We start from the raw sequence: 114,065 nt of genomic DNA, 5'->3' as shown, positions 1-114,065 counted from the left end.
AAGAGCCAGGCGGTAGCGGCACGCGACAAGGTCATCGCGGAGCTGCTATACGCATCCGGATTGCGCATCAGCGAGCTCGTGGCCCTGGACGTGGACGACATCGACTTCGAACGACGTACCCTGAAGGTTCTTGGCAAGGGAAACAAGGAACGGGTTGTTCCCTTCGGCAAGCCTGCAGAGCGCGTGATCATCGCGTGGATCCGCTCGCATCGCAAGGTTCTGGCCCGGCAGGAGGCCCAGGGGGCATTGCTCGTCGGCGTGCGCGGTGCGCGCTTGAACGTGCGCCAAGCCCGAGAGGTCATATCCAAGGCGCTGGAATCGCTGGGGGATACCGCTGCTAGCGGTCCGCACGCGTTACGGCACACCGTGGCCACCCATCTGCTCGATGGCGGCGCAGATTTGCGCGCCGTCCAGGAGTTCCTCGGGCACGCTTCACTGGCAACGACCCAGCTGTATACGCATGTTTCAGTCGATCGATTGAGGCAAAGCTATCGCCAAGCCCATCCGCGAGCCTGACTATTTGGCATGAATCCGCGAAAATGGGCTTTCCGGGTGGCGAAAGGCCTCATCATCAGGCAAAATGGAAGTATCGGCAGCGATGGCACCGGAACGATGTTGACGTAGGGGAAGACGATCAACACCGCAACGGAGGATGGCATGTCTGCACCGATGACCAGAGGCGTGATTTATATTCATTCCGCCCCTGCAGCGCTATGCCCACATCTGGAATGGGCAATCGGGTCCGTGCTCGGCACTCCAGTAAAGATGGAGTGGACCGAACAGCACGTCGCACCCGGATTTTGTCGCGCTGAAATTGAGTGGGTTGGCACCCAAGGTACCGGCGCATTGCTGACCAGTGAAATGCACGGCTGGCAGCACCTTCGATTCGAAATCACCGAAGACCCGAGCCCTGGGGCTGATGGAAGCCGCTGGTCCGTAACGCCTGACCTCGGTATCTTCCACGCCACTGTCGATTGCGCTGGCAATGTCATGGTCAGCGAAGAGCGCATCCGCTGGGCCTATGAAAAAGGCGATGGCAACCCTTCGGTGTTCTACCAGGAAATGTCCATCGCCCTTGGCGAGCCCTGGGATGAAGAACTTGAACCCTTCCGCCACGCGGGCGAAGATGCGCCTGTACGATGGCTCAACCAGGTGGTATAACGACTGGTTAATTAGTCTCTGGGTGACTTTTCATTGGTCAGCCAGAAATGACCCCGTCGGTGCGGGGTTGTTACCAACAAAGAAGTGGGATCCCATGCCGGGGATCCCACTTCTTGCCTTAAGAACTGCGATTGTGGCGTCGCGTCGCTTGCCAGTGCTATGCTCGGTGGCGATGAAGACCAGCCAGGCCGTTGCAGGCCACTCCCGGAACGGCTATCTGGTCGTTCCCTGATTCGCGGACCTCCCGTGCCAGATGCATTCACCAATGAACAGCACATCTGATACACGAAAGGGAGAGAATGACCGCACAGTTCAACCACACCATCATCGCTTCACTGGACCCGCAGCGCATGGCGAAGTTCTACCTGGAACTGCTCGAAGCACACGAGGAACCGGGCTGGGGACCATTTGCCAACATCAGCTTGGCTCATGGCGTGCTGCTTCAGTTCGCCGCACCACCGATCGACTTCCCGCCGCAGCATTACGCTTACCAGCTTGACGACGAGCATTTCGATCGGGCGTACGCCACGATCTGCAAGCGGGAGATCGAGCATTGGGCAGATCCGCAACGGCAGCTGGCAGGACAGATCAATTACGAACATGGTGGCCGGGGCGTCTATCTGCTTGACCCTTCCGGGCACTACCTGGAATTGATTACCCGGCCCTATCTGCCAGTGGCTGGCTAGGATCCGCTAGCGCTGGACCTTGAATACGTTCTTCTGGATCCCGTTGGAGTACACCTGGGAATCGACGAGCTTCAGCTTCTGCGCATCCAGGCTTGCGTCGCTGAACAGGCGCTTGCCGGCTCCCAGCAAGACCGGGAAGACCAGCAGGTTGTACTGGTCGATGAGCTGATGCTCCTGCAGGGAATGGACCATCGTCGCCGAACCGTGGATGCTGATTGGTCCGCCGTCGCCCGCTCGAAGCCGCGCCACATCGGCTACCGAACGCAAGATGGTGGTCTCGCCCCAGTTCGTGGCCAGGTCCTTCTCCCGCAAGGTTGTGGACAGCACGAACTTGGGCATCGCGTTGTACTGCGGAAATTCCTCGGTCATCGACGGCCATACCGCAGAGAACGACTCGTAGCTGCGCCGGCCCAAGAGCATCGCGCTGGCTTCAGCTTGCTCGGTGCCCTTCAGCTCATAGGCGGCCGGGTCGAAGTCGACCGAATCCACCGTCCAGCCTGAATTGCGGTAGCCCGGTTCACCGCCCGGCGCCTCGACGACGCCATCCAGGGATACGAAGGAAGTGGCAATCAGGGTGCGCATGGGAAAGGATCCTTTGCTCTAGGCCAAGTACCGTCAGGTGCCTCCGATTCGAGGCGGTACTTGAGCCTAACCAACATGTCAGGACCGAAGCAATGGCTGCCCGCCAATTCCTCCCAGGTTAAAAGCCGCTGGGTTGGCTGAAGGATTTCCTCCAGCCAACCCAGTGGCGTGCGTTCGTGTTGCTGCCGAAGCGATTAGACGCTGCGGATGGCTACTACGGCGTTGTGGCCGCCGAAGCCGAACGAGTTGTTCAGCGCAACGATGGTGCCTTCGGCTGGCAGCTGCGCTGGCTCGCCGGTGACGACCTTCAACGGGATCTCCGGATCCTGGTTGTCCAGGTTGATGGTCACCGGGGCTTTGCGGTGGTAGACGGCCAGTGCGCACAGCACGGACTCCACAGCGCCCGAGGCGCCCAGCAGGTGGCCCATTTGCGACTTGGTCGCCGAAACCCAGACGTTGTCGAGCTGATCGCCCAGGGCGCTCTTCAGCGCAGTATATTCCGGCCTGTCGCCAACCGGAGTGGAGGTTGCGTGGGCATTGACGTGCACGACGTCCTCTGGCTGGATGCGGCCATCGAACATGGCGGCCTTCAGTGCACGGGTCGCGCCCAGGCCATCCGGATCCGGGGCGGTGATGTGGTGCGCATCGGAGGTCACCGAGGAACCTGCCAGTTCGGCGTAGATGCGGGCGCCGCGAGCGATGGCATGCTCCTCGGCTTCCAGCACCAGTGCACCGGCGCCTTCGCCCATGACGAAGCCATCGCGGTCGACATCATAGGGGCGCGAAGCCTTGGCTGGATCGTCGTTGCGGCGGGAGAGCGCGTGCATGGACGAGAAGGCGGCCAGCGGCATCGGATGGATCGCGGCTTCCGCGCCACCGACCATGACCACATCGGCCTTGCCCGAGCGGATCAGATCCAGGCCTACATGCATCGCCTCGGTACCCGAAGCGCACGCCGACACCGGGGTGTGCGCGCCACCGGCAGCACCCAGATCCAGCGACACGGCAGCTGCCGGGCCATTGGGCATCAGCATCGGCACGGTCATCGGCAGCACGCGGCGCGGGCCCTTTTCGCGCAGGGTGTCCCAGGCGTTGAGCAGGGTCCAGACACCGCCGATGCCGGTAGCGAAGGCTACGGCCAGCTTGTTCTGATCCATCTCTTCCTTGACCAAGCCGGAATCGGCCCAGGCCTCGCGGGCCGCGACTACAGCGAACTGGGTGGATGGGTCCATGCGCTTGGTCTCCGGGCGGGTGAGCACCTCGGTCGGCTGCACAGCAGCGCGGGCGGCGAAGGTGACCGGCAGGTCGTATTCCTTGACCCAGTCATCTTCCAGGGTTGCGGCACCGGAGACACCCTTGAGGGCGTTTTCCCATAGGGTGGGGACATCGCCGCCGATCGGGGTCGTGGCTCCGAGACCGGTGATCACTACTTTGCGCGCCATCATCAAACTCTCTACTGTGCGAATTAGAACTGTGCTTGGAAATTCAGGGGGCCGGCTTGACGTACCGGCCCGTGTGCGCGGCTTGCCCGCGCAACGGTGTGGCGATGAACGCCTGGAAGCTTAGGCCTGTGCCGCAGCGATGAAGTTGACGGCGTCGCCGACGGTCTTCAGGTTCTTGACCTCTTCGTCAGGGATCTTGACCTCGAACTTTTCCTCGGCCTCAACGACGATGGTCATCATCGAGATCGAGTCGATGTCCAGGTCCTCGGTGAAGGACTTGTCCAGCTGCACGTCTGCTTCGTCCAGGCCGGTCTCGGAGTTGACGATTTCGGCGAGGCCCGCCAGGATTTCTTCGTTGCTAGCCATGGATGGCTCCTTTTCTTCTTAGCCGGAGGACTCCGGTCATTTTTGTGGCTGGGTCTGGATCCTGTTTCCAGGAGCCGGTTCCAGCCGGCTTAATGAAACTTTGCTGGTGCATCAGCGATGCGTGGCAGGTTTCGTCGGTTTAAAGCTTAGGCCAGAGATGGGCTCGGGGCAGGCAACATGACGTTCCCGGCGAGCACAATCTTCGACTGGCGCACCAGCCTAGCTGGCGGTGTGCTCGGCGATGAACGCCTTGGCTGCTTCCAGATCCGCGGGGCTCTTCACGGCCAGGGTCTTCACGCCCTTCAGGCCGCGGCGGGCCAAGCCCACCAAGGTTCCGGCCGGTGCCAGTTCCAGCACGCCGGTCACGCCAGCCTCGGCCAGGGTCTGCATGCACAGGTCCCAGCGGACCGGGCGGGAGACCTGGGCGACCAGCGAATCGAGATTTGCCTGTCCATCGGCTACGGCCTGGCCATCGAAGTTCGAGAGCAGCGTTGCCGAAGGGTTCTTCGGGGTGATGGTATCGGCCAGTTCCTGCAGGGTGCCGACTGCTGGCTGCATGTGCGCGGTGTGGAATGCGCCGGCAACCTTCAGCGGGATCACGCGCGCCTTGGCTGGCGGGTTCTCGCCCAGGGCAGCGAGCTGCTCTAGGGTGCCTGCGGCCACGGTCTGGCCGCCGCCGTTGGCATTGGCGGGGGTCAGTCCCAGCTCGTCGAGCTTGGCCAGGACTTCTTCGGGATCTCCGCCGAGCACGGCGGCCATGCCGGTCGGGGTGGCGGCTGCGGCTTCGGCCATGGCGTTGGCGCGCACCTTCACGAAATTCATGGCGTCAGCCTCGTCGAGCGCTCCGGCCAATGCCGAAGCGGTGATCTCGCCAACGGAGTGGCCTGCAACGATGGCGCCGGCTGGAAGCGATTCGCCGAAGAGCGCACGCGCGGTGACCAGGCCAGCGGCGACAATCAGCGGCTGGGCGACGGCGGTATCCTTGATGGTCTCTTCATCGGAGGTGGTGCCGTGAGCGGTGAGGTCGCGCTCGGTGATCGAGCTGAGCGCCTGCAGATGCTCGGCAACGCCATCGACGTCGAGCCATTCGGTGAGGAAACCTGGGGTCTGGGAGCCCTGTCCGGGGCAAACGATTGCTAACACTCTTACAGCTTTCCAAATGTTGGGAGCTTTTGGCGCTTCTTTTGAGTACCAAGCTCGAGGTGACTGTTTGTAGGATCTCCACAAAAGCCTAGCGTATCTGGAAGCTGAATTCCGCGGTAATGCGCGATCAACACGGAAATATCCGTCATGGCTGCCCGGCGTTCTTTGGCAGAAGCCTACAAGTTCGATTCGTGAAGCCGGCCGAAAAGCAACGCGGTCTGCAGCACGAAGGCATCGCGCGGAACCAGCGGATCCCAGCCGGTGACCTCGCTGACCCGCTTGAGCCGGTAGCGCACCGTGTTCGCGTGCACGAACAGCTCGCGCGCGGTGCCTTCCAGCGAGTGGCCAAGGGCCAGGTAGCTGGAGAGCGTTTCGGCCAGGCCGTTGGATGCCTGCTGCAGCGGCTGGTAGACCTGCTCCACCAGCGCCGTGCGGGCCAGCTCGTCGCCGTTGCAGGCGCGCTCTGGCCACAGGTCATCGGCGCTGACCGGATTCGGCGCCTGCGGCCAGGCCTTGGCGGCACTGAATCCGGCCACGGCCGCGACAGCGGCGTGGTGCATTTCCTTGACCGTCGGGGCCAGAGGGGAGTAGACCAGCGGGCCGGGACCGAAGAACCTGGTCAGCCGGCTCAGATCGGCTTCCTCGAATTTGGTGTCCGAGAGCATCAGCACCGAGCGGTCGCCGAGCACGCCCACCAGGGAGTCGCGCGAATAGCGGATGGCCATGCGGCGCAGCGCCGAGACGAAGGTTGCCGGGTTGGACGAGGGGGTGGTGCCCACCAGGATGCGGATGTTCTTCTGGGACTTCCAGCCGATGGCGGCAATGCGCGAGGAGAGCGAATCGTGGGCTTCGCCGTGCAGCACCGCATCGACCACATGCGCCTCCAGGCGCGAGTCCCACGCCCCGCGGGTTTCAGCGGCGCGGGCGTAGACATCGGCGGCGGCAAAGGCGACCTCGCGCGAATAGCGCAGCACCGCTTCGCGCAGGGCTGCCTGCTCGTGCTCGGCGGCGATGTCCGGCACCTGCGATTCGACCACTTCCACAATGGTGCGCAGCAGGCCCAGGGCCTTCTGCAGGGAGATGGAGCGGGTCAGCTCCGTGGGGGCGGCGCCAAAGACGTCGGTGACTACCCAGGAAGGGGTGGAGGACGGATCTTCGTACCAGGTGACGAACGTGGAGATGCCCTTCTGGGCGATGAGTCCCAGGGCGGCGCGCTCGTTGGGCGCCAGCGAGCGGTACCAGGGCAGCTGCTGGTCCAGGTATTTCAGCGCTGCGGTGGACAGCACGCCGATGTGGCTCTTGAGTCGCTTGAGCGTTTCGCTGCTGGGTGCCTGGGATCGGCTGGGACGGTTCTTCGGAGCTGCGGCGGCATCCATTTCAGGACTCATGATTTCCAGCTTAGTTTCTTTTCCGCTCCCGCGCCCGGCACGGCAGGTAAAGCTGGGATTAAATGAAGCAGCTGCCCGGCAACGAGGAATCCTCGTTGCCGGGCAGCTGATCGGTGCGGCGCCGGAGGCGAATCCAGCCCCGGGAACCCGGGTGCTAGGCGTCGCCGCCAGCGTTGCCGGACTGGCCGGCGTTCGGGTTGTTCAGATCGTACTTGGCGTGCGCCTTCACTGCGGTATCCGCAGGGATTTCGCCGCGCTCAACCAGCGACTGCAAGGTCTGCACGACCAGCGAGTGCGCATCGATCTTGAAGAAGCGGCGGGCCGCAGCACGGGTGTCCGAGAAGCCGAAGCCGTCAGCGCCCAGGGTGTGGAACTCGCCCGGAACGTATGGGCGCAGCTGCTCAGGCACGGCGCGCATGTAGTCGGTGGTCGCGATGACCGGGCCCGGGGTGGACTCCAGCTTCGAGGTCACGTACGGGGTGCGGCGCGGCTTCGATGGATCCACGAGCACCTCGGCGTCGGCGCGCTGGCCGTCGCGGGCCAGTTCGTTCCACGAGGTGACCGACCAGACATCGGCGGAGACGCCCCACTCCTCGGCGAGGATGGACTGCGCTTCCAGTGCCCATGGCACGGCCACGCCCGAGGCCAGCAGCTGTGCGCGCGGGCCGTCGGTGGTAGCTTCCTTGAGCAGGTGGATGCCCTTGATGATGCCTTCGACGTCGACGTTCTCCGGCTCAGCTGGCTGGCTGATCGGTTCGTTGTACACGGTCAGGTAGTACATCACGTTCGGATCGGCGTGGGTTCCGCCGTACATGCGCTCCAGGCCGGAACGCATGATGTGGCCGATTTCGTAGCCGTAGGCCGGATCGTAGGTGATCACCGAAGGGTTGGTCGAGGCCAGGATTGGCGAGTGGCCATCGGCGTGCTGCAGGCCCTCACCGGTCAGGGTGGTGCGGCCGGCGGTGGCGCCGATGATGAAGCCACGGGTCATCTGGTCCCCGGCAGCCCAGAACTGGTCGCCGGTGCGCTGGAAGCCGAACATCGAGTAGAACACGTAGATCGGGATCAGCGGCTCGTCGTGGGTCGAGTAGCTGGTGCCGGCAGCGGTGAACGCAGCGACGGCGCCGGCCTCGTTGATGCCCGGGTGGATCAGCTGGCCCTGAGGGGATTCCTTGTAGGCCAGCACCAGATCGCGGTCCACGGACAGGTAGTTCTGGCCGCCCGGGTTGTAGATCTTCGCGGTCGGGAAGAACGAGTCCATGCCGAAGGTGCGGGACTCATCCGGAACGATCGGCACGATGCGGTGGCCGAATTCCTTGTCGCGCATCAGGTCCTTGAGCAGGCGCACGAAGGCCATGGTGGTGGCAGCCTGCTGCTTGCCCGAGCCGCGCTTGGCGATCGCGTAGGTCTTCTCGCCTGGCAGCGTCAGCTTCTTGGTGGTTTCCTGGCGGCGGGTCGGCACCGAACCGCCCAGGGCCGCACGGCGCTCCATCATGTACTTGTACTCGGCCGAATCCTCGGCTGGGCGGTAGTACGGAGGAGTGTACAGGTCGGCTTCGAGCTGCTCGTCGGTGATCGGGATGCGCAGGTGATCACGGAACTTCTTCAAGTCCTCCATGGTCAGCTTCTTCATCTGGTGGGTCGCGTTGCGCGCCTCGAAGTGCGAACCCAGGCCGTAGCCCTTGACGGTCTTCGCCAGGATGACGGTCGGCTTGCCCTTGAACTCCACGGCAGCCTTGTAGGCGGCGTAGACCTTGTGGTAGTCGTGGCCACCGCGCTTCAGGTTCCAGATTTCGTCGTCGGTCATGTCGGCAACCAATTCCTTGGTTTCCGGACGCTGGCCGAAGAAGTGCTCGCGGACGAACGCGCCGGACTCGGCCTTGTAGGTCTGGTAGTCGCCATCCGGGGTCTGGTTCATGATGTCAACCAGGGCGTTGGTCTTGTCTGCTTCGAGCAGGGCGTCCCACTCGCGGCCCCAGGCAACCTTGATGACGTTCCAGCCGGCACCGCGGAAGAAGGCTTCCAGTTCCTGCATGATCTTGCCATTGCCGCGAACCGGGCCATCGAGGCGCTGCAGGTTGCAGTTGATGACGAAGTTCAGGTTGTCCAGCTTCTCGTTGGCGGCCAGCTGCAGGAAGCCGCGCGACTCCGGCTCGTCCATTTCGCCATCGCCGAGGAAGGCCCAGACCTGCTGGTCCGAGGTGTCCTTGATGCCGCGGTTGTGCAGGTAGCGGTTCAGCTGCGCCTGGTAGATGGCGTTGGCCGGGCCGATGCCCATGGACACGGTCGGGAATTCCCAGAAGTCAGGCAGGGAACGCGGGTGCGGGTAGGAAGGAAGCGCGTGGCCTTCCTTCGACTTCTCCTGGCGGAATCCGTCCATGTCCTCTTCGGACAGTCGGCCTTCGAGGAAGGCGCGGGCGTACATGCCCGGCGAAGCGTGGCCCTGGAAGAAGATCTGGTCGCCGCCGCCTGGGTGGTCCTTGCCACGGAAGAAGTGGTTGAAACCTACTTCATACAGGGTCGCTGCACCAGCGTAGGTGGAGATGTGTCCGCCAACGCCGATGTTCGGGTTCTGCGCGCGGTGCACCATGATGGCGGCATTCCAGCGCATGAAAGCCCGGTAGCGGCGCTCGATGGCCTCATCGCCGGGGAATTCTGGTTCCTGGTCTACAGGAATGGTGTTCACGTAGTCGGTGGTGGTCACGTGCGGCACGCCCACGGACTTGGCACCTGCGCGCTGCAGCAGCGAGCGGATAATGAACTGGGCACGCTCGGTGCCCTGGGTTTCTACGAGGGAGTCAAACGAGTCCATCCATTCCTGAGTTTCCTCAGGATCCCGATCGGACAGCTGGTAAGTCAACCCGCTACGGATCTGGGAGATGTGTTCCTCTACAGCCACTGAAGCTCCTTGATTGAATTGCGGCTCCGACGCTGTGCAGTTTTGCGCTGCGGTGCACCGGTATTGGGACAACGGGTGCAGTAACACTGGAATGATGTGCACTGCCGGTTCATATGCAACTCTAGTGTCAAAAGCTCATCTTTGGTGTCGTGATTTCGAGCGCAAACGGGCTAAAATCGGATATTTGAAGTGACTTAGGCAACTGTGTATGGGGGCTATCTGCAATATGGTCGTGTCACTATGGTGCGGGTCACGGGAATTCGGGTTATATTTGTTCGGCGTGTTATCGCTGCAGCGCTTGAACGGAACGGCAAAACCGTGTTTCGTTGGTAGTAACGCTTTGCACCAGCAGGAGGAATGAAGTGAGCGACGCCGTATCGGCAAACTTGGAGCCCGCCAAAAAATTGGGCTTCGCTAATGAAGACCTTATTCAGGAACTGGGTTATGACGATGACGTGGATTACGATCTGCGCGATTCGATCGAGGACCTGATTGGTTCAGAGCTGCTCACCGAAGAGGACCATGACGTTGTCGACGCAGTCATTTTCTGGTGGCGCGACGGCGATGGAGACCTTGTTGACGCATTGATGGACGCGCTGAACTGCTTGGATGAGAAGGGCATCGTTTGGCTGCTCACTCCGAAGCAGGGCCGCGAGGGACATGTATCGCCATCGCTGATCCAGCAGGAGGCCCCATCGGCCGGCCTGCACGTAACTACTAGTGAAGGTGTCTCGGAGGATTGGTCCGCAATCCGCCTCGCCCCGCGTAAGAAGAACTAATGATCCAAGCAGGTTCACGCCTGTTCGACTTCTCGCTGGAAAATCAGTACGGCGAAACGATAACCAGTACCGGGCTGTCCAAAGGCCGGGTGCTGGTTGTCTTTTATCCCTGGGCGTTTTCACGGGTATGCGGGTCGGAACTGGCGACACTCCAGGAGCACTACGAATTCTTCGAGCGGCACCAGGTGCGCATCGTTGCCATTTCGGTGGACCATAAGTTCACCCTGCGCAATTACGCGCAGTCCCTCGACCTTCAATTCGAGCTGCTGGCCGACTTCTGGCCACACGGGGCGGTGGCGCAACGGGCCGACGCCTTCGATCACGAACGCGGGGTCGCAACGAGGCTGTCGCTATACCTGGTCGACGGTGAGGTGCGCGATATCTTCCGCAGCGAGATGACCCAGCCAAGAAGTGTCGAAGACTATAAGGCGGCGGTGGAGTGCAGCGCTTAGCCTGCCGATGTTAACTGTGTTCTGGTTCACTGGAAAAATCAGCTCCTCGATTTGCCTGCGTGCAGATACCTGTGTAGAGTTATTCCTCGTTGGCTTGCAAAAGCGAACATGGTAAGGGCCTTTAGCTCAGCTGGTAGAGCGTCACGTTTACACCGTGAATGTCATCGGTTCGATCCCGGTAGGGCCCACCAAATAAGAATCCTCGATCCGTTCCGGATCGAGGATTTTTGTCGTCGGCAGATTATTTTGCCAGTCGGACGATGCTCGTGGTGCCCAAGATGCTGGCTTCGTAGGATATTTCACTCTCGGTGAAGGTGAACTCCTTGGTATCGCTGCCCGAGGCCATCATGGCGTTTTCAGTGGCCTTCTTATCGCGCTTGGAGGTCCAGGTGTAGGGTTCGGCTGCATTCACGGGTGCCTCGAAGCTGCCAACCCAGTACAGCGATTTGGTAACACCATTATTCATCACCCAATTGATGGTGATGATGTCGTTGTCGATCACCGCTTCCTGGTATGAGTCATCGCTCATGGAGTTGCTTTGCGTCCAAGTCCCGGTCAGGGCGGCAGGTTCTGGTACCACATTTTCGGCGGACGGGGACTGAGGTGCCGCACCGGTTCCGATGGGCTTCGAAGCGCAGCTGGAAATTAGCAGACTTAGGGCAAGGGTGGCAATTGCGAATTTCTTGTTCATGCATTCATCCTCTCCCGTGCCTGCGACAGAAGGGGAAAAATGGTTCTAAAGGTTGCCTCGCGGGTGACACTCGGCACTCTTTCGGCAAAACGTCCATATCAAGTTGCCAAGTCAGTTGGGGATGCATTAGATTGTTACTTGTTGCGGCGGAGGGATGAAGGAAAGCAATTTCCGAGTTCACCCATTGCAGGAGGGCCTTTAGCTCAGCTGGTAGAGCGTCACGTTTACACCGTGAATGTCATCGGTTCGATCCCGGTAGGGCCCACCACAACGAAGACCGTTTCAATCACTTTTCACAGTGATTGAAACGGTCTCTTCTCGTATTTCTGGACGTGGCCGTCGAATCGCCGAAGTCCGCTGAAGGTGCGAAACTGGATTCATGACTGCACCAGAAGAGAACCTTTGGCTCGCCACCGTGCGCAAGAACCCGGACCATTCGCAGAACTTCGCCCAGCGCTGGCGCACGCTCGCCGCCGAAGGCCAGGATATTTTTGGAGAAGCACGCGCCGTTGACGCAATGGTTGCCCGCGGCAGCAGGATCCTGGATGCCGGATGCGGAACTGGGCGCATCGGCGGCTGGCTTTCCGAGCAAGGACACCACGTCGTGGGCGTCGACCTCGACCCGCACCTCATCGAAGTTGCGCGAATGGAGTACCCCAAGGCCCAATGGCAGGTCGGGAACCTCGCTGAATTCACAGTTGCTTATGAAGCGGGGGAGAAGCAGGAATTCGATCTGATTGTCTCCGCCGGCAATGTTGTCACTTTCCTATCCGAGTCCGAACGCCTTCCATCACTGCAGCAGCTGCGCGAGCACTTGGCGTCGGACGGACGCATGATCATCGGCTTCGGTTCCGGACGTGGGTACGAGTTCGTTGACTTCGAATCCGATGCCATAGAAGCGGGGTTGGTAATTCAGCAACGCTATTCGACATGGAACTTCCATTTGCCTGCCGACGATTTCCTAGTGGCCGTGCTCGGACGCAAATAGCTGCAAGCAGTTAGCCGCCCTGCAGGAAAAAATTATTTGCGGTTCATTGCATGGTGCAAGCCTCGTGAATTGCCTCTGGCCTGTGCCTTCTGCTGTTGTATGGAATTTCCCGGGACTTAATTCTGTCCCGCGGCCAGAACGCGCCTCTTGCGGCTAGTGGACGGCAGGGCTATCGTAGACTTTGCAATGCAAAGTGGTTTTCATCACGTATCGCTTTGCGTCTCGGAAACGGCACACGCCGGAGGAGGCAGACCGCCATGGACAGCGGGAATAACAAGGAAATTGACCCGGCTCGCATTCTGCAGGGAATCGAGGCGGACGCACAGCAAGCCCGTGAGGGCATGAGCCCGAACCAGCATCTGCTGTTTTCAATCTGGGGTGGCGCATGGATCATTGCCTTCCTCGGCCTCTACTTCGCACTGGCGCCGCAAGGTTCGCCACTGCTGCCTGCAGCGGTTGGTATCGGCATCGCGGCTGCCGCATTTCTCATCGCCATCGTGATATCCGCAGTGCATTCGGCCAAGCGCGGCTCGGGGACCAAGGGGCCATCGATGGCTCGAGGCGCAATTTATGGCAACACCTTCAGCCTCGGCATGATCATCACCGCCCTGCTGGGGTGGCGGCTGCATGCCGAAGGGCTGAGCTCCATGGGCATGGTCACTTTTGCTCTCAGCAGCTTGTGCCTGGTCATCGGCGTATTGGTGGTTGCCGGCTCGCTGCTCTTCAATGACCGGACCCAGCTGATTTTCGGAGCCTGGATCCTGGCCATTGCGCTGTTGTCGCTGGCTGCACCGGCGCCATTGAATCTCCTGGCTGGAGTGCTGGGCGGCTTGGGGTTCATTGTGCTGGGCTTGCTACACGGCAGCAAGCCGGAGCTGGTTTCAGGTTCGTTGATCCGAGACGGGCATGCAGGAGCTTGACCCGGTCATCCACGCCCAAGCGCGGCTGAGGGCCGTAACGGTTCTGGATACCTTGGGTGCAGGGGACAGCATCTCGTTTCCCAAGCTGCAGGGCCTGCTGTCGATGACATCAGGAAATCTGGCAACGCACCTACGCAAACTGGAGGAAGCAGGGTATGTGGCGGTGGACAAGGTCCTGGAAGGGCGGAATCCGGTGACCTACATCGCTCTGACGCGTGCTGGGCGAACTGCCTTTGAGGACTACAAGGAACAGCTTCGCTCCTTGCTGAACTCGGTGTGACCGTATACCTGGGCCGCGATTATCGGAATGCCTCGGGGATCGTGACCAAAGGCCGCAACCACGAGCTCCGTTGCCGGGCGGCATGGGAACCGCGCGTGAGCAATACCGCTGCGAGTGTCCGGATTGCCAGATCTGCCGACCCCTGCCAGGCCTGCAGGGGCGATACTAGTTGCAGAGCTGTTCGAGGGCCCTTGCCACCGGAATCGAGCTGTCGGGTTCGGCGACCAGGCGCCGGGCAATTCGCTGGGCGCCGCTAGCCAGATCCTCGTTGGCCAGGACCTCATCAATCGAGGCCGCGAGGCGCCGTGCGGTCAATTGCTTGTAGGCAATGGGCTGAGCGGCAGCGTCGAGCTGGTGGATGCGCTGGGCCCAGAACGGCTGGTCGGTGAAGATCGGTACTGGAACTGCTGGGACACCAGCCAGCAGCCCTGCTGCCGTGGTGCCTGCCCCGGCATGGTGCACGACGGCCGCCATCTGCGGAAACAGCCACTGGTGCGGAACTGCGCCAATGCCCAGGACTGAGGGTTCGTCGATTTCCGGTTCCCCTTGCACGATGATGCGTCTTCCAGCGCGCTGGGCAACATCCATGATAAGGCCGGTTCCAGTGCCTGCGTGCTGCCGAAGCCGATGAAGACCGGAGGTGGGCCATCGTTGAGGAAGTCGAGCAGTCGCTGCGATGGGGTCTATGTCGGATCGGCCGGCGGTTGGCAGTACCCGCAATTGACGATCCCTTCATGTCAGTCAGCGGGACGCGGAACGACTAGTGAACTGAAGCCGTGGAGGATGGGGACCCGAAGCTGCGCGCTGACCCCAACGCCATGGCCTCGGCCATGTCATAGGCGTAGAGTGCTACCGCATTGGCCATGATGATGTCGGCACCGTGTTCGGCCGCGGCGATCGTTCCGGCAGCTGCCAGTTCGAAATAATCTTTGAGCGCCCGCAAGCATTAGCGCAGATCCTTGGTGCTGGCTTTGGCGCCCGGGGTGCCGGCTTGACCAATGCACTCAAGTCCCCGGACGGCTCCCGGAAGCGGCAGCCTGCGGTAACGACCAGGTCCTTGTCAGCAGGGTTTCCCGCAATGGAGACATCGATGCCGTGGGCCGCCAGGCTCTGGCCATGGCCAGCCATCGGCGCGACGTCGCCGCGTGTTCCTGGTCCGATCATCAGCAAGCGTATGGATTCGCCTGTAGCATTAATAGCGAACGATGTTCGCAATTAACTACACACCGGAGATTGGCGCACCGTGCGCCATGCGGTAAAGAAGCAGCAATGCCAGGAATCCAGCCTCGCACCGGACCCAAGCCCCGGCACTCCAAGACTAAGATCGCCCTGGCGGCGATTGCACTGGCCGATGCCGAAGGCATGGCGTCGGTATCAATCAGGGCCGTAGCTGCCAAGATCGGAGCTGCCCCTGCATCGCTCTACCGCTATCTGGACTCCCACGAGGAACTCAGCGGTCTCATGGTGGAGCAGATCAGCGCTGAATATGAACTCGAGTCTCACGCCGGTTCCGCAGCCCACCAGCTTTTGGGCCTGGCCACCCAGGGGTTGCGGATCATGCGCCGGCATCCGTGGACCCCTGGGCTGGCCATGGGCAAGCATGCCACGGGCCCGAACACTTTGGCCTACCTGGAGCGCGGATTAACTGCCCTGGATGGCAGCGGGCTGGATGCGGGTGCCAAACTGCAGTGCCTGGCCATGCTCAACGCCATGACTACGGCATTTGCGCTGAATGAGCAGGAACAGCAGCAGCCCCAGGATTCAGCGGCACTGTTCACGCAATTGGAAACGGGCAGCTACCCGCACCTGTCAGCTGCGCTGGCCCAAGCGGCAACGCCTGTGAACCAGCGAGCAGCCTTCGAGGACGCAATCATGAACTATTTGCGTGGCGCCGTCATTATTCGCAACTAGCCAGAAAGCCATTCTCCGAAATTTTTCTAGGCGGAGAAGGGTCACTGTGGAACTATGAGTCCATAGCGTTATTGCCTAGAACCAGGAGCTGAGATGACTGCGCCCAGCGAAGCAAGCATGAAGGAAATCCACGAGCTCATCGCCGTGGACACCACGAGCCGCGACAGCAACCTCACACTCATCGAGAATGTGGTGAAGAAGCTGCACGCCTACGGCATCAGCTCCCAGCTGATCCACAACGACGAAGGCACCAAAGCCAACCTGCTGGCCACCATCCCCGCGGCCGATGGGACGCGCACCGGCGGCATCGTGCTCTCCGGGCACACCGACGTGGTGCCGGTGGACGGCCAGGACTGGAGCAGCAATCCGTTCGATGCACAGGTGCGCGACGGCAAGCTCTATGGCCGCGGCACCTGCGACATGAAGGGCTACCTCGGGGTGATCCTCGCCAAGCTGGACCAGCTCACCAGCGCAAAACTTGCCGAGCCAATCCACCTAGCGCTGTCCTACGACGAAGAAGTCGGCTGCGTCGGCGCGGTGTCGCTAGTGCAGAAGATCGTTGACCAGAACCTGGCACCGCGCGGATGCTTCGTGGGGGAGCCGTCGAGCATGCGGGCCATCCGCGGGCACAAGTCGATGAATGTTTTCCGCGCCGAGTTCAACGGTGTCGCCGCCCACTCCTCGCTGCCATCCGAAGGCGTCAACGCCATTTCCTACGCGCTGCGCTTCGCGAATTTCGTCGAAGAAGTTTCAGCCGAGCTGCGCAGCAATGGTCCGCGCGATGAATCCTTCATCGAACCGACCACCACCATGAACGTGAACAAGTTCGACGGCGGCATCGCGGTGAACACTATTCCCTCGCAGGCAGTGGTCCACTTCGAATACCGCTCGCTGGCGGTAGTGGACCGTGAGGCGCTCACCGGACGCTTCCGCGACGAAGCGGCCAAGCTGGAGGCCGAAATGCGCGAGCAGAACCCCGCCTGCTCAGTGAAGCTCGCCCAGCAGGCAGGAGCTCCGGGTCTGGATACCGCACCCGATGAAGAAATCGTGTCCTTCGCAGCCGCATGCGGCGCCATTGCCACCGATGAAAAGGTCACCTATGGCACCGAAGCCGGGCTGTTCGCGGCGGCAGGCATTCCCACCGTGGTGTGCGGTCCCGGCGATATCGCCCAGGCGCACGCTCCGGACGAGTACATCGAGCTGGAGCAGATCGTGGCCTGCGAGAACTTCATTGATTCGCTGATTGCAAAGACCAGCTCATGAGCACCGGAGCCGTGGCTACGCCAGAATAGATCGCCAAGGCGCGCAAGGCCGTCATCTCCAGTTCCATCGGCGCGGCCCTTGAATGGTTCGACATCATTGTCTATGCCACCTTTGCAACCACGATCGCCAAGGTGTTCTATCCGGAATCCGATGGCACGTTCGCGCTGATTCTCACTTTCGCCACCTTCGCGATTTCCTACGTGATCAGGCCCTTGGGAGGCATGGTGCTGGGCAGCTATGCCGACTGCAAGGGGCGCAAGAGCGCACTGACCCTGACGCTGGGGTTGATGATGCTCGGAACGCTGATCATGGCCGTGGCGCCGCCATATGAAGTGGCGGGCGTGGCGGGTGCCTTGATCATCCTGCTCTCGCGGTTGATCCAAGGATTCTCCGCCGGTGGCGAGTTCGGCACGGCCACCGCGTTCCTCATCGAAACCGCACCGCATAAGAAAGCGTTCTACTCTTCGTGGCAAGTCGCCAGCCAGGGTGCGTCCATGCTGCTGGCCTCAGCCTTCGGCTATTTCCTGACCACGGGCTTGAGCCAGGAAGCCCTGGAGAGCTGGGGCTGGCGCGTGCCGTTCTTCGTAGGCCTGCTGATCGGGCCGGTCGGCCTGTACATTCGCGCAAAGCTGGAGGAAACAGAGGAGTTCATTTCCACGGCCAAGGAGAAATCGCCGCTGGGCACGCTCTTTGTCCAGCACCACGGACGCGTGCTGGCCGCGGTGGCAACCATCGGCGTGGCCACGATTTCGATCTACATGATCCTGTACATGCCGACCTTCGCCGTCACGAACCTGAAGATCCCTGCCGATGCTGCTTTCCTGGGCGGAATCTCGGCAGGCATCATCACGCTGTGCGGTGTCCCGCTGGTGGGCCATCTGGCCGACCGGATCGGCCCGGCACGAGTGATGACCTATGCGGCGGTGGCGGCATTCGTGCTGGCCTATCCGCTGTTCAAGCTGATGACTTCGAAGCCGAGCGTCATCGTGATGGTGATCGTGATTGCGGTGCTCGGCGTGATCATGTCCTTCTACTTCGGCCCGCTGCCGGCATTGCTCTCAAACCTCTTCCCGGCCGCGATCCGCGGTTCGGGCCTGTCCGTGGCGTACAATGTGGGCGTTACCCTCTTGGGCGGCATCGCCCCGCTGGTGCTGACCTGGCTGCTGGATGTGACCGGGTCGCTGGACGCGCCTAGCCTGTACTACATGGCGATTGCCGTGATCTCGCTGCTCGGACTGGTTGTCGTGCGCAAGCGCTACAGCCAGCGGTAGCCAGCACAGTAGCGGATGCATAAAAGCGATCGCCGCAAGCTTCTTGAAGAAGCTTGCGGCGATCGCTTTTAACAACTGGCCGGCACGGTTACAGGGCCACGAGAAGCACTGCCGTCCAATGGCAGAGGAAGGCCATGACGGTGCAGGCATGGAAGAGCTCATGGAATCCGAAGATCTTCGGCAGGGGATTGGGCCGCTTGGTGGCGTAGAACACCGCACCAACCGTATAAGCCACGCCGCCTGCAAGAATCAGGATCATTACCGCGGGATTCGCGGCCCAGAAAGCTGGCAGCTGCATCAACGCGCCCCAACCGAGCAGGATGTAGAGGCTGACCCCTACCCAGCGCGGTGCAGCTGGCCAGAAGGACTTGATGGCGATCCCGGCCAATGCTCCGGCCCAGATGATCGACAGGACGATGATCGCCTGCCGGCCCGGCAAGGTCAGCGCTGCGACCGGGGTATAGGTGCCGGCGATGAGCAGGAAAATGTTCGCATGGTCGGCTCGGCGGAAGAGACCCATAACCTTGTCCGTCCAGTTCCCGCGGTGATATAGCGCCGAGGTGCCAAAGAGCAGGATTGAGCAGAGGGCGAAGACGGCGGTGGTCCATTCGGCCAAGCGCCCGTCGGCCAGCACGATCAGCACCAGGTTCATGATGATGATGCCCGGGGTGGACCAGGCGTGGATGAGCCCGCGCCAGCGCGTGCGTTCGGTGCCGATGTGCGCGAAAGTGCGCGCTGCCCGGACTGTGCTTGGAGCGGGGAGTGGTGCGGTAGCCATGAGTCTCCTTTGTATTGTGCGCGGGACGCTGGGCCCGTCATCGAACTATACGGTACTTGGCTGCCCGCGCGCTGGACGGGCGTCGCGCTTATTCCCGATTAGGATTCGAATATGGCAGATAAGCTCGAAATCACCGACCACCTGAAGACTGTCGCTCAGCTCAATGAGCCAGGCGAAGTGCTGGCTAACGATTCACCGTTCATCTCCGTGCGCAATACTGACTGGTTCGAAGAAGTGGCTCCGGACACGTGGAAGGCCATCGGGGAGCGTGATCTGTTGCATCGGCGGCTGGTCGACGAAGAACTGCGTGTATCGGGCAACGCCAAAGCCGAGCGTCGAGCCTTCGTGCTTGCAGGAGCTCCGGGTGCCGGCAAGAGCAGTCTGTTGCGAGACCTGCTGGGAGGGCATGAAAACGACTATGTAGTAATCGATGCAGACGAATTCAAGAAGAAGTTGATGCGGGAAGCGCTAGAAGATGGCACCTACGATAGCTTTTTCAAGCCTTTAGAAGTGAGGAAGCGAGAAGAACTCGGTGAGCAGTTCTTCCCGATGGACATGGCGAGCCTGGTGCATGAGGAATCATCCATGCTCAGTGAAAACCTACGTGCTGCATGCCTCGCGCGAGGACTGAACGTCGTTATTGACAAGGTCCTCGCATCTGAAGAATCAGCGCAGAAGCTGGCTGCCCAACTGCAGGAAGCCGGATACGGGATTCAAATCGTTGAGGTTTACGCGCCGCAGGATGTCTCAGAAGAACGGCTTGTTGAACGTTGGCAGAAGCAACAGGAAACTTCCCTGGACGGCGACGACTACCTTGGTGCGCGCTGGGTCCCCGAAGAATTCACCGAGATGGTTTTCGACGCTCCGGGCCATCGATCCCGGCCAGCCGTCGTTGCCCAGATATTCGCGCGGAACTGCCCATCGGTATTCAGCTAAAAGGTGTTCCATACGGCACCTGAAGCGGCAATGGACTCGGATGGGTGTATCCTGCGTCTCGAATTGCGCAGAGAATCCGTTGGGGCTCTGTTAGTCCGGGTGAAATAGCGAAGACAAAAGAAATCCCGCCGGGTAATAGCGAGAACTGTTACCCGGCGAGAAATCTATATCGGCAGGACATATGCCCCACGGAAAGTGCGTTAAGCCCGTCGCTTGGTGATGAAGCCCCAAATGACTAGCACGATGAGAGAACCGCCAATGGCCAGAAGCCAGCTTGAGATGGAGAAGAACTCATCCACGCCCTCGCCGAAGACTGCGCTTCCGATCCATCCGCCTAGCAGAGCGCCTACCACGCCCAGAATGAGGGTAGCGATCCAGCCGCCACCTTGCTTGCCGGGCAGAATGGCCTTTGCGATCGCTCCGGCAATCAAGCCCAATACGATCCATCCAATGAATCCCATGATTCGCTCCAATGGTCAGACTGTGTAGTGGTCGGGTTCGATCCACTTAAAACGAGACAATACATGGGTTTGAGCAGGCGATCTACGAAAATCGCATCGAAATTCAGGGTTTTCATAGACTAGGTTCAAGCATCGATTGAAGGAATGGCGTGATTTGCTGAGAATATACTGGCTGACCACTGCGTTTGCGTGGACCAAGCAAATTCTCCGCGATATTTGTTGACAGTAGCCCAGCTCACTCTTAGTCTAGTTAAATCATATTTTATGGAACTAGAAAATCCATAAGTCATATATTAGCTTGCACGCAACGGAGTGAATGCATGAATCAGCAAGTCCCGCCCATTGTGGTGATGGGTGTTTCGGGCAGCGGCAAAACCACCATCGGCCAACTGCTCGCCGACCGGCTGGAGCATGAATTCATCGATGGCGACAGCTTGCATCCCAAGGCCAACAAGGAAAAAATGGCTGCCGGCCAGGCGCTGGATGACGCCGATCGCGAGCCATGGCTGGAACTGATTGGAACGAAGCTGGCGCAAAGCAATCAGCGCCAGGCGCCGCTGGTGATCGCCTGCTCCGCACTCAAGCGAAGTTACCGGGATCTCATCAGACGCCTGGAACCAGCGACGGTTTTCATCCATCTGGCCGGAGGCCAGAACTTGATTCGGGATCGGATGACTGCGCGTTCGCACGAGTACATGCCGGCCAGCTTGCTCGACAGCCAGCTGGCCACACTCGAAGTACCGGACCCGGACGAACCGGTGCTCAGTGCCGATATTGCCGACAGCCCAGAGGAGATCGTCAGCCAATTGGCCGCAAAGCTCACTTTGCCGAACGCTCCTCGTGCGGCGCACTGACATTAATCCGCAAACCCCAAGGCAAAGGCCTCCCATTGATCAAGGAAGACAATGACAAGCGAACTTGAACTGAACTGGACGCTGGGCACGCCCGGTCTGCTGATACTGGCGGTCGCCGCGGTAGCGCTGCTGCTGCTGCTGATCATCCGCTTCCGCGTCCATGCGTTCCTCGCACTGGTACTCACCAGTTTGCTGACCGCCGTAGCGTCGGGCATCCCCGCTGAATCGGTCATTACGACACTGACCGGCGGCTTCGGATCCACTTTGGCCAGCGTGGCACTGCTGGTCGGCCTGGGTGCGATGCTCGGACGCATGCTGGAAACCAGCGGCGGTGCCGATGTGATGACCAGCTGGCTGATCTCCAAGTTCGGCGAGAAGCGCGCGCCACTGGCCTTGTCGGTAGCCTCTCTGCTCTTCGGCTTCCCGATCTTCTTCGATGCCGGACTGGTAGTCATGCTGCCGATCATCTTCACTGTGGCCCGCCGCCTGGGCGGTTCGCTGCTGCTCTACGCAATCCCCTCGGCCACCGCATTCTCGGTGATGCACGTATTCGTGCCGCCCCACCCTGGACCGGTGGCCGCGTCCGGCCTTTTGGAAGCCAACGTCGGGCTCGTGCTGGTGCTCGGCCTGGTCGTCGCGATCCCGACTTGGTTCGTTGCCGGGCATCTGTTCGGAAAGTTTGTCGGCAAGAGGTTCGATATCCCGGTCCCGAATATCCTGGATGCGACTCTGGGCAATGGGGCATCGAAGGACGAGTTCAAGTCCTTGCCGTCGGTGGGCACGGTATTCAGCCTGCTGCTGCTCCCGCTGCTGCTGATCTTCATGAATACCGGCTTGAACATGCTCGGCTCCGCAGGCGTCGTGGATGCGGAATCCGCCTGGGTGCGCTGGCTGCGCCTGCTCGGCGAGACCCCGGTGGCCCTGCTTATTACGGTGCTGTTGGGCATGTTCCTGCTGGGATTCCGCAAGGGCAAGGACAAGACGCTGACCGAGACCGTGGTGGACTCGGCCTTGGGCCCGGTCTGCTCGATCATTTTGATCACCGGTGCAGGCGGCATGTTCGGCGGCGTGCTGCGGGCGAGCGGTATCGGCAACGCTATCGCCAGCTCGCTTGAATCGGTGGGCATGCCGTTGATCGTCGCCGGCTTCCTGATTGCTGCCATCGTCCGCCTGGCCCAGGGTTCGGCCACGGTGGCGCTGACTACGGCGGCCGCCATCGTCCAGCCTGCGGTGCTGGCCGATTCCTCGCTGAGTGCCTTCCAGGTTGCCGCCATGGTGCTGGCCCTGGCTGCGGGCTCGGTCTTCGCCGGTCACGTCAATGATTCGGGCTTCTGGCTGATCTCGCGCTTCCTGGATCTCGATGTGCCCACGACCTTGAAGGTGTGGACTGTTGGCCAGGCGCTGGTTTCGGTGGTCGGCTTCGCCTGCGTCATGGTGCTCTACGGCCTGGCGACCGCGCTGGCCTAGAGCGAGCTCGGGCTACGCAAAGAATCCGCCGGGGCAGCGACGCAGATTGCTGCCCCGGCGGTTTCTTAATGCGATGCGGGATAGCCCGGCTACTGGGAGCTCTTGGCCGGATCCACGAACAAGCGCGGTGCTCCGTCCCAGAGGCTGCAGATCTCGTTGTGCGTCCGGCGCATGATGCTTTCCATATTCTTCCGCGCACTGGCGGTATCCGAATTTGAGATCGCATCGGCGACCGACTGGTGCCAGAGCAGTGCTTCTTCGTGGGGACGTTCGGGCATCAGGCCCAGTTCGGTGCGGCCACGCAGGATCGCGCCGATCGGGGTGGAGAGGTTCGCGAACATCTCGTTGCCCGAGGCGGCCAGCACCACCGCATGGAATCGGATATCCAGCTCCAGGAATCGCCGCAAATCACCTTGGCGTCCGTAATGGTTCATCTGCGCGGAGAGCATCATCAGCTCCTTGCGCATCGCTTCGGGGGCGAACTCGGCCGCCAGTTCCGCGGCCATCGGCTCGACGGAAATGCGCAGTTCGGTCAGTGAGCGCAGCTGCGCGCCCTTCTGGTCGCTGGCCAGCCGCCAGCGGATGACATGATCGTCGTAGGGGTTCCAGCTCTCGGCGCCGAGCACTCGAATACCTACCCGCTTGGTGCTGTTGACTAGGCCGCATTGAGCCAGGACCCGGATGGCTTCACGGATCACCGAGCGCGAGACCTGCAGCTTCTGTTCCAGGTCGGCGGCGAGGATAATGGAGCCACGCGGAATTTGCCCGCTGATAATGCGGGAGCCGAGGTGCTCAACCACATGAGCGTGCAGACTTGTTGCCATGGGGTTCAGTTTAGCCAATGGCCTGCGTCAAATCAGACTAAGGCGAGCCGACCGCCGAAATATATATGCTTTAACTTTTGCGATCCGCTGTAAATCACGGCCCCCGCCCTTGTAGGATGGAATGGTCACGTGGCCGTGAACAGGGATCGTGACTCATCCGGTCTCTGCTTGGCGGTTCAACTCCCCGTAATCGATGGAGACTTATTTTTATGCCTGCACAGATTGGTGTCACAGGTCTGGCCGTCATGGGCGCAAACCTGGCCCGCAACTTCGCTCGCAACGGATACACCGTCGCCCTGCACAACCGCTCGGTCGGCAAGACCGACGCGCTGCTCGAAGCGCATGGCGATGAAGGCGATTTCATTCGCACCGAAAGCCTGGAAGAACTGGTCGCAAACCTCGAAACCCCGCGCCGCGTGCTGATCATGGTCAAGGCCGGCTCTCCGGTGGACTCGGTCATCGACCAGCTGGTGCCGCTGCTTGAAGAGGGCGACGTGGTCATCGACGCGGGCAACTCGCACTATACCGACACCCGCCGCCGCGAAGCCTCCCTGGCCGAGAAAGGCCTGCACTTCGTGGGCATCGGCGTTTCCGGCGGCGAGGAGGGCGCGCTGCTGGGCCCATCGATCATGCCAGGCGGTTCCGCCGAATCCTACAAGTCGCTGGGCCCGATGCTGGAGAAGATCTCCGCGAAGGCCGACGACGGCGCACCGTGCTGCGCCTGGATCTCCACCGACGGTGCCGGCCACTTCGTGAAGATGGTCCACAACGGCATCGAATACGCCGACATGCAGGTCATCGGCGAAGCCTACGACCTGATGCGCAACGCCGCAGGCATCGAGCCGGCCAAGCAGGCAGAGATCTTCAACGAGTGGAACCAGGGCGAGCTGTCCAGCTTCCTGACCGAGATCACCGCCGAAGTATTGGGCCACGTCGATGCTTCCACCGGCAAGCCGCTGGTCGATGTCATCCAGGACTCCGCAGGGCAGAAGGGCACCGGCCGCTGGACCGTGCAGTCCGGCCTGGACATGGGCTCGCCAGTTTCGGCCATTGCCGAATCGGTCTTCGCCCGCTCGCTGTCCTCGCAGCGCGATATCCGCGCTGTGGGCCAGCAGGTGCTGACCGGCGAAACCGCCGAGGTCGCACTGCCGGAGAACTTCGTCGAGGATGTGCGCCAGGCGCTGTTCGCCTCGAAGCTGGTTTCCTACGCCCAGGGCATCGACATGCTCACCTCGGCTGCCGGCGAATACAACTGGGAGCTGAAGCTCGATGAGATCGCCGGCCTGTGGCGCGAGGGCTGCATTATCCGTGCGGCGCTGCTCAAGGACATCACCGCTGCCTACTCGGCCGGCGAGAAGCCTTCGAACCTGCTGTTCGCTCCGGCATTCGCCGAAGCCATCAACAAGGCAGTTCCAGCATGGCGCCGCGTGGTTTCCGTTGCTGTCCAGCTGGGCATCCCTGCGCCGGTGTTCTCCTCGTCGCTGGCCTACTACGATGGCTTGCGCCGCGACCGCCTGCCAGCAGCCCTGACCCAGGGCCTGCGCGACTACTTCGGCGCGCATACCTACCGCCGCACCGATAAGGAAGGCACCTTCCACACGCAGTGGAGCGGTGACCGTACCGAAATCGCAGCCGAGGATACCCACTAATACCGGGATTTCCTCCAATGGCCCGCCCGAACTCGCTGGAGTTCGGGCAGGCCATTTTTTGCGCTCGAATGATCATGGATCAGCCGAATGTATTCCGCGCAGACGCTGATCGCGACGTAGTGCGGGCACTTGTCCGTCGCGTACCGGTTCGGTTTCAAGGCAGCGACAGCTGTCTGGCATGGAAAGCGAAGTGCAAGCTGGGGTAGGCATAGACGTCGGCCAAGCTCATACGCTCATGGAAAAACGGATCCCACCGGCGCGGGAAGTCGACGCAGCGCTGCAGGTCCGCGATGTCTTCTGTTGCCAGCTTGGCCAGGATCGCTGCTTGGGTCCGCTCCAGCCGTGTGCGCATACGGCGATGGTTGTAGACCGTAGCCGCCGCGCAGGATCCGAGGTAATTCACCGGGTGGAACAGCCGCGTGCCGGAATTGGGCGCCGCGCGGATTGAGCACCGCGCAGAAGGCCGAACGGATCCACGGCGGGCATTTGATCAGCAGGTGCACCAGCGGGATGAGCGCGCGAACCACCATGTAGTCGAAGACCATATGGAAGAGCAGCTGCTCGTTGCTCCAGCGGGTGCCTTCGCTGTGCTTGGCCAACGAGCTGCGATCGGCGCCAGACAATAAGCCAGCCAAGGCAGCGGCATCACGCCGGTAGCTGGCGGCAATTTGTTCTCGAACCTGGTCCATCGGTCATCGCTCCGCGCAAGGAAGTCCCGAGCCCGTTGCCGGGATTCCATGGTAAACCCGTCTTCGCGCAGCGGCACCGTCTAGGAAGATGTGCTGCTAGTCCTCCAGCAGGTTCTCCGCGCACTGCAGCAAGCGGACTGCTTCGCCGGGGGAGATGCGCACCAGGGCGAACGCCGCCACCACGAGCCCGGTAATGGTATCGCTGAGCAGGGCATGGCGTTCGGAGGAGAGCTCAGGGCGAACTGCCTTCAATCCGCGGCCCACGGCGCCATCGAGTTCTTCGCGGTAGGCGGAAATGATGGCAGCGACGTCGTTTTCGGCGGCAATCGGTGCGCTGGCGGTGTTGATCAGCAGGCAGCCATGGGCTGCCGGCAGGGATTCGGGTTTCGCGAAGGCGGCGGCAAGTCCGCGCAGGTAGTCTTCCAGCGCGTGGGCCGGTACGGGATCCTGGAGCAGTCGACGCAATCGCGGGCGCACGATCTCATTGAGGTAGCTGTCCACCGCTGCGTCGAAGAGGCCGCGCTTGGAGCCGAACGAGTTGTAGATGCTGGAGCGGCTCAGGCCGGTAGCGTTTTCAAGCTCGGGAATGGACGTGGCCTCGAAGCCCCGTGACCAGAAGACCGATCGGGCACTCTGGATGACTTTTTCCTTATCGAATGCGGATGTTCGCGCCATCACACCCATCTCCTCTTTTCGTAACGACCATTCCAGTATATATTGAAATGGTCGTTACAGAATAGTTGTTCCCCGCACACCAAGGACGCATCATGATCATCGCCGCGCAGATCCTCGCAACCGCAGCTGCCCTGCTGCACATCTACATCTTCTCGATGGAGTCCCTGACGTGGACCACCGCGAAGACCCGTTCGGTGTTCAAGACCAGCGAGGCCGAAGCCGAAGCGACGCGGGAGATGGCCTTCAACCAGGGGTTCTACAACCTCTTCCTGGCCGTAGCCTCAATTGCAGGCGTGATCGCCTCGGGCCTGGGACACATGGCAGTGGGCGCTACCTTGGTCTTCGCCGGAACCGGCTCGATGCTGGCCGCCGCGCTGGTCCTGGCACTGGGCAGCCCCGGCAAAGCGAAGCTCGCCATCAAGCAAGGGATTTTGCCATTTCTGGCCATCGTCCTGCTGACCCTTGGCCTCGTGCTGGGCAACTAGTACGACACGAAGAATTCCACACGCAACCGAGACTTGAAAGAACTGGTAACCATGACCAAAGCAACCAGCACGCAGATCCTGCTCGCCTCCCGCCCCTCCGGCTGGCCGACCCATGAGAACTTCAGCGTGCAGACCGTTGAGCTGCCGGAGCTGGAAACCGGGGAAATCCGGGTGCGCAACGAGTTCATTTCGGTGGACCCTTACATGCGCGGACGCATGAACGACACCCGCTCCTACATCCCTCCATTCCAGATCGGCGAGCAGATCCTCGGCGGAGCGATCGGCCGGGTCATCGAGACCGCTGACGCGGCCTTCTCGGCAGGCACCCTGGTCCAGCACCAGCTGGGCTGGTCGGATACCGTGCAAGCCGGTTCGTCCAGCTTCAAGCCGGCGCCTGATCTGCCAGGGGTATCGTCATCGCTGCGCCTGCACATCCTGGGCATGACGGGTCTGACCGCCTATGTGGGGCTGAGCGCGATCGCGAATCTTGCCGAGGGGGAGACCGTCTTCGTCTCCGGCGCCGCAGGTGCAGTGGGCACTGCTGCCGGGCAGATCGCCAAGCTCATGGGAGCCAAGCGCGTCATCGGTTCGGCCGGCAGTGCCGAGAAGGTTGAATTGCTGACCAGCAAGTACGGCTACGATGCAGCCTTCAACTACAAGGATGGCGACGTGCACGGCCAGCTGGCGGCAGCAGCACCGGAAGGCATCGATGTCTTCTTCGACAACGTGGGCGGGGATCACCTCGAAGCCGCCCTGGCAGCTTTCAACGATGGCGGACGCGCAGCCCTGTGCGGCGCCATCGCCAGCTACAACAGCTCCGAGCCGGCACCGGGACCGCAGAACATGTCCAACCTGATCACCCGCGGACTGAAACTGCAGGGATTCACCCTCTCCAGCTACCTTGATCTCGCCCCGGAATTCGGCGAGCGCATGGGCCAGTGGTTCTCCGAAGGCAAGATCGCCTACGACGAGACAATTGTTGACGGCATCGAGAATACCGTGGACGCCTTCCTGGGCATGATGCGCGGCGCAAACACCGGAAAGATGCTGGTGCGCATCTAGCCTCGGCCACCTGGTGATTGCTCCGGTCCGAAGCCCAATCTAGGATCGGAGCATGAACGGATATGGTGGCGGCTGGGGCACTGGGCTGGGAATCGTGCTCGCGCTCGTCCCGCTGCTAACAGTACTCATCGCGGGCGCAGGCGTAGTCCTGGCCATGCGAACGCTGCGGCTGCGCTCGAAAGTGGATACCGCCGGTCAATGGTGGCTTCGCGTCCAATACGCCATTGACCGGTGCTTGTCCCAGGACATCGCCGAGCAGAACGTCGGCACGTCGATGCTCGAGCATCTGCAGGGCGCAGGCCAGCCGCCCGAAGGCCTGGACGACGCGCAGCGCAGATCCTGGATGCGCGAGCACAAGGATAGCTGGACGGTGCAGCCCGAGGACTTGGCCCTGATCCGTGATGCGGTAAAGCAGCTGGCACTGGATAAATTCCGTGCGCGAGACTCCACAGGAATTCGGAAGGACGCCGATTCGCATGCCGAATTCGACTCGCTGCGTCGCCAAGCGCAGTTGGTATTGAAGATCGATGCGAAACTGGGCACCCCAACGGCCCCGGACATCCTGAAGATTCTTGCCGGCGGCTAGCTACCGCAGCATCCTCGCGTCGGTGATTTCCGGGGCGGCCGGGTCAACCTCGGTGGCTCCGTCGAAGTCGAAGCCGTTGCGTTCATAGAACCTGATGGCCCGCGGATTCTGGGCAGCCACCCAGAGCACAGCCGGCTCGTCACCCAGCACTGCATCCAGCAGCGCCTGCCCGGTGCCATCCCCATGGCAGGCCCGCCGCACATACAGGTTGTACAGCTGCCGAGCCACGTCTTCGCGCAGGCCTTCGGTATTTCCCGTGGGCGGAGCCGCGAAGGCGAAGCCGACAAGCTTCCTGTCCTCGTTCTCCGCGACGCAGATCCGGAACAGCGGATTCGGGTCATCCAGCACCCTGGTCCACATGGCCAGGCGCTGCTCATCATGCGCGGAGCCGAAGAACCCGTCAGGCAGCAGATGCGTGTAGGTTTCCTTCCAGCACTCGACATGCAGCCGGGCCAACTCGGGCGCGTCAGCCGGCAGAGGTTTCCTGAGTTTCTGCGCCACGCCTATCCCCTGACGTAGGCGGCGAGGTGTTCGCCGGTCAGCGTGCCCGAGGCGGCAAGATCCGCAGGGGTCCCTTCGAAGACGATGCTTCCGCCTTCGTGGCCTGCCCCGGGGCCCAGGTCGATGACCCAGTCGCTGTGCGCGACGACTGCCAGGTGATGCTCGATGACAATGACGGTATTGCCTTCGTCGACCATCTCGTCGAGCAGCCGCAGCAGGTTCTGCACATCGGCAATATGCAACCCGGTGGTTGGCTCATCCAGGATGTAGGTGCCGGCGCCCTGGCCCAGGTTGATGGCCAGCTTGATGCGCTGCCGTTCGCCGCCGGAGAGCGTATTCAGCCGCTGGCCCAGTTTCAGGTAGCCCAGGCCCACCTGGTTCAGCCGTTCCAGCATGGCCTTGGCCTTGGGCACCTTCAGCTGCTCCAAGGCTTCTTCCATGCTCAAGTCCAGGACGTCGGCGATGTTCAAGCCGTCCAAGGTGTATTCCAGCACTTGCGCTGTATACCGCTTGCCGCGGCACTGTTCGCACGGCAGGGCGACTCCGGCCATGGACGCCAAATCCGTGTAGGTGAACCCGACGCCGCTGCAAGCAGGGCAGGCGCCGGCCGAATTGGCGCTGAACAGGGCAGGCTTCACGTCGTTGGCCTTCGCGAAGGCCGCACGGATCGGATCCATGATCCCGGTATAGGTGGCCGGGTTCGAACGCCGCGATCCGCGGATCGCCGTTTGGTCCACCACGGCAACATCTTCGCGCTTGGCGATCGTCGAGTGGATCAGCGTGGACTTGCCCGAACCCGCAACGCCGGTGATCGCGCACATCACGCCGGTGGGAATATCCACGGAAAGATTCTTCAGGTTGTGCAGGGAGGCGCCACGAACTTCCATCGCACCAGTGGCCTTGCGCGAGGTGATATTGAGGGCGGCACGAGTCGTGAAATGCTTCCCGGTGAGCGTATCGCTGGCGAGCAAGCCATCGACGGCCCCGCTGTAGCAAATGGTGCCGCCGTGGGTGCCGGCGCCCGGACCCAGGTCGATGACGTGGTCGGCAATGCCGATGACCTCTGGCTTGTGCTCCACCACCAGCACGGTATTGCCCTTGTCGCGCAGGCCGGCCAGCAACCCGTTCATCCGCTGGATGTCATGGGGATGCAACCCCACGGTGGGCTCGTCGAAGACGTAGGTGACATCGCTGAGCGCTGATCCAAGATGCCGGATCATCTTCACGCGCTGGGCTTCGCCGCCGGAGAGGGTGCCAGCCGGGCGGTCCAGCGAAAGGTATCCCAGTCCCAGATCCACCATGGATTCGAGCACGGCCTTCAAATTGGTGATCAGCGGCGACGCATCCTGTATCTGGATCTGATCCAGTGCGTCGAGCAGCTCGGATACCTGCATTGCGGTCATGTCCGCGATCCCCAGGGAATTGATCTTCGACTCGCGGGCCGCCGGCCCGAGCCGGGAACCGTCGCAGGCGGAGCATGGGGCGGTCGTGGAGATCCGATCGATCCACTCGCGGATATGGGCTTGCTTGATTTCCCTGCCCGAATGGATGTAATTGCTCTTGATGCGCGTGATCAACCCGGAGTAGCTCATGTTTGCGCCGTTGAGCTTGACCTTGCCCGCTTCCTCATAGAGCATGCGGTCCAGCATGGCCTTGGGCATGTCCCTGAGCTTCACGTCCAGGTCGGGCTGCGTGCCGGCGGTCAGCGTCTGCCAGAGCCAGGCGCCCGGGGCGAAGTTGGGCGCCTTGATGGCTCCCTCGTTCAGCGTCTTGTCCCAATCCAGCAGTTCATCAAGGTCGATGCTCGCCTCGGTGCCGAAACCCTCGCATACCGGGCACGCGCCCTGGCCGAGATTAAACGAGTACGCGCCCGCGCCGCCGGCGCTCGGGGTGGAGTACCGCGAATACAGCACGCGCAATAGCGAATAGGCATCGGTAGCCGTGCCCACCGTAGAACGCGAATTCGCGCCCATGCGTTCCTGGTCGACCACGATGGCCGTAGACAGATTCTCCAGCACCTCCACATCAGGCCGGGGCATCGACGGCATGAAGCTCTGGATGAAGGTCGTGTACGTTTCGTTGATCAGCCGCTGGGACTCGGCGGCAATCGTGCCGAACACCAGCGAGGACTTGCCTGATCCCGATACGCCGGTAAAGGCGGTGATGCGGCGTTTGGGAATATCGACGTCGACGCCCCGCAGGTTGTTTTCCCGTGCTTGGCGTACTCGGATCGTGTCATGGCTATCGGCAGGGTGCTGGCTCATGTCCCAAGCCTACTGACAAATGAGCACACCAGCACCTCGCCCGGGCTTGCCTGCTTGCAATTGCTGCCCCCTCCGGTGGAGGATCGAATTACAAGGGAATTGTCGATTCCTCGTCGAGAGCGGAGAATGCCATGCCGGATGCACCTCGGAAACTACTCAAGCTCAGCTCGGCGGCAGCACTGGCCGGCTGCCTCGCGCTCGCCGGGTGCGGCAGCACCTCCGGTGGCGCACCAAGCGAAGCGTCCACGGATCCTGGAGCCAGCCCGACGAAAACTTTCTCCGCAACCGCATCCCCAACCGCGACCTCGTCCGAGCCGACAGAGCCTGAAGCTTCAAGCACGCCGGCCGATGAGGAATCGGAGCAAACGGAAACGATCGGGGGGCAGGAGCTGGGCAAGCTGCCGTCAAACGCCACCGAGTATGCTGACGCGCTGGTCGTTGCCTGGGGCAATGGGAACGAAGCCCAAATGAAACAGCTGGCCACCGCCCAAGTGGTCGCGTCCCTGACCGAGTATTCGGCGGCAGGTGGACCAAATTGGTCGCAAACCAGCAGTGACGCCGGAGCAGGGTCGGTGTTCGTGAGCTATGAAAATGCCGATGACGGGACCGTGCTGAACCTACGGGTGCAAAACCAGGTTGTCGGGCAGGGCCATGAACAAGGCGTGGTTGAAGCAAGCTTCGAGTAGTCCACAACGTCACACCAGCACCATGCCGCTTAATTGTGGCCAGACGCCCTCAGCGGCTGAATCGCCGAATATTCATCTGGGGAACGGTCGATACCCCCGTAATCGAATTCAATGGGAGCCCTTCCGATTTCAGGCGGGAATTATTCGGCAGAAGCGCGAATTTCCGTAACACTTAAGCCAATCACAGGATTTCGGTGTAATGGAAATTACGTCTATCATGATTGAGGCGTGCGCCACGACACACCTGTGGCCGTCGCGCAGGGCGCTCCGATCCCTAACCGTTTATAAGGACTTTCATGAAGCTGCTGAAATCTATCCCACTGCTTGGCTGGGTGCTCGTTGCCATCGTGCTGGGTATCCTGCTTGGCCCGGTGATGCCGGTCTGGTTGGGAAGCGTATTCCTGACCTACAACTCGATCTTCTCCGGATTCCTTGGCTTCATCGTGCCTTTGATCATCTTCGGCTTGGTCGCACCGGCTATCGCTGAGCTTGGCAAGGGTGCCGGCAAGTGGTTGGGCATCACCGCAGTCATTGCGTACTCCTCGACCTTGGCCGCAGGCCTGCTTGCCTACTTCGTCAGCCGCTGGCTGTTCACCAAGTCGCTGTCCGGCGGCGGCGTCGAAGAAGTTGGTGCAGGCGAAGGATCCGGTTTCGAGCCGTACTTGTCTCTGGTTGGCGAGGCGGGAGATTCCGCAACTGAAATCGTGCTGACTCCGCTGATGGGTGTGATGACCGCACTGGTGCTGGCGTTCATGCTGGGCCTGGGGCTCACTGCCTTCCGTTCCACCGTGCTCTTCCGTGGTGCCGTGGAATTCCGCAGCATTATCGAAATGGTCATCCGCCGCGTGATTGTTCCGGCGCTGCCGCTGTTCATCTTCGGCATCTTCCTGGACCTGTCCGCCGCCGGTGACGCCGTCGTCGTGGTCCAGAAGTTCCTCTTCGTTGCAGTGATTTCCTTCGTGCTCACCCTGGTGGTCCTGCTGGCGCAGTACACGATCGCTGGCGCGATGAACAAGCGCAACCCGCTGGCTGCCCTGTGGGGCATGCGCAATGCGTACTTCACCGCATTGGGCACCTCGTCGTCTGCCGCAACTATTCCGGTGACGCTGGAATCGGCCAAGAAGAATGGCGTGGCCGACGCCGTGGCTGGCTTCGTGATCCCGCTGTGCGCCACGATCCATTTGTCCGGCTCGATGGTCAAGATCACCTGCTTCTCCATCGCCGTGCTCTTGCTGACCGGCGGCGAAGTGTCCTTCGGCGCCTACCTCCCGTTCATTCTGATGCTGGGCGTCATGATGATCGCCGCCCCAGGCGTGCCTGGCGGCGCTATTGCGGCCGCTGCTGGCCTGCTCTCCCAGATGCTGGGCTTCGGCGAGGTCGAGGTCGGCCTGATGTTCGCGGCCTACATTGCACTGGATAGCTTCGGCACCGCAACCAACGTGACCGGTGACGGAGCGCTGGCCATGATCATGCACAAGCTGACCCGAGGCAAGCTCGGCACCCAGCCGCAGGATCCCGAGGACGAAATCGTTGAACTGGCAGATGGCACCGAATCGGAAGACCACAAGCTGGCCTAACCCGCTTGCCGCACAAGCATGAGCATCGATGCCCGGTACCAGACTCGCAGGTACCGGGCATCGATGCTTTGTTCTGCCGGCGACCAAGCCGGACCAAGAAGAAACCCGCCCAGCGGCCGAACCTGGACGGTTCGGACGCTGGGCGGGTTTGCGCTGCCGTAACGGAAGCAGAAGTCCTAGATCCACATGGCCGGGTCGATGTACTCGGCCGGGTCCACCGCTGGCTTGTGCTCTTCAGGCCGGCGCGGACGGTTCTGCGCAGGGATTCCGGTGACGATCGATCCTGCCGGGGCATCCTTGACGACAACGGCGTTCGCGCCGATTGCCGAGTCGGCACCGATCACGATCGGCCCCAGGACCTTGGCCCCTGCGCCGATGACCACGCGGTCCCCGATGGTCGGGTGGCGCTTGACCTTGGCCAGCGACCGGCCGCCGAGGGTCACCCCGTGGTACAGCATCACGTCGTCGCCGATTTCGGCCGTCTCGCCAATGACGATGCCCATGCCGTGGTCGATGAAGAAGCGGCGGCCGATGGTCGCGCCGGGATGGATCTCGATGCCGGTCAGTGCGCGGTTCGCCTGGGAGAGCAAACGGGCTGGCCATTTCAGTGCCGGGTTCTGCCACATCTTGTGGGCCAGCCGGTGCATCCAGATGGCGTGCAGCCCGGAATACACGAAGAAGTTTTCGGGATCGCTTCGCGCTGCCGGATCGTGCTGGCGTGCGTTAGCCAAATCCTCACGCAGGCGGGAGATAAAACTCATGAATACTACCTTAGTGGTTGCGGTTCGCTGCGGGACAATCCGCAGATGTCACACAGCAAATCGGCGCGAGCTGCACCGATAAAGGTCTCTCAATAGACCCAACGGTGGCTCACGCCGATTTATTCTGCTTCTGCAAACCTGCTTAGCCGCGGATGTCATCGAAGAGCAGCGTGGAGATGTAGCGCTCACCGAAGTCGGGGATGATCGCAACGATCTGCTTGCCTGCATTTTCCTCGCGTGCGGCGACCTGAACTGCGCCCCATACGGCTGCACCAGCGGAGATGCCACCGAGGATGCCTTCCTTGACGCCCAACGCGCGGGCGGTCGACACCGAATCCTCGATGCTGGCATCCAGGACTTCGTCGTACAGTTCGGTATCGAGCACCTCTGGGATGAAGTTCGCGCCCAAGCCCTGGATCTTGTGTGGGCCCGGCTTTCCGCCATTGAGGATTGGGGAATCCTTCGGCTCCACTGCCACGATCTTCAGGTTCGGATTCTTTTCCTTCAGGTAGCGGCCTGCGCCGGTGATCGTTCCACCGGTACCGATGCCGGCAACCAGGATATCGACCTTGCCTTCGGTATCGGCCCAGATTTCCGGACCGGTAGTGTCTGCGTGCACCTGCGGGTTCGCGGTGTTGGCGAACTGCTGCGCCCAGATGGCGTTATCGGAGGTCGCAACGATCTCCTTGGCCTTCTCCACGGCGCCGCGCATGCCATCGGCGCCCGGAGTTAGCACGATCTCGGCACCGAAAGCGCGCAGCATGACTCGGCGTTCGGTGGACATGGTCTCAGGCATGGTCAACACGACCTTGTAGCCGCGAGCCGCGCCAACCATGGCCAGCGCGATGCCGGTGTTGCCGGACGTGCCCTCGACAATGGTGCCACCTGGCTTCAACGCGCCCGATGCCTCGGCTGCATCAACGATGGCCACGCCGATGCGGTCCTTGACGGAGTTGGCCGGGTTGTAGAATTCCAGCTTCACGGCAATGTTGCCTGGCAGGCCCTCGCCGACGCGATTCAGGTTCACCAGCGGAGTGTTGCCGACGACTTCGGTGACGTTGTTGTAGATCTTGCCCATCTTGTATGCAATCCTTACGTGTACTTTATGCAGCCGCAGATAGTTGCGGCGAAATAACTGCTGGAATCTGGCGTAACCGCCGGACACCCATCGGGTTCACAACTAACCCTAATAGGCCTAAAGCGCGACTAGGTTTCGTTTAGCCATTGAGCGTAATATTTCCTGACTTTTGCGAGCTTTGGATCGATAATCACCCGGCAATATCCGACTTCTTGGTTTTCGGAGTAATAATCCTGGTGAATTTGCTCGGCAGGATAGAAATCTTTCGACTCTTCCAGCGTGGTGACGATCGGATTGGGGTATACACGCGAGAACTTGTCGATGGCGGCCTCGAAAAGTTCGCGCTGTGCATCGTCGAGCGGGAACATCGCCGAGCGGTACTGGGTTCCAACATCGTAGCCCTGGCGGTTCAGCGTGGTCGGGTCGTGCACGGTGAAGAACATGTCCAGGATGACGTCGGCCGGAACCACTTGCGGATCGAAGATCACCGCGACACCTTCGGCATGCCCGGTGGTGCCGCTGCAGACTTCGCGGTAGTTCGGATCCTTGGTGTGGCCGCCGATATATCCGGAAATTACCGCGTAGACGCCACGCGTGCGCTGGTACACGGCATCCAAGCACCAGAAGCAACCGCCAGCTAGCACGAAGGTGCTCAACTTGGTGTCCTGGACATCCAGGGTCGGGGTGAATTGATGAGGTGACTGAAGGCTGAGAATACTCACACAGTTCACAACGTTGCGGCGTTGCATTCTGTTCCATCCTCATTGGCACGGCGTAGTCTGGTTGGTATGCAGAGCAAGGCAAATAACTCGCAAGACCTGGGGAAGAGCAACGTTTCCCCGGAGGCCTCGACGCTCAAGCCCGTTACCGAAGAAAAGCCAGAGCAGCCAGTGGAAGACTCCTCGGCTGCGCAGACCACCCTGGGTAACGTCCTTGAAGCCGCCGAGGAGCTTTGGCCAAAGTCATTGGCCGAAGATTGGGATGCCGTTGGGCTGGTCACCGGGCGAACCGGCCAGCAGATTTCCAAGATCGTGATGGCTGTTGATCCAACGCTGGAGGTGATCGAGGACGCAATCGAGCGTGGGGCCGATCTGCTGATCACTCACCACCCGCTGCTGTTGCGCGGAGTCACCCAGGTTGCCGGCACGACATTCAAGGGCGAGGCCATTCACCGCCTGATTGAATCCGGTACCGCATTGCTGACCGCGCACACCAATGCCGACAGTGCCATCGGGGGCGTCAACGACGCGCTGGCCGATGCCTTCGGGCTCAAGGACTGCGTGCCGTTGGTGGAGTCCAAGGACGGGCTGCCCGAGGAAGGCCTGGGACGGGTGGGCTTCTTGGAGAAGCCGATGAAGCTCGAAGATTTCGCGGAACGCGTCTACACCGTACTGCCGGCCGTAGCCGGCGGAGTGCGTGTCGCCGGAGACCGCAACGGAATCATCCGGAAGGTTGCCCTGTGCGGCGGCGCCGGCGATTCCCTGTTCGATGCGGTGCGCTCGCACCAGGCCGATGTGTACGTAACCGCCGACCTGCGCCATCACCCGGCAAGCGAAGCGCGCGAAGCTGCCAATGGCGGCTTCCCTTACCTGATCGACGTTTCCCACTTCGCTTCGGAATGGGTCTGGCTCTCGGCCGGTGCCCGCGCCTTGGGCAATGTGCTGAACGATCTGGGACATGCGGTGGAAATCGAGGTATCCCAGGTGAATTCCGATCCTTGGGACTTTGTCCTGACTCCATAGCCGGAGTTTGGCATGCTGCACCACGTAGAGATCTGGGTGGAGGATTTGGCAGCCAGCACAGCATCGCTGGGCTGGCTGCTGACCCGTCTGGGCTACACGGCCAATTCGCAATGGGCCAACGGCATCAGTTATTCCTGCGGCGATTTCTATATCGTCCTGGAATCAGGTCCGGATGCGAAGAAGCAGCGGCATGACCGGCTGGCTCCAGGGCTGAACCATTTGGCCTTCCAAGCCGGCACCAGGCAGGCCGTCGACACGTTGGCCGCCGAAGCGCTGGAGCGCGGTTTCAGCCTCATGTTCGCGCAACTGCACCCATACGCCGGGGGAGCGCAGCACTATGCGGCCTATTTGGAGGATGCTTCCGGATTCGAAGTCGAACTGGTTGCAGCGCAGCGATGATGCCATGCAGGCCTAGCGGAATTGCCCGGCCTGCACGGCATCATTCGCTGTCGCAACGCGCTCAGGCGGCCTGCTTCACGGTGGTGAACTGGTGGTCTTCTGGCAGCAGGATGTTCAAAGCCAGGCCCTTCTTGTCTTCCACCAGGGACGCTTCCCACTTGGTCTGGACCAGGTCGAGCAATTCTCCAGGGTTCTTCGGTTCGACCGGCTGCTCGACCAGGAAGCGGGCGACTTCACCGCGGGTGTGCTTGGCGAAGTGCGAGACCACTTTCGGCGTTCCGTTGCGCATCTGGAACACGTTGACCGCAACGGTGTTGCCATTGGCTGGCTTGTAGGCGGCTGCGTAGGTGCTCGACCGGGCGTCAACGATCAGCTGGCTGCCGGCCGCCTCATCGAGTACCGGGGCCAGCCGCTTCTTCCACCAGGTGGCCAGCTTGCCCAGCGGCTCGAGCTTGACCGACATGGACAAGCGGTAGGGCGGAATGCGATCGCCAAATCGCACGGCCCCCCACAGCGCGGAGATCACGATGACGGATTCGTCGGCACGCCGCCGCGCGGCTTCATCCAGGCTCGCGTAGTCCAGGGCTTCGAAGAGCACCCCCGAGTAGATGTCGTGCGCCTTGGCGGCCGGCTCGGTGTGCAGGTTGATATTCCGAGCTACCTCATTGGCCAGCGAAGCTCCGACGCCCAGCAGGTCCATGGCATCTTCCCTTGCTGATACTTCTGCCAGGGCGTCGAGCATGAGGCGGCGTTCGGCAGAGAGCTCCGGGAAAGAGAGTTCTTCGATTTCGAAGGGAGCTCCTTCGACGTGGGCGGTCTTGCCTTCGGAAGGCGGCAACAAAATAAGCACGCTCTCCAGCTTATCGGAGTCCACCTGCTGCTCTGCGACGGCCATGTCCCCGCCGTGGCGACTCCGGCTGTGAGCGATCCAGTGTTCGAAAGTGGTCCGAAGGCTGTCCTGAACCGATTAGACTGGTAGTGAATGGGATGGCCAGACGGTCGCGTGGCAAGCAATTGTCCCGAGGAACGTCCGGGCTCCACAGAACAGGGTGGTGGGTAACGCCCACTCGGGGTAACCCGCAGGCTAGTGCCACAGAAAATAGACCGCCAGGTTTTCCTGGTAAGGGTGAAACGGTGGTGTAAGAGACCACCAGCACCCCAAGCGATTGGGGTGGCTAGGTAAACCCCACTCGGAGCAAGGTCAGACAGACTGCGTTATGAGGGCTGTTCGCCCCATGCAGTCGGGTGGACCGCTAGAGGCTGCCGGCAACGGCAGTCGTAGATAGATGACCGTCCCGCTTCGGCGCGACAAAACCCGGCGTATCGGCCATCCCATTCATTAATTCCTTCGCTGCATCCAGCCCTTCATTCCTGATCACACGGCCCGGCCCTTGCCCGCTCGTGAGATGATTCACAGTTCCCGATCCGCGCTTTTTCAGCGCACGGTCTAGAATGGATCATGTACTTACGAGGATGATCCTGTTACCTCGTGCCACCGCAAAAGCAATGGTGCTTCCCACGGTGCCAACCGACTTCATGGATCTGCGAGTCGGCTGAATTGGAAGGATTTTCTGTGACCCAGCAGTCTGTCGTTGCCCAGCAAGAATGGAGCGGGCGCGAAGAGCTCGCCGAGGCCATGATTCCACTGATCGGACGTCTGTACCGCAAGAACAATGTGGTGACCTCCGTCTACGGCCGCAAGCTGATCAACCAGTCCGCCATCGACATCATCAAGGCCCACCGCGTCGTGCGCCGCATCGATGGCGAAGAGCTCGACCTGAACGACACCAAGGCGATCCTCGATGCCATCGAGTCCCTGAATGTCGGCTCGGTCTCCGTTGATCTCGGCCGTTTGAACAAGAAGTTCAAGGAGTCCGGTTCCGCTGATCTGAACGCCTTCCTGGCTGATGAATTGGGCGAGAAGGTTGGCCAGGCTGGCGCAACCGACGCAGAACCGCAGGATGTCGTGCTGTACGGCTTCGGCCGCATCGGCCGCCTGCTGGCCCGCATCCTCATCGAACGCGGCGGCTACGGCCTGCGCCTGCGTGCCATCGTAGTCCGCAAGGGCGCGGAGAACGACTTGGTCAAGCGCGCCTCCCTGCTGCGCCGCGACTCGGTGCACGGCCGCTTCGACGGCTCGATCACCGTTGACGAGGAAAACAACACCATCCTCGCCAACGGCACCTTGATCAAGGTCATCTACTCGAATGACCCGACCACCGTTGACTACACCGAGTACGGCATCGACAACGCCATCGTCGTTGACAACACCGGCCGCTGGCGCGACGAGGCCGGCCTGTCCCAGCACTTGCAGGCCAAGGGCGTTTCCCGTGTCCTGCTGACCGCACCGGGCAAGGGCGACCTGAAGAACATCGTCCACGGCATCAACGATTCGTGGATCACCGCAGAAGACAAGATTGTCACCGCTGCATCGTGCACCACCAACGCCATCACCCCTGTGCTGAAGGCACTGAACGAGAAGTTCGGCGTTACCCACGGGCACGTGGAAACCGTTCATTCGTTCACCAACGACCAGAACCTGATCGACAACTTCCACAAGGGCGAGCGCCGCGGCCGCTCGGCAGCGCTGAACATGGTGATCACCGAAACCGGTGCCGCCAAGGCTGTTGCCAAGGCCCTGCCGGAGTTCGAAGGCAAGCTGACCGGCAACGCCATCCGCGTTCCTACCCCGGATGTCTCCATGGCGATCTTGAACCTCAACCTTGAGAACGAGACCACCAAGGAAGAGCTGAACGCCTACCTGCGCGAGACCTCGCTGACCTCGAACCTGCACAAGCAGATCGACTACATCGATTCGCCTGAGGTTGTTTCCACCGACTTCGTCGGCTCGCGCCGCGCTGGCATCGTTGACGGCCTGGCCACCATCGTGTCCGGCAAGAACGCTGTCGTCTACGTTTGGTACGACAACGAATTCGGCTACTCCTGCCAGGTAGTCCGCGTCATCGAAACCATGGCCGGCACCCACCCAGCTGCAGTGCCTGCACTGAAGGCAGAAGCCGTCACCGCCTAGGACCTCAAGGGTTTCAGCTGAAGGGGCCATCCCAACGCATTGCGCGCTGGGATGGTCCCTTCTTGAGTTCTGGGCCTGCGATAGGAACGGTCTTGCCGGGTTTTCCTGATGCACACTTTTCCGCGTCGTGGGCAGGACCGGACGGGGGTCCAGTATTCCCGGGGGTCGCTATCCTGTTTCATGCACACAGAACCCGTTGCCAGAGGAAGTGCCCTGTGCAAGGCTCGGGGCATGATGCGATCAACGAATCCGGCACTGAACCACGGCGGGAGGCCCGCGGACATGTCGCTGTCCATGGATGATGACGCGCAGCCAATCCGGATGCTGTTGTTCATCCGGCAGGGCTGGGGTCTAGCCGAAGATCTCTCGCTGCCCCAGCTCAGCCCGGTTCCCGAGAAGGGATCCTCGGCCCTGCCGGACGAAGCCGACCGGGACCTGTGGGAGCAACGGTGGATCCAGACCTGGTCGAACGCGTGGGCGGGAAAGGCGCAGGGTGCCCACCGCATCCCCGGGCTGGCGGCAACTACCGCGGCAACCGGTTCAGCCACCGGCAATGATTTCTGGACCCAGCAGTACGGCGACGAGGGGATCGACCTCATCGCGTTCGAGCAATGGGAACAGATGTTCGATCCGTGGTTGGGATTGAATCCAGAACCGGTGCTGCGCAGCACGGAGGTCCGGCCGGTGCTGGTCGCCGCCTGGGAGCGCGGGTTGACGGATCTCATCGTGGTGCCGTGGGCCGGGTACTGCATGCACCGGCTAGGCGATTCACGTCTGGTAACCTCCTTCGACACCGCCGCCAACTGCTCCCTGCTCAGGCAGGCGCTCGCCGAATGGATTCGCGCCCCGCTGAAGTGAGGCGTCGCCCGTTGCTGCGGCAGTCTTACGTCAACGACCATCTGCACATCAAGGCGAGGCATGGCGGCTGCGGATCCGGAGGCGCATCCGCTGCGCCGGACTGCTAGGCTCTACGCCATCGGGGATTGGATCGAGGTGGACCGATGGACAGGACCAGGGTACTGGCAGTACGCATGGCCAGCCAGCTTCTGCTGGAACCGGCAGAATCCACGCTGCAGGCCGCCAAGCACATGCTCGCCTTCTAGTCCCAGGACTTCGCTGCAGGACGCTACGGGCTGGCCCAGCGCTCGACAGCCCAAGAATCACGCCAGCGGGTCGACGCGCTGTTCACCGGCGGCCAGCTGGTCCGGTCGTGGATCATGCGGGGCACGCTGCACATCTGCGTCGCCGAGGATCTCCGGTGGCTGGCACGCTCAAGCCGTGAACGCACCCTGCGCTCAGCAGCCGCACGCCTGCGCGGACTGCAGATCGACGCGCAGGTCATTGACCAGGCTGCCGGCGTCATCAACTCGCATTTGCAGGAGGCTAAACAGGCCAGCCGAACCGAGCTCTTCAACGTGCTGAACCGGCACGGAATCGAGACGGACAAGCAACGCGGCTTGCACCTGCTGCAGATCCTCGCCCTGGACGGTTTGATCTGCCTGGGGCCCACCCCTGATGGTGCAAAGCTCACCGCCCAGGACTTCGTGCTCGTCGATCAATGGATCGCACGGCACCGGGAACCAGCGGATCCGCTGGCGGAAATATTGCGCCGCTATCTCAGCTCCCATGGGCCAGCCACCATCCGCGACGCAGCCTGGTACGCGGGGCAGACGCTTACTGCCATGAGAACTGCTGCCCAAGCCCTTGGTGACGTGCTGGTCAGCGCAGGCAACGATGAGCGAGGAGAAAACTATTGGGTCATTGCCGGAAGCCTGGCCCACCGCGAGCTTGAAACGCCGCAGTCCACCCGGTTGCCGCTGCACCTGCTGGGTCCCTTTGACGAGTACTACCTGGGCTATGCGGATCGGGCGCTGGCAGCCGATGAGCAGATGGCCCAGCAGATCCTGCCCGGCAAGAATGGCATGTTCCTGCCCTTCTGGCTTGAACAAGGCAGGGCGGCAAGGCTCTGGAATGCAGAAGCAGCGCCGACCGATCAACTCGGTACGGCGCTGCATCAGCGGTATCTGGACTTCAAGACCGCCCGGTAGGCGGCCGCCTGCCAGGAGGGACTGGGCCTAGTGGCCGAACGGATCCTCATCGGTCCCCGGCAGCCAGGTGTTGCCCGGGACGCCCCAGCCAAGAGCCTTCTTGGCCTTCTTCCACTTCTTCTCCCAGCGCGGCTGCAGCTTGTCCACATACAACAGGCCATCCAGGTGGTCGTACTCGTGCTGCATGATGCGGGCGAACCAGCCATGGGCCTCAAAGGAGATCGGCTGGCCGAACTCGTCGAAACCCTCCACCTTGGCATAGTCGGCGCGCTGCAGCGGGTAGTTCAAGCCGGGCGCGGACAAGCAACCCTCTGAATCCTCATCCGGGTGGGCAGGAGCCTGCGAAACCTTCGAAAGGGTCAACTTCGGGTTGATCACCACACCACGCTCGGGAGCATCGTCCTGGTCTGCGAAGACGTAGGTGAACATGCGCAGGCCCAAACCGATCTGCGGAGCGGCCAAGCCGACACCGTGCGCTTCATCCATGGTCAGGTGCATATCGGCCACGAGCTCGCGCAAGGCGTCGTCAAACTCGGTGACCTCCACCGCACGCTGGTGAAGTACAGGTTCTCCGTAAACAGTGATCTGCCGAATAGGCACGTGATCAGTTCCTTTCAAAAGTGCTTAGAGTGCTCGTCCAATAGTTTCACGCATGATCTCACTTGTGCCACCGAAAATGGTCAGCAAGCGCGAGGCGGTGAACGACTGCGCGATCGGGTACTCCATGATGTAGCCGTAGCCGCCATGGATCTGCAACGCCTGATCGGAAAGCTTTTTAGCGCTCTCACTAGCCCAAAGCTTGACCTCGGCAGCCTCGGCAGCATCCAGCTCGCCCTCGTTGAACGCCAGTACCGCCCGATCCACGAAGCTCTGGGTGACATGCGCCTCAGTCTTCAGGTTAGCCAGCTCGAAACGCGTGTTCTGGTATTCGGTCAGCGCCTGGCCGAAGGTCGAGCGGTTCTTCGCATGCTCCAGCGCCTGCTCGAAGGATGCGGTGCAGATCGCCGACGCCGCCACGGCAATGGCCAGACGCGCCTGGGGGAGATGAGCCTTGACATAGGACAGGCCCTGGCCGAGCTCGCCAACCAGATCGTCAGCACTCACGCGGACATCGTCGAAGAACAGCTCCGCGGTATCCGAAGCGCGCAACCCGATCTTGTCGAAGGGGGTGCCATTGGTGTACCCCTCGGAACGCTCGACCATGAACAGCGAGAAGGACTGTTCGGTGGCCCGTCCGCTCTCGCCGTCGGTGCGCGCCAGCACCAGCGCTGCATCGCCAAACGCTGCATTGCCGATGAAGGTCTTTTGCCCGCTGATCAGCCAGTCATCTCCATCGCGGACCGCCTTTGTGCGTACGGCACGCAGGTCGGACCCCGCGCCAGGCTCGGTAAACGCGCAGGAAGTAATGGTGGAGCCGTCGACCATGCGGGGCAGCCACTTGGCCTTGAGCTCGGCCGAGCCGTAGGACAGCAAATAAGGCAGCACCAGATCGTCATGCAGGTGGAACGCCAACGCCACGGCCAGGTGACCGGAACGCACGAACTCCTCATCGAGCACTACACGGAAGCGGTAGTCGTCGATCCCCATGCCGCCGAACTCCTCTGGCACGGCAAGACCCAGCAAGCCGTTCTCTCCGGCGGCCTGCCACACTTCGCGGGGTATCTGGTGCTCCTTCTCCCACTGGGCGTATTTGCCGGAAATCTCCCGGGCATTGAACTCCGTAGCCAATTCACGGAACTGCTCGTGGTCCTCTTCAAAGAGCGCGCGTTTCACAGGGGAGTACCTTTCGGTAGAGGGGTGGGGCCTGATTTGGGGCAGGCCAGGAACATCGACCTGCCCGACTGTTCACTTCCATTATGGTCTTACCCAATGACATGCGCCTATTTGCGGCCGAGTATCTGTTGCCCACGTCATGTTTGAAGCAATAAGTCTCAAAAAACACGGGTGTAGACTCCTCGCAGCCAGTGATTCGAACATATCTTCGAATATCGTCGAGGATCTGGTGTCACAAAGCTTAACGACAAGGTGCCAGCATCAAAGATGCTGGCACCGGTCTGTATCGGTGGGAGTCATAAGCACTCATTGCGAGTGAATGCAATCTAAATTCCCGTGATCCGCTCCATCAACTACTGTGATTCCCCCAAGAGCCAACCGCATTGGTAGATCGAACAAGAATCATCCTATGGGCAAGTATGGACATCTAAGCTGCAAAACTGGGTGACTAGGTACGCCATCACTCAAAAACAGGTAGGGCTAGAGTATCTTCTGCGGCCTGGAGCACTCCAGCATCCGACGCGACACGCTCAGCCAGCAGTTGCCGACGGTCCGTGATACCCAATTTCGCGTACGAGCGCTGCAAATGTCCCTCCACCGTACGCGGCGACAAAAACAGCTCCTGGGAGATCTCGTGATTGCTCGCCCCGGAAGCGGCCCTGATGCACGTTGCATATTCACGAGCCGTCAACAGCGATTCATCAACACGAGCCCGACCCAATGCCGACGTATTAACATGTTCCAACGGCTGGGCGATGTCGACCGAAAGTCCCAGAAGATGGCTGGCCACCGTGCGCCGCCCCAGAACCCGAGCACGCTCCGAAGCGCTCGCCGCCAGCTGGGCCGCCAGCAGTAGCTGCCCACCCTCGACATGGGCCTGCACAAGCAGTCCCACATTCAGTTCCGCTGGATCCTCAAGCGCCGCCTGGTAGCCAGCCAGCGTCGCCGCCAGCGGTCCCTGCACCTGCAACGCAGCTTCCGACAGCCGTGAAATATCGGCCAACAGTCCGCACTGCCATGCTTCGAGCAACAGGCGCATCACCAGGTTCTTACGCCCGAAGGACTCGGCCTCAGCAAGCAGCTTGTGCAATAAATCCTCAGCGGCCTGCTCGCCTTCAAGATCCAAAACCACCGATAGGAGCGACCGTTCGGCGATCGGACGCAAGATCTGCCCCGAAACCTCAGGCTCCGCACGCGACATGTCCAGATAGTACGACGCCTTGGCCCGGTCGCCCAGCAGGGATGCAGCATACGCGGCAAACGCCGCGGCAAAACCCTTGACCAAATACGGGTCGCCCACCGACAGCAAACCTATCGCCTGCTCCAACGCCGCCAAGGCCTGAGAAGCCATCCCGGACTCCAGATAGCCCATGCCGATGCCCACGATGACGTTGCCGTGATCGACGTTTGCCTCCTTGAGGTTGTCACCCACCGTCAACTGGGCAAACTGCGCAGGATTCATCCCCAGCGCGAACGCCATCGCGGGGAACGCGAAGAGCAACTCGGAGCGTACCGAGGCAGACTCCGTTTTCCACTCCGGCGACGACGAGATCCGGACGTACTCGGCCATCGCCTCCTCGGCCGACCCGGCGTGCGACTTCTCGATCAGCACATGGGCCAAGCATGAAGCCCGCCCTTCACTGCGCAGCTCGGGCATCGACGCATACTGGCGCAACGAGGCGATATCAACAACCTTGTTGGCCCGCGACCGGATCAGCAGCAAGTACGCGGCAATGCCCGGTGGATCGCCAGGCCGGGGTTCGAGGATCTGTTCAGCCAGCTCGAGACGCCCCAAACTCGCATACGCGATCTTGGCGGCGATAAAACGAATCTCCGGCGACCCCGTTGGCAGGTGATCCTGCAGCAAGGCCAACGCGGCCTCCGGCTTGCCAAGTTCATACAACGCATCCGCTCGGGCAATCAGCAATGATTCCAGCTGGTCGGGGGAGTCGACCCGCTGCTGGTCCAGCAAATCGGTCAACGCGATCACCTGCGGAAATTGCCGTGCGCTAGTCGACTGCTCGACATCGGAGAGCAACTCGCGAATCGGAACGGTCATCCCCATATCCAGCCGATGCCTGGTGAACCGGCTTCGTGACTCCGCGTCGAACAGCTCCCAGGACAGCTTCTCGTCGATGGTCTTGATATGCCGGCGCAGCGTGGACGAATCGAAACTGCTGAAAACCAGCTGAGAGGACAGGCCCGCACCGAGCCGGACGTGCTCCGTGCGCTCGCCGGTGACAGGGTTCTCCGCAACAAAATCGAGGCGGACCAGACCGGCGTCGATGGCATCGTAGATTGCCTGTCCCATGAGTTTGCGGGCAATCGGCAGTGGGACCGGGCCGGTGACTGCCAGGAGCTCTAGAGCTTCCCGGACTTCCTCTGGCTGGTTGCTTAAGCGGGCGTTGATGAGGTCTGTGGTGCGCTTTCCACGCGGTGTCCAGTGACGTTTGAGCGTCCAATAGTCCTGCTGCTTGCTCAGTGCCCCGGTCGACTGGGCATCCAGTGCCAGCTCGCGCAAATGCAGCGCATGTCCGCCGGAGAATTCCAGCAGCGAAGTAACGGCGCTAGAATTCACCTCGCCGCCGAGGATCTCGGAAAGCATCATGGCAGCGTCGTCGTAGGTGAGGGGCCCGAGTTCTATGCGCATGAAACTCGGGGAGAAAATCATGGATCGCAGTTCCGAAGGCATCGCGCGAACGGTTGCCGTGGCGACGACCAGACGAATATTGCCGGCCGTGGCGAACTGCTTGAGAACTGCGGCGCTTTGCTGGTCTACATATTCCGCTTGATCCAGGAAAATCCACTGGCCGCGTTCACTGGTGGCTCGGCCGATGCCGGTAACGAGTTCGGTGGGCGATGTACCTGTTGAACCGTTGGGCAGCTGGGTTGCGAGCACGCTCAACGTGGAAAAAGGAACCGAGCTCAGCGCTTTGGAACCGATGATCCAAACGAAATTGGATTCGATGCGATCCATCAGCTGCAGAGAAAACGTTGTGCGTCCGGTCCCGACGTCGCCAATGATGAATATCGGGCCGCCAGTGCGGGCTGCTGTGAGCGCGGCGTTCAGGGCTTTGACACGGGAAGGCAGTACTTCTCTGCGTTCCATCGGGAAGCCAGGCATCTTATTAGTATCGAACTCCCAGGTTGAGCCAGTCAAGTATCGTTCCCTCTCAACTCGAGTAGTTTTGAGGGTATGCAAAAGTGACATTACTAGCAATAATGCCCCGGTCAGCAACGAAGATTTTCCGGGTATTCGACAGATGCGAAAATGCGGACATACGGCTCAAATGTTTCTAGCTATAACGCCGTGCGTGCGACGGAAAATGAAAATCATCACTCGATCGAAACAATTTAGCTCTACTGCGTAATAATCCAAAAGGAACTTGGTCTTTGTGGAGTTAGTCCACAGGCAGCGTTGCCGAAATGTTGCTGTCAACTGAACCAATCGAGTTACTCGAACCCCTGCATCAGCACTTAAAGCATTTCCAGAGGTGTTTGACGCTCGGGTGGTGGATACGCGCGATAATCGAGGTCGAGATGGTGGTTGGAGAGCGCCAGCAGCGTTGCGTTTTCGTCAACATGCGCTGTATTCGATGCTTTCGGGATGGCAATGGTCTGGCCGTCTCGGATGGTTCAGGCGATCAGGATCTGGGCAACGCCGGCTCCAAGCTCCTCTGCGACCTCGCGGAGTTCAGGGCTTCCCAGAAGCTTCCCAGAAGCTGGTCTTGTTCGATGAGCGATTAAGTGCCAACGAGCTGGCTGTTCCAGGTAATCGCGACCAGTCGGACCGACGGAATGCTGCGAAATTTTGGTGCGTGACGTACCGGAATGAAAACGAGGTGCGAACCACGACTGATTCAACAGTCAAGGGTTCGCACCTCGATAATGGGGTGAGTAACGGGGTTTGAACCCGCGACCTTCTGGACCACAACCAGACGCTCTACCGACTGAGCTATACCCACCATGTTTACTTCGATACTAGTCAGAAGCGATAGCTCTGAAGATTTCGTACCGGGCAACGAGAAATACTATACACGTATTCGAACCATAAATTCCAATCTACCGGGTGCCTTCTGCGGGATTGTGACGGGATGCTCATTTTTCAGTGTTCAGAACTGGTGGCGCACCGCTGAACTGCAATAACTGGTAGATCCCGTGCCGAAATATTGCCATTTACTGCGCTACCTGAGTCCAACGTTTTGGCAAGAGGGTCAGGTAGGCCGACGCTTCATGGTGGGTATAAGGGCCGTCGTGGATCGAATCAGCGCCTTCAAGGGATGGTGGCAGAAGTTGTGGATGTTGATGAACTTTGGGGAGCATTGGATTCTGGGCGGCGACTTAAGTTAGGGCCTGGGTCGCGATCTGCACTTCTGTACTGAACGACGGCTGCCTCGGCCTAGGTGAAGTGGTTGGGTTGCTCCGATGATTGGCTGGCAGCAGGCATGCCCCTGGCTCCGTGGCTGTGGGGCTCAGCGGTGAGGGTGTCACGATCGGCGGCGTGCAGCGCGGCTCATCGGCAAAACTCACTCGGGGAAAGCAAAAGACTCGATTCAGAATTTCCATTCCGAACCGAGCCTTTACTGCTGGGGTGAGTAACGGGGTTTGAACCCGCGACCTTCTGGACCACAACCAGACGCTCTACCGACTGAGCTATACCCACCATGTTCGCTTCGATACTAGTCAGGACGCTTTCGCGAACCGATTCCGTATCGGGCAACGAGAAATACTATACACGGATTTTCCGCTTGGACGCCAATCGGAAAGCCCCTGGGGCACTGTGCAGTGCATCACCCATGCCCCAGGGTCCATCCCTGGCAGCTAGCCGGCGCTTTGGCTGATCCCCGTGGCGATCTTCCGGGCTTCATCGGAGGTTGGGCCCGGGGCCGGAACCATGATGGCTTCGCGGTAGTAGCGCAGCTCGTTGATCGAATCCTGGATGTCTCCCAGCGCCCGGTGGTTGCCGGTCTTGGCCGGAGCGCCATAGTGGGCCTTCGGGAACCAGCGGCGGCTCAATTCCTTCAGGGTCGATACGTCGATAATGCGGTAGTGCAGGTGCTCAATGACCTCGGGCATATCGCGGGCCAAGAAGTTCTTGTCGGTACCCACCGAGTTGCCGCCAAGCAGCGCCTTCTTCGGCTCCGGAACGTGCTTCTTGATGTAGTCGACCACCAAGCGCTGGGCTTCGGCCATGGAAATGCCGTTTTCCAGCTCGGGCAGCAGGCCGCTGGCCACATGCATATTGCGCACGAGGTCATCCATTTGCGCCAGAGCCGCCGGCTCGGGCTTGATGACAACCTGGATGCCCTCATCGACGATCTCCAGATCCGAGTCGGTAATGAGCACCGCTACTTCGATCAATGCGTCTTTAACCAGATCCAATCCGGTCATCTCGCAATCGATCCATACAATTTTTTCTGAATTACTAGCCACGCAACCAATCTACACTTCAACGAACGCTGTGGGGGAGCGCACCCTCTTAGCGGCGCGGAAGAACAGTGTCCCAACCGGCCCGAAGGCATGGCGAATGCTAAAATCGTCTGAGATTTCCGGCTGTTGACGTGCCACGCTCGCAAGGGCGGAGCTCAGGCGACGCTGGCCTAATTACTCTCGAACTCATGTCCGTTACAGCCCGAGGTGCCAACGTGTCAGCCAGCAACCCAGCCGCAGTGAGCTCCCCGCCCTACGCTGGAGTGAACAGGACCCTTCTCAGTGGCGTCATCGGTTCCTCCCTGATCCTCTTCGGATCCTTCGGCACCGGCTGGCTGGCCAGCGTCTCCCCGCTGAACCGCGACCCGTTCTTCATCATGCTGCGCACCGAACCGGCCGGCGTGACTGCGTGCGTGATCCTGCTGGCCCTGGGCTGCTGGCTGCTCTTCCGCTCGTGGTGGCGACTGGGACAGAAGCTCAAGGGCTGGGGCGAAGGCTCGCTGAAGGTGGTCCGCCGCGCCGTCTGGCTGTGGAGCATCCCGATGCTCGTCACGCTGCCGATCATGAGCCGGGACGTGTTCGCCTACATCGGCCAGGGCCGTTTGGTCGACGCTGGGCAGGATCCCTACGTTGACGGCATTTCCTCGCTGAACAACTGGTTCCAGCTGGGAACCGACACGATGTGGGCCCAGGACGGAACACCCTACGGCCCGCTGTACCTGAGCATCGAATGGCTTGTGGTCAACATTGTCAGCGGCTCAACCGACGTGGCCATCCTGGCTTTCCGGGCCATCGCGTTCATCGGCGTGCTGCTGTGCCTGCACTTCGTGCCGAAGCTGGCAGAACTGCACGCGGTGTCCGGAGCCAAGGCCACCTGGATGACCGTGGCCAACCCGCTGTTCCTCGTCAACTTCGTGGCCAGCGCGCATAACGACTCGCTGATGACCGGCCTGGCCGTATGGGCTGTCTACCTGGCCTGCAAGCGCCACGGATTCTGGGCGGTGGTCGTGCTCGCCGCCTCGGTCGGTGTCAAGCCGATCACCCTGGTGCTGCTGCCGTTCATCGGCCTGCTCTGGGCAGGCCCGGACGCCAAGTGGCCGCGCCGCATCCTGTACTGGTTCTACACCGGCATGCTGTTCCTCGCGCTGATGACCCTGGTGGGCTGGCTCAACGGCTACTGGTTCGGCTGGCTCTCGGTCATGCTCAACTACACCGGCGCCGGATTCTCGATCTACGCTCCGCTGGGCCTGGCGACCGTGGGCATCCAGAACATCTTCCATTCCTTCGGCTTGGATTCGGGCGGCGTGCTGGACGTGGTCAAGACCGCTGGACGCCTGATCGGCGTGGTGATCGCCTTCGTGCTGATGTTCCGCGGCAAGTATTCGCACCTGGTGCAGCGCATGGCCATCGCGTTCACCGCGATTGTCGTGCTCTCCCCGGTGATCCAGCCGTGGTACCTGCTGTGGCTGCTGCCGTTCTTCGCCGTCACCGGGCTGCGCGACGACTGGCAGATGCTGTGGCTGCACCTGACCACCATCTTCTTCCTCGCCTACCAGGCCGCTGACCAGATCTTCGTCTGGCAGTTCCTGCAGGAGTCGCTGGTTCCGCGCGTCCAGCTGATTTCCTGGGGCATCTCGATTGCCTGCGCCGTGTACCTGGTCTTCTTCGATCCGAAGACCAAGAACATCTGCGCCGACCTGCTCAGCTCGACCAATTGGCTCAAGAAACGCAAGAAAGCCTAGTGGCAGTGCAGGAGCGAAAGCTGGAACCGCAACGCGCAAGCCTGCGGTCGTTATCCTGGCAGGGGTTCATCGCCTCGGCGCTGATCACCGTTGCCTCCTGGGGAATCGGCTGGTTCCCGCGCAACCAGCTTTCCCCGCTGGCCCGCAGCGGCTTCTTCATCGAGTTCCGCACCGATGCGCCGGGGGTCATCATCTGCATCGTGCTGATGGCCGTGGGCATCGTCTGGCTGACCCGGACCTGGATCCTGGCCCGGCCATGGGTGCAGAGCGCAGGCGAGATCACCCGGAAAGAACTGAGCCGGCTGCTGGCCATGTGGTCCGCCCCGCTGATGCTCAGCTTCCCGATCCTCAGCCGAGATGTCTACTCCTATCTGGCGCAGGGCCGCATGCTGCACGCCGACAAATCCCCGTATGCCGAAGGCATCTCCGCGCTGCCCGGCTGGTTCGACGGGGGATCCGACGGCCTCTGGGCGCAGTCGCCCTCGCCCTACGGGCCGTTCTTCCTGGTGCTCTCGCGCATCATCTACTTCGTCTCCAACGGCATCCCCGAAGTCGGCGTGGGCCTGCTGCGCATCATCGCCGTGCTCGGCGTCTGGGGCTGCTACCACTACACCGCGAAGCTGGCGGCGAAAATGGGGCAGAGCCCCAACTGGGCCAACTGGGCGATCGTGGGCAATCCGCTGTTCCTGCTGACCATGATCGGCGGAGTCCACAACGACGCGCTGATGGTTGCCGGCGTCTTCAGCGCCTTCGCCTACGCCTATGACCGCCGCCCGATGGCGGCCACCATGGCCCTGGTCATCGCCGTATCGGTCAAGCCCATCGTGCTGCTGGTGCTGCCATTCATCGGATTGGTGCTGCTTGGCCACACCCGCACGATGCGCGCACGCTGGAAGATCTGGGTCAAGGTCGCGGCCATGTCGCTGACCTGGCTGCTGCTGATCGGCGCCGTCACCAACCTCTGGTTCGGCTGGCTGCCTGCCATGTTCACCGCGGGAGACGCGGCGTTCCCGTATGCTCCGGTCGGACTGATTGGCTGGTCGGTGAGCAACCTCGCAGGCCTGTTCGGTGCCGATATTTCGCTGGTCAATACCATCGTGGTGGCCATCTTCCAGCTGCTGTCCCTGGTGATCGTCGCGCGCTTGGCGCTGGCCAAGGACGCCTCCAGTCCGGTGCGCCTGGCGGCCTGGGCGCTTTCCGCGGTGGTGCTGCTCGCTCCGATCATCCAGCCCTGGTACATCCTGTGGCTGATTGCGCTGTTCGCCATTTCGCACAGGGTTGCCTGGGGATCGGAAAAGCTGATGATCCACGCATCGAGCATCATCCTGGTGGTGGTCTTCGTCGACCAGCTCTCCATCGAGCAGTGGCATTCGGCCTGGCTGATGAAGTCGCTGGCCGGCGTGGTGGTCCTGGGCCTGTTCGCCGCGCTCTTCACCTCCGATGCCGCCACCAAGCGGGTGCTGCGCGGGCCGGAAGCATAGCCAAGCTCACAGTCCGCAGCTCAGCTTCCTCACGGATTATTCCGCTTAGATGGAAATATGCAAACGATGTTCTGGCCAGCGACTATCGCGATCCTCGGCGGCGCCTTCTTCCTGGCCTCCGCCGGCATCTTCCTGCTGGCCGTGCAATACCGCCGCCACGGACGACTGTCCTGGCGCCGCACCATAACGACAGCCACCGCGGCGATCTACGGCTTCGGGCTGTTCAGCTACACCATGCTCCCGCTGCCCTCCTCGCGCGATGAATTCTGCCGGCCCGGGGTGGCGATCCCGCAGCTGGTGCCCGGCAGGTTCCTCGACGACTTCAAGCTGGCCATCGTGGAGCGCGGGCTCAGCGGATTCGCAACCAGCTTCACCCTGTGGCAGGTGCTGTTCAACATCATCTTGTTCATGCCACTGGGGATCTTGGCCGTGCGCTGGCTGCGCGGCAACATCATCACCGGCGTGCTGCTGGGCTTCGCCGCCTCGCTGGCCATCGAGCTGACCCAATATACCGGCATCTGGGGGCTGTACACCTGCGCCTACCGCGTGGCCGACGTCGATGACCTGATCACCAACACCGCCGGAGCGCTGCTCGGTGCGGTCATCGCCTACCTGCCGATCTTCCGCTTCCTCTCCGGCCCGGTGGAAGCCGATGCGGCCCAGGCGCCGGCGCGCCCGGTCACCCGGGCCCGCCGGGCACTGGCCAACGTCTTCGATGCGGGCTTCACCTCCGGTGCGCTGTTCGTCATCAGCGCCGCGCTGGAACTCCTGGAGCGACTGGGCGGCATGGAATTCGGCAAACAGTGGATGAACTTCTGGCTGCCGCTGATCGTGGTCTTCTTCGTCTTCTGGCTGCCGAGCCTGGCCCCGGGGCGGGCCACCCTCGGCCAGCGCTGCGCCTGGCTGATGGTCGCCAGCAAGCAGGGCGGGCCGTCCCCGGCAGGCAGGGCGTTGCTGCGCAGCCTGCTCGGGTTTGGCGGGATCAACTTCCTTTTCCAGATTTCCACCAGCATGGACGAGATCAGCGTCTACCCGCTGCTGAACATGCTTGCTGTGATCTATATCGCGATCAGCGCCTTCTACTTCATCTTCGACGCAGATCACCGGGGACTGGCCGGAAAAATCAGCGGAACCGGATTCATCGACCGCCGCGCACTTTGACTCATGGCACCCCGGCAATGCCGGGTGCAAGCTAAAATGGAACGCGGTGGTCTGCGCCTTTCGGCGCGGTCCAGCACAACTCGCGTTTGAAGACATACCGTTAATCTCAAAAGATAGGTCTGCTCAGCAGCATGGAAGATAACAAACCAGAGGTCCCGGCCGAACCGCACCGCGCCGTCCTAGGCACGGCCGTAGGCGCGACGGTCCTCATTGCCGTCGGTGCATTCGTGCTCTCATTCGCGGCGTTGACCGACCTGGCAGAACGCTCGGGCATCAGCCCGCGCCTGGCATGGATCTGGCCAATCATCATCGACGGCATGATCGTTGCCGCCACCGTGGCCATCGTGGCCCTGAACGGCTTCAACCGCAAGGCCATGATCTACCCGTGGTCGCTGCTGTTCTTCGGCGCGATTGTTTCCACCGCGGCGAACTCCACCCATGCAATCCTGACCGTGGACTCCATCGAGAACGGCGTGCCGCCGCTGGTGTCCGCGCTGGTCGCCGCCATGCCGCCAATCGTCCTGCTGGCCATCACCCACCTGACCGTGCACATGTACCAGAAGAAGTCCGAAGCCGCGAAGCTGCGTGCCGAACTGGAGTACGACGAGGAAAAGGAAAACGCCGAGAAGTACGGCGTGGCCTATGACGATGGCTACAACGCCGCCTTGGCCGACACCAAGACCGCCGAGGAAGAACGCCTGGCCGCCCTGGAGCAGGAGCACCAGGACGCGCTGGCCCGGGCCCGCGCCGAAGGCATCGCCGCAGGCCGATCGGACTCGAAGGTCACCCCGATCAAGCAGAATGCGCAGCCAGCCAAGGAGACCAAGGCCGCCGCGCAGAAGAACGGCGAGGACAAGGCTCCATTGTTCGACGACATGGCCAAGCGCCTGTCCCGTCCATAGGGCCCCAGCCGCACCCGGTTGGCGTGTGACCACGAACTGAAGGACAGCATTTCAACAGAAGCTGAAGCATCCAGGAGGCATCAATGATGGATCCGGCGCAGGGCCAGGGGCACGACGAGTTCTCCGAGCAGATTGCGGCCGCCGTTGAGCAGTACAAGTCGGTGACCGGCGAACTGAATACCGTCATGTCTGCCATGAAGGCGAAGATCCGCCGGCTCTTCGCCAATTCCGAGGTGCAGCCGCTGTTCATCACCGGCCGGGTGAAATCGCCGCAATCCTTTGCGGCCAAGGCATCGCGCCGCCTGCAGGAGAATTCCGAGACCGCCCCGGTGCTCGAATTCCCCAACCCGCTGCGCGAGATCCACGACATGGTGGGTATCCGCATCATCGTGATGCTGCCCCATGAGATCCAGCAGGTGGCCAGCCTGATCAAGTCGCACCGGGACTCCTTCGACTGCCGCAGCGACCGCGAGAAGGACATCGGCTCGGTGGAGTCCGGGACCTACGGCTACTCCTCGCGCCACCTGCTGCTCAAGACCCGCAGCGAGCCGGTCGTGCGCAAATTCCAGGAAGCCCTCGGCAAGCCGGTGGTGGCCAGCGGCAACTTCGTCTTCGAGGTGCAGATCCGCACTGTGCTGCAGCATGCCTGGTCCGAAATGGAACATGACATCCGCTTCAAGCATCCCGGCGAAGCCGCCTGGAATCCGCAGATCGACCGCCACTTCACCGCCACCGCGGCGATGCTGGAAACGGTCGAGGACTACTTCACCGACATCGACGAGCTGTACCACCGGCTCAACGGCTACCACGATCAGCAGGGCGCCGGATCGGAGCCGCTGACCGGGGAGAAGATCGGCGAAATCTGGCAGACGCTGCTGCCGCATGTTGACCGCAAGCGCGATGACGACTGGTCCTGGGCCGCGGAGCTGCTCGGCGCCCACGGCATCGGCCAAACCTGGCAGCTCGCGCAGCTGCTGGACGCCAATGTGGTCACCGACGTGCGTGCCGCGCTGGACCACCGCTATTCGCCGGGCCCGGACCGGCTGCTGGACGACGTGCTGCTCTGGCGCTTCGGCAAGGACCACATTGAGAAGACCAGCGGGGGAGATTTGCGCCGCGAAGCCTCGTTGCGCCGCCGCCTGATCCAGATGATGGACTACCGCTCGCAGCTGGGCGCCAGGAACTGACCGGGCATCGAAAACTTCTACCAGCTCAACCGCGGAACTGTTAGTTTGTGCACGTTCGGCCAGCCGCGGAGCCGTTGGCCGGTAGACTAGTCAAGTTGCCCAATTTCTGGGCCGCACAGCTTTATTACCCGCGTGAAAGGGCCACACCATATGATTTCCGTAGCCAACCTTGAGCTACGCGTCGGCGCCCGCCTGCTGATGGACGAAGTGAACTTCCGCATCGACAAGGGCGACAAGATCGGACTGGTGGGACGCAACGGTGCCGGGAAGACCACGATGACCAAGGTCCTCGCTGGAGAGACCCAGCCAACCGCTGGCGAAGTCACGCACAAGGGATCCATCGGCTACCTGCCGCAGGACCCCAAGACCCCTGACATGGAGCAGCTGGCGCGAAACCGCATCCTCGGCGCCCGTGGCCTGGATGTGGTCGTCACCAAGCTGGCCCAGAACCGCGAGGACATGGCCAGCGATGATCCTGCGGTATCCGCCAAGGCGCTGCGCCAGTACGACCGCCTGGAAGCTGAATTCATCGCCGCCGGCGGCTACGCCGCCGAATCCGAGGCCGCGGCCATCTGCGCCAACCTGGATCTGCCCGACCGGATCCTGGACCAGCCGCTGCGCACCCTCTCTGGCGGCCAGCGCCGCCGCGTGGAATTGGCCCGCATCCTCTACTCGGATGCCGAGACGCTGCTGCTCGACGAGCCCACCAACCACCTGGACGTCGATTCGATCATGTGGCTGCGCGACTTCATCAAGAACTACCCCGGCGGCGTGCTGATGATCAGCCACGACACCGGCCTGATGGAAGCCACCGTGAACAAGGTGCTGAACCTCGACGCGAACCGCGGCGTGGTGGATGTCTACAACATGAACTGGAAGCGCTACAAGGTCCAGCGCGAAACCGATGAGCGCGCCCGCAAGCGCGAGCGCGCCAACATCGAGAAGAAGGCTTCGGTCCTCTTGACCCAGGCGAACCGGATGAAGGCGCGCGCCTCCGGCGCCTCGGCCGCGCAATCCATGCTCAAGCGCGTGGACCGCATGCTCGCCGGACTGCAGGAAGAGCGCGCCTCCGACAAGGTCGCGGCCCTGCGCTTCCCGGATCCTGCCCCCTGCGGCAAGACTCCGCTCATGGCCGAGGGCCTGTCAAAGGCCTATGGGTCGCTGGAAATCTTCAACGACGTCTCGCTGGCCATCGACCGCGGCTCGAAGGTGGTCATCCTGGGCCTGAACGGTGCCGGCAAGACCACCCTGCTGCGCATGCTCGCCGGCGTCTCCGAACCGGATACCGGGAAAATCGTTCCGGGCCACGGCCTGAAGATCGGCTACTTCGCCCAGGAACATGACACCCTGGATCCGAATGCCAGCGTGCTGGAGAACATGCGCCGCAACGCGCCGGAGCACCTGAACGATGCCGATGTGCGTTCCATCCTGGGCTCCTTCCTGTTCGTCGGCGACGACGTCACCAAGCCGGCCGGCGTGCTTTCCGGCGGCGAGAAGACCCGTCTGGCCCTGGCCACCATCGTGGCCTCCAGCGCCAACGTGCTGCTGCTCGATGAGCCGACCAACAACTTGGACCCTGCCTCGCGCGCCGAGGTGCTCGGCGCGCTGTCCACCTTCCCCGGTGCCGTGGTCATGGTGTCCCACGATGAAGGCGCGGTCATGGCGCTGAAGCCCGAGCGCGTGGTCATCCTGCCCGACGGCGACGAGGACCTGTTCAGCGAGGACTACCTGGAATTGGTCTCGCTGACCTAAATCCTTACCAACACCAAGGAACTCTCGTAGGCTTGGCAGATCACCACTGTGAAGGGGATGTGCCAAGCCATGAGTGTTTTAAGACGCAGATTGCCGGTGCTCGCAGGCGCCGCAGCGCTGCTTGCCGGTACGCTGGCCGGTTGCGCAGTCCAGGTGCCCGACGAGGTCAACGCCCAGTGGGCGCTGATCGACCCGTCCGGAGTGAATGCGTCGAGCACCAGCCTGGAACTCGGCGTGATGGGCCTTGCCTGCGCTTCCGGGAAGACCGGGGATGTCACCGCCACCCATGTGGACCTGGCCGATGGCCAGATCGCCATCGGCATTGCAGTTGAACCGCTGGAAGGCGAGGCGCAGGACTGCCAGGGCAACGAGACGGTGCCGTACACGCTTGAGCTTGGCGAGCCGGTGGGGGACCGAGTCCTGATTGATGCCTCCTGCCTCGACCGGGCAGAACAGCAGGCGCCCAACTGCAGCGACGGCGGGATCCGCTGGAGCCCGCCTGCCACGCCAAGCTAAACGCCATGGGACGAGAAACCGCGCGGCACCTGGACTACGTCCACGTGCCGCGCGGTCTGCGTTTGCTGCGCACTGCTACTTCGTGGTGCCGCCTGGCGTATGCTCCGCCTCATCGAGCATTGCATCCTCGATGGCCTCGTCGGTCAGCGTGCCGTCGCGGCGGAACTTCTTCTCCTGCTTCGCCCGGATCTTGCGCACCTTGTGCATCGGCTCCTCCAGGCCCAGTGCCTCGGCTTCGGCCTGCTCGGCGGCCTCCTCGGCGTTCAGCTTCTTCTGCTGCCGGGCCGCATACCAGAAGCCGACGAAGGCCAGCACGCCGAAGATGTACCACTGGATCTCGTAGGACAGATGCGGACCTTCGTCCATGTCCGGTGGATCCAGCTGCTGGGGTGCGTCGGCCGGATCCGGGTCCTCTCCATACATCAGGCCGTAGGCGCCCTGGGCGATCTCGTAATCCAGCTGCTTGGCGTAGTCCTCGAGCTGGATGGAGGCCAACTGGCCTTCCGGAGCGCCTCGGTCCAAGCGGATTTCCGATGGCTTCAAGCGCACATCCACGGTGACCTTGCCCTCAGGCGGTGCCGGAACCGCATCCGGGTGACCGCTTTCGTCGTTGCCGATCGGCAGGTAGCCGCGGTCGACGATGACAGTTTCGCCTTCGCTGGTCTTGAACGGCACCAGAACCTCGTAGCCGGGCCGGCCGGCCTTGATCCGGTTGCGCACGATCATGGTGTCCTCGGCGACGTATTCGCCGGTCAGCTCGGCGGTCATCCAGGTCTTGTCTTCGTCGAGGTTGTGGAAGTTCTCCAGAGCCTGCTTGCCGGTCACCGGCTCGGCGAAGTAGTTGCGGTTGACGCGCTCGATGCCTTCCAAGACAGCATCGCGGCGGTCATTCTGCCAATTGCCCAGGGCAATGCACGCGGAGGCGAAGATGGCGACGAGAACCAGCCACCCGACCCAGCGGGTGCTCGCCAGAAAACGATACATCTACTTGCCTTCTCCTTCGTTGCCCTGCATTGGCAGCGTTTCCTTGTAAAGCAGCCGTTCCTTGAGGTAATTTTCGAGCCAATCGCGATGCTCTTCGCAGGCCAGCCAGATCTTGCGCCGGTCCGGGGTATGGATTTTCGGATTGTTCCACAGCAGCTGGTAGTCGGCGCCTTTCCGGCAGCCCTTTCGCGAGCACTGGATTTCGGCGGCAGCGGGGAGGCCGCCTAGCGAACCTAGCAGATCCACTAGTCCTCCTTGGGGGATGTTGTCGGGTGTTGCACGGGTTCCTCGTCATCGGCAAAGTTGCCGTCAATCACTTCTGGTTCCCGCTCCTGCTGCTGTGCGGTGTCCTTCGGTGCGTCGAGTTGATGGGCATCGGGCGCCCTGTAGAACTCGGCTGGCGGTTCACGCTTGGTCAGATCCGCACCTCCATTGGCGATCACCACAGCGATGTAGGGCAGGACCACCGCGCCAATGAGCAGGACCCAGCGAAGCCAGCCGTCGAAAAAGAAGGCCAGAACGAAGCAGACCAGACGCACGGTCATCGAAATCGTGTATTTGCGCACACGGGTATCGCGCTCGGCGGTATGCGACTGGCGCGCTTCGGTAATGCGGTGAACTTCGGGGTGGCCGGAACCGTGGTTCGTTGGCTGTGAGGACATGTAAAAGACTTCGCTTTGCAATACGGGCTCTGCTCCCATTGTCTCACTTGTAGCACCCAGAGGGTAATTTCTACGCGCTGTCGAAGCGGTAAAACTGGTGAGTAACTAATAGGATTGTTCACGGAGTAGCTACTTAACTAGGCAAAGTGCGTTTTCGGCCGGCCAATGGAGGGATTTTCCATGCCAGGAACTCGAGCGCATGAATGGAGAAATACATTGACTACGGAACCAACCACTGGCCGCAGCGTCCTCGTGACCGGCGGCAACCGCGGAATCGGACTTGCTATTGCGCGTGCATTCGAAGCCAACGGCGACAAGGTGGCCATCACATACCGCAGTGGAGAGGTTCCGGCCGGACTGCTCGGCGTCAAGGCTGATGTCACCGACAGCGAGTCCATCGACGCTGCCTTCAAGGAAGTTGAAGCTGCGCACGGTCCGGTGGAAGTTCTTGTCGCCAATGCAGGAGTCACCAAGGACACCTTGCTGCTGCGCATGAGCGAAGACGACTTCACCTCGGTCATCGATACCAACCTCACCGGCGCCTTCCGCGTGATCAAGCGCGCATCCAAGGGCATGATCCGGCTCAAGCGCGGCCGCGTCGTGCTGATCTCCTCGGTCGTGGGCCTGTACGGCTCGCCAGGCCAGATCAACTACGCGGCTTCGAAGTCCGGCCTGGTCGGCATCGCCCGCTCGCTGACCCGCGAACTGGGTTCGCGCGGCATCACCGCCAACGTCGTCGCTCCGGGCTTCATCAACACCGAAATGACCGCCGTCTTGCCAGAGGAAACCCAGAAGGGATACCTCGAAAGCATTCCGGCCAACCGCTTTGCTGAGCCCGAAGAAGTTGCCAACGTTGTCCGCTGGATCGCCAGCGATGAAGCAGCGTACATCTCCGGAGCCGTAATCCCGGTTGACGGCGGCCTGGGCATGGGCCACTAGAAGTTTTAAGCAAGAGATCTAAAGGAGCATCACCATGAGTGAATTCAAAGGTGCCATTGTTACCGGTTCCTCCCGCGGCATCGGTGCAGTCACCGCACAGCTGCTGGCCGAGCAGGGCATTGGCGTCGTGGTCAACTACCGCGCCAAGGCCCCACGCGCCAACAAGATTGTCGCCGCCATTGAGGAAAAGGGCGGCAAGGCAGTGGCCGTCGGCGCAGACCTGACCTCGGCCGAGGGGCCGCAGGCTCTGGTCGACGCCGCCGTGGAGAATTTCGGTTCGCTGGACGTCGTCGTGCTGAACGCTTCAGGCGGCATGGAAACCTCCATGGGCGAGAACTACGCGCTGCGCCTGAACCGCGACGCGCAGGTCGCCATGCTCCAGGCTGCGCTGCCCAAGCTCAGCGAGGGCGGCCGCGTGGTCTTCGTGACCAGCCACCAGGCGCACTTCATCAACGAAGTGAGCACCATGGATGCCTATGACGCTGTAGCGAAGTCCAAGCGAGCCGGCGAAGATGCATTGCGTGAAATGATCCCGGAGCTGGCCGAGAAGAACATCACCTTCGTGGTGGTTTCCGGCGACATGATCGAAGGCACGATCACCGCAACCCTGCTCAACCGCATGGAGCCAGGTGCCATCGACGCCCGCCGCGAAGCTGCCGGCAAGCTGTACTCCGTTGAGGAGTTCGGTGCCGAGGTAGCCAAGATGGTCTTCGCCGACGTCGAGACCGGCCACACCGAGCTGGTGGGCGGCGCAGGAGACTTCCTGAAGCAGTCGGGCAAGTAGGCCCCTCAGCAACCGCATCAGCTGGCGGCCGGGATCCTGTTTCAGGGTTCCGGCCGCCAGCTTTTTCGTGCCGTGGCCGCAACAGTGGACATAAAAATCGCCGGGTACCTCTCCTAATGGAGGTGCCCGGCGATTCGGCTAGATCTAATCGGTGATCTAGTCCTTCGGCTTTTCGCCGCAGACGATCTTATGCCATGGGCTGTAGGTCCAGCTCTTGGTTTCGGCCGGCAGCTTCTTGGAGCCGTCGATGGTCTCCCGGTAACGGGTGATATCGATGCTGAAGCCCTTTTTGCCACCGGACTCCGAGACGCACTTCTCGGCCGGGTTGTACTTGGTTTCCGGGTTGGTCAGGTTGTACTTGCCCGAGCTCTTCTGCGAGACATCCCAGTACTTGGTGGACCACAGGCGGGTATTGACCTTGTCGCCCGAAACCCATGCCTGGATCATCACGCCGTAGGGGGTGTTGTTCTCCCAGATCATGTCGATCTGGCCTTCCCACAGGGTAGCTTCGCGTCCTGCAGGGTAGCGTTCGAACCAGCGCGAATGCGGCTTGTGGGTGATGTCGTCGTAGCCGGCCAGGAAGCCGACGTTGTACATCTGGGTGGAGATCTGCGAGAGCCCGCCGCCAACGGCTTCGGTACTGAAGCCGCTTTCCACAACCCCGGAGCTGTAGTAGCCGTTGGCCACGGTGATCGGGCCCAGGGCTTCGAGCAGCGAGAAGCGTTCGCCCGGCTTGATGATGTCCCCGTTGACGCGAGCCGAACCGGCACGCAGGTTCTTGGTGCGCACGGTATCTGAGGCAGGGTACGGGGTGGAGAAGGTGACGATCGGTTCCTTGATGCCAAGCTTCTTCGCATCTGCGGTGGTGAAGTCCGCTTCCTTCTCGGTCATCTCGACTTCGGCAGTACGATTCTTGGCGGCCGTAGCTGCCAAGACCTTGGCACCCAGGCCCTTGGTCTCCAGCGAGATGCCCTTGGAGGACTTGATGATCGAAGGCTTGCCGTCCTTCAAGACGATCTGCGCATCCTTGGCGGTGCTGGAAAGATCGGAGTTCTTCGTTGCCGCCTTGTAGAGCTTCTTGTCGTCCAAGGCGATCGCCGGAGCACCGTCCTTGGGCGCGTAGCTCGCTGCCGCGGCAATGGATGCGACCGAGATGGTAGCTTTCTTCTTGCCCGAGGCCAGGGTGACTTCGTCCTTCAGCAGCGCCTTGACGTCCTTGTCGTAGAACGCCTGCAGGGTGTCGGCAGAAATCTGCGGCTTGATGACTTCGGCCGGCAGGGCGATCGCAGGGCCGGCAATTTCCCAGTCGTCGCTGATCAAATCGGCGGCTTCCTCGGTCTTCAGCGCGACGCCGTCAACGGGCTTGGTCAGCTTGGAGGTGCCGTCCTCGAATTCGATGGTTCCTTCGGCAACCTCGGCGTTGGCCTTCTTGGCCAGTGCATCGAGCTGCGCAGCCAGCTTATCCTCGTCAACGTCTACAGCAGGGGTGACGTGGAACTCGCCGGTGAGGCGTTCGTAGAGCTTGACCGGGTTGATTTCGTAGGACGTCAGTTCATTGACGGTGTCTTCAACGTTCAGTTCCAGACCGGCTTTGGCGGGATCCAGTGTGTACTTTTCACCGTTGACAGTGACATCCACTGGCTTCTGAGCCAGGGGGAGAACCTCGCGTTCCAGCTCGGCGCGAGCCTGGTCCTTGTTCATGGAACCGATGTTCACACCCGCAATGGAGGCGTTGGCCGGGACCTGGGAGCTGACAAAGGCTGCTCCGCCGAAATATGCTGCGGCTACGGCTGCCACGCAAGAACCGGCAATGATCCAAGGCTTGGCCTTGCCCTTCTGCTTTTTCTTGTCCTGCTGAGAGTGAGAAGGCGTAGATGAGGAACTGTCCGGGGAGGGGGTCTGCACTGGTCTAGTAGCTCTTTCGAAAGCGATGGGGGCTCGGCGCGTGGCTAAGGCTAATGCCTCAAGCCGTTGCACGCGTCAATAGAAATACTAACTGCTGGAACAACCGATCGAGATATCAAAAGCCGGTGAGCGCATAATCGTTATGCAGTTGTTGGATTCCGCTAAGCCAAATCATCGAGAACCAGGTCGGCGATGGCATCCAGGCGCGAGAAGTCCAGACGAACGTCCGCCTCGTCGCGCAGGGCAGGCTTCGCGTTGAAAGCAACACCCAATCCTGCGGCGGCAACCATGGCGAGGTCGTTGGCGCCATCTCCGGCGGCGATCGTTGCAGACATCGGGATCTGGTGCTCCTGCGCCCAAGCGCGCAGCATTGTTTCCTTCATTTCACGGTCGACAATCTGGCCGTGAACGGTACCGTCTAGAATTCCTCCGGTAATCCCCAAGGTGTTGGCCAGCGCATGGTCCAGTCCGAGGTGGGCAGCCAACGGATCCAGAATCTGCTGGAACCCGCCGGAAACTACGCCGACCTTGTGCCCGGCCGCATGGAACCGCTTGACCAGGGATTCGGCGCCGTCGGAGAAGATAATGCGCTGGCCAACCTCGGCGAGGACATCAACTGGCAGATCCTTCAAAGTAGCTACGCGCTGGATCAAGGATTGGGCGAAGTCCAATTCGCCGCGCATCGCGGCCTCGGTCACCGCAGCCACTTCTTCTTCCCGACCAGCGTGGGCGGCGAGCAATTCGATGACTTCCTGCTTGATCAAGGTGGAATCGACATCCATCAGCAGCAGGAGCTGTGGCGCCTCGGTAAGCCCGGCAGGAACCGCAGCTACGCACAAGTCCGCATAATCCAGTGCCCCCTCGGCGACCAGGGTATCGACGAATTGCTTGGCAGCCTGCTGCAACTGAGCGTGATCGGCCTGCTCGATGCGGAATTTGGCAACCAAACGCTCATCCTTGGTTTTGATCCGGCTTTCGTCGGCGTCCGGAATCAGTCCGGCTCCCGTTGCCCGCTGAAGGACAGCGGCGAAGTCGGTGCGTGAAAGGGATGGGCGGGATGCGAAAACCAATGATGAAGCCATGCAACCATTTTTCATTGCCCCGGTGATTACGACCAAACATGACGTGTTGGCCCCGGGCGCAGGCACCGGTCCGATGGGCGTGAACTGGCATTGCAACAGGAGGCGATGCAGGTCAATCCGCTGATTTTTGAGTCTTGCACGGCATTTCCGATTAGTGAAACAGGGGTGGAAAGTCTAATCTTGAATACCATGAGCGAAGTGCTAACTTTCAAAGATGTCAGCGTTGTACGCGGGCGAAAAGAACTGCTCAAGGACGTGTCCTGGGAAGTCAAAGAAGGACAGCGGTGGATTGTGATCGGCCCCAATGGCGCCGGCAAGTCGACCTTGATGAACATCGCAGCTACTCGGCTGCACCCCACCCGCGGTACCGCGGATATTCTTGGTGAACGCTTGGGCAAGGTTTCGGTCTTCGATCTGCGTCCGCTGATCGGCCTGAGCTCGGCCCTGGTTGCCAACTCCATTCCAGCCAACGAAACCGCGTTGAACGTGGTGCTCACTGCCGCCTACGGCATGACCGGCCGCTGGCGCGAGAAGTACGAGAAGCTCGATGAGCGCCGTGCTTTCCACCTGCTGCACAACTGGGGCATGTCGACCTTCATGAACCAGCCTTTCGGCAAGCTTTCCGAAGGCGAACGCAAGCGCGTGCTGATCGCCCGTGCCTTGATGACCGATCCCGAGCTGCTGATCCTCGATGAGCCGGCAGCTGGCCTGGATCTTGCCGGTCGCGAAGACCTGGTTGGCAGACTGGCTGAACTGGCAGCCGACGAGGATGCTCCAGCACTGGTTCTGGTGACCCACCACCTTGAAGAGGTGCCAGCGGGATTCACCCACATCTTGATGATGCGTGACGGCGAAGTCGTCGCCGCTGGCGAGATCGACTCCACGCTCAACGAAGAAAACCTGGAAGCAACCTACGGCGTGCCGCTGAGCCTGCGCCGTGAAGGTGGACGCTATTCGGCTTTCGCACGCAGCTAACAGCAACAACTAAAGGGGAAAGCACCACGTGATCGAATTTTGGCGTGAAGCCCTGATCTTCCTTGGAGGACTCTGGGCCGGAACTATCAACACCGTCGTCGGGTCGGGCACCTTGGTCACTTTCCCCATTCTCGTGGCGTTGGGCACGGCACCGGTGAATGCCGTTGTATCCAACGCCATGGGCCTGGTCGCCGGCGGATTCTCTGGTGCCTGGGGGTACCGTCGGGAAGCTGCCAGCGTCAAGAAAACTCTGCTCAAGCTCGTGCCGGTATCGCTGGTCGGCGGGTTGATCGGGTCATTGCTGCTCTTGAATTTGCCGGAGTCGGTCTTCGGCATCGTAGCGCCGGTGCTGCTCGTGTGCGCGCTGGTCTTGGTGATCTTCCAGCCTCGGCTTTCCAAGTGGGCGAAGACCCGCCAGGCCGCCTCCGGCGGCACCGACCCGGATGATGCCGACCGCGCGCCGATTCCATTGGTGCTGTATATCCTCGTGTTCCTGATCGGTGTCTACGGCGGCTACTTCACCGCGGCGCAGGGCGTGCTGCTGATGGCCGTATTCGGTGTTTTCCTGCACGCTTCGCTGCAGCAGTCCAACGCCATCAAGGTGATCCTTTCCTTGATCGTGAACCTTGTGGCGGCCGCGATGTACCTGATCATCGCGCCGGAACGCATCCACTGGATCATCGTCCTGCTGATCGCCGTCGGCTCGCTGATCGGCGGTTTCATCGGTGCCAAGATTGGCCGCAAGCTCTCACCGGGCTGGCTGCGCGCCGTCATCGTCGTCTTGGGGCTGATCGCCTTGGGCAACATGCTCTACAAGCTGGTGTAGCTTCGTGTCAGAAATCATGAATCCTGAACGGATCCTGCAGGTGGCGGATCTGGAAGATCCCCGCCTCGACGAGTATCTCCGGCTCTCGGAGGCGCATCTGCGCATGCGCAGCGACGTTGAAAACGGCCTCTACATTGCCGAGAGCACCAAAGTTGTCCAGCGTGCGATCAATGCAGGCCATGTGCCACGCAGCTTCCTGCTCGCTGAAAAGCATCTGGACCAGCTGGCCGAGGAATTCAACCAATTCCCGGACGCGCCGATTTTCATCGGGGACGACCGGCAGCTTCAGGACCTGGTGGGCTTCCACCTGCACCGCGGCGCCATGGCCGCGATGAATCGTCCCGAACCGCTGGACCTGGACGAAGTGCTTGAGGCCAGTTCCCGGATTGCCATCTTGGAAGACATCGCAGACCATACGAATCTTGGCGCAATTATCCGCTCGGCCTCGGGCCTCGGGGTCGATGCAGTGCTGCTCACCCCTAAATGCGTTGACCCCTGGTACCGGCGCAGCGCGCGCGTCTCGATGGGGACGGTCTTCGACCTTCCGTGGGTACGGATGCAGTCCTGGCCAGGAGATCTCCAGACGCTGAAGAAGCATGGCTATGAGATGCTCGCCATGGAGCTGACCGATGACGCGATCCCGTTGAACGAAGTGGAGATCAAGGCTGGGCAGAAGGCAGCGATGATATTGGGCAATGAAGGCAGGGGAGTGACCGATGAAGCCCTCGCCACCGTTGACCGGACCGTGATCATCCCGATGCACCGGGGTGTGGATTCGCTGAACGTGGGTGCCGCAAGCGCGATTGCGTTCTGGCATTTGTGCTCCGCGCCACGCTGAGAACGTTTCTGCAGCCGTCGATTTTGCGATAGGATGGACTGTCTGTGCTTTGAGGTTTCTACGTGGAGCCCTGAATGCGGGACACAATTTCCGAGTAAGTAGCTGCTGGCAAAATCCAGTGGCCATAAGCAAAAGGTGTATAGCTATGAAGGCTGATATCCATCCACAGTACGGCCCGGTTGTCTTCAACGACCTGGCATCCGGCGAAAAGTTCCTGACCCGTTCGACCGCTAAGTCGGACAAGACCATCGAATGGGAAGATGGCAACACTTACCCAGTAATCGACGTCGAAATCTCGGCAGCTTCGCACCCGTTCTACACCGGCAAGCAGCGCATCATGGACACCGCTGGTCGTGTCGAGCGCTTCAACGCCCGCTTCAAGGGCTTCGGCGGCAAGAAGTAATACTTCGCCCCTAGCAAGCTTTCGCGGCGTGTTTCCAGTTTCTGGAAGCACGCCGTCGCTGCTTTAACGGACTGGCCATCACCGGATGCCGGACCGGCAATGACTGAAAAAAGTTTTCACTGAAAAATCGGCGGGACGCCGTTGAACGCAACGTGCGACGCGCCAGGTGTCTTGATCGTCAGGTGAAGACGTGACTGACTGAAAAATTCTGTCAGTGGCGTAGGCAGGGCGCTTAATGCGGCGAAGGCTGTAGGGGTCTACTGGCGGCGACAGCAAAAAGTGTGCGCTGGCCTCCCGGAGAATCGATTTTGGTCGCATCGAGCTGGGCAACCGGCTCCATTGCGGTTGCCTGAAGGGTTTTCATGGGTGGTGTGGTGCTGCTGGTGACTGAAAAAATTTGTCACCCAAGATCGATCATCCGGGCTAGGGCACTCAGCCTGTTTCCCGTTGTCCGCCCATGTGCGGCGGTTCGGTTCCTGGACTCTTTTCCGGAATGTCGATGTGCGGCTTGAGCCCGAGTACCCTGCGCACTTCGGGCGTCAATCGGACATGAGGCAAGGGGATGACCCTGGGGCGCTCCGGGCAATGATCGCTCACATGATCGAACTGATCTACGCGCTTTACGCTGCCCGGAACCACAATGGAATTCAGGCCATGCGGTGTCACCCACATTTTTGACCCATCGGGCCGAGCAACAACTTTCCAGCCCAACGCATGCTTGAACATTTGATGCTGCTTGCACAGGAGCTGGGTATTCTCCCTTGTCGTGTGCCCTCCGTGAGCCCAGTCATCGATATGGTCTACCTCCGAGCGATCTGCTGGACGTCGGCAGGCAGGGAAGCAGCAATGCTCATCACGATTCCTCAGCAGGTCCTTGAGGCCCTGCGTGGGCCGGTATTTCCTGCGCTCGACATCTATTGCGGCGCCAGTCCACGGGTCGGTCAATACTCGCTGGAACGAAGGCGCGTCCTTGGCCAACTGCAGCGCGGCACCCAGCGGAATGGGACCGTAGCCTTCCAGATCGGCCACGGTCCTGGAAGGATCTGCCAGCATCTCGACCGCGGGAATCGTAATGGATACGCGAGGTTTCAGGGGTGTGCCTTCATGGCCTGGCCAGCCATTGAGGATGATGTCGGCAAAGGCATCGGCTTCTATTTGCTCCCGGGTACGGGGATCCTCCGGATCGTTGTGCTGGTCAGCCACCCATTTCACGGAGTTCTTGATTGAATGAACCACAGCGGCGCTGTTGCAGTACTTGAGCGTGGACATTCCGTTCTCGTCATCCTGCAACGTGAGCCTGCGATGCTCCTCGGACTTCTTGCGCCTTTGCTCGGCAGACTCGGGGCGCATCCGGTCATGGAACCGGCGCGCGCGTTGGTATATAGCGTCATCCGACGCTGTCTTGGCCATGGGCAATAAGAGGTGTTGCATCTGGCTGATCTGCTCCGGGAGCAAGTCTTGGGCGTACTTCACAATGTCGTGAGCAGCCTTAACGGTGATCCCGCCTGCGGCCAGGGCCATGAGAGTGTCCTTGCAAACGTAGCGGAGTCCCTTGGCATGGAACATGCGTTTGGCTACCTTGCGCGGGCTCTCGCGCAGGGCGACGGACGCTTCCGCGATGAGGTTGGAGTTGATCACCTGATCGCTGCCACGGTCGATGCCGTAGTATTCTGCGCTTCGCCGTGCTTCGCGTTCCTCCTCCTCGGTGTTCGAGTCCTGCGTGGCAATGGTATCGGCCAATGATTCACTGACTTGTTCGGCCGAGTCGGCCAGCAGCACTGAGGTCAGCGCATCAAGGCTGCTCTGCAGGCGCTGGATCATTTTCAGCCGTTCGAGGGCGTCGCGAGGGCCATTGAGCGGCCCCGCGTCGTAAAGCTCATCGGCCATGCGTTTCACAGGACCATAGAACAATTGATGTTCGATGCGATCGCTGAAGAAAGAATCCTTGTGGGATTCTGTGCGGGTGCCGGCCGGGAGCAGCGGCAGACGATGCTCATCATCGTCGTCTTGGATGAAGTCGGGTATAGCCATAGTTAATTCTCTGGCTGGGGTCGGACATTTTGGCACGGAAATCCGCGGATTGTGGATGCCTTTTCGAAAATTTCTTCGATTGTTATCGTTGGGGTGTTCGTCGACCGGAAACCGTCGAGTCCACCGCTGCCCGGATTCGACTCGCCGGTGGCCGGGGATAGAATGAAACCATGATGCATCATGGTGAATACAAGGTAGTCGGTGGCAAATTAGTCGTTGTAGACCTGGATACCGCCGACGGCGTGATCACCGAAGTGTCCTTGAATGGCGACTTCTTCCTGGAGCCGGACGACGCGCTCGACGACCTGAACGATGCGATCCGCGGCCTGCCAACCGATGCCAGCCACAGCACCATTCGCACGGCGGTAACCGAGAACCTGCGCGAAGGCGCAGTGATGTTCGGATTCGACGAGGACGCCGTTGCGCGCGTTGTCCGTCGCGCGCTGGGCCATGCCACCAAGTGGGAAGACCACGAATGGGAAATCCTAGGTCCAGAGATCATCCCCATCACCGAGCAGGTGGCGCTGGATGAGGTGCTGACCCGGCAAATCGCCAAGGGCACGCGCAAGCCGACGATCCGTTTCTGGGACTGGAGCGAAGGCGCCGTGGTCATTGGTTCCTTCCAGTCGCTGCAGAACGAAGTCGACATGGAGCAAGCTGAAAAGCATGGCATCCAGGTGGTGCGGCGGATTTCCGGTGGCGGGGCGATGTTCATGGAAGCCGGCAACTGCATCACCTACTCGCTGTACGCGCCCGAATCACTGGTCGACGGCATGAGCTTTGCCGACTCCTACCCGTTCCTGGACGCATGGGTGATGGAAGCGCTGGAAAGCATCGGGCTGAAGGCGCACTACAAGCCGCTGAACGACATTGCCACCCCGGCCGGAAAGATCGGCGGCGCCGCGCAGAAGCGCCTGGCCAATGGCGCCATGCTGCACCACGTCACGATGAGCTACGACATCGATGCGCAGAAGATGACCCAGGTGCTGCGGATCGGCCGCGAGAAGATTTCCGACAAGGGCATCGCCTCGGCGGTCAAGCGCGTTGATCCGCTGAAGTCGCAGACCCAGCTGGAACGCATGGAGATCATCAAGGTCATGATGGATACCTTCGCCAAGCGCACCGGTGCCAAGCCGGCACAGCTGGATGCCGAATCCCGCCAAGCGGCGCAAGAGCTGGCGGCTGCCAAATTCGCCACCGAGCAGTGGACCGCACGCGTTCCATAAGACGGCAGGATCCAAGGGCCCGTTCTCGATTCCGCATCGAGAACCGGCCCTTGCTTCGTTTTTGGCGGCAAAAGCCGGCCCGCTGCTTGGTGAAGCAGCGGACCGGCTTGGAGCGCCAGCGGCTATCGGCTATCGGCTAGCGGCTGGCGCGGCTGTAGGCCTGGGCCTGCAGCGAGCGCTGCAGCTCGGCGCGTTCCTCCAGCAGGATGCGCTTGAGTGCGGCCGGGGCGCCCTCGTGGCGTTCGAGCCAAGTGGTGGCGGCGGCCAGCGCCTTGTTCTGCTCGACCGAGCCCTGAAGATCCTGGTGGCCTGGATACAGCCCTTCGATCACGCGGGTGGCGAATTCCATGCCCATGGTCTCGAAGACCGGCAGGATCGCGGCCCAGTAGCGCTCCTCGAACGGGGCCAGCAGTGCGGCCGAACCCAGGGTGAAGCCCAGCGCGGTAGCCGAGAGGGCGTCGTTGGACAGTTCGCCCTGCTCATCGCGGGCCATCAGCACGGTATCGAAAGCGGTGTCCTTGGCCTGCGGGTCCGGGCGGGCGGCCAGTGCGGTGCGTACCGAGTTCTGCGCCACGCTGGTGGGGTTGGCCTTGGCCGCCTCGTGCATGCGTGCTTCGGCGGCTTCATCGAGCCGGCCGGCGGCGGACAGCGCGATGTAGGAACCCCAGAGCAGCTGCTCGTCGACGGTGACCTGGTAGGCGTTGGGCTGCTCGCCGAGGAACGCATCGAGCACCTCGGGAGCCACGCCGGAGCGGGCCAGGCGGACCAGGGTGCGCGCGGTGGTGGTCTGCTGGTCGCTGCCGGCCTCGAATTCGGTCAGCCATCCGGTGAGCGTTGCGGCTGCCTGCTGGCGCAGCCCGGCGCGCAGCTCGGGAGCCACGTACTTGGCGATCGAGGTGGCCAGCTGGTCGGTGAGCACCCCGAAGACGCCGGCATCGGTGACGGTGTGCGCGTGATCCAGAATGGCCTGCACATAGCTCTGCGCGTCGAGCGTGGCCGAGCGCACCGCATCCCACAGCGAGGCCCAGCAGGTGGCGCGCGGCAGCGAGTCGGTCAGCCCCGAAAGGTGGCCAAGCAAGGTGGCGCGCGAGACCGGGTCGAATTCGATCAGCGCGTAGGTCTCGTCGCCGTCGTTGGGCAGCAGCAGGTCCGGGACCGTGCGGCCGATAAGGAAGTCCAGGGCCACCTGTTCGCCGGCCAGCTCCACCTGCACCGAATCGGTGCGCTGCAGCTTGCCCGAGTCCAGCTCGTAGGCGCCCACGGAGAGCACGTGCGGGCGGGCGATCGGCGCTCCGGTAACCGGGTCGGTGCCCGACTGGATCAGCGAAGCTGAGGTGATGGTGCCCGACTCGTCGGTGTCGTACTGGACATGCAGCTTCGGCACGCCGCTGGTCTTCAGCCAGGCGTCGGCCCACTGGCCCATGTCGCGGCCGCTGGCGGCTTCCAGCGCTTCGAGGAAGTCCTCCAGCGAGGTGTTGCCGTAAGCGTGCTTGCGGAAGTAGGCGCGGGCGGCGTCGCGGAAGGCATCGGCGCCAACGAAGGCGGCCAGCTGCTTGAGCACGGACGCGCCCTTGGCGTAGGTGATGCCATCGAAGTTCTGGTCCGCTGCCAGCAGATCGGGGATGTCGGCGACGATCGGGTGCGTGGTGGGCATCTGGTCCGCGACGTAGGCCCAGGCCTTGCGGCGCGCGGCGAAGGTGGTCCAGGCGGTGGTGAAGTCGGTGGCCTCGTCGTTGGCCAGGGTGCCGATGTAGTCGGCGAAGGATTCCTTGAGCCACAGGTCATCCCACCACTTCATGGTGACCAGGTCGCCGAACCACATGTGCGCCATCTCGTGCATCAGGGTGTTGCCGCGCTGCTCGTACTGGCCTTCGGTGGCGTGCGAGGTGAACACGTAGCGTTCGGTGAACGTGACCAGGCCCGGGTTCTCCATGGCGCCCAGGTTGTACTCGGGGACGAACGCCGAGTCGTACTTGCCCCACGGGTAGGGGTAGTCGAACAGCTCGTGGTAGTAGTCCAGGCCCTGGCTGGTCAGCTTGATGATTTCCTCGCCGTCGAAGTGCTCGGCCAGTGACGCGCGGCAGGTGGCTGCCATGTCAATGGCCAGCTCTTCGCCGTCGGCCAGCTTCTGCACGTGCTCGCCGCGCACCACGTGGTACGGGCCGGCCAGCACCGCGGTGATGTAGGAGGAGATCTTAGGTGTGGGGGAGCAGGCGACGGTCTTGGTGCCGTCCTCGTTCACGACCTCATCGACGATCGGCTGGTTGCTGGCCAGGTGCCAGTCGGCCGGACCGGTGAGCGTGAAGCGGTAGCTGGTCTTCAGATCCGGCTGCTCGAAGCAGGCGAAGACGCGGCGCGCCTCGGAAGGCTCAAACTGGGTGTAGAGGTAGGTTTCGCCGTCCTGCGGATCCACGAAGCGGTGCAGGCCCTCGCCGGAGCGCGAGTAGATGGCCTGGCCGGTGATCTTCACGGTGTTCGGGGCATCGGTGCGCAGGTTATCGAGGTAGATGCGCGCATCAAGCACGGCGGAATCCACATCGATCGCGGTGCCGTTAACCAGCACCTCGGCCACCGATTCGTGGATGAAGTCGATGAAGGTCGCCGGTTCCCTGGAGCTGAAGTTCAGCGTGGTGATCGAGGTGAAGCTGGTGGCGTTGCGGTCGGCGGCATTGGCCAGGTCGAGCTGGACTTCGGCGAAGTGCCATTCGATATTCCGTGCGCGCCAGGCCGCTTCGTCGCGCCTGAGGTTTTCATTGGGTGCATAGCGTTGAAGTGTGTCCACCATCCCAGCTTAGCTGTGAAACGAATGCTTTAGGGTTTTTTACTGGATTTCCACGGTTCTCCGGCGCCAGGCCTTCCTGCGCTAGGCTTGATGGGTCTGTGCAAACACCTGTGAGGATGGAGAAAACAGTGGACGTCTTTATCAAAGGCCCTTCCAAGCGCGACGTAGCGGGCATGAAAGCGGCCTTCGGCGAGGTCCAGGGCGGCGATGTCCTCTCGGTGCTCTACAAGACCGAACGCTTCGGCAACTTCCTGATCACCGGGGCCGCGCACGCGACGGTGCTCGATGACGTGATGGTCGGCGGGCTGAACGCGGCCGCGGCGAAGAAGAAGGCCAAGGATGCCGATGGCGGCGAGATCATGCAGCGCCAGCCGGACAAGGATGTTCGCGCCTTTCCTGCGGTCTTCGAGGGCGACTTCGCCCCGGAGGACATCGAGGTGTCCGAGCTGTCCCACGGCGATCTGGTGGTCGCTTCCTTCAGCCAAGAACCATACGGCGATTTCGTGGTGACCGGTGTGGTCACCGAGGCCGAAAAGGACCGCGGCTACCTGATGGTCGGCCCGTGGATCCTGCAGACCGCGGATGGACCCGCTTCACGCTTGCTGTCGGTACAGCGGGTCGCGGCCAACGGCACGCACGTGGCTCCGGTGCCTACCCGTCGCGGCCTGGTCGAGGTCGACGGGCTGTAGTCCGCGAAGATTCCGGTGGCTGCGGTGTTCGGGAGGTTCTGCCCAAGACCACAGCCGCCGTTCTATTAAGGCACGGCGATGGTGGCGGTTTATTGCGTCTGGCTGAGGACAATAATTCGAGGTAGCTCGGCCATGGTGCCGGGGCTTTACATGTCCGGGGGAGCTGTGGATAGGCGGATTGAGGATGGATTCGTTGTTTCCCAGAAACATCGGACGCAGGATTATGAGTAGCTCAGTTACTCATAATTCGACGACGAGGTTTTATGACTAAGGGCAACGCCAGATCGAACCCGGTGAGCATGCCCAGGGTTGCTTCGTCCTCGTCGGAGACTTGGATGCTGCGCAAGGTGTGTGGCATGGTGCGTGCCGCGTCGGCGATGATGAAGGCGTCTTTTTCGTCTGTTTTCGCCGTCCCGGGATACATGTCTACGATGAGCCGCATCGAGAGTCCGGGAAGGTAGGCCACCGGAATTTCGAGGTTCTGGGCTATGGCAACAGCGAGCGCGCCGAGGGTGGCAGGCTGGTCCACGACTACCGGAACCTGTCCTTGAGCTAGCAGCTTTTGATGCACGGCGGCGAGTTAGGTTTCGTCGTTGGGCAGGGTCTTGTTCCAGATTTTGGTGCCGTCTTGGATGACGGCGCAGGCCCAGTGGTCGGTTTTGCCGACGTCGAGGCCGAGGAAGATCTGGATGTCTTCGGTTTTCATGACCGGTGCTCCTTTGAACCGATTAATTGTTCAAGGTCGGCCAACCGTCGGTAGCAAAGTCTTACATCCACGTTATGACTGGCGTCCGTTTTGGCGCCGTGCCCCTAATCAGCAATCACCTCGATGCCATCCAATCCCGGTGGCAACACCCCCGGACTATTGGATAAGCAGGCGCAAGACACCATGCCGGGATTGGCCGGCCGACAGTTCCTATCATCCTCGGGTGAAGGACCTATCAACAAGGTAACGGGCTGGTTCCGGGCACATTGCTGGCGTACCCTGTGGCTAACTGGTCGCCAATCGAGGAAAGCGTGCCCACCACCATGCCACGAATTATCCGTTTTGACCATGTCGGCATCACCGTTGCAGACCTCGAACTGGTGACCGGCTTCTTCATCGGCCTGGGCCTGCACGTCGAGGGGAGAGTCGACGGGATGGAAGGCGAGTTCCTGGAAACCGTGTGCGGGGTCAAGGACTCGCGCACGACCATCGTGATGCTCAAATCCGAGGATTCCTCCGTCGGCATCGAGCTGTCCAGCTTCGAGAAGCCGGCGCACGAACCGGGCAACCCGCACGCCATGGCCAATGAACTCGGCCTGCGTTCGATCGCGTTCGAGGTCGATGACCTCCAGGAGATGCTCGCCGGCCTTGAAGCCCAGGGATATGGGCTGGTCGGCGGCGTCGGCGAATACGAGGGTGTCTGGAAGATGGCCTATGTGCGCGGTCCCGAAGGGCTGACCGTGGCTCTGGCCCAGCGGCTGGACATTTAATCCCAGCAGCCGCGGCTGCCGTTAACCGGCCGGTGCCCGGCCCCGGGGAAATTCCCCCGGGGCCGGGCACCGGTGCGCTGGTCCTCAGGCAGGTGCTACCGCTTGGCCTTCTGCAAGGACTTCTCGCTGATCGGCGCATTGTCGCTGGCGCGCAGCTTGCGGAAGTACTCCATGGCCTCATCCTGGCGCTCGGCTTCGCCGCCCGAGGAGATGTCGGCACGCAGGTGGTCCTGGGTGTAGCCGAAGGCGTCGACCAGGTCCTGGGCGTGCGGGCGCAGGCGGGCAAGCAGGCGGTTGATGTAGCCGGACAGGGTGCGCGCACGCTGCATCGAGAGCAGGCCGTTGGCCAGGTACCAGCCCAGGTCGTCCTCGACCAGCGACAGCGCGAAGACATCGCGCAGCCAGGTCAGCACCTCGGCGGTGGCCGGATCCTGGATCTTCTCCAGTGCCGCGGTGAATGCCTCCCAGCGCAGCAGCTGGCCGTGATCGCGGGCCGCGGAGATCAGCAGGTCCTGGTTCTCGTTGAACGCGGCGGCGCCCTTGGCCTTGTCCTTCCCGGCGGCGCGAAGGGCGTTGGCTACCGAGGCGACCTTGGCATTGATGCGGTCGGTAAGCAAGGCTCGCTGGTTCTCCGGGTCCTTGAAGAAGTTGGCGCTCTTGCGCTCATCGGAGATGTCCGCGAAGGCCTGGCCCACGCTGCGCAGCCCGGAGCGGTGCAGTGCGGTGGTGCCTGCCTGCTTGGCCGCGTACAGCGCCATCGCGCCGGTGTCGAGCTTGCGGAACTCGGCCGCATAGTCGGTGAGCAGGCGCTTGCCCACCAGCTGCAGCAGCACATTGTTGTCGCCCTCGAAGGTCACGTAAACATCCAGGTCGGCGTAGAGCTGGGTGAAGCGGTTCTTGGCGATGAAGCCGGCGCCGCCACAGGCTTCGCGGCATTCCTGGATGGTGTCCAGTGCGTCCCAGGTGCTCAGCGGCTTCAGCGCGGCGGCGAGGGTTTCCAGGTCCTGGCGGTCGTCGTCGCTGTCAGCGCGGCCGGAGAACACCGCATCGAACTTGTCCAGCAGGCCGTCGTGGGCGAAGGAGGAGGCATAGGTGCGGGCCAGCCGGGTGATCAGCCGGCGCTGGTGGCGCTGGTAGTCCAGCAGTGTGGTTTCCTCGGTGTCCGAGGTGGAGTTGAACTGGCGGCGCTGGTTGCCGTAGGTTACGGCGATCTGCAGGGCGATCTTCGAGGCGTTGGTGGCGGCGCCATCCAGCGAGACGCGGCCCTGGACGAGGGTGCCGAGCATGGTGAAGAAGCGGCGGCCCGGCGAGGGGATCGGCGAGGAATAGGTGCCGTCGGCGTCCACGTTGCCGTAGCGGTTGAGCAGGTTGGTGCGCGGAACACGCACGTTGGTGAAGTGCAGCCGGCCGTTGTCGATGCCGTTCAGCCCGCCCTTGAGCCCGTCGTCCTCACCGCCCACGCCTTCCAGGAAGTTGCCGTCCTCGTCGCGGATCGGCACGTAGAAGCAGTGCACGCCATGGTTCACGCCCTTGGTGATCAGCTGGGCGAAGACGGTGGCTGCCTTGCCGTGCAGCGCGGCGTTGCCCAGATAGTCCTTCCAGGCGGCCTTGAACGGGGTGTGGATGACGAATTCCTCCGTGGCTTCGTCGTAGGTGGCAGTGGTGGCGACGGAGGCGACGTCCGAGCCGTGGCCGATCTCGGTCATGGCGAAGGCGCCCGGGGTCTTCAGGCTCATGGCATCCGGCAGCCACTTGGCGTGGTGCTCTTCGCTGCCCAGGTGCAGGATCGCTCCGGCGAACAGGCCCCACTGCACCCCTGCCTTGATCTGCAGCGATGGGTCGGCTGCCACCAGTTCCTCGAAGGCGGCCAGCGAGCCGCCGTGGTCATCGAAGCCGCCGAATTCCTTGGGGAAGGCACGCTGCACGGCTTCCTGCTCGACGAGGATGCCCAGCTGGCCCAGGACGCGTTCGCGGTGCTCGTCCATGCCCAGCAGCGGGTCGCGCTGCAGCTGCGGATTGGCGGCGCGGGCGCGCGAGGCCTTGCGGATTTCGGCGTAGGGGCCGAGCAGCTGCTCGGAGAGGGCGGTGACGTTGATGCGGTTCTCGCTCATGGCGTGCCTTTCATTTCGGTGGTGTCGGGTTAGGGATGCACTCAAGGTGCTTCAGCGGGTTGTCGGTGTCCGGGTGGAGGCGATGCCGTAGGCCAGCCAGTTGGTCAGTTCGGTGGCCAGCGACTGCAGCGACGGCTTATTGGCGCCGGGCGGCTGGCTCAGCCATTGCTCGCCGGCGGCGCGGACCATGCCCAGGGCCGCACGCGGCCACAAATCGAGGGTGGCGGCGGTGGCGCGCTGGTCGTAGAGCTTGAGCAGGCGTTCGCTCATCAAGCTGGAGGCCTCCTCGAAGAAGGTGTTCAGCGCCCCGGCCGACTCGTCATCGGCCGAGCGCGGGGCGGAGGTCACGAAGAAGTACAGGTTGGGGCTGTTGTCGGCCAGTCCCAGATAGGAGGAGACCATCGCGTGCAGCGCGCTGATTTCGTCTTCCTTGGCCAGACCCGCGGCGATGACGCGTTCGCGGAAGTCGTTGATCACCATGGCGCTCAGCGCCTGGCGCAGTCCTTCCTTGTCTCCGAAGTACCGGTAGTAGACGGGCTTGGAGGTGCGTGCGTGCCCGGCGATGTCTTCCATCGAGACCTGCGGGCCGAGCTCGTGCACTGCCTTGCGTGCCAGCTTGAGCAGCTCCTCGTGGCGCGCGGTGCGATGCGCTTCCCAGCGGGCTGCCCGGCCGTCGGTCTCGCGGTCGAATTCTTCGGTGATCTTGTTCACGTAACTCAGAGTATCATGTACTCTTGGTTACAGTAATACTTGTCACACCAGAATATTTACAGGAGTTCAACGAACATGAGCCAGCCTTCTGTGCGCAATGCCGTGATCATCGGTGGCAACCGCATTCCCTTCGCCCGTTCCAACACCGCTTATGTGAATGCGTCCAACCAGGACATGTTCACCGCCGCACTGGAGGGCCTGGTCGCCCGCTACGGACTGCAGGGACAGCGCATCGGCGCCGTCTCCGGCGGCGCGGTGCTCAAGCACTCCAAGAACTTCAACCTGATCCGTGAAGCGGTGCTCGGCTCCTCGCTGGATCACGCCACCCCGGCCTACGATGTGCAGATGGCGTGCGCCACCGGCATGGAAGCCATCGGCTCGCTGGCCAACAAGATCAAGCTCGGCCAGCTCGACTCGGCCATCGGCGGCGGCGTGGACACCACCTCCGACGCGCCCATCGCCGTATCCGATTCGCTGCGCGCGATCCTGATGGAACTTTCCCGGTCCCGCTCCACCAAAGCCAAGTTGGCCGCGTTGTCCAAGCTGCGCCCAGGCCACCTGGCACCAGCGGCTCCAGGTACCGGCGAACCACGCACCGGACTGTCCATGGGCGACCACCAGGCGATCACCACCAAGAAGTGGGGCATCACCCGCGAAGCACAGGATGAACTGGCCTTGGCCAGCCACAAGAACCTGGCTGCAGCCTATGACCGCGGTTTCTTCAACGACCTGATTACCCCATTCAACGGCCTGGCCAAGGACAACAACCTGCGCGCCGACTCCAGCATGGAAAAGCTCGCCAAGCTCAAGCCGGCCTTCGGCAAGAACCTGGGCGAGGAAGCGACCATGACCGCTGGCAACTCCACCCCGCTGACCGACGGCGCCTCGACGGTGCTGCTGGGCAGCGAGGACTACGCACAGGAGCATGACCTGCCGATGCTGGCGAACTTCGTCGACTTCGAGGCCGCCGCGGTGGACTTCGTGCACGGCGGCGAAGGCCTGCTGATGGCCCCGGCCTACGCCACCGCCCGGCTGCTGGAACGCAACAACCTCACTCTGCAGGACTTCGACTTCTACGAGATCCACGAAGCCTTCGCCGGCACCGTGCTGTCCACGCTCAAGGCGTGGGAAGACGAGGAATTCTGCCGCGAGAAGCTTGGCCTGGATGCCGCGCTGGGCGCCATCGACCGGTCGAAGCTTAACGTGAACGGCTCCTCGCTGGCAGCCGGACACCCATTTGCCGCCACCGGCGGCCGCATTATCGCCAGCACCGCAAAGATGCTGCACGAAAAGGGCTCGGGCCGCGCACTGATTTCGGTCTGCGCAGCAGGCGGCCAGGGCGTCGTCGCTATTCTGGAGGCTCGCAGCTAATGGCAGACAAGTACATGGAACTGGTCAACACCGGCCTGACCAAGAAGCTGGCCACCATGCTGGGCCTGCCGCGTCCGCCGCGGCTGCGCCGCTACAGCCCGGATGCCGCGCTGCTGCCCGGCCCGGTATTGATCCTCGGCGCTTCGGCCAAGGCGCAGGAATTGAGCGACACCTTGGTCTCCTGGGGCCTGGATGTGCGCCGCCACGACGCAGGAGAAGCCAAGCTCGGCGCTCTGGTCCTGCTGCTTGACGAGCTCGAGCGCCCCACCGACCTTTCGCCGCTGATGCTGGCGGCCGGCCAGGCGCTGCGCAAGCTGCTTCCCGGCGGCCGCGTGGTCGCTTTCTCCCGGCCTGCCGGGGATGATGATGCGCCCCAGCTGTCAGCCGTGCGCCAGGGCATCGATGGCGTGGTGCGCTCGATGGGCCGCGAAATGCGCGGCGGCGCGACCGCCAATGGCATCGTGCTCGAAGCTGGCACTACCGTGGCCAGCCCGAGTGCGCTGGCCGCCTTGCGCTTCTTCTTCTCCGGGCGCAGCGCCTATGTGGACGGCCAATTCCTGACCGTGCGCACCAACGATGGCGTGCTTCCGGCTGACTTCGCCAAGCCGCTGGCCGGCAAGGTGGCAGTGGTGACCGGGGCCGCCCGCGGCATCGGCGCGGCCATCGCCAAAACGCTGTCCCGCGACGGGGCGCAGGTGGTCGTGGTGGATATGCCGGCCGCCGGCGAAGCGCTGGCCAAGGTGGCCAATTCCATCGGCGCCACCGCGTTGCAGCTGGATGTCACCGCCGAAGATGCAGCGCAGCAGATCATGGATCACGCGATCGGCCGGCATGGCTCGCTGGATCTGGTGATCCACAATGCCGGAATCACCCGCGACAAGCTGCTGGCCAACATGGATGCCGGCCGCTGGGATTCGGTGATCGCCGTGAACATCGCCTCGCAGCTGCGCATGAACGAGGCCTTCCTGGCGGCCAAGCTGCCGGGCCTGCGCATCGTGTCGCTGGCGTCCACCTCCGGCATCGCCGGCAACCGCGGGCAGACCAATTATGCGGCTTCCAAGGGCGGGGTGATCGGCATGGTGCACGCCAGCGCCAAGCTGTTCGCCGAGAATGGCGGCTCCATTGCCGCGGTGGCCCCGGGATTCATCGAGACCGAGATGACCGCAAAGATCCCGCTGGGCACCCGTACCGTGGCCCGCATGGTCCTGCCCTCGCTGATGCAGGGCGGCCTGCCGGTGGATGTTGCCGAAGCCATCAGCTTCCTCGGCTCGGATGCCGCGGCCGGGCTGAACGGCCAGGTGCTGCGCGTCTGCGGCCAATCGCTGGTAGGTGCCTGAGATGGGTGCGCAGATCGTTACCGGAATTCCGTCGATGGCCTCGGTCTATGCCCAGTCCGTCAAGACCCTGAAGCGCAAGCCGAAGAACCCGGTGCTGCCCGAAACCGTGCTGGTGTTCCAGGGCGCGAAGGCCGATCCGGCGAAGCTTGCCGAGTTCCGCAAGGCCGTGGACGCACCGATGAACGGCGTGCTGCCGAGTCTCTACGTGCACTCCTTGGCGTTCCCGCTGGCGATGTCCTTGATGGTGCGCGACGATTTCCCGTTGCCGCTTCTGGGAATGATCCACCTGACTAACCAGGTGGAGGTCCAGCAGCCCCTGGGGGAGGACGAGGCATTCGACATCGAGGTGCACAGCGAGAACCTCGCGGCCCATCCGCACGGGGTGACCGCCGAACTGGTGATGCGCATCGTGGTGGATGGGCAGGACCGGATGCTGCTGCGCAGCACGTTCCTGGCCAAGAGCGTGCGGTTAGATGGGGCCACGCCGGAGAAAAGCACGCACCCTGACTTTGCCACACCGCAGCGCACCGCAAGCTGGAAACTGGATGCGGGAACCGGACGCCGCTGGGCCGCGGTCGCCGGGGACTACAACCCGATCCACCTGGCTGCGCTCAGCGCCAAGGCATTGGGCATGCCGGCGGCCATCGCCCACGGCATCTACCTGGCGGCCCGTGCGCTGGCGGGGATCGAGCCTGCTGGCGGAAGCTACCGCTGGAGCATCGAGTTCAAGACTCCGGTGGTGCTTCCGGCTTCGGTTGACCTGGCCTTCCAGCCGAACGCCGGGGGTTACACCATCCAGGCGTGGAACGCGCGCAAATCCAAGCCCCACTTCGAAATGGAGCTGGTGCGCGGCTAAGTGAAGTCACCAGTGCCCTGGTCATCGACGCAGTCGCGTTGACGACCAGGGCACTGTGGTGCCACCGTCCTTGACTAGGCTCGGTGGCGCTCGGACTGGGCCATGCGATAGCTGGCCAATGTAGCGACAGCGGCGCGTTCCCAGGTGAATAGTCCCGAATGCTCCAGTGCGCCATGGCCGGCGGCGGTAATCTGTTCAGGATCCCGGGCAAGCTCAAGCAATTTTTCGGCCCACAGCTGGGCATCGGGCTCGTCCATGAGCCACCCTGATTCGCCGTCGTTCACGGCGTACGCCAAACCGCCCACGGCATTGGCCAGAACCGGAGTGCCGCAGGCCTGCGCTTCGGCAGCTACCAGGCCGAAGGTCTCGGAGAGCGAAGGGACTGCAACGACGTCGGCGTTGGCGAAGACGAGTGCCAATTTCTCGGGGGAGAGCGGATCGAAGAAGCGGACGACGTCCTGAAGGCCGTGGCGTTGCACGAGCGATGGCAGGTCGTAGTTGGTTTGCCCGGACAGGGCGCCGAAGAGTGATGCGGTGATGCGCAGGCTGGGGTCCTCGCGGCGCGCGATGCCCATGGCTTCGAGCAGCAGATGCGCTCCCTTCAGCGGTTGCATCCGTCCGGCATAGACCAGATGCAGGTCATCCTCGCCCAGCGGGCGGCGCACCTTGTCCTGGTCCGGATGGAAGATTCGGTGGTTGACGCCGGGCAACACGATGTCGAGCTTTTTCGATTCCACGGCGTAGAAGTGCCCGAGCTGCTTCGCTTCCACCGGGGTGTTGGCGATGATGCGCGCGCATTCGGCAAGCAGCTGCTGCTCGGCTTCCTTGCGGTACCCGGGCTCGGGGATGCCAGATTCGTGCTCCTTGGCCGCGGCCGAGGTGTGCATCGACACCAGCAGGGGAGCCTCCCACTGCCTGGCCAGCTGCAGTCCCACCATTCCCGAGAGCCAATAGTGTCCATGGATTACATCGATGTTCACGCCGTGCAGGTGGGCGGCGATTTCTTCCGCGGCTTCGTCGATGATTTCGGGCAGCTGCTCCTTGGCCAGGGTCCGGTTCGCGGCTACCTGCACCTGGTGCATCCATACGCCCTCACTGACCTGCAGCGACTCTGATTCCCCGGCGGTGCGCGTGAGCATATGCACTTCGTGGCCCAGCGCGCCCAGCGCATAGGAAAGGTTCTGGATGTACACGTTCATGCCGCCTGCATCGCCGGAGCCGGGTTGCTGCATTGGCGAGGTATGCAGGGAAAGCATGGCTATGCGCATGATCGGTGCTCCCAAGGTGCTGTGCTGGTGACGGAATTTTTCGTTCGAAACTCCGCCTCTGATGCTATCAAGAAGCCAGGTCAAGCATCTTCGCGTTTGCGGATGTCCAGTGATCCACCATGTCCGCTCCTCCGTGGCCGTCTTTTTCGCAGATGACCAGCGAGGAAGCCGGCCAGAGCTGGTGCAGCTTCCATGCGGTTCTTGCAGGACCGGAAACATCGGCGCGTCCGTGGATCAGGACGGCCGGAAGATGCTGGATCTTGGCCATGTTCTCGAGGATCGGCGGCTGGCAGAAGCCGTCGTGGGCCCAGAAGTGCGTCGTCATCCGGGACATCGAATGCCGAAAACTGCGCTCTTCCCAGCGCGGATCCCGAACCACCTGCTCGGAGCCGAGGGAAATGTGGGTGTCCTCCCACAGGGCCCATTCGCGGGAGGCCGCGTCGCGAAGTTCAAGATCGCTGGAGCTGAGCAGTTGCGCGTAGGCCTCGACCAGCCGCAACTCTCCGGACGCATAGGCAGGAACATGCCTGCTGGCGAATCCCGCGAGCCGGTCCCATGCCTCGGGGAAGAGCGCTCCGACGGTTTCGGTGATCCATTGGACTTCTTCACGGCTGGTTGTCGTCACCGCGAACAGCACGATGCCGATAACACGTTCGGGATGCGCCTGCGCGTAGGCGAGCGCCAAGGTCGAGCCCCAGGACACGCCATTGAGGATCCATTTCTCGATTCCCAGCCCGATGCGCAACGTTTCGATGTCGGCAATGAGCCGCGGGGTAGTGAATGATTCCATCTCCACGTTTGCATCTGCAGCCGAGGGGAGGGAACGGCCGCAACCGCGCTGCTCGAAACCGATGAGGCGCGTACGGGACAGGTCCCAGCGGTTTCGGTAGCCGCTAACGCCGAGCGTTCCTCCCGGGCCGCCGTGCAGATGCAGTGCCGGGATTCCGTCGCGCCGTCCGAACTCTTCCCAGTACAGCTGGTGGCCATCGTCGGTCGGCATCAGCCCGTGATGGATGGTATTGCTGCCGAGGGAAAAATCAGTCATGTACGCACTTTACGGGAAAGCGGGCCAACGAGGGCTTCATCGAAAGTTGCTTCCGCTTTTCTGGATCTCCTCGGCCGGCAATCATCGAAAATGCGGGGAGCTCGGCTGGAGAGTTCAAGCTGTCCGTCGATGAAGTTGATACTCGCGCCATGTCAGGACAACGATGAATGCGTCCAAAACTGTGAGCCCGATGAGTCCCCAGCTGAAGCTGATAAACAGCTCGTAGATCTGGTACACGATGAATGCAATCAGGAATCCAATGAGCCACGGATAAGCCCACAATTGGTTTCTCAGCACTGCCCACACCAGCACCACCTTTACTATCCCATGGAATAGCAGGTAAGCCGCCGCAAAGAGCGTTGCAGAAACATCTAGGCGTTCAGCCAAACTGACCAGAAAGCGGGCGATGAAATCCTGCGAATCTTCGGAAAGTTCGTGGTGAGTCACTGCACTTACGAACACAATGATCTGAGATGGCCCGGCAAAGAGAAATATGGTGCCAGCCACGAGTTCCGAAACGCCCGTGATGCCCTTGAGGATCAGACCCACGTAAAAAGTTCGGTCAAGCAATCTGCGGCGCTTGCCTTGTCCTGGTGCTGATTCCGGATGGTTCATGGGCCGCTGTGCTTTCTTCATTGTTTGACAAGCATTAACGATGATCTGAGCTTACTTCTCAAAGTGCGACGAATCGCTATGGAACATCTGAGAGCTGGCATGCTGCCAATTCGATTCCACGTGGCGAGTGATGTTCATTCTCAATCAGTTTTCGTTCCTGAATGTCGTAGGGAGATCAGGCGCTGATCGAAGCCACGAGGACAGTGAGCCGTCGCTTCGCCTAATTGATCAACGAAAGACAGCGGGCAACCGCGTCATTCGCACGCCTGCGCGAGTACAGTTGAATGCTCGAATCGCTGGCAACTGGCATCACGGTCGGCGAAAACCTGCAATTCTGCCGAAAATCTTGTGACCCTTGACACGAAATTGCCGTGAAAATGCTGAAACCTCCTACTCAAGGCCGAATATTCCGCGAATTTACGGGCGTTTCGACGACTTCGGGGCAGCTGGTGGCCGATTGGAATTCACGCGAAAGCGGTGGTAGAGTTTTACTTCGTTGCCAGCGATAACAACGCGAACAACAGACAACCTGCGCGGGTGGCGGAATAGGTAGACGCGCCAGCTTGAGGTGCTGGTCCTCGAATAGAGGGTAGGGGTTCAAGTCCCCTTTCGCGCACAGGTAAATCCCCGGTTGACTTCGGTCAGCCGGGGATTTTTCACATCTGCCAGAAATCTTGTCCCGCTGGGAACGGATTCAATGAGCCGCGGCTCCCTGCGCCATCGCGATGCCATCCGGGGACTTTGCTTCCTGTGCCGCGCTGATTCCGGCGCGGCGTCCGAAGAAGCTTCCATCGCCCAGGCTGGTACCGCTGGCGTAGCCGCCGGCGCAGACCCCCGAAGTGCAGCGTCCCGCCGCGAACAAGCCCGGGATCGGTGCGCCCGAAACATGCAGTACCCGTGGGTTGGTATCGGTCTTCAGTCCGCCCAGCGTGAATCCTCCGGTGCGGCCGCGCAGGTCGGTCGCCGCCAGTGCACCGCGCAGTGTCTTGACCCATTTGGGGTTCTTGCCCAGCAGGGGATCGGTGCCCTCGGCCGCGGAGCGGTTGTACTGCTCGACGGTGGCTTGCAGGCTGCCTGCAGGCAGTCCCATCTCGGCTTCCAACCCGGCGGCGGTGACGGCACCCTAGGTTGGCTGCATCAGCAGTTCCGGGCTGGAGGTTTCGCTGGCCGAGCCTTCTTCGAATGCAGCCTCGTCGATGACCAGGAACGCCTGGTTTTCCTGGTGGAACAGCGTCGCCTGGCCGAGCCGGCCCGGGTAGGTGTCCTCGTTGATGTAGCGCTGGCCGCGGCCGTTGACCAGGATGCCGCGCACCAGCAGCTGCGGATCGCAGAAGAATGCGACCTCGGTGGCGTCCATATGGGCGGTGGCAGCGCCAATTGACTGGCCCATCTGGATGGCACGCCCGTCGTGCGCCTCGATGGATGCAGCCAGGCGGCCCAGGAAGCGCGGTTCGTTGGCGCGGACCATGTCCTCATTGAAGGCGAAACTGCCCATGGCCAGGAGCTCGCCGCGGCGGGCCTTGACGTAGACGTCTTCGCCGTAGCGCTTGGCTCCGATGCCAACCACGCATCCATCCGCCTCGACGACCAGTGACTGGACGCGCAGGTCGTATTCGGCGCGCACGCCCAGGGCTTGCTCGGTCTCGACCAGCGGTTTCATGAGCATGTAGCTGCCGCCCTGCTCGCCGGTCTTCTTACTGGATATCTTCGGAACGTGACCGCGCGGAGCCGGGGGAATCGAGGCGCTGAACGGGGCGGCGTTTTCGCCGCCGGAGTACATCAGCCCGTCATCATGGGGAGGTTCCCAGCCAGGCTGCCCCCAGAAGGACTCCTTGAAGACGACGCCCGCGTCGACCAACCAGTTGTAATGATCCACGCTGCCCTCGCAGTAGGCATCGATCTTCGCATCGTCGGTCCCCGGGCCGAGAGCGGCCTTCATGAATGCCTTCATGTTCTCCACCGTGTCCTCGAAACCCAGCGCCCGTTGCAGGGGAGTGCCTCCTCCGAGGTAGATAAAGCCGCCGGCCATGGACGCGGCGCCGCCTCAGCCTCCGGAACGTTCGAGCACTAGCACCTTGGCTCCGGCGCGCGCGGCCTCGATGGCGGCACTCGCCCCGGCGATGCCGTAGCCGGCAACCACCACATCGGCCTCGAAGTCCCAGCTGCTGATGCTGCTGGCTGGAAAGTTGAACGTGCTGTTGACGGATATGTGCGGGCATCCTCTCGAAATGGACCAAAAGTATCCAGAAGATTAGCTGTCCACTGCCGATTCACTGCGAAGCAGTCCCACTGGATGGAACCGTCGTGCCTTGAGCCCAGCTACCCTTGGGTACCGCTGAGCCGGCGCAGGCTCTCGGCGTCCAGCACCTGGTTGAAGACCGGTCCCTGCGGTTCCAGCACCCGGCCGGCGGCCAAGCTGGGCAGCAGTACCGGCCAGAAACCCAATGCCTTGGTGAGTTCCGAAACGATCTGCGCGTACTGCTTGTTATCCGAGGCGACGCCCAGGGCGCGTTGCGCAGATTGCTTGGTTGCCCGATCCGCGTCCATATCCCAGTGGCTGATGTGGTTCAGCGCCTTGACCACATGCGAGCTCTTGAAGCGGGCCGCGATGCCCTCGGAACTGGACAGACCGGCATCCAGCGAGGCTTCCAGCCAATCGGGAAGCGGCTCATCTTCCCAGCGGTTGGTCGCATCCACCAGCAGGGTGCCAGCCAAGGAGGAGACATCGATGTCGCCGAGTTCTTCCTGCGGCACCATGAGCACCACCAAGTCGACATCCTCGGCGATCTCCTCGGCCAGCACGCCGGTGGCCCGGGATGCATACTGCGCCAAGTGGTATTTCATCATCCGCGGGGGCCGCGAGCCCGCGATGCGTACCTCAATGCCGGCAGCTGCCGCTGCCCGGGCCAATGCCGTGCCGGCTCGTCCTGCGCCCAGGATTCCAATCCGCTTGATGCTCATAGCTCCAGCCTAGACGCGAAGGCCGTGGTGGCATGCAATTCATTGCATGCCACCACGGCCTTCAACTTAGCGGAAGCCTGTCAGCTCCAGAGCGGAGCCAGGGACTTGATCAGCTGCTGCACGCCCAAGATGATGAACAGCACCGCGGTAATCGCCAGCGCCGTATTGGTGTGCCAGCGGTTCGCCCATTCCTTCGGGATGCGCTTGCCGTTGAGCAGGCCCAAGAGGGTGACTGCCAGGAACGGCATGAACAGTGCGCCGAGGACGCCGTAGGCCAGGATCAGGGCGATCGGCTTGTCCAGCAGGAACAGCACCATTGGCGGGAAGGTCAGCCACAGGACGTAGAACTTGAAGTACTTGCCACCGGTCATGGTGTCCGGGTGGTTTGCAGGCTTCTTGCGCATGTGGCCCCAGAAGTCAGCGAACATCAGCGAAACGCCGTTCCAGACGCCGATGATCGACGAGAAGGACGCGGCCCAGAAGCCTACCAGGAAGCCGTTGCCGACAACATCGCCGTACTCGGCCTTCAGCACATCGCCCAGTTCCAGCAGTCCCTTGTCGCCACCGGAAATGGTGACGCCAGCGGCGCGAACAACTTCTGCGCCGACGATCAGCATCGCGAGCACGAAAATGCCGGTCATGACGTAGGCCATGGTGTTGTCGATGCGCATGACGCGCATCCACTTAGGGGTGTACCAGCCCTTTTCGCGCAGCCAGTAGCCGTAGGCGGCCAAGGTGATGGTGCCACCGACGCCGCCGGCCAAAGCCAGGGTGTAGACCACGCCGCCCTGTGGAATCATCGGGATCAGGCCCTTGAGCATCTCCGGAATGTTCGGTACAGCGATGAAAGCCAAGCCCACCACGGTCACGAACATGATGCCTACCAGCACGGCGGTGATCTTCTCGAAGAAGTTGTACTTGCCGAACCAGACCATCACGAAGCCCAGCAGGCCCATGAGCACTGCCCAGATCTTCAGGTCCACTGCCGGCATCAAGGCTGCCAGCGGCAACGCGGCAGAGCTCATCGCGGTAGCGCCGTAGACGAAGCCCCAGATAATGATGTAGGGACCGAAGTACCAGGTGGTCCACTTGCCCAGGGTGCTCCAGCCTTCGAAAATGGTCTTTCCGGTGGCCAGGGTGTAGCGGCCGGCGCCTTCAACCAGAACAATTTTCAGGATCACGCCGACAATCACTGCCCACAGCAGGGCATAGCCATACTGGCTGCCTGCTACCAGGGTGGCTACCATGTCGGCTGCGCCAACGCCGGTCGCCGCAACGACCAGGCCCGGGCCAATGACCTTCCAGCGCGGTGGGCCGCCAGCGTCCAGGTCGGCGCGTTGCGCCTCGATGTTTTCACTCATTTAATTTCCTTTGCCGCAATGCGATGCCGCCGCGGCAGCGCATCTACGGTGATGCGGACCACGGAGGGTGTGAGATCGTATTCAATCTTGGTAGTGATCTTTCTTACTGGCAAACTCACAGTCAACTACTAACACTTTCTTAAGTTTGAGGGTGACGTGAGAAACACTGCGTACCCGAATTGCTAGAATTGACCAGTTACCTGCGGGCTTCGCGCCCGGATCTGATCACCGAGGATGATGCCGTGCAGCTGTTGATCGTCGAAGACGACGAGGCCGTCGCCCGCGCCCTGAGTGATGCGGTGAGCGCGGCAGGCCACCAGGCAGAGCATGTCAGCCGCGGTGCCGACGCGCTGTTGAAGCATCGCAACGCGCAGATGATCCTGCTGGACCTGGGCCTGCCGGATATGGACGGACTTGAGGTCCTGCGCAAGCTCCGCCAAATCAGCGACGTTCCCGTCGTCATCCTCACGGCTCGCAATGACGAGCGCAGCGTGGTCCGGGGGCTGCGCCAGGGCGCAGACGATTTCCTGGTCAAGCCCATCGGCCTGGCAGTTCTCCTTGCCCGCATTGACGCGGTGGCGCGCCGGGCGAAGGTGCTCGCCGACGACAATGACGGCGTGCTCATCGCCGGCGGGCTGCGCGTGGATACCGGCAAGCACGAAGCGGTACTCGACGGGCGGGCGCTGCATTTGACCGCCAAGGAATTCGACTTGCTGGCGTTGCTGGCCCAGCACGCCGGATCGGTTGTCACCCGCGAGCAGATCCTTGACCGCCTCTGGGGCGACGCATTCATCGCGGTTTCTCGTTCCTTGGATGTCCACCTCACAGGATTGCGTTCCAAGCTCGCTGCGCCGGGGATGATCGTGAACGTCCGCGGGGTCGGCTACCGGCTGGAAACGCCGAACCCGTGAGGCTGCGCGTACTGGGAATTTTGGGCACGCTGCTGCTGGCGATCGTCGCCATCACCAGCGCGATGCTGCTGCAGAGCGTGAGCCGCGATGCCACCGCGGATCTGCAGCTGAACCGGATTTCGGCATTGAACCGCTTTGTCCAGCTTGCCACCCATGCCGACCTGAACAGCGACATGTCGCTGCTCCAGCTGGAGATGGATACCTATAGCGATTTGTACGGCGAAGGCCTGCTGATCAACCTTGGCCAGCGGCAATTGGTCTCGGGGAGCATCGACCCGCAGGACCCCGAGGTGGCGCAGGCCGTGCGCAATGCCGAACTGAACCTCGGGCTCCTCCAGCTTCCGCCCATCGATCCCTTCTCCGATGCCACTGCCTTGCTTTCGCAGCCTTTCGGCAATTCCGCCCAGGTGCTCGGCTCGGTCACCATGCAAGTGAACCTGGAAACTGCACGCGCAAAGGTGCTGGAAAAGTCCAGCGTGCTCTGGCTCATGGTCATCTCCCTTGGTGCCGGACTGCTGCTCCTGGCCGACCGTCTCACCTCTTGGGTGCTTCGCCCGGTGCACCGGCTCAACGACGCGGTCAACGACATTGCGCAGCACCAGGCACCGGTGCATCTGGAAGAACAAGGCCCTCCCGAGCTGCGCCAACTGTCCCGGTCACTGAGTCGCATGGCCCAAACCATGGCCGAGAGCCTGGAGCAGCAGCAAGAGCTCATCGCCGAGACATCCCATCAGCTGCGCAACCCGGTAGCAGCCTTGAGGCTTCGCGTGGATCTGCTGAAGATGCGCCTGGGCGAGCAGGCGGATCCCGCCGGAGTGCACGCCGTGGAAAGCGAACTGGATCGGGTCGAGACCCTGCTGGATGGCGTCATGCGCTTGGCCAGCGCCGAGCATCGGCTGACCGAGCAAAGGGCCGGGGACGCGCTGCCCGACGCAGCTGTGCGCGGCCAGCAAATCGACGTCGGGCAGATGCTTGCCGAAGAAGTCGAACGGCAATCCGAAGCGGCCGGGCTGCTGGGCAACCAGCTGGTGCTCGATGCCAGTGCCACCTCGGAACCGGAAGCCATCGCGTGGTGCAACGGCTTCGATTTGCAGCAGATGCTCGCAGAACTGGTTGAGAACGCCTTCAAATACGCACCGGGCAGCAGCATCGTGCTGGGCCTTGGGCTCCACCAGCGAACTGTCGAGATCCAGATACGAGATCATGGTCCCGGCATGAGCGCCGCTGATCTGGCGAATGCGGCAGATCGCTTCTGGCGCGCAGAACAGGTGCGGCACCGCCCGGGAACCGGCCTGGGATTGGCCATCGTCGATCGCCTGGCACGCGCCAACGCCGGTGGGCTCACGCTGGAATCGGCTCCGGGCCAGGGGCTGAAAGCCACGATCAGCCTTCCGCGGCACACCGAGGAATCCGAGGTCCACGATGAATCCTGAGCCAATGCCAACCCGGCGGAATCTGCTCAAATACCTTCTTGCGCTCCCGGTGGCCGCCACCATCCCGGCCTTGGGTTCCTGCACTTCGCAGGCCAGTGCAGGCCGATTGGATATCGCCTCAGGTGAAGACGGAGGCATGTATTTCCAGTTTGCCTCCCTGCTCTCCAAGGCGCTGGTGGCCAACGGCGTCGCCGAGCAGTCGCACGCCTTGAATACCCAAGCTAGCGCCCAGAACCTGGCGATGCTCGCAGGCAATGAGGCCGAGCTGGCCCTGGCGCTGGCCGATACGGCGGACCAGCATCGGAAGGATCATGGCTCGCAGACCCAGCCGCTGGCCCTGGGCCGCGTCTACCAGAACTATTTCCATTGCATAATCCGTCCTGAAGCTGGCATCGATTCGCTACAGGATCTGGCAGGACGCACCATCGGGACCGGCGCACCCGAATCCGGCACCTGGGTCACTGGCCAGCGGATCCTAGAAGCGGCGAAGCTCAAGGACAGCGCGAATGCGCCCAAGGAGCTGCAGTACGGTTACGCGGCAGGGCTGGACGCGCTGAGCCGCGGAAGCATTGACGCGCTCTTCCTCTTCGGCGGCCTGCCGGTGATGCCGCTGAGCGAACTCGCGTCCAGCATGGATTTGGAACTGCTCGACGTGTCGGGAGTCCTGCCGCAACTGCGTGCCCAGTACCCGGACCTGTACGACGCGGTTGCCATCCCGGAGGGAACCTACCGCGGCGTCAAGTCCGTCCAGACCATCGGGGTGGGCAACTTGTTGATGGCGCGCGCGGACATGGCTGATGACCTGGCCGGAGCCATCGTCAAGCTCCTGGTTGAGCACGCTGGCCAGCTGGTGCCCGAGTCCAGTGCCGGCATACAATTCCTGACCACTGAAACCTTGATCAGCACCGGTGTCCTGCCGTTGCACCCGGGTGCGCGCACCGCCTACCGGGAACTGCATGGATAAGCTCGCGCACGCCGGTACGAGACGGCCGGGGGCTTGGCCGACTAGTGTGTATGGCAGAGCACTGCTACGAGAGGATCAATTGAGATGCCCACTGCCGACGCCATTGCACGCATGGAAAATGAAGCCGTCGAGATTTGCCGGAAACTGATCCAGATCGACACTACGAACTACGGCGGCAACAAGGGTGCAGGTGAGCTGGAGGCCGCCGAATATGTTGCCGGTTTGCTCCAGGAAGTTGGCCTGGATGCCAAGATCTACGAGTCTGCTCCCGGGCGGGCCAACGTGCTCACCCGTGTTCCGGGTGCCGACCCGGCGCTGCCGGCCCTGGTGGTGCACGGCCATTTGGATGTCGTGCCGGCCATCGCCGAAGACTGGAGCGTGGATCCCTTTGGGGCGGAGATCATCGACTCGATGATCTGGGGACGCGGCGCGGTAGACATGAAGAACATGGATGCGATGATCATCGCCGCCATCCGCCATCTGCAGCGCGAAAAGATCACCCCACGGCGCGACCTGGTCATCGCCTTCTTTGCCGATGAGGAAGCCGGCGGGGACTATGGCGCAGGCTGGATGGTGCAGAACCATCCCGAGCTCTTTGCCGGCGCCACCGAGGCGATCAGCGAAGTCGGCGGGTTCTCGGTCGAGATCAACGGCCGCCGTGCCTACATGCTGCAGACCGCGGAAAAGGGCATCGCCTGGCTGAAGCTGACCGCCCAGGGCATGGCCGGGCACGGTTCGCAGCTGAACGGCGACAATGCGGTCACCCATCTGGCAGGAGCCGTGCACCGCATCGGCGAGCATCAATGGCCGCTGTCCTATACCAAGACCACGCGCGCCCTGCTGGAACAGGTAGCCGAGCTGTCCGGGCTGGACTTCAATGAAGCAGATCCCGCCCCGCTGCTCTCGGCCATGGGCAACGTCTCGAGGTTCGTCGGCGCGACCTTGCAGAATACCGCGAACCCTTCCGCCTTGGACGCCGGTTACAAGCACAACGTCATTCCCGGCCAGGCTGAAGCCCTGATCGACTGCCGCACCTTGCCCGAGCAGCACGAAGCCACCGTGCAGACCCTGCGCGAATTGGCCGGGGAACATGTCGAGCTGTCCATGGTCCATGAGCAGGATTCCCTTGAGGTGCCGTTCGCCGGGGCGCTGGTGGATTCGATGATCGAATCGCTGCTGTCCGAGGACCCGGATGCGGTGGTCCTGCCCTACATGCTCTCCGGCGGCACCGATAACAAATGGCTGGCCAAGCTGGGGATCACCGGCTACGGATTCGCGCCGCTGCAGCTTCCCGCCGAACTGGACTTCACCGGGATGTTCCACGGCGTCGATGAACGAGTGCCGGTGGACTCCGTCAAATTCGGCGTCCGCGTCCTGCGCAAGCTCTTGCAGGACTACTAGAAACATCCTCCTCCCAGCGAGCACAAGAGAAACCAGGAGCAGAATCCTTGTCCATCGAATCAGTACTGACCAACGAGCTGCTTGAACGCTTCCGCGGCCGGGCCGCCGGCTATGACGAGGCGAACGCGTTCGCCATCGAGGACTTCAACGAGCTGGTGGAACTCGGCTACCTCAAGGCGCTGGTGCCGGCGGATCGCGGGGGACTGGGGTGGAGTTTCGACACCCTGGCGCTGGCGCAGCGCCGCCTTGCCACTGCCGCGCCGGGTACGGCGCTGGCGATCAACATGCATCAGGTCTGGGCAGGAGTCGCCTATCTGCTGAAGGCCCGCGGGGACCGGCGCCTGGACATGGTTGCCGATTGGATTGCCGAGGGCGAAGTGATGGCCTTCGGGATTTCGGAACCGGGCAACGATGCGGTGCTCTTCGACTCCAAGACCAGTGCGGCCACCGCTGCTGATGGTTCGGTGGCATTCACCGGCGTGAAGATCTTCACCTCGCTGTCCCCGGCGTTCACCCGCTTGGGGGTGTTCGGCAAGGACGAGGAGTCCGGGGAGCTAGTCCACGGCTTCGTCGCCCGCGGCGAAGGCGTGCAGTCGATGGACGACTGGAACACCCTGGGCATGCGGGCCAGCCAGTCGCACACCACGAAGCTGGAGGATGCGGTGGCTCCCAGCGATTGGGTGCATAGCCGGCTGCCGGTCGGCCCGAACGCGGACCCGCTCATCTTCGGCATCTTCGCGTCCTTCCTCACCCTGACCGCGAGCGTCTACGTGGGCATCGCCGATCGTGCGGTGACCTTGGCGCAGGAGGCGCTGAATGATCGAGTGCACCAGGACGGGACCAAGTATTCGCAGGATGTCCGCGCCCGCGGCCTGCTGGCGGAGGCGGCCATGCGCCTGCTGTCCCTGGATGCCCTCCAGCGCTCGGTGGCCGGCGACCTGGAAGCCAAGGCGGACCACCAGGGCGCCTGGTTCCCGAAGCTGGTGACGCTGCGGACCATTGCAGGGGACACCGCACGGGAAAACGTCCAGGTTGCCGGCCAGCTGCTGGGCGGCGGCGGGTATTTCCGCGGCTCGGAATTCGAACGGCTATACCGCGACGTGCAGGCCAGCTGGTACCACCCGTCCAATGCGGCCTCGGCTGCCAACACGGTGGCCTCCTGGCTGGTCGGCCCGCTCGACAGCTAGGGCGAGGCCCGGCGCAGCCTGCCTAGTGGCGGTTCAGGGAGCCAGCGTGCTGCGAATGCGCATCACGCGGCGGCGCAGCCAATACTTGTAGACGCCGCCCTCGTAGCGGCAGGTGCGCATGAGCTCCCATTTGCCGTTATCCGCATGCTCGCGCAGGGCTGCCCGGGCTACATTCTTCGGCTCGCCGGGGAAGGAGGTGATGACAAGGTATTCGAAGCGCTGGTCATCGGGATGGTGCAGCGGCGGCTTAATTCTTTCTTCGAGCATCCTGCCCCCTATCTAAAGAACTCCATGCGTTGTAGCCTCATGCTATGAGTACTGATCCGAGTTTTGCACTGCAAGCATTTATTGCCCGCCTGGAACAGCATCTGGCAATTGTGTCGCAGAGCCGCGGTGCCGCCGAGGCTTCCGTCGACGCCGCCTTTGGCGCGTTGGCCGATGCCTTCGAAGACTATGAGGACGCCCTCTATGAACAGTATTCTGAGCTATTGCCCTTCACCATACCCTCGGATGATGCGTGAGTACGACCACGGAGTGAATTTTTCGCATTACGTGTTTCTGAGTCCGGATACTCGCAATCCGTGAAGTAATGTCGAGGGGTGAATTGGTTTGAAGCAGCTTTCCTAGGATTGATCCAGGGCCTGACCGAGTTCCTCCCGATCTCGTCCTCCGCCCACTTGCGCATCGTTGGCGAACTCCTGCCTAACGCCCAGGACCCCGGGGCGGCTTTTACCGCCATTACCCAGCTGGGTACCGAAACCGCGGTGATCGTCTTCTTCTGGCGTGACATCGTGCGCATCATCGGTGCGTGGTGCAAGGCCTTGGCCGGCAAGATCCCGCATTCGGATCCGGATGCCAAGATGGGCTGGCTGATCATCGTCGGCTCCCTGCCCATCGCGATCCTGGGCCTGCTGCTGGAAGACTACATCGATACGAACTTCCGTTCGCTGTGGATCGTGGCGACAACCCTGGTGGTCTTCGGCCTGATCCTGGCCATCGCCGACCACTACGGCAAGCAGCAGCGCACCTTGGAGAAGCTGACCGTCAAGCACGGCATCTTCTACGGCTTCGCGCAGGCCATGGCCCTGATTCCGGGCGTCTCGCGCTCCGGCGGCACCATCACCGCGGGCCTGCTCATGGGCTACACCCGCGAGGCGGCGGCCCGCTACTCGTTCCTGCTGGCCATCCCTGCGGTGTTCGCCTCGGGACTCTACAAGCTGGCCAAGTCCTTCGATGAGCCGGGGGTCTACACCCTGGCGCAGACCGGTGTCGCCACCGTCGTCGCCTTCATCGTCGGCTTCCTGATCGTGGGCTGGTTCCTGAAGTTCGTTTCCACCCACTCCTACCGCTTCTTCGTCTGGTACCGCATCCTGCTGGGCCTGGCGTTGTTCGTCGCTCTCGGATTGGGCTGGATGGCCGCCTGATTCTTGCCCTGAAAGATGTCCGTGGACTGCTTCACGGACATCTTGCAGTTAATGGGAATAAACCTTGTCCTGCTTCACTTGGACTTAAAGGAAGAAATACGTCGCATCTGCGAAAGGATGTTCATAAGTGCACGCGTGGAAAAACCCTGAGGTACCTCAGGTGGCTGGTTCAGCACCGACACTGGAACTTTTCAACACCGCCACCGGTACCCAGCAGGCCACTGCGCCAGCGGACGAGGCTCTTGCGCCGGCAAGCATGTACGTCTGCGGAATTACCCCGTATGACGCTACCCATATGGGCCACGCCGCCACATATGTCACCTTCGACCTGGTGCAGCGCGCCTGGCTCGATGCCGGGCGAACCGTGGCCTACACCCAGAACATCACCGACGTGGACGATCCGCTGCTTGAGCGTGCAACGGCCACGGGCGTCGACTGGCGCGAACTGGCCGAGTCGCAGATCCAGCTCTTCCGCGACGACATGGAAGCGCTGAATGTCATCCCGCCGCAGAACTACATCGGCGCCGTGGAATCCATCGGCTGGCTGGTCCCCGTGGTCGAGAAGCTGCTCGACGCGGACCTGGCCTACCGCGTGCCGGCCGGTGCCGATGGGGTGGAAGGCGACGTGTACTTCGACACCATGGCTGCGCAGAACGATGCCTGGACGCTGGGGTCGGTCTCCAACTACGACCGCGAGACCATGCTCGGCTTCTTCGCCGAACGCGGCGGCGACCCGGACCGCGCAGGAAAGCGCGACGCGCTGGACCCGCTGTTGTGGCGTGCCGCCCGCGAGGGAGAGCCCCGGTGGGATGGCGGCACGCTGGGCGAAGGCCGCCCCGGCTGGCATATCGAATGCTCGGTGATTGCCCGCAAGACCCTGCCGGCTCCGTTCACCGTCCAGGGCGGCGGCTCGGACCTGATCTTCCCTCACCACGAATTCTCCGCGGCCCACGCGGCCGCCGGCGATAATGCCGAGCTCGCGCAGGCCTACGTGCACACCGGCATGGTGGGCCTGGACGGCGAGAAGATGAGCAAGTCCTTGGGCAACCTGGTGCTGGTCTCCAAGCTGCGCGCCGCCGGCGTCGAGCCGGTGGCGATCCGCGCCGTGCTGCTCTCCCACCACTACCGCAGCGACTGGTTCTGGACCGATGAGCTGCTGGCCGCCGCGCAGCGGCGCGTGGCGGCCTGGCGCGAGGCGCTGGCCAGCGCCAGCCTCGAGGACGCCGCCAGCGTGATGGCCCAGATCCGCAAGCACCTGGCCAATGACCTCGATGCGCCTTCCGCGCTGGATGCCATCGACCGGTGGGCCGCGCAGCCTGCCAGCTCGAACGGCGAGGGCGCCGGCGCATTGCGCAACGGCATCGACGCGCTGCTCGGGCTCAAGCTCTAGCACGCTGCTTCGCACGCACCCCGGGGTCCGCTTCAGATATCGTAGTCGGACCCCGGGCCGTCCGTGCGGTACTTTCCGCGGCGGCGCAGGTAGCGCTCGAATTCCCGGGCAATGGATTCGCCGCTGGCCTCGGGCAGCTCGCTGGTGTCGGTGGCCTGCTCCAGCTGCTCGACATACTTGGCGACATCCGGATCCGCCGCCGCCAGCTCGTCCACCCCATGCTTCCAGGCCAGCGCATCCTCGCGCAGCTTCTGGTCCCGCACGGAGACCGGGAGGATCTCCTCCAGCAGCTCGATGATGGCCAGCTGGACCCGCGGGCTGGGGGACTGGGCGACATAGTGGGAGAGCTGCGCCCAGAGCGAGAGGCTCGGGATCCCGTAGCGTTCGAATTCGACGCCGAGCACCGAGGGGATTCCGGTGGGCCCCTCGTAGCTGGAGGCGCTGATCTTCAGGTGCTCCTGCAAGCGCGCATCGTCGCTGGCCAGCGAGGTCGGCACCGGGCGGGTATGCGGCACGTCGGCCAGCAGCGCGCCCACGCTCAGCACCGCATGGGCATTGTGCGCCTGCGCCACCTTGATGATCCGGGAGCAGAACGCCTGCCATTTGAACGTCGGCTCGACCCCGAGGACCACCAGCAGGTCGGCGGCCGCCTGCGGCAGCGCGATTTTGAACAGCTCGGTGCGGGGCCATTCCACGACGCGTCCACTCTCGGTGCGCCGGGTCTTGGGCCTGGTGAACTGGTAGTCGTAGAAGTCGTCCTCGCCCACCGTGGCCAGATGCTCGTACTCGTGGGATTCGAGCAGCAGACGCACGGCATCCGTCGCCGCCGAGCCGGCGTCGTTCCACCCCTCGAAGGCGGCCAGGACAATGGTGGGGCGAATCTCATGCTGGGTTTTGGCGATATAGCTGTCCAGCGTCGGGGCGTGGTATTCCTCGTTCATTGACGACTCCTTGGCAGCACTCGATGTACCCGGCGTGGCTCGCCGAGGCGGCTTAGCCCCACTCTTCCATCTAGAATGGACTCATGCCAAGCACCAGTTTTGACTTTGCCGCCGGAACCAAGCCCGCAACCCCGCAAGCCGTGTTGTGGGATATGGACGGCACGCTGATCGACACCGAGCCCTACTGGCTGGCTGCCGAAGCCGAGCTGGTGGTCTCCCATGGCGGAACCTGGAGCCATGAGCAGGGCCTGGCCCTGGTCGGCAACGCGTTGCCCGATGGCGCCCGCGCCCTGCAGCTGGCCGGGGTGCAGCTGGAAATCCGCGAGATCATCGACTGGCTCTCGGCCCGGGTGGTTGCCGGCATCCGCCGCGAAATCCCCTGGCGCCCTGGAGCGCGCGAGCTGCTGGCCGCCTGCAATCAGGCAGGGATCCCGCAGGCCTTGGTGACCATGTCCGAGCGCAGCATCGTCGACGAGCTGATGCTCGCCATCCCCGAAGGCACCTTCCAGGCCAGCGTGACCGGCGAAGAGGTAGCCCACGGCAAGCCGCACCCCGAGCCCTACCTGCGCGGGCTGCGGCTGCTGGGCGAAGCCACCGGCCAGCAGCTGTCCGCCTCCCAGTGCATCGGCTTCGAGGATTCGGTGCCGGGCATCGCCTCGGCGTCCGCGGCCGGGCTGCATGCGGTGCTGGTTCCCAACGCCACCGATCCCGGCGAGGGCAAGTGGCGCCGGATCGATTCCCTGGCCTTAGTGGATGTGGCCGCAATGTCCCGCTGGCTGGTGCAGGTCAGCGCGTGAGCGATACCCAGGAAAAGTCCCCCGGAATCAAGCTGGGCCGCATCGGCGGCGTCCCGGTCTACCTCTCCAGCTCGTGGTTCATCATCACCGCGGTGATCACCTTCAGCGTGGGCATCCAGCTGGCGCGCGGCGGCATTATCCCGCCGCTGAGCGCCTACCTGATGGGCCTGGCCTGCGCCGTGGCCATCGCTGTGGCGGTGCTGGTCCACGAGGTGGCCCACGCGATGACCGCGCGCGCCTTCAAATGGCCCGATGCGCATATTGTGCTGACCCTGATGGGCGGGCACACCCAGTTCGGCTCCTTCAAGGCCAAGCCCGGCGCGTCGCTCTGGGTGGCGCTCTCCGGGCCGCTGTCCAACTTCGTGCTGGCCGGATTGGGCTGGCTGGTGATCCAGAACGCCACCCTGGGCGTGTACCCGAACCTGCTGCTCGACTTCTTCGTCTACGCCAACCTGCTGCTCGGCGCCTTCAACGCGCTGCCCGGGCTTCCGCTCGATGGCGGGCGGCTGGTCGAGTCCATCGTCTGGAAGGCGACCGGTTCCCAGTTCAAGGGCACCATCGCCTCGTCCTGGGTGGGCCGGGCGATCGCCGTGGGCCTGATCGGCTACTTCGTCATCTACCCCCTGGTCCGCGGCGAGCAGCCGCAGATCATCACCGTGGTGGTCGGCATCATGGTGGCGATGTTCATGTGGCAGTCGACCACGCAGCTGATCGCGCACTCCAAGATGATGCTGAACCTGCCCACGGTAATCGCCACCGACCTGATGCGCCCGGCTTCGGCCATGGTCTCGCACGCGAGCGTTGCCGACGTGCTGGCGCGCCAGGCAGCACGCGGGGGAGAGATCATCCTGGTCGACCCGAAGGGGATGCCCGTCGGGGTCATCGACGCGCAGGCCTTGTCCCGGGTGGATCGAAGCCAGGCGGCGCAGGTTCCGGCGCTGGCGGTCTCCCGCGCCCTGGGCCAGGGCGCGATCGTCGCCGAGGATTCGGACGGGCGCGCGCTGATCGACTACCTGGCCAGCGTGGAGAGCGCCGAATACGCGGTGATCAGCTCCACCGGGAACGTGGTGGGCCTGCTGCACCAGCGGCAGATCGTCAACGCCGTCACCGGACGCCGCAAGTAGACTTCTAGACAGACTGAAAGCACCAAGAAAAGGATCACATCAGTGAGCGAAGCCATCAGCCAGGCCCCCCACGGAGCGGCAGCCCGTCGCGGCCCCTTCCGGGTCGGGGACCGCGTGCAGCTGACCGACGAGAAGCGCCGGATCAACACCATCACCCTGCAGCGCGGCGGGGAATTCCACACGCACAAGGGCGTGCTGCCGCACGAGGACATCATCGGGTTGCCCGAGGGTTCGGTCATCGAGAATGCGGACGGCTTCCGCTACCAGGCCCTGCGCCCGCTGGCCAAGGACTTCGTGCTCTCCATGCCGCGCGGCGCCACCGTGGTCTACCCGAAGGACGCGGCGCAGATCGTGCAGTTCGGCGACATCTTCCCGGGCGCCCGCGTGGTCGAGGCAGGCGTCGGCTCCGGCGCGCTGTCCATCTCGCTGCTGCGCGCGGTGGGCGACGAGGGCTTCCTGCACTCCTTCGAGCGCCGCGAGGAATTCGCCGACATCGCCCGCGGCAACGTCTCTACCGTCTTCGGCGGAGACCACCCGTCCTGGCAGATCTCCATCGGCGACTTCCAGGACAAGGTTGTAGAGCTCGAAGAGCCAGGCAGCATCGACCGCGTGGTGCTGGACATGCTCAGCCCCTGGGAATGCCTTGACGCGGTAGCCACCGTGCTGGCGCCGGGCGGGGTATGGACCAACTACGTCTCCTCAGTGACCCAGATGTCCCGGGTGGTCGAGGCGATTCGCGCCTCCGGCCAGTTCACCGAGCCCGAATGCTTCGAAACCCTGGTGCGCGGCTGGCACGTCGACGGCCTGGCGGTGCGCCCGGACCACCGCATGGTCGCGCATACCGCCTTCCTGATCACCTGCCGCCGGCTGGCCGACTCGGCCGACGGCATCCCGAAGGCCAAGCGGATCAAGGAGCACTCCTACTCGGACGCGGACCTCAGCGCCTGGACCCGCGATCACGCCGAGGACGAATGGACGGCAGAAGCCCTGGGCGAGCGCGGCCTGTCGGACAAGAAGCTGCGCCGTGCCGCGCGCGACGCCAACCAGGCGGTGCGCGTGCGCGCGGCTGAGGAAAACGCCGAAGGCGCCGGCGGCGCCTGAGCAGCATCCGCATGCTGAGACACAACGTCTCATTATGCGGCCTTAGGCCCCGCGTGTTCTGCACTCGGGGCCTTCAGTTCCTAGGATGGAAGCAAGCCGGTGCGCCATGCACTGGAAAAACTTCATCAGGCTCCCAGAACGGGCCCGGATGGCGTTGGATGTTGGAGGTTGGAACGTGAACGATAATCGCGAAGCAGAACAATTGGCCGAGCGGCTGCAGATGACCGAACGCCAGGTCAACGTGCTGCGCGACAAGAACCGCAACCTCGACAAGCAGCTGGCAGGAATCAGCGGGAACAACAAGCGGCTAGTCGCCCTGCTGGAAACCACGCGCGAGCAGATCATCAACCTGAAGGCCGCGCTGGAAAAAGACGGCGACACCCCCTTCAGCCACGGCACCATCGTGGCCAAGCACCCGCGCAAGCACCCCGAACCGGGACTGGGCATCGAATCCACCGGCGCGCAGGCGGCCGACGTGATCTACTCCGGGCGCAAGATGCGCGTGGCGGTCAGCCCGCTGCTGGACTTCGAGAAGCTGGTCATCGGCCAGCAGGTGCTGCTCAACGAGGCACTGGTGATCGTTGCCGCCCTGGGCTTCGAGGAAACCGGGGAACTGGTCACGGTCAAGGAACTGCTGGAAAACCACCACGCAGTGGTCATGGCCCGGGCCGATGACCAGCGCGTGATCGAGCTGGCCGGACCGCTGCGCGAGATGCACCTGCGCGTCGGCGACCAGCTGTCCATCGATTCCCGCTCGGGCATGGCGGTCTCCCGCGTCCAGCTCACCGACATGCAATCCCTGGTGCTCGAAGAAGTGCCGGACATCGCCTACTCGGATATCGGCGGGCTGAACTCGCAGATCGAAGCCATCAAGGACTCGGTGGAACTGCCCTTCACCCATCCGGAACTGTACCGCGAGCACGGGCTGAGCGCGCCCAAGGGGATCCTGCTCTACGGCCCTCCGGGCTGCGGCAAGACGCTGATAGCCAAGGCCGTGGCCCACTCGCTGGCCCAGCGGGTAGCCGAGCGCAAGGAAGGCACCAGCAACCGCAGCTACTTCCTGAACATCAAGGGCCCGGAGCTGCTGGACAAGTACGTGGGCGAAACCGAACGCCACATCCGGCTGATCTTCGCCCGCGCCCGCGAAAAGGCGCTGCACGGCGATCCGGTCGTGGTGTTCTTCGACGAGATGGAAGCGCTGTTCCGCACCCGCGGCACCGGCGTCTCCTCGGACGTGGAAACCACCATCGTGCCGCAGCTGCTGGCCGAAATCGATGGCGTGGAGCGGCTGGACAACGTGATCGTCATCGGCGCCTCGAACCGCGAGGACATGATCGACCCGGCGATCCTGCGGCCCGGACGGCTCGACGTCAAGATCAAGATCCGCCGTCCCGACGCCGAGGGAGCCGCGGAGATCTTCAGCAAGTACTTGACCACGCAGCTGCCGCTGCACGCCGAGGAGCTCGAGGCCGACGCCGGCGATGCCTCCGCCACCATCGCCCGCATGATCAGCGAGGCGGTGAAGGCCATGTACTCCACCGAGCGGATCAACGAATTCCTCGAAGTCACCTACGTCACCGGGGATACGGAGGTGCTGTACTTCAAGGACTTCGCCTCCGGCGCGGTCATCCACAACATCGTGGACCGCGCCAAGAAGCACGCCATCAAGGCGCTGATCACGGACAACGAGCGCGGCCTGAAAACCGAGTACCTGCTGCGCGCGGTGCGCGAGGAATTCGCCGAGCACGAAGACATGCCCAACACCACCAACCCCGATGACTGGGCGCGGATTTCCGGGCGCAAGGGCGAGCGGATCAGCAACATCCGTTCCCTGGTCAACCAGCAGGCCGGCAAATGAGCGCCCGCCGGCTAGTCGGCCTGGAAACCGAATACGGCATCATCCGCACGAACATGCCCAAGGCCAACGCCACGGTGCTCTCGGCGCAGATCGTTGACGCCTACGCGCAACTGGTCGCCGAGCAGGACTCGGCGGCCAAGGCCGCGCGCTGGGACTATTCCGACGAATCCCCGCTGGCCGATGCGCGCGGCTTCGCCATGGACCGCGCGCAGGCGCACCCGAGCCAGCTGACCGACGTGGAACCGGGGCTGGAGGACGAGGGCATCTGGACCGCCGAGTCCATTGCGCTCGACGGCAATGACGCGCATGTGGGATCCACGCTCTACCAGGAGAAGGACTCCACGGATGTAGTGATGAATATGGTGCTGGGCAACGGCGCACGCCTGTACGTGGACCACGCCCACCCGGAATACTCCAGCCCGGAAACGATGACGCCGCGCGACGCGGTGCTCTGGGACCAGGCCGGCGACGAGGTGATGCGCCGCGCCGCCCAGGCCGCCGCGCGCCTGGGCAGCGGGGAACTGCTGCTCTACAAGAACAACACCGACAACAAGTCGGTCTCCTACGGATCGCATGAGAACTACCTGATGCCGCGCGGCATCGAGTTCTCCGCCATTGCCAGCGGGCTCACCCCGTTCTTCGCCAGCCGCCAGATTTTCTGCGGTGCCGGGCGGGTAGGCCAGGGCATGCTCAACGAACGGGCCGCCTTCCAGATCTCCCAGCGCGCCGACTTCTTCGAAGCCGAAGTGGGGCTGGAAACCACGATCAACCGCCCGATCATCAACACCCGCGACGAGCCACACGCGAACTGGGACAAGTACCGGCGGCTGCACGTGATCATCGGGGATGCGAACCTCGGACAGATCCCCACCCTGCTGCGCGTGGGCACCACCAACCTGGTGCTCTCGCTGATCGAAGCGGGCATGGCCCCGCAGCTGGAACTGGCCGAGCCGGTCCTGGCCTTGCAACAGATCAGCCACGATCCGACGCTGAAGGCCAAGGTGGGATTGCGCGGCGGGGTGCAGCTGACCGCCATCGAGATCCAGCGCCATTACCTGCACGCGGCGGAAAACTACTGCGCGGCACGGGGGATTGCGGATCCGGATACCACCGAGATCCTCACCCGTTGGGCGCAGATGCTGGATCTGCTCGAGCGCGACCCGATGGACGCTGCCGATCAGATCGACTGGATCGCCAAATACCAGCTGGTCAACGGGTTCGCCCAGCGCCACGGAGTGGAGCTGTCGGATCCGCGGGTGGCGATGCTCGATCTGCAATGGGCGGATCTGCGCACAAACAAGGGGCTGTACTACCGGCTGGCCGAACGCGGAGCCATCCAGACGCTGTTCAGCCAGCAGGAGATCAACCAGGCGGTCAGCGCGCCGCCCGAGAATACCCGCGCCTACCTGCGCGGCATGACCCTGCAGCGCTATGCGCCGTATGTGGTCGCGGCGAACTGGGATGCGCTATCCTTCGCCGTGCCCGGGGCGCGCAAGATCAGCCGCTTCCACATGCCCGAGCCGCTGGCCGGAACCCGGGCGCAGGTGGGCGAGCTGTTCGAGGCCGAGTTGGAGATTGCGGAATTTATCGACGAATTGGCGCGGCACCGCTAATCGGCGCAGAATAGGTATGAGTCCCGGTGCGTAATTCCGGGATTCGCGACTACGTCAGGAGAAAACGATGACCCAGGAAAGCTTCTCGTCCCGCCGCAACACCCATGACCAGCAGGCCGAAGCCGAGCAGGTCCAGGTGAACACCACCGGCCAGTCCGCCGGCGTGGACGACCTGCTGGACGAGATCGACTCGGTGCTGGAATCCAACGCCGAGGAGTTCGTGCGCGGATTCGTGCAAAAGGGCGGCCAGTAAGCCCGCACGGGCTTTCGGCTTTGGACGTCGTGTTCTGCCACCCGGCGCAGAACCGCAGTTGAGGGGAAGTAGCTTCGCGTGGATCGCAGAATTTTTGGTCTGGAAACCGAGTTCGGACTGAATTATGTCCCGTCCGATGGGCGGCGGCTCACCCCGGAAGATGCCGCACGGCACCTGTTCAAACCGGTGGTCAGCTGGGGGCGCAGCTCGAATGTCTTCCTGGAGAACGGCTCGCGCCTCTACCTGGATGTCGGTTCGCACCCCGAGTACGCCACCGCCGAATGCGACCAGCTCAAGCAGTTGATCGCCCATGACCGCGCAGGCGAAGTCTTCATGCTCGACCTCGTCGACCAGGCCGAAGACCAGCTGGCCGAAGAAGGCCACGAAGGCCGGATCTACATGTTAAAGAACAATGTGGACTCCGCCGGCAACTCCTACGGGTGCCACGAGAATTACCTCATCCCGCGCAAGATCGAGTTCAAGCGCCTGGCCGACATGCTCATCCCCTTCCTCGTCACCCGCCAACTCTTGTGCGGTGCAGGGCATCTGATCACCGATGAGGGGGAGACCAAGTACGTCTTCTCCCAGCGCGCCGACCACATGTGGGAAGGGGTCTCCTCGGCCACGACGCGCTCGAGGCCGATCATCAACACCCGCGACGAGCCGCATGCGGATGCGGAGTACCACCGCCGGCTGCATGTCATCGTGGGCGATTCGACAATGAGCGAAACCACCCAGCTGCTCAAGATCGGCGCCACCGACCTGGTGCTGCGGCTGATCGAATCGGGGGAGATCTACCACGATTTGCGGCTGGAAAACCCGATCCGCTCGATCCGCCAGATCTCCCATGACTTCACCGGCCAGACCGTGGTGCGGCTGATGGGAGGCGACGAGCCCACCGCACTGCAGATCCAATGGATCCTCTTCGAATCGGTCAAGGAATTCATCGCCCGCCACGGCGCGCACCACGACCAGGTCGACACCGTCCTGGAATTATGGGAACGCACCCTGAACGCCGTGGAGAGCCAGGACTTCTCGCTGATCGACAAGGACATCGACTGGGCCATCAAGCACAAGCTGCTGATGGGATATGCGCGGAAGAATTCCCTCGAGCTCTCGGCGCCACGGCTCGCGCAGCTGAACCTGACCTATCACGACATCGATCCGCAGCGCGGGCTGTTCCACCTGCTCAAGCGCCGCGGCCTGGCCAGCTCGGTGGTCTCCGATGCCGAAATCCTGCAGGCGGTGAACAACCCGCCGGCCACGACACGCGCGGCGCTGCGCAGCAAATTCATTCGTGCCGCACGGGCCAACGGACGGCGCTACAGCGCGGACTGGGTGCACATGAAGTACGAGGACGGTCCGGGCGGCATCGTGCTGTGCAAGGACCCGTTCGCTACCAGCAATCCGCAGATCGACGAGCTCATCGAGCTGATGGGCCAGCAGCAATAGCAAGCTGGAAACAAGTATTTACACAGCAAAAACATCTATGCTGGACGCAGGCCATTTCGAGCCATGCCCTTCAGGCAAGCCCGCAATGCAAGACCAGCTAATCCAACCGGAAAGAAGATTCGTGCGAAAAGTTTTGGCAGTATGCGCCACCGCGTCCATCCTTGCCCTGGCGTCCTGCGGTTCGGGTTCGTCAGACCTGAGCGACATCGACGTCAAGCCAGCGGCAGATGACAAGACCGCACCGGAGGTCAAGTTCGATGCCCCGTTGCTGACCGAGAAGGCAGAAGCTGTCACCGTGGTGGAGGGCGAGGGAGCGGACGTCAAGGAAGGCGACACCATCCAGATCCAGTCGGGCCTCTACAAGACCATTGACGGCCTGCTGACCAATGAGAACTTCACCGCCGATCCGTCGCCGATGAAGGTTGACGAGACGCTCAAGGAGCAGATGCCCGAGCTGTACGACACCCTGCTGAAGTCCCAGATTGGCGACTGGATCGCCTATGCGGCGATTGAAGGCGTGCAGCAGGCAGATGGTTCCGTGGCCGAACCGGTCGAAGGCTCGCGTGCCGAACGGCTGATCGTGATCAAGATCGCCGATTCCAAGAGCCCTAGCCAGACCCTGGGCCAGGACGAGGTCAAGAAGCTCAAGGACGAGGGCAAGCTCCCCACCGTGAAGACCGGCAAGGGCGACCCGCAGATCACCATCCCGAAGGACACCGAGGCTCCTGAAGGGCTGGCCGTGGACGTCCTTGAAGAAGGAGACGGACCAGCCGTTGGCGAAACCTCGAAGGTCACCGCCCACTACCACGGCGTGCGCTGGGAAGACGGCAAGAAGTTCGACGGCAACTTCGGCAGCGAAGAAGGCTTCGAGGCCGATATGGCCGGAGGCGTGATCGAGGGCTGGCTGCAGGGCTTCCAGGGCCTGAAGGAAGGCAGCAAGGTCTTGCTGACCATCCCGACCGACTTGGCCTACGGCGAAACCGCTGAAGCCCAGGGCCGGCCTGCAGGCCCACTGGTCTTCTACGTAGAATTAGACAAGGTAAGCGAAAGCAAGTAACAGAAAGGCCGTGAGCATGTCGTTCGGAGAACGCAACTACGACCGCACCAAGCCCGAGATCGATTTTCCGGGCACCGACGCTCCTGAAGAACTGGTCATCACCGACCTGATCGAGGGAACCGGCGCTGAGGTCACCCCAGGCACCACCGTCCAGGCGCACTACGTAGGCGTTGCCTGGTCCACCGGCGAGGAATTCGACTCCTCCTGGGGCCGCGGGCAGACCCTCGACTTCCCAGTGGGCGTCGGAATGGTCATCCAGGGCTGGGACCAGGGCCTGCTGGGCATGAAGGTCGGCGGCCGCCGCCGCCTGGACATCCCGTCGCACCTGGCCTACGGCGAGCGTGGCGCCCCGGGTGCCATCGGTCCTAATGAAGCGCTGATCTTCGTTGTCGATTTGATGGGCACGAAGTAATTCCATGTGCTGGCAACGGTCCCGATTCACGAATCGGGGCCGTTGCTGTCTTAAAAGTCATCGTTGCAAGTGAAAATTGGTTACTGTAGGCACGTGAGCACAAAGCAAACTCCTGGACCCAGCAAGGCAGAACGCCTGACCAGCCTCATCTATGCGCTGGCTACCAAATCACGGAAGTTCAACGCCGAGCGCATTGGATCATACCTGGTGCCGGAGGGCACCAAGGAAACCCGCGAGAAGGCGCTGGATCGCCTCAAGGACGACATCCGCAATGACTTCGGGCTGCAGCTGGACAAAGAAGTGATCGACGATGTCACGTACTACAGCATCGATACGACCGATTGGTTCCTGCCGCCGGTGGAATTCAGCCCTGCGGAAGCTGGCCTCGTCGCCTTGGCCGCGAGCCTGTGGAAAGACACCAAGCTGCAGACGCTCGGGCTCAACGCAGCGGCCCGGGTCACCGGGCTGGAAGGCGATGCCGCTCCGGTTGCCCCGTTGGCCGGCTCACTGGTTCCGCGCCTGTCCATGGAAGAGCCGAACTTCCGGGAATGCGCCCTGGCCGTCTTCAACCGCAACACGTTGAAGTTCGCTTACATGTCCTCCAACGGGACGCGCAGCGACCGCATCGTCGATGTGTGGGGGATCGGCCAGCGCTACGGCAACTGGTACTTCACCGGCTACGACCATACGCGGGACGACACCCGCGTCTTCCGCCTTTCGCGGGTGCAGGGCAAGTTCGCCAACTTCCGGCATGGCGGTGCTGGGTCCAACGGGCAGTATCGTGCCCGTCCGGCAGATTTCGACATGACCCGGGTGCTGCAGGACTTCGACCTGCAGCACCCGGGGCTGATGGCAACGGTGCTGCTCCTGGGCGATGACGCCATTCCGCTGCGTGCCCAAGCAGTGAATGGACGCAGCGACCAGGATGAGCTGCAGATCGGCTATGCGGATCCGCATTCATTTGCCCGGCAGCTGGCCGCCTACGGTCCGGCAGCCAAAGTCCTGGCGCCGGCCGAACTGGCGGCGCAGGTGCATCAGATTCTGCGCGACGCACGCACCGCCCAGAGCAGCCAGGGCACCGAGGACGACTTTGCAGACGTGAAATTCCGTCCGCATCGCGCCACCGGCCGGGGCACCACCACGACCCAGGTCATGCGGAATATCGACATGATCCAATATGTGCACGCCCACGGTGTCGTGGAAATCGGGGAGCTGGCCGAACGCTACGCCATGAGCGTTGCCAAGGTGCGCGAAGAGTTGGCCATGATCATGATGTGCGGCGTGCCAAACGGCCAGCACGATGAGCTGATCAACGTCAACGACGGAGACGTCGAGTCCGATACCGTGACGATCTCCAATGCGGCACTGCTCGCCGAGCCGCAGAAGCTGGCACCGCTGGAGGCAGTGGCCGTGCTCGGCGGGCTCAATGCCCTGGCGAGCATTCCCGAGTTCGAGCACCAGCAGGTGCTCGATGCCGCGCTGGCCAAGGTCAACTCCGCCGTGGCCCGCTTTGACGGCTGGAGCGGGGCGCTGGGCTTCGCGCTCTCCAAGGCTCGGGAGAACGACATTCCGCAGCAGCTGGTCCAGGCGATTCGTTCCCAGGACGTCGTGCGCATCGACTACTACTCGGCTAGTTCGCGCACGCACCAGCTTCGCGATGTGGAACCGATCCGGCTCATTGAAGATGGCGCAGTGCAGTATCTGCGCGCATGGTGCCGAAAACGACACAGCGTATTAACTTTCAGGGTGGACCGGATGTTAAGCGTGGAAACTATCGGTGAACACTTCGAGCTGGAATCCCGGCATGAAGACCAGCAGGATGTCCAGATCCGATACGAATCCAGCGACGAGGATCTAGAGGTCATTGTCCATGTTGACGCGGAAATCCTGCCGGTTATCGAAGCATTCCATCCTTCATCCTGGTCTACGGGAAGGGTCGGTGCCGGATATTTGGCCAAGGTCCAGTTCTCGGATCACCAAGTAGCTGCGCCGCTGGTGGCTCGCCATAGCGGTAAACTGACTGTGGTCTCTCCTGACGCTACGCGCGAACATGTAGTGGGTTGGTTGGACGAGGCTATCGCAATGTATGAGGATAAGTAAATGCTTCCTTGGTGGTTCTGGGTCCTTTTGTGGACTGTACTCATTTTGGCAACAGTACTCGCAGCGGTGATTGCCGGCTTCCGTTTGTTCAAACGGGGCATGGCGGTCGTCGAGGGCCTTGGCGACGCGGCTGATCACATCAGCACCGGTTTAAGCCAGGAAGGCACCGTCGTCGAATACGCCGCGAACCCGCGCCGCTACCCGCACGGAACCGATGCAACGCATGGGGATCCGGAGATGATCAAGGCGCTTCGCCTCCAGGGGAAAGCCGAAAGAATCGAGGCGCGTCGAGTGCGACGTGTCGCACGTCGAGCACAGCGCGGCCAGGCTCAGAACATGCGCGATCTGCGCCTGTTCTGACGTAGACTTAAAGAAAGAGAAGGGAATCCACATGGGTGGCTTACAGGGATGGCATCTGGTCATCATTATCGTGCTGGCGCTGCTGCTGTTCGGCGCTCCAAAGCTTCCAGGCTTGGCTCGCTCGATGGGTCAGTCGTTGCGCATTTTCAAGTCCGAGGTTCGCCAGATGAAGGACGACGACCCTAAATCGGAAACCGTTGATGGCACCGTCAATGAACCGAACCCCAACGAAAAGAACAACTCGTAGACCTCTTCAGTGGCAACAAATAAAGACAAGAACCCGCGCGGCAAGAAGAAGCGGGTCAAGAACGACGAAGGCCGGATGGCTCTTAAAGAGCATCTGATTGAAGCGCGCAACCGGTTATTCAAGTCGCTCATTGCGCTGACCTTGGGTACGGTTGCCGGCTTCTTCGTTTACGACTGGTTGCTTGCCTTGCTGATTGCACCTGTGAAAGATGCAGGCGGCTCGGTAGTATTCACCGCAGTGATGTCGCCTTTCGACATCATGATCAAGGTGGCGCTCTTCGTCGGCCTCATCGTTTCCTCGCCGGTATGGCTCTACCAGTTGTGGGCATTTATCGTCCCGGGGCTGAAGAAGAACGAGCGCCGGTTGAGCTACAGCTTCGTCGCCGCGGCGGTGCCGCTGTTCCTTGGCGGTGTCGCGATGGCCTACTTCGTTCTGCCTTTCGCACTGGAATTCTTCATCAGCCTTTCGCCGGAGAACTCCGACAACCTGCTGAACATTTCCGAGTACCTGCCCTTCATCTTCCGCCTGCTGCTGGCCTTCGGCCTGGCCATGCTGGTGCCAGTGCTGATGGTCGGCCTGAACATGGTGGGCATCCTGCCAGCCAAGCTCATCTTGAAGCACTGGCGCATCACCGTCTTCCTAATTGCACTGGTGGCTGCCATGGCTGCACCGGGTGGCGATGCGATCACGATGTTCGCGTTGGCTGGTCCATTGTTCATCACCTTCGCGGTGGCCACCTTGATCTGCCACTTCAATGACAAGAAGCGCGCAAAGAAGCTGGCGGCGCTGGAAGCCGAGAATGAGCGCCTGGCCAGCGGCGGAACTTCTGGCATAGATACCCCTAGCCCGATTGACGAACCGAAATCCCAGCTCTGAACCAGGGCGAGAAAGTGAACGACCACAAGTGACTTCACCCGCGGAACGCTACGCGATTTCCAAGGCACGGCAGGTCGAAAACGGCACTGCACTTCCGGAATTCCGAGCCAGCATCTCCTTCGACCTGGATCCGTTCCAGGCCGAAGCCTGTCAGAAGGTCGCAGAAGGGCACAGCGTCCTGGTCGCCGCACCCACCGGCGCCGGCAAGACCGTAGTTGGCGAATACGCCATCTACCAGGCGCTGGGTGAGAACCGCAAGGCTTTCTATACCACGCCGATCAAGGCGTTGAGCAACCAGAAGTATTCGGAACTGGTCAACCGCTACGGTGCCCAGAAGGTCGGATTGCTGACCGGCGACACGTCGATCAACTCCGAGGCGCAGATCGTGGTGATGACTACCGAAGTGCTGCGCAACATGCTCTACGCGGATTCCCAGACCCTCGACGGCTTGGGCTACGTGATCATGGACGAGGTCCATTACCTGGCCGATAAATTCCGTGGCGCCGTCTGGGAAGAAGTCATCATCCATCTGCCGTCCAACGTGCAAATCATCTCTCTCTCGGCGACCGTATCCAACGCCGAGGAATTCGGCGGCTGGCTGGATACCGTCCGGGGCCAGACCGACATCATCGTTTCCGAGCATCGTCCGGTGCCGCTGTTCCAGCATGTCATGGTCGGCCCCAATGTGGTGGACTTGTTTGCCGAGGATGTGGCCTTCGACAAGGTCGCTGAAGACGATTCAAAAGCCTCGGTCAACCCCGAATTGCGCAAGCTCGTCCGCTCGCACAGTCCTGGAGGACGCGTGCAGCGCGGCCGTGGAAACGGCGGCCGAGGCCGTGGCGGCCGCGCACCCCAGCGTGGATCTGGGATGGGTCATCGCATCAGCCGCCCTGCGGTGATCGGCAAGCTCGACCGTGCCGCTTTGCTGCCAGCGATTTTCTTCATTTTTTCGCGCAAGGGCTGCGATATGGCGGTCCAGCAGTCCGCCATGGCGGACCTGCGCCTGACGACCAATGAAGAAGCGGCCGAGATTGCCCAGGCTCTGGATGAAGTTGCCTACCGGATCCCCAGCGAAGACCTGGACGTTCTCGAATTCTGGTCCTGGCGCGATGGGCTCGTTCGCGGCTTTGCCTCGCACCACGCGGGCCTGCTGCCGATCTTCAAGGAAATCGTTGAGGACCTCTTTGCGCGGAACCTGATCAAGGTG

Annotated in this window: 106 protein-coding genes, 5 tRNA genes, 1 other RNA gene and 2 pseudogenes (1 of these 114 cut by a window edge); 70 read left to right on the top strand and 44 right to left on the bottom strand. The window is 62.3% G+C overall.

Features of this window, described 5'->3' with window-relative positions:
• From EKH49_RS07850 to EKH49_RS07840, 3 genes are all read left to right on the top strand, one after another.
• Nucleotides 1-516, top strand: the 3' portion of a protein-coding gene (locus tag EKH49_RS07850) for a tyrosine recombinase XerC (protein ID WP_128470379.1). It extends 480 nt beyond the left edge of the window; the window shows 516 of its 996 coding nt (coding positions 481-996); the start codon falls outside the window, past its left edge; it ends in the stop codon at nucleotides 514-516.
• Between the two features lie 141 nt (nucleotides 517-657).
• Nucleotides 658-1,161: a DUF3145 domain-containing protein gene (locus EKH49_RS07845; RefSeq protein WP_038991510.1), complete on the top strand. Its 504-nt coding sequence runs from the start codon at nucleotides 658-660 to the stop codon at nucleotides 1,159-1,161.
• Between the two features lie 299 nt (nucleotides 1,162-1,460).
• Nucleotides 1,461-1,847: a VOC family protein gene (locus EKH49_RS07840; RefSeq protein WP_128470378.1), complete on the top strand. Its 387-nt coding sequence runs from the start codon at nucleotides 1,461-1,463 to the stop codon at nucleotides 1,845-1,847.
• Nucleotides 1,848-1,853: 6 nt separating this feature from the next.
• On the opposite strand, the gene EKH49_RS07835 is transcribed toward EKH49_RS07840, so the two are convergent.
• The 6 genes from EKH49_RS07835 to aceE all read right to left on the bottom strand — a co-directional run bounded on the left by EKH49_RS07835 (nucleotide 1,854) and on the right by aceE (nucleotide 9,667).
• Complete coding sequence (locus EKH49_RS07835) at nucleotides 1,854-2,429, bottom strand: dihydrofolate reductase family protein (protein WP_128470377.1); 576 nt, start codon at nucleotides 2,427-2,429, stop codon at nucleotides 1,854-1,856.
• 194 nt (nucleotides 2,430-2,623) lie between these two features.
• Complete coding sequence (locus EKH49_RS07830) at nucleotides 2,624-3,871, bottom strand: beta-ketoacyl-[acyl-carrier-protein] synthase family protein (RefSeq protein ID WP_128470376.1); 1,248 nt, start codon at nucleotides 3,869-3,871, stop codon at nucleotides 2,624-2,626.
• 120 nt (nucleotides 3,872-3,991) lie between these two features.
• On the bottom strand, nucleotides 3,992-4,237 hold the full coding sequence (locus EKH49_RS07825) for an acyl carrier protein (protein WP_038991515.1): 246 nt from the start codon (nucleotides 4,235-4,237) through the stop codon (nucleotides 3,992-3,994).
• A gap of 219 nt (nucleotides 4,238-4,456) precedes the next feature.
• Nucleotides 4,457-5,380: an ACP S-malonyltransferase gene (locus EKH49_RS07820; protein WP_128470375.1), complete on the bottom strand. Its 924-nt coding sequence runs from the start codon at nucleotides 5,378-5,380 to the stop codon at nucleotides 4,457-4,459.
• Nucleotides 5,381-5,556: 176 nt separating this feature from the next.
• On the bottom strand, nucleotides 5,557-6,768 hold the full coding sequence (locus EKH49_RS07815; protein ID WP_128470374.1) for a PucR family transcriptional regulator: 1,212 nt from the start codon (nucleotides 6,766-6,768) through the stop codon (nucleotides 5,557-5,559).
• A gap of 154 nt (nucleotides 6,769-6,922) precedes the next feature.
• Nucleotides 6,923-9,667, bottom strand: coding sequence for a pyruvate dehydrogenase (acetyl-transferring), homodimeric type (gene aceE / locus EKH49_RS07810; RefSeq protein WP_128470373.1), 2,745 nt, complete (start codon nucleotides 9,665-9,667; stop codon nucleotides 6,923-6,925).
• 362 nt (nucleotides 9,668-10,029) lie between these two features.
• On the opposite strand from aceE, the gene EKH49_RS07805 reads away from it, so the two are divergent.
• The 3 genes from EKH49_RS07805 to EKH49_RS07795 all read left to right on the top strand — a co-directional run bounded on the left by EKH49_RS07805 (nucleotide 10,030) and on the right by EKH49_RS07795 (nucleotide 11,089).
• A complete protein-coding gene (locus EKH49_RS07805; RefSeq protein ID WP_128470372.1) occupies nucleotides 10,030-10,446 on the top strand; it encodes a DUF3052 domain-containing protein in 417 nt (138 codons plus the stop codon).
• The gene (locus EKH49_RS07800) at nucleotides 10,446-10,898 is read left to right on the top strand and encodes a redoxin domain-containing protein (RefSeq protein WP_128470371.1); all 453 of its coding nucleotides are present in this window, start codon (nucleotides 10,446-10,448) and stop codon (nucleotides 10,896-10,898) included. The genes EKH49_RS07805 and EKH49_RS07800 overlap by 1 nt, the downstream gene beginning before the upstream one ends.
• A gap of 115 nt (nucleotides 10,899-11,013) precedes the next feature.
• Nucleotides 11,014-11,089 (top strand) — tRNA-Val (locus EKH49_RS07795).
• 50 nt (nucleotides 11,090-11,139) lie between these two features.
• Here the strand turns inward: EKH49_RS07795 and EKH49_RS16695 are convergent.
• A complete protein-coding gene (locus EKH49_RS16695; RefSeq protein ID WP_201739579.1) occupies nucleotides 11,140-11,427 on the bottom strand; it encodes a hypothetical protein in 288 nt (95 codons plus the stop codon).
• A gap of 354 nt (nucleotides 11,428-11,781) precedes the next feature.
• Between EKH49_RS16695 and EKH49_RS07785 the strand changes: the two genes are divergently transcribed.
• From EKH49_RS07785 to EKH49_RS07770, 4 genes are all read left to right on the top strand, one after another.
• A tRNA-Val gene (locus EKH49_RS07785) sits at nucleotides 11,782-11,857 on the top strand.
• Between the two features lie 111 nt (nucleotides 11,858-11,968).
• Entirely contained in the window at nucleotides 11,969-12,577 is a 609-nt protein-coding gene (locus tag EKH49_RS07780; protein WP_128470369.1) for a class I SAM-dependent methyltransferase, read from the top strand.
• A gap of 257 nt (nucleotides 12,578-12,834) precedes the next feature.
• Entirely contained in the window at nucleotides 12,835-13,497 is a 663-nt protein-coding gene (locus EKH49_RS07775) for a hypothetical protein (RefSeq protein WP_128470368.1), read from the top strand.
• Nucleotides 13,484-13,777, top strand: coding sequence for a transcriptional regulator (locus tag EKH49_RS07770; RefSeq protein ID WP_128470367.1), 294 nt, complete (start codon nucleotides 13,484-13,486; stop codon nucleotides 13,775-13,777). Before EKH49_RS07775 ends, EKH49_RS07770 begins: the two co-directional genes overlap by 14 nt.
• A gap of 165 nt (nucleotides 13,778-13,942) precedes the next feature.
• On the opposite strand, the gene EKH49_RS16865 is transcribed toward EKH49_RS07770, so the two are convergent.
• Nucleotides 13,943-14,365 (bottom strand): glycosyltransferase, encoded by a 423-nt coding sequence (locus tag EKH49_RS16865; RefSeq protein ID WP_236641079.1) that lies wholly within the window; start codon nucleotides 14,363-14,365, stop codon nucleotides 13,943-13,945.
• 172 nt (nucleotides 14,366-14,537) lie between these two features.
• On the bottom strand, nucleotides 14,538-14,720 hold the full coding sequence (locus EKH49_RS16860) for a hypothetical protein (RefSeq protein WP_236641078.1): 183 nt from the start codon (nucleotides 14,718-14,720) through the stop codon (nucleotides 14,538-14,540).
• 326 nt (nucleotides 14,721-15,046) lie between these two features.
• On the opposite strand from EKH49_RS16860, the gene EKH49_RS07760 reads away from it, so the two are divergent.
• From EKH49_RS07760 to EKH49_RS07750, 3 genes are all read left to right on the top strand, one after another.
• Nucleotides 15,047-15,688, top strand: coding sequence for a TetR/AcrR family transcriptional regulator C-terminal domain-containing protein (locus EKH49_RS07760; protein WP_161567473.1), 642 nt, complete (start codon nucleotides 15,047-15,049; stop codon nucleotides 15,686-15,688).
• 93 nt (nucleotides 15,689-15,781) lie between these two features.
• A complete protein-coding gene (gene argE, locus EKH49_RS07755) occupies nucleotides 15,782-16,951 on the top strand; it encodes an acetylornithine deacetylase (protein WP_236641077.1) in 1,170 nt (389 codons plus the stop codon).
• 29 nt (nucleotides 16,952-16,980) lie between these two features.
• Nucleotides 16,981-18,222, top strand: coding sequence for an MFS transporter (locus EKH49_RS07750; protein ID WP_236641094.1), 1,242 nt, complete (start codon nucleotides 16,981-16,983; stop codon nucleotides 18,220-18,222).
• Between the two features lie 88 nt (nucleotides 18,223-18,310).
• Here EKH49_RS07750 and trhA read toward each other — a convergent pair whose 3' ends face one another.
• Nucleotides 18,311-19,000: a PAQR family membrane homeostasis protein TrhA gene (gene trhA / locus EKH49_RS07745; RefSeq protein ID WP_236641076.1), complete on the bottom strand. Its 690-nt coding sequence runs from the start codon at nucleotides 18,998-19,000 to the stop codon at nucleotides 18,311-18,313.
• Nucleotides 19,001-19,111: 111 nt separating this feature from the next.
• On the opposite strand from trhA, the gene EKH49_RS07740 reads away from it, so the two are divergent.
• Nucleotides 19,112-19,936, top strand: a complete 825-nt coding sequence (locus EKH49_RS07740) for a zeta toxin family protein (protein WP_128470365.1) — start codon at nucleotides 19,112-19,114, stop codon at nucleotides 19,934-19,936.
• A 200-nt stretch (nucleotides 19,937-20,136) separates the two neighbouring features.
• Here EKH49_RS07740 and EKH49_RS07735 read toward each other — a convergent pair whose 3' ends face one another.
• Nucleotides 20,137-20,397, bottom strand: a complete 261-nt coding sequence (locus EKH49_RS07735) for a GlsB/YeaQ/YmgE family stress response membrane protein (protein ID WP_128470364.1) — start codon at nucleotides 20,395-20,397, stop codon at nucleotides 20,137-20,139.
• Between the two features lie 320 nt (nucleotides 20,398-20,717).
• Between EKH49_RS07735 and EKH49_RS07730 the strand changes: the two genes are divergently transcribed.
• Both EKH49_RS07730 and EKH49_RS07725 read left to right on the top strand, forming a co-directional pair.
• Nucleotides 20,718-21,251, top strand: a complete 534-nt coding sequence (locus EKH49_RS07730; protein ID WP_128470363.1) for a gluconokinase — start codon at nucleotides 20,718-20,720, stop codon at nucleotides 21,249-21,251.
• Nucleotides 21,252-21,302: 51 nt separating this feature from the next.
• Nucleotides 21,303-22,718: a GntP family permease gene (locus tag EKH49_RS07725; protein ID WP_128470362.1), complete on the top strand. Its 1,416-nt coding sequence runs from the start codon at nucleotides 21,303-21,305 to the stop codon at nucleotides 22,716-22,718.
• Between the two features lie 89 nt (nucleotides 22,719-22,807).
• Here the strand turns inward: EKH49_RS07725 and EKH49_RS07720 are convergent, their stop codons facing one another.
• Entirely contained in the window at nucleotides 22,808-23,542 is a 735-nt protein-coding gene (locus tag EKH49_RS07720; RefSeq protein ID WP_128470361.1) for a FadR/GntR family transcriptional regulator, read from the bottom strand.
• Between the two features lie 209 nt (nucleotides 23,543-23,751).
• On the opposite strand from EKH49_RS07720, the gene gndA reads away from it, so the two are divergent.
• Nucleotides 23,752-25,191 carry an NADP-dependent phosphogluconate dehydrogenase gene (gene gndA / locus EKH49_RS07715; RefSeq protein ID WP_128470360.1) on the top strand — a complete coding sequence of 480 codons (1,440 nt, stop codon included), beginning with the start codon at nucleotides 23,752-23,754 and terminating at the stop codon, nucleotides 25,189-25,191.
• A 233-nt stretch (nucleotides 25,192-25,424) separates the two neighbouring features.
• On the opposite strand, the gene EKH49_RS07710 is transcribed toward gndA, so the two are convergent.
• Entirely contained in the window at nucleotides 25,425-25,880 is a 456-nt protein-coding gene (locus EKH49_RS07710; RefSeq protein ID WP_236641075.1) for a hypothetical protein, read from the bottom strand.
• A 96-nt stretch (nucleotides 25,881-25,976) separates the two neighbouring features.
• The gene (locus EKH49_RS07705; protein WP_128470359.1) at nucleotides 25,977-26,555 is read right to left on the bottom strand and encodes a TetR/AcrR family transcriptional regulator; all 579 of its coding nucleotides are present in this window, start codon (nucleotides 26,553-26,555) and stop codon (nucleotides 25,977-25,979) included.
• A 92-nt stretch (nucleotides 26,556-26,647) separates the two neighbouring features.
• Here EKH49_RS07705 and EKH49_RS07700 point away from each other — a divergent pair, with 92 nt between their 5' ends.
• The 3 genes from EKH49_RS07700 to EKH49_RS07690 are packed head-to-tail and all read left to right on the top strand — an operon-like array spanning nucleotide 26,648 to nucleotide 28,688.
• Complete coding sequence (locus EKH49_RS07700; RefSeq protein WP_128470358.1) at nucleotides 26,648-27,040, top strand: DUF1304 domain-containing protein; 393 nt, start codon at nucleotides 26,648-26,650, stop codon at nucleotides 27,038-27,040.
• Between the two features lie 51 nt (nucleotides 27,041-27,091).
• Nucleotides 27,092-28,102, top strand: coding sequence for an NADP-dependent oxidoreductase (locus EKH49_RS07695; RefSeq protein WP_128470357.1), 1,011 nt, complete (start codon nucleotides 27,092-27,094; stop codon nucleotides 28,100-28,102).
• Between the two features lie 52 nt (nucleotides 28,103-28,154).
• Nucleotides 28,155-28,688, top strand: coding sequence for a hypothetical protein (locus EKH49_RS07690; protein ID WP_128470356.1), 534 nt, complete (start codon nucleotides 28,155-28,157; stop codon nucleotides 28,686-28,688).
• Here the strand turns inward: EKH49_RS07690 and EKH49_RS07685 are convergent, their stop codons facing one another.
• Both EKH49_RS07685 and EKH49_RS07680 read right to left on the bottom strand, forming a co-directional pair.
• Nucleotides 28,689-29,189, bottom strand: coding sequence for a GNAT family N-acetyltransferase (locus EKH49_RS07685; RefSeq protein WP_128470355.1), 501 nt, complete (start codon nucleotides 29,187-29,189; stop codon nucleotides 28,689-28,691).
• Between the two features lie 2 nt (nucleotides 29,190-29,191).
• Nucleotides 29,192-31,453: an ATP-binding cassette domain-containing protein gene (locus tag EKH49_RS07680; protein ID WP_128470354.1), complete on the bottom strand. Its 2,262-nt coding sequence runs from the start codon at nucleotides 31,451-31,453 to the stop codon at nucleotides 29,192-29,194.
• Between the two features lie 131 nt (nucleotides 31,454-31,584).
• Between EKH49_RS07680 and EKH49_RS07675 the strand changes: the two genes are divergently transcribed.
• Both EKH49_RS07675 and EKH49_RS07670 read left to right on the top strand, forming a co-directional pair.
• Nucleotides 31,585-32,139: a hypothetical protein gene (locus EKH49_RS07675; RefSeq protein ID WP_128470353.1), complete on the top strand. Its 555-nt coding sequence runs from the start codon at nucleotides 31,585-31,587 to the stop codon at nucleotides 32,137-32,139.
• A gap of 296 nt (nucleotides 32,140-32,435) precedes the next feature.
• Nucleotides 32,436-33,716, top strand: coding sequence for a dicarboxylate/amino acid:cation symporter (locus EKH49_RS07670; protein WP_128470352.1), 1,281 nt, complete (start codon nucleotides 32,436-32,438; stop codon nucleotides 33,714-33,716).
• A gap of 176 nt (nucleotides 33,717-33,892) precedes the next feature.
• Here the strand turns inward: EKH49_RS07670 and epsC are convergent, their stop codons facing one another.
• The 3 genes from epsC to msrA all read right to left on the bottom strand — a co-directional run bounded on the left by epsC (nucleotide 33,893) and on the right by msrA (nucleotide 36,211).
• A complete protein-coding gene (epsC, locus tag EKH49_RS07665; protein WP_038990962.1) occupies nucleotides 33,893-34,477 on the bottom strand; it encodes a serine O-acetyltransferase EpsC in 585 nt (194 codons plus the stop codon).
• Nucleotides 34,478-34,619: 142 nt separating this feature from the next.
• Nucleotides 34,620-35,555 (bottom strand): cysteine synthase A, encoded by a 936-nt coding sequence (cysK, locus tag EKH49_RS07660; protein WP_038990964.1) that lies wholly within the window; start codon nucleotides 35,553-35,555, stop codon nucleotides 34,620-34,622.
• 128 nt (nucleotides 35,556-35,683) lie between these two features.
• Nucleotides 35,684-36,211 carry a peptide-methionine (S)-S-oxide reductase MsrA gene (gene msrA / locus EKH49_RS07655; RefSeq protein ID WP_128470478.1) on the bottom strand — a complete coding sequence of 176 codons (528 nt, stop codon included), beginning with the start codon at nucleotides 36,209-36,211 and terminating at the stop codon, nucleotides 35,684-35,686.
• Between the two features lie 132 nt (nucleotides 36,212-36,343).
• Between msrA and EKH49_RS07650 the strand changes: the two genes are divergently transcribed.
• On the top strand, nucleotides 36,344-37,297 hold the full coding sequence (locus EKH49_RS07650; RefSeq protein WP_128470351.1) for a Nif3-like dinuclear metal center hexameric protein: 954 nt from the start codon (nucleotides 36,344-36,346) through the stop codon (nucleotides 37,295-37,297).
• Nucleotides 37,298-37,309: 12 nt separating this feature from the next.
• Complete coding sequence (locus EKH49_RS07645) at nucleotides 37,310-37,696, top strand: VOC family protein (RefSeq protein ID WP_128470350.1); 387 nt, start codon at nucleotides 37,310-37,312, stop codon at nucleotides 37,694-37,696.
• A 61-nt stretch (nucleotides 37,697-37,757) separates the two neighbouring features.
• Here the strand turns inward: EKH49_RS07645 and EKH49_RS07640 are convergent, their stop codons facing one another.
• Nucleotides 37,758-38,546, bottom strand: coding sequence for a YaaA family protein (locus tag EKH49_RS07640; protein WP_128470477.1), 789 nt, complete (start codon nucleotides 38,544-38,546; stop codon nucleotides 37,758-37,760).
• A gap of 133 nt (nucleotides 38,547-38,679) precedes the next feature.
• Here EKH49_RS07640 and rnpB point away from each other — a divergent pair.
• The 4 genes from rnpB to EKH49_RS07620 all read left to right on the top strand — a co-directional run bounded on the left by rnpB (nucleotide 38,680) and on the right by EKH49_RS07620 (nucleotide 42,775).
• Nucleotides 38,680-39,035, top strand: an RNA gene (gene rnpB / locus EKH49_RS07635) — RNase P RNA component class A.
• A gap of 234 nt (nucleotides 39,036-39,269) precedes the next feature.
• Entirely contained in the window at nucleotides 39,270-40,727 is a 1,458-nt protein-coding gene (locus EKH49_RS07630) for a glyceraldehyde-3-phosphate dehydrogenase (RefSeq protein WP_128470349.1), read from the top strand.
• Nucleotides 40,728-40,958: 231 nt separating this feature from the next.
• Entirely contained in the window at nucleotides 40,959-41,585 is a 627-nt protein-coding gene (locus EKH49_RS07625; RefSeq protein WP_128470348.1) for a hypothetical protein, read from the top strand.
• A gap of 275 nt (nucleotides 41,586-41,860) precedes the next feature.
• Nucleotides 41,861-42,775: a winged helix DNA-binding domain-containing protein gene (locus EKH49_RS07620; RefSeq protein WP_128470347.1), complete on the top strand. Its 915-nt coding sequence runs from the start codon at nucleotides 41,861-41,863 to the stop codon at nucleotides 42,773-42,775.
• Between the two features lie 27 nt (nucleotides 42,776-42,802).
• Here the strand turns inward: EKH49_RS07620 and def are convergent, their stop codons facing one another.
• The 6 genes from def to orn all read right to left on the bottom strand — a co-directional run bounded on the left by def (nucleotide 42,803) and on the right by orn (nucleotide 49,981).
• Nucleotides 42,803-43,375, bottom strand: a complete 573-nt coding sequence (def, locus tag EKH49_RS07615) for a peptide deformylase (protein ID WP_128470346.1) — start codon at nucleotides 43,373-43,375, stop codon at nucleotides 42,803-42,805.
• Nucleotides 43,376-43,399: 24 nt separating this feature from the next.
• Entirely contained in the window at nucleotides 43,400-44,548 is a 1,149-nt protein-coding gene (locus tag EKH49_RS07610) for an acyl-CoA dehydrogenase family protein (RefSeq protein ID WP_128470345.1), read from the bottom strand.
• 460 nt (nucleotides 44,549-45,008) lie between these two features.
• Entirely contained in the window at nucleotides 45,009-47,672 is a 2,664-nt protein-coding gene (locus EKH49_RS07605; protein WP_161567472.1) for a LuxR family transcriptional regulator, read from the bottom strand.
• Nucleotides 47,673-48,437: 765 nt separating this feature from the next.
• Nucleotides 48,438-48,513 (bottom strand) — tRNA-His (locus tag EKH49_RS07600).
• Nucleotides 48,514-49,135: 622 nt separating this feature from the next.
• A tRNA-His gene (locus tag EKH49_RS07595) sits at nucleotides 49,136-49,211 on the bottom strand.
• A 158-nt stretch (nucleotides 49,212-49,369) separates the two neighbouring features.
• A complete protein-coding gene (orn, locus tag EKH49_RS07590; RefSeq protein WP_128470343.1) occupies nucleotides 49,370-49,981 on the bottom strand; it encodes an oligoribonuclease in 612 nt (203 codons plus the stop codon).
• Nucleotides 49,982-50,166: 185 nt separating this feature from the next.
• Here orn and mptB (EKH49_RS07585) point away from each other — a divergent pair, with 185 nt between their 5' ends.
• The 7 genes from mptB (EKH49_RS07585) to EKH49_RS07555 all read left to right on the top strand — a co-directional run bounded on the left by mptB (EKH49_RS07585) (nucleotide 50,167) and on the right by EKH49_RS07555 (nucleotide 58,719).
• Nucleotides 50,167-51,720, top strand: a complete 1,554-nt coding sequence (gene mptB, locus EKH49_RS07585) for a polyprenol phosphomannose-dependent alpha 1,6 mannosyltransferase MptB (protein ID WP_236641074.1) — start codon at nucleotides 50,167-50,169, stop codon at nucleotides 51,718-51,720.
• Between the two features lie 5 nt (nucleotides 51,721-51,725).
• Nucleotides 51,726-53,201, top strand: coding sequence for a polyprenol phosphomannose-dependent alpha 1,6 mannosyltransferase MptB (gene mptB, locus EKH49_RS07580; RefSeq protein WP_128470342.1), 1,476 nt, complete (start codon nucleotides 51,726-51,728; stop codon nucleotides 53,199-53,201).
• 57 nt (nucleotides 53,202-53,258) lie between these two features.
• A complete protein-coding gene (locus EKH49_RS07575) occupies nucleotides 53,259-54,362 on the top strand; it encodes a VanZ family protein (protein WP_128470341.1) in 1,104 nt (367 codons plus the stop codon).
• Between the two features lie 131 nt (nucleotides 54,363-54,493).
• Nucleotides 54,494-55,264 carry a DUF2637 domain-containing protein gene (locus tag EKH49_RS07570; protein WP_052253742.1) on the top strand — a complete coding sequence of 257 codons (771 nt, stop codon included), beginning with the start codon at nucleotides 54,494-54,496 and terminating at the stop codon, nucleotides 55,262-55,264.
• 83 nt (nucleotides 55,265-55,347) lie between these two features.
• Nucleotides 55,348-56,451: a GTP pyrophosphokinase gene (locus EKH49_RS07565; RefSeq protein WP_066138183.1), complete on the top strand. Its 1,104-nt coding sequence runs from the start codon at nucleotides 55,348-55,350 to the stop codon at nucleotides 56,449-56,451.
• A 150-nt stretch (nucleotides 56,452-56,601) separates the two neighbouring features.
• The gene (locus tag EKH49_RS07560; RefSeq protein ID WP_128470340.1) at nucleotides 56,602-58,203 is read left to right on the top strand and encodes an ABC-F family ATP-binding cassette domain-containing protein; all 1,602 of its coding nucleotides are present in this window, start codon (nucleotides 56,602-56,604) and stop codon (nucleotides 58,201-58,203) included.
• 69 nt (nucleotides 58,204-58,272) lie between these two features.
• Entirely contained in the window at nucleotides 58,273-58,719 is a 447-nt protein-coding gene (locus EKH49_RS07555; protein WP_128470339.1) for a hypothetical protein, read from the top strand.
• 75 nt (nucleotides 58,720-58,794) lie between these two features.
• Here EKH49_RS07555 and EKH49_RS07550 read toward each other — a convergent pair whose 3' ends face one another.
• Genes EKH49_RS07550 through EKH49_RS07540 form a run of 3 tightly spaced genes read right to left on the bottom strand, consistent with a single transcriptional unit; the run spans nucleotide 58,795 to nucleotide 60,365 of the window.
• Nucleotides 58,795-59,703, bottom strand: a complete 909-nt coding sequence (locus tag EKH49_RS07550; RefSeq protein ID WP_128470338.1) for an SURF1 family cytochrome oxidase biogenesis protein — start codon at nucleotides 59,701-59,703, stop codon at nucleotides 58,795-58,797.
• Complete coding sequence (locus EKH49_RS07545; protein ID WP_128470337.1) at nucleotides 59,704-59,949, bottom strand: acetone carboxylase; 246 nt, start codon at nucleotides 59,947-59,949, stop codon at nucleotides 59,704-59,706.
• Nucleotides 59,949-60,365, bottom strand: coding sequence for a DUF3099 domain-containing protein (locus EKH49_RS07540; RefSeq protein ID WP_161567471.1), 417 nt, complete (start codon nucleotides 60,363-60,365; stop codon nucleotides 59,949-59,951). Before EKH49_RS07540 ends, EKH49_RS07545 begins: the two co-directional genes overlap by 1 nt.
• 216 nt (nucleotides 60,366-60,581) lie before the next feature.
• Here EKH49_RS07540 and EKH49_RS07535 point away from each other — a divergent pair, with 216 nt between their 5' ends.
• Together EKH49_RS07535 and EKH49_RS07530 are read left to right on the top strand one after the other, a co-directional pair.
• Nucleotides 60,582-61,304 (top strand): beta-ketoacyl-ACP reductase, encoded by a 723-nt coding sequence (locus EKH49_RS07535; RefSeq protein WP_038991000.1) that lies wholly within the window; start codon nucleotides 60,582-60,584, stop codon nucleotides 61,302-61,304.
• A 34-nt stretch (nucleotides 61,305-61,338) separates the two neighbouring features.
• Nucleotides 61,339-62,088, top strand: coding sequence for an SDR family oxidoreductase (locus tag EKH49_RS07530; RefSeq protein ID WP_128470335.1), 750 nt, complete (start codon nucleotides 61,339-61,341; stop codon nucleotides 62,086-62,088).
• A 156-nt stretch (nucleotides 62,089-62,244) separates the two neighbouring features.
• Here the strand turns inward: EKH49_RS07530 and EKH49_RS07525 are convergent, their stop codons facing one another.
• Both EKH49_RS07525 and serB read right to left on the bottom strand, forming a co-directional pair.
• Nucleotides 62,245-63,885 (bottom strand): VanW family protein, encoded by a 1,641-nt coding sequence (locus EKH49_RS07525; protein ID WP_236641073.1) that lies wholly within the window; start codon nucleotides 63,883-63,885, stop codon nucleotides 62,245-62,247.
• Between the two features lie 269 nt (nucleotides 63,886-64,154).
• Nucleotides 64,155-65,075, bottom strand: a complete 921-nt coding sequence (gene serB / locus EKH49_RS07520; protein ID WP_128470333.1) for a phosphoserine phosphatase SerB — start codon at nucleotides 65,073-65,075, stop codon at nucleotides 64,155-64,157.
• Between the two features lie 189 nt (nucleotides 65,076-65,264).
• Here serB and EKH49_RS07515 point away from each other — a divergent pair, with 189 nt between their 5' ends.
• The 4 genes from EKH49_RS07515 (at nucleotide 65,265) to EKH49_RS07500 (ending at nucleotide 68,117) form a co-directional block, all read left to right on the top strand.
• Nucleotides 65,265-66,050, top strand: a complete 786-nt coding sequence (locus tag EKH49_RS07515; protein ID WP_128470332.1) for an ABC transporter ATP-binding protein — start codon at nucleotides 65,265-65,267, stop codon at nucleotides 66,048-66,050.
• Nucleotides 66,051-66,078: 28 nt separating this feature from the next.
• On the top strand, nucleotides 66,079-66,876 hold the full coding sequence (locus EKH49_RS07510) for a sulfite exporter TauE/SafE family protein (protein WP_128470331.1): 798 nt from the start codon (nucleotides 66,079-66,081) through the stop codon (nucleotides 66,874-66,876).
• Nucleotides 66,877-66,892: 16 nt separating this feature from the next.
• Nucleotides 66,893-67,714: a TrmH family RNA methyltransferase gene (locus EKH49_RS07505; protein ID WP_128470330.1), complete on the top strand. Its 822-nt coding sequence runs from the start codon at nucleotides 66,893-66,895 to the stop codon at nucleotides 67,712-67,714.
• Nucleotides 67,715-67,859: 145 nt separating this feature from the next.
• Nucleotides 67,860-68,117: a type B 50S ribosomal protein L31 gene (locus EKH49_RS07500; protein WP_038991006.1), complete on the top strand. Its 258-nt coding sequence runs from the start codon at nucleotides 67,860-67,862 to the stop codon at nucleotides 68,115-68,117.
• Between the two features lie 432 nt (nucleotides 68,118-68,549).
• Here EKH49_RS07500 and EKH49_RS07495 read toward each other — a convergent pair whose 3' ends face one another.
• Entirely contained in the window at nucleotides 68,550-70,148 is a 1,599-nt protein-coding gene (locus EKH49_RS07495; protein ID WP_128470329.1) for an HNH endonuclease, read from the bottom strand.
• A 170-nt stretch (nucleotides 70,149-70,318) separates the two neighbouring features.
• On the opposite strand from EKH49_RS07495, the gene EKH49_RS07490 reads away from it, so the two are divergent.
• Entirely contained in the window at nucleotides 70,319-71,374 is a 1,056-nt protein-coding gene (locus tag EKH49_RS07490) for a lipoate--protein ligase family protein (protein ID WP_128470328.1), read from the top strand.
• A gap of 136 nt (nucleotides 71,375-71,510) precedes the next feature.
• Here EKH49_RS07490 and pepN read toward each other — a convergent pair whose 3' ends face one another.
• Entirely contained in the window at nucleotides 71,511-74,156 is a 2,646-nt protein-coding gene (gene pepN, locus EKH49_RS07485; protein ID WP_128470327.1) for an aminopeptidase N, read from the bottom strand.
• Nucleotides 74,157-74,284: 128 nt separating this feature from the next.
• On the opposite strand from pepN, the gene EKH49_RS07480 reads away from it, so the two are divergent.
• A complete protein-coding gene (locus EKH49_RS07480) occupies nucleotides 74,285-74,845 on the top strand; it encodes a hypothetical protein (RefSeq protein WP_121866794.1) in 561 nt (186 codons plus the stop codon).
• Nucleotides 74,846-75,119: 274 nt separating this feature from the next.
• On the opposite strand, the pseudogene EKH49_RS07475 reads toward EKH49_RS07480, so the two are convergent.
• Nucleotides 75,120-75,551, bottom strand: a pseudogene (locus EKH49_RS07475) (IS110 family transposase); the annotation flags it as partial.
• 281 nt (nucleotides 75,552-75,832) lie between these two features.
• Here EKH49_RS07475 and EKH49_RS07470 point away from each other — a divergent pair.
• Nucleotides 75,833-76,321, top strand: coding sequence for a VOC family protein (locus EKH49_RS07470; protein ID WP_330857420.1), 489 nt, complete (start codon nucleotides 75,833-75,835; stop codon nucleotides 76,319-76,321).
• A gap of 95 nt (nucleotides 76,322-76,416) precedes the next feature.
• On the opposite strand, the gene EKH49_RS07465 is transcribed toward EKH49_RS07470, so the two are convergent.
• Both EKH49_RS07465 and EKH49_RS07460 read right to left on the bottom strand, forming a co-directional pair.
• On the bottom strand, nucleotides 76,417-78,432 hold the full coding sequence (locus tag EKH49_RS07465; RefSeq protein ID WP_128470326.1) for an acyl-CoA dehydrogenase family protein: 2,016 nt from the start codon (nucleotides 78,430-78,432) through the stop codon (nucleotides 76,417-76,419).
• Between the two features lie 51 nt (nucleotides 78,433-78,483).
• Nucleotides 78,484-79,143: a TetR/AcrR family transcriptional regulator gene (locus tag EKH49_RS07460; protein WP_121866796.1), complete on the bottom strand. Its 660-nt coding sequence runs from the start codon at nucleotides 79,141-79,143 to the stop codon at nucleotides 78,484-78,486.
• Nucleotides 79,144-79,218: 75 nt separating this feature from the next.
• Here EKH49_RS07460 and EKH49_RS07455 point away from each other — a divergent pair, with 75 nt between their 5' ends.
• From EKH49_RS07455 to EKH49_RS07445, 3 genes are read left to right on the top strand one after another with little or no spacing between them, the layout of a single operon-like run.
• The gene (locus tag EKH49_RS07455) at nucleotides 79,219-80,514 is read left to right on the top strand and encodes an acetyl-CoA C-acetyltransferase (RefSeq protein WP_128470325.1); all 1,296 of its coding nucleotides are present in this window, start codon (nucleotides 79,219-79,221) and stop codon (nucleotides 80,512-80,514) included.
• The gene (locus tag EKH49_RS07450) at nucleotides 80,514-81,851 is read left to right on the top strand and encodes a 3-oxoacyl-ACP reductase (RefSeq protein WP_128470324.1); all 1,338 of its coding nucleotides are present in this window, start codon (nucleotides 80,514-80,516) and stop codon (nucleotides 81,849-81,851) included. Before EKH49_RS07455 ends, EKH49_RS07450 begins: the two co-directional genes overlap by 1 nt.
• A 1-nt stretch (nucleotide 81,852) precedes the next feature.
• Nucleotides 81,853-82,707: a MaoC family dehydratase gene (locus EKH49_RS07445; RefSeq protein WP_128470323.1), complete on the top strand. Its 855-nt coding sequence runs from the start codon at nucleotides 81,853-81,855 to the stop codon at nucleotides 82,705-82,707.
• 74 nt (nucleotides 82,708-82,781) lie between these two features.
• On the opposite strand, the gene EKH49_RS07440 is transcribed toward EKH49_RS07445, so the two are convergent.
• The 3 genes from EKH49_RS07440 to EKH49_RS07430 all read right to left on the bottom strand — a co-directional run bounded on the left by EKH49_RS07440 (nucleotide 82,782) and on the right by EKH49_RS07430 (nucleotide 85,656).
• Nucleotides 82,782-83,975 carry a glycosyltransferase gene (locus EKH49_RS07440; RefSeq protein ID WP_128470322.1) on the bottom strand — a complete coding sequence of 398 codons (1,194 nt, stop codon included), beginning with the start codon at nucleotides 83,973-83,975 and terminating at the stop codon, nucleotides 82,782-82,784.
• A gap of 67 nt (nucleotides 83,976-84,042) precedes the next feature.
• Entirely contained in the window at nucleotides 84,043-85,020 is a 978-nt protein-coding gene (locus EKH49_RS07435) for an alpha/beta fold hydrolase (protein ID WP_128470321.1), read from the bottom strand.
• Between the two features lie 114 nt (nucleotides 85,021-85,134).
• Nucleotides 85,135-85,656, bottom strand: coding sequence for a DUF2127 domain-containing protein (locus tag EKH49_RS07430; protein WP_128470320.1), 522 nt, complete (start codon nucleotides 85,654-85,656; stop codon nucleotides 85,135-85,137).
• Between the two features lie 510 nt (nucleotides 85,657-86,166).
• Between EKH49_RS07430 and EKH49_RS07425 the strand changes: the two genes are divergently transcribed.
• Nucleotides 86,167-86,251: transfer RNA gene (locus EKH49_RS07425), tRNA-Leu, on the top strand.
• Nucleotides 86,252-86,329: 78 nt separating this feature from the next.
• On the opposite strand, the pseudogene EKH49_RS07420 reads toward EKH49_RS07425, so the two are convergent.
• From EKH49_RS07420 to EKH49_RS07410, 3 genes and pseudogenes are all read right to left on the bottom strand, one after another.
• A pseudogene (locus EKH49_RS07420) lies at nucleotides 86,330-87,775 on the bottom strand (FAD-dependent oxidoreductase).
• 179 nt (nucleotides 87,776-87,954) lie between these two features.
• Entirely contained in the window at nucleotides 87,955-88,596 is a 642-nt protein-coding gene (locus tag EKH49_RS07415) for an NADPH-dependent F420 reductase (protein WP_128470319.1), read from the bottom strand.
• An 80-nt stretch (nucleotides 88,597-88,676) separates the two neighbouring features.
• Nucleotides 88,677-89,957 (bottom strand): Nramp family divalent metal transporter, encoded by a 1,281-nt coding sequence (locus tag EKH49_RS07410; protein ID WP_128470318.1) that lies wholly within the window; start codon nucleotides 89,955-89,957, stop codon nucleotides 88,677-88,679.
• A gap of 242 nt (nucleotides 89,958-90,199) precedes the next feature.
• Here EKH49_RS07410 and EKH49_RS07405 point away from each other — a divergent pair, with 242 nt between their 5' ends.
• The 5 genes from EKH49_RS07405 (at nucleotide 90,200) to EKH49_RS07385 (ending at nucleotide 95,853) form a co-directional block, all read left to right on the top strand.
• Complete coding sequence (locus EKH49_RS07405) at nucleotides 90,200-90,868, top strand: response regulator transcription factor (RefSeq protein ID WP_128470474.1); 669 nt, start codon at nucleotides 90,200-90,202, stop codon at nucleotides 90,866-90,868.
• Nucleotides 90,865-92,301: a HAMP domain-containing sensor histidine kinase gene (locus tag EKH49_RS07400; RefSeq protein ID WP_128470317.1), complete on the top strand. Its 1,437-nt coding sequence runs from the start codon at nucleotides 90,865-90,867 to the stop codon at nucleotides 92,299-92,301. Before EKH49_RS07405 ends, EKH49_RS07400 begins: the two co-directional genes overlap by 4 nt.
• On the top strand, nucleotides 92,291-93,265 hold the full coding sequence (locus EKH49_RS07395; protein WP_128470316.1) for a TAXI family TRAP transporter solute-binding subunit: 975 nt from the start codon (nucleotides 92,291-92,293) through the stop codon (nucleotides 93,263-93,265). Before EKH49_RS07400 ends, EKH49_RS07395 begins: the two co-directional genes overlap by 11 nt.
• A gap of 84 nt (nucleotides 93,266-93,349) precedes the next feature.
• Entirely contained in the window at nucleotides 93,350-94,666 is a 1,317-nt protein-coding gene (locus EKH49_RS07390) for a M20/M25/M40 family metallo-hydrolase (RefSeq protein ID WP_128470315.1), read from the top strand.
• A 47-nt stretch (nucleotides 94,667-94,713) separates the two neighbouring features.
• Entirely contained in the window at nucleotides 94,714-95,853 is a 1,140-nt protein-coding gene (locus EKH49_RS07385; protein ID WP_128470314.1) for an acyl-CoA dehydrogenase family protein, read from the top strand.
• 33 nt (nucleotides 95,854-95,886) lie between these two features.
• Here the strand turns inward: EKH49_RS07385 and EKH49_RS07380 are convergent, their stop codons facing one another.
• On the bottom strand, nucleotides 95,887-96,120 hold the full coding sequence (locus tag EKH49_RS07380; protein WP_128470313.1) for a DUF5703 family protein: 234 nt from the start codon (nucleotides 96,118-96,120) through the stop codon (nucleotides 95,887-95,889).
• 44 nt (nucleotides 96,121-96,164) lie between these two features.
• Here EKH49_RS07380 and EKH49_RS07375 point away from each other — a divergent pair, with 44 nt between their 5' ends.
• The 3 genes from EKH49_RS07375 (at nucleotide 96,165) to mshC (ending at nucleotide 98,667) form a co-directional block, all read left to right on the top strand.
• Complete coding sequence (locus EKH49_RS07375) at nucleotides 96,165-96,374, top strand: hypothetical protein (protein ID WP_038991037.1); 210 nt, start codon at nucleotides 96,165-96,167, stop codon at nucleotides 96,372-96,374.
• 78 nt (nucleotides 96,375-96,452) lie between these two features.
• Nucleotides 96,453-97,277: an undecaprenyl-diphosphate phosphatase gene (locus EKH49_RS07370; protein WP_073706253.1), complete on the top strand. Its 825-nt coding sequence runs from the start codon at nucleotides 96,453-96,455 to the stop codon at nucleotides 97,275-97,277.
• Between the two features lie 127 nt (nucleotides 97,278-97,404).
• Nucleotides 97,405-98,667, top strand: a complete 1,263-nt coding sequence (gene mshC / locus EKH49_RS07365; RefSeq protein WP_128470312.1) for a cysteine--1-D-myo-inosityl 2-amino-2-deoxy-alpha-D-glucopyranoside ligase — start codon at nucleotides 97,405-97,407, stop codon at nucleotides 98,665-98,667.
• A 32-nt stretch (nucleotides 98,668-98,699) separates the two neighbouring features.
• Here mshC and EKH49_RS07360 read toward each other — a convergent pair whose 3' ends face one another.
• Nucleotides 98,700-99,608 (bottom strand): proteasome assembly chaperone family protein, encoded by a 909-nt coding sequence (locus EKH49_RS07360; protein WP_128470311.1) that lies wholly within the window; start codon nucleotides 99,606-99,608, stop codon nucleotides 98,700-98,702.
• A gap of 83 nt (nucleotides 99,609-99,691) precedes the next feature.
• Between EKH49_RS07360 and EKH49_RS07355 the strand changes: the two genes are divergently transcribed.
• The 14 genes from EKH49_RS07355 to EKH49_RS16855 all read left to right on the top strand — a co-directional run.
• Nucleotides 99,692-100,405: an HAD family hydrolase gene (locus EKH49_RS07355; RefSeq protein WP_128470310.1), complete on the top strand. Its 714-nt coding sequence runs from the start codon at nucleotides 99,692-99,694 to the stop codon at nucleotides 100,403-100,405.
• Nucleotides 100,402-101,529 (top strand): site-2 protease family protein, encoded by a 1,128-nt coding sequence (locus EKH49_RS07350; RefSeq protein ID WP_128470309.1) that lies wholly within the window; start codon nucleotides 100,402-100,404, stop codon nucleotides 101,527-101,529. The genes EKH49_RS07355 and EKH49_RS07350 overlap by 4 nt, the downstream gene beginning before the upstream one ends.
• A gap of 42 nt (nucleotides 101,530-101,571) precedes the next feature.
• Nucleotides 101,572-102,630, top strand: a complete 1,059-nt coding sequence (locus tag EKH49_RS07345; protein ID WP_128470308.1) for a tRNA (adenine-N1)-methyltransferase — start codon at nucleotides 101,572-101,574, stop codon at nucleotides 102,628-102,630.
• Between the two features lie 148 nt (nucleotides 102,631-102,778).
• Nucleotides 102,779-104,488 (top strand): proteasome ATPase, encoded by a 1,710-nt coding sequence (gene arc, locus EKH49_RS07340; RefSeq protein ID WP_442903503.1) that lies wholly within the window; start codon nucleotides 102,779-102,781, stop codon nucleotides 104,486-104,488.
• A complete protein-coding gene (gene dop, locus EKH49_RS07335; RefSeq protein WP_128470307.1) occupies nucleotides 104,485-106,101 on the top strand; it encodes a depupylase/deamidase Dop in 1,617 nt (538 codons plus the stop codon). Before arc ends, dop begins: the two co-directional genes overlap by 4 nt.
• A gap of 67 nt (nucleotides 106,102-106,168) precedes the next feature.
• Nucleotides 106,169-106,354, top strand: a complete 186-nt coding sequence (locus tag EKH49_RS07330) for a ubiquitin-like protein Pup (protein WP_038991046.1) — start codon at nucleotides 106,169-106,171, stop codon at nucleotides 106,352-106,354.
• A 78-nt stretch (nucleotides 106,355-106,432) separates the two neighbouring features.
• Entirely contained in the window at nucleotides 106,433-107,806 is a 1,374-nt protein-coding gene (pafA, locus tag EKH49_RS07325; RefSeq protein ID WP_128470306.1) for a Pup--protein ligase, read from the top strand.
• Nucleotides 107,807-107,927: 121 nt separating this feature from the next.
• A complete protein-coding gene (locus EKH49_RS07320; RefSeq protein WP_161567470.1) occupies nucleotides 107,928-108,863 on the top strand; it encodes an FKBP-type peptidyl-prolyl cis-trans isomerase in 936 nt (311 codons plus the stop codon).
• Nucleotides 108,864-108,879: 16 nt separating this feature from the next.
• Complete coding sequence (locus tag EKH49_RS07315) at nucleotides 108,880-109,275, top strand: FKBP-type peptidyl-prolyl cis-trans isomerase (RefSeq protein WP_066138294.1); 396 nt, start codon at nucleotides 108,880-108,882, stop codon at nucleotides 109,273-109,275.
• Between the two features lie 93 nt (nucleotides 109,276-109,368).
• Nucleotides 109,369-111,375, top strand: a complete 2,007-nt coding sequence (locus EKH49_RS07310; protein ID WP_128470304.1) for a helix-turn-helix transcriptional regulator — start codon at nucleotides 109,369-109,371, stop codon at nucleotides 111,373-111,375.
• A 45-nt stretch (nucleotides 111,376-111,420) separates the two neighbouring features.
• Entirely contained in the window at nucleotides 111,421-111,735 is a 315-nt protein-coding gene (locus tag EKH49_RS07305) for a hypothetical protein (RefSeq protein ID WP_128470303.1), read from the top strand.
• A gap of 31 nt (nucleotides 111,736-111,766) precedes the next feature.
• Complete coding sequence (tatA, locus tag EKH49_RS07300) at nucleotides 111,767-111,982, top strand: Sec-independent protein translocase subunit TatA (RefSeq protein WP_022875116.1); 216 nt, start codon at nucleotides 111,767-111,769, stop codon at nucleotides 111,980-111,982.
• Nucleotides 111,983-111,991: 9 nt separating this feature from the next.
• On the top strand, nucleotides 111,992-112,858 hold the full coding sequence (tatC, locus tag EKH49_RS07295; RefSeq protein ID WP_128470302.1) for a twin-arginine translocase subunit TatC: 867 nt from the start codon (nucleotides 111,992-111,994) through the stop codon (nucleotides 112,856-112,858).
• Between the two features lie 28 nt (nucleotides 112,859-112,886).
• Nucleotides 112,887-114,065: DEAD/DEAH box helicase (locus EKH49_RS16855; protein WP_236641072.1), on the top strand; the 1,179-nt coding region annotated here is incomplete at its 3' end.

The sequence above is a fragment of the Glutamicibacter sp. HZAU genome, assembly GCF_004100365.1.
Classification (GTDB): Bacteria; Actinomycetota; Actinomycetes; order Actinomycetales; family Micrococcaceae; genus Glutamicibacter; species Glutamicibacter nicotianae.
Note: the sequence above shows the minus strand (reverse complement) of the source record. Positions and strands in the feature narration are given on the sequence as shown.

Bases quoted from the DNA above. Each gene is read 5' to 3' on its own strand.
- cysK (WP_038990964.1), bottom strand. From the start codon at position 35,555: ATGGGCAAGATCTACAACAACGTCACCGAAGTCGTCGGCAACACTCCG.
- EKH49_RS07465 (WP_128470326.1), bottom strand. From the start codon at position 78,432: ATGAGCGAGAACCGCATCAACGTCACCGCCCTCTCCGAGCAGCTGCTC.
- EKH49_RS07390 (WP_128470315.1), top strand. From the start codon at position 93,350: ATGCCCACTGCCGACGCCATTGCACGCATGGAAAATGAAGCCGTCGAG.
- serB (WP_128470333.1), bottom strand. From the start codon at position 65,075: ATGGCTTCATCATTGGTTTTCGCATCCCGCCCATCCCTTTCACGCACC.
- EKH49_RS07500 (WP_038991006.1), top strand. From the start codon at position 67,860: ATGAAGGCTGATATCCATCCACAGTACGGCCCGGTTGTCTTCAACGAC.
- EKH49_RS07455 (WP_128470325.1), top strand. From the start codon at position 79,219: ATGAGCCAGCCTTCTGTGCGCAATGCCGTGATCATCGGTGGCAACCGC.
- EKH49_RS07415 (WP_128470319.1), bottom strand. From the start codon at position 88,596: ATGAGCATCAAGCGGATTGGAATCCTGGGCGCAGGACGAGCCGGCACG.
- EKH49_RS07395 (WP_128470316.1), top strand. From the start codon at position 92,291: ATGAATCCTGAGCCAATGCCAACCCGGCGGAATCTGCTCAAATACCTT.
- EKH49_RS07450 (WP_128470324.1), top strand. From the start codon at position 80,514: ATGGCAGACAAGTACATGGAACTGGTCAACACCGGCCTGACCAAGAAG.
- EKH49_RS07710 (WP_236641075.1), bottom strand. From the start codon at position 25,880: ATGGACCAGGTTCGAGAACAAATTGCCGCCAGCTACCGGCGTGATGCC.
- EKH49_RS07445 (WP_128470323.1), top strand. From the start codon at position 81,853: ATGGGTGCGCAGATCGTTACCGGAATTCCGTCGATGGCCTCGGTCTAT.
- EKH49_RS07360 (WP_128470311.1), bottom strand. From the start codon at position 99,608: ATGAACGAGGAATACCACGCCCCGACGCTGGACAGCTATATCGCCAAA.
- EKH49_RS16865 (WP_236641079.1), bottom strand. From the start codon at position 14,365: ATGGATGTTGCCCAGCGCGCTGGAAGACGCATCATCGTGCAAGGGGAA.
- EKH49_RS07380 (WP_128470313.1), bottom strand. From the start codon at position 96,120: ATGCTCGAAGAAAGAATTAAGCCGCCGCTGCACCATCCCGATGACCAG.
- EKH49_RS07775 (WP_128470368.1), top strand. From the start codon at position 12,835: ATGGACAGCGGGAATAACAAGGAAATTGACCCGGCTCGCATTCTGCAG.
- EKH49_RS07550 (WP_128470338.1), bottom strand. From the start codon at position 59,703: ATGTATCGTTTTCTGGCGAGCACCCGCTGGGTCGGGTGGCTGGTTCTC.
- EKH49_RS07330 (WP_038991046.1), top strand. From the start codon at position 106,169: ATGACCCAGGAAAGCTTCTCGTCCCGCCGCAACACCCATGACCAGCAG.
- EKH49_RS07770 (WP_128470367.1), top strand. From the start codon at position 13,484: ATGCAGGAGCTTGACCCGGTCATCCACGCCCAAGCGCGGCTGAGGGCC.
- EKH49_RS07800 (WP_128470371.1), top strand. From the start codon at position 10,446: ATGATCCAAGCAGGTTCACGCCTGTTCGACTTCTCGCTGGAAAATCAG.
- EKH49_RS07505 (WP_128470330.1), top strand. From the start codon at position 66,893: ATGAATCCTGAACGGATCCTGCAGGTGGCGGATCTGGAAGATCCCCGC.
- EKH49_RS07410 (WP_128470318.1), bottom strand. From the start codon at position 89,957: ATGAGTGAAAACATCGAGGCGCAACGCGCCGACCTGGACGCTGGCGGC.
- dop (WP_128470307.1), top strand. From the start codon at position 104,485: ATGAGCGCCCGCCGGCTAGTCGGCCTGGAAACCGAATACGGCATCATC.
- EKH49_RS07650 (WP_128470351.1), top strand. From the start codon at position 36,344: ATGCAGAGCAAGGCAAATAACTCGCAAGACCTGGGGAAGAGCAACGTT.
- EKH49_RS07570 (WP_052253742.1), top strand. From the start codon at position 54,494: ATGGAAGATAACAAACCAGAGGTCCCGGCCGAACCGCACCGCGCCGTC.
- EKH49_RS07495 (WP_128470329.1), bottom strand. From the start codon at position 70,148: ATGGCTATACCCGACTTCATCCAAGACGACGATGATGAGCATCGTCTG.
- EKH49_RS07555 (WP_128470339.1), top strand. From the start codon at position 58,273: ATGAGTGTTTTAAGACGCAGATTGCCGGTGCTCGCAGGCGCCGCAGCG.
- mptB (WP_236641074.1), top strand. From the start codon at position 50,167: ATGTCCGTTACAGCCCGAGGTGCCAACGTGTCAGCCAGCAACCCAGCC.
- EKH49_RS07560 (WP_128470340.1), top strand. From the start codon at position 56,602: ATGATTTCCGTAGCCAACCTTGAGCTACGCGTCGGCGCCCGCCTGCTG.
- EKH49_RS16695 (WP_201739579.1), bottom strand. From the start codon at position 11,427: ATGAGCGATGACTCATACCAGGAAGCGGTGATCGACAACGACATCATC.
- EKH49_RS07675 (WP_128470353.1), top strand. From the start codon at position 31,585: ATGCCGGATGCACCTCGGAAACTACTCAAGCTCAGCTCGGCGGCAGCA.
- EKH49_RS07645 (WP_128470350.1), top strand. From the start codon at position 37,310: ATGCTGCACCACGTAGAGATCTGGGTGGAGGATTTGGCAGCCAGCACA.
- EKH49_RS07575 (WP_128470341.1), top strand. From the start codon at position 53,259: ATGCAAACGATGTTCTGGCCAGCGACTATCGCGATCCTCGGCGGCGCC.
- EKH49_RS07605 (WP_161567472.1), bottom strand. From the start codon at position 47,672: ATGCCTGGCTTCCCGATGGAACGCAGAGAAGTACTGCCTTCCCGTGTC.
- argE (WP_236641077.1), top strand. From the start codon at position 15,782: ATGACTGCGCCCAGCGAAGCAAGCATGAAGGAAATCCACGAGCTCATC.
- EKH49_RS07720 (WP_128470361.1), bottom strand. From the start codon at position 23,542: ATGGCAACAAGTCTGCACGCTCATGTGGTTGAGCACCTCGGCTCCCGC.
- epsC (WP_038990962.1), bottom strand. From the start codon at position 34,477: ATGAGTTTTATCTCCCGCCTGCGTGAGGATTTGGCTAACGCACGCCAG.
- gndA (WP_128470360.1), top strand. From the start codon at position 23,752: ATGCCTGCACAGATTGGTGTCACAGGTCTGGCCGTCATGGGCGCAAAC.
- EKH49_RS07740 (WP_128470365.1), top strand. From the start codon at position 19,112: ATGGCAGATAAGCTCGAAATCACCGACCACCTGAAGACTGTCGCTCAG.
- trhA (WP_236641076.1), bottom strand. From the start codon at position 19,000: ATGGCTACCGCACCACTCCCCGCTCCAAGCACAGTCCGGGCAGCGCGC.
- EKH49_RS07690 (WP_128470356.1), top strand. From the start codon at position 28,155: ATGAACGGATATGGTGGCGGCTGGGGCACTGGGCTGGGAATCGTGCTC.
- EKH49_RS07780 (WP_128470369.1), top strand. From the start codon at position 11,969: ATGACTGCACCAGAAGAGAACCTTTGGCTCGCCACCGTGCGCAAGAAC.
- arc (WP_442903503.1), top strand. From the start codon at position 102,779: ATGGCGTTGGATGTTGGAGGTTGGAACGTGAACGATAATCGCGAAGCA.
- EKH49_RS07315 (WP_066138294.1), top strand. From the start codon at position 108,880: ATGTCGTTCGGAGAACGCAACTACGACCGCACCAAGCCCGAGATCGAT.
- EKH49_RS07490 (WP_128470328.1), top strand. From the start codon at position 70,319: ATGATGCATCATGGTGAATACAAGGTAGTCGGTGGCAAATTAGTCGTT.
- EKH49_RS07840 (WP_128470378.1), top strand. From the start codon at position 1,461: ATGACCGCACAGTTCAACCACACCATCATCGCTTCACTGGACCCGCAG.
- EKH49_RS07760 (WP_161567473.1), top strand. From the start codon at position 15,047: ATGCCAGGAATCCAGCCTCGCACCGGACCCAAGCCCCGGCACTCCAAG.
- EKH49_RS07680 (WP_128470354.1), bottom strand. From the start codon at position 31,453: ATGAGCCAGCACCCTGCCGATAGCCATGACACGATCCGAGTACGCCAA.
- EKH49_RS07625 (WP_128470348.1), top strand. From the start codon at position 40,959: ATGATGCGATCAACGAATCCGGCACTGAACCACGGCGGGAGGCCCGCG.
- EKH49_RS07375 (WP_038991037.1), top strand. From the start codon at position 96,165: ATGAGTACTGATCCGAGTTTTGCACTGCAAGCATTTATTGCCCGCCTG.
- EKH49_RS07355 (WP_128470310.1), top strand. From the start codon at position 99,692: ATGCCAAGCACCAGTTTTGACTTTGCCGCCGGAACCAAGCCCGCAACC.
- EKH49_RS07825 (WP_038991515.1), bottom strand. From the start codon at position 4,237: ATGGCTAGCAACGAAGAAATCCTGGCGGGCCTCGCCGAAATCGTCAAC.
- EKH49_RS07515 (WP_128470332.1), top strand. From the start codon at position 65,265: ATGAGCGAAGTGCTAACTTTCAAAGATGTCAGCGTTGTACGCGGGCGA.
- EKH49_RS07435 (WP_128470321.1), bottom strand. From the start codon at position 85,020: ATGACTGATTTTTCCCTCGGCAGCAATACCATCCATCACGGGCTGATG.
- EKH49_RS07565 (WP_066138183.1), top strand. From the start codon at position 55,348: ATGATGGATCCGGCGCAGGGCCAGGGGCACGACGAGTTCTCCGAGCAG.
- EKH49_RS07670 (WP_128470352.1), top strand. From the start codon at position 32,436: ATGAAGCTGCTGAAATCTATCCCACTGCTTGGCTGGGTGCTCGTTGCC.
- EKH49_RS07730 (WP_128470363.1), top strand. From the start codon at position 20,718: ATGAATCAGCAAGTCCCGCCCATTGTGGTGATGGGTGTTTCGGGCAGC.
- EKH49_RS07440 (WP_128470322.1), bottom strand. From the start codon at position 83,975: ATGCGCATAGCCATGCTTTCCCTGCATACCTCGCCAATGCAGCAACCC.
- EKH49_RS07540 (WP_161567471.1), bottom strand. From the start codon at position 60,365: ATGTCCTCACAGCCAACGAACCACGGTTCCGGCCACCCCGAAGTTCAC.
- EKH49_RS07705 (WP_128470359.1), bottom strand. From the start codon at position 26,555: ATGGCGCGAACATCCGCATTCGATAAGGAAAAAGTCATCCAGAGTGCC.
- EKH49_RS07695 (WP_128470357.1), top strand. From the start codon at position 27,092: ATGACCAAAGCAACCAGCACGCAGATCCTGCTCGCCTCCCGCCCCTCC.
- EKH49_RS07735 (WP_128470364.1), bottom strand. From the start codon at position 20,397: ATGGGATTCATTGGATGGATCGTATTGGGCTTGATTGCCGGAGCGATC.
- EKH49_RS07835 (WP_128470377.1), bottom strand. From the start codon at position 2,429: ATGCGCACCCTGATTGCCACTTCCTTCGTATCCCTGGATGGCGTCGTC.
- EKH49_RS07530 (WP_128470335.1), top strand. From the start codon at position 61,339: ATGAGTGAATTCAAAGGTGCCATTGTTACCGGTTCCTCCCGCGGCATC.
- EKH49_RS07700 (WP_128470358.1), top strand. From the start codon at position 26,648: ATGATCATCGCCGCGCAGATCCTCGCAACCGCAGCTGCCCTGCTGCAC.
- tatA (WP_022875116.1), top strand. From the start codon at position 111,767: ATGGGTGGCTTACAGGGATGGCATCTGGTCATCATTATCGTGCTGGCG.
- EKH49_RS07830 (WP_128470376.1), bottom strand. From the start codon at position 3,871: ATGGCGCGCAAAGTAGTGATCACCGGTCTCGGAGCCACGACCCCGATC.
- EKH49_RS07430 (WP_128470320.1), bottom strand. From the start codon at position 85,656: ATGAAGAAAGCACAGCGGCCCATGAACCATCCGGAATCAGCACCAGGA.
- EKH49_RS07815 (WP_128470374.1), bottom strand. From the start codon at position 6,768: ATGAGTCCTGAAATGGATGCCGCCGCAGCTCCGAAGAACCGTCCCAGC.
- EKH49_RS07845 (WP_038991510.1), top strand. From the start codon at position 658: ATGTCTGCACCGATGACCAGAGGCGTGATTTATATTCATTCCGCCCCT.
- EKH49_RS07725 (WP_128470362.1), top strand. From the start codon at position 21,303: ATGACAAGCGAACTTGAACTGAACTGGACGCTGGGCACGCCCGGTCTG.